This is a genomic window from Bacillus sp. LK2 (genome assembly GCF_001043575.1).
In the GTDB taxonomy this organism is placed as follows: domain Bacteria; phylum Bacillota; class Bacilli; order Bacillales; family Bacillaceae_G; genus Bacillus_A; species Bacillus_A paramycoides.
The window spans coordinates 288,358-398,733 of the sequence record NZ_LDUK01000001.1 but is presented as its reverse complement, the minus strand read 5'-3'; the positions used below and the strand labels follow the sequence as shown (position 1 = coordinate 398,733).

General features: G+C 36.0%; 94 protein-coding genes, 6 pseudogenes and 2 riboswitches (1 of these 102 only partly in view). Of the genes and pseudogenes, 69 read left to right on the top strand and 31 right to left on the bottom strand.

Annotation, left to right across the window (positions count from 1 at the left end; translation table 11 throughout):
* Positions 1-828: 828 nt before the first annotated feature.
* A pseudogene (locus VK90_RS27485) lies at positions 829-1,054 on the bottom strand (YflJ family protein).
* Between the two features lie 462 nt (positions 1,055-1,516).
* Between VK90_RS27485 and VK90_RS01925 the strand changes: the two are divergent.
* The 10 genes from VK90_RS01925 to VK90_RS01885 all read left to right on the top strand — a co-directional run bounded on the left by VK90_RS01925 (position 1,517) and on the right by VK90_RS01885 (position 12,630).
* On the top strand, positions 1,517-2,941 hold the full coding sequence (locus VK90_RS01925) for an amino acid permease (protein ID WP_082147740.1): 1,425 nt from the start codon (positions 1,517-1,519) through the stop codon (positions 2,939-2,941).
* A gap of 17 nt (positions 2,942-2,958) precedes the next feature.
* Positions 2,959-4,287, top strand: a complete 1,329-nt coding sequence (gene gabT, locus VK90_RS01920; protein ID WP_048370031.1) for a 4-aminobutyrate--2-oxoglutarate transaminase — start codon at positions 2,959-2,961, stop codon at positions 4,285-4,287.
* Between the two features lie 21 nt (positions 4,288-4,308).
* Positions 4,309-5,751, top strand: coding sequence for an aldehyde dehydrogenase family protein (locus tag VK90_RS01915; RefSeq protein ID WP_048370029.1), 1,443 nt, complete (start codon positions 4,309-4,311; stop codon positions 5,749-5,751).
* Between the two features lie 185 nt (positions 5,752-5,936).
* Entirely contained in the window at positions 5,937-6,290 is a 354-nt protein-coding gene (locus tag VK90_RS01910; RefSeq protein ID WP_048370027.1) for a DUF3870 domain-containing protein, read from the top strand.
* A gap of 99 nt (positions 6,291-6,389) precedes the next feature.
* On the top strand, positions 6,390-6,515 hold the full coding sequence (locus VK90_RS31025) for a hypothetical protein (protein WP_269431807.1): 126 nt from the start codon (positions 6,390-6,392) through the stop codon (positions 6,513-6,515).
* A gap of 224 nt (positions 6,516-6,739) precedes the next feature.
* A complete protein-coding gene (locus VK90_RS01905) occupies positions 6,740-7,660 on the top strand; it encodes a CPBP family intramembrane glutamic endopeptidase (RefSeq protein ID WP_048370025.1) in 921 nt (306 codons plus the stop codon).
* Positions 7,661-8,208: 548 nt separating this feature from the next.
* Complete coding sequence (glaH, locus tag VK90_RS01900; RefSeq protein ID WP_048370023.1) at positions 8,209-9,147, top strand: glutarate dioxygenase GlaH; 939 nt, start codon at positions 8,209-8,211, stop codon at positions 9,145-9,147.
* 58 nt (positions 9,148-9,205) lie between these two features.
* A complete protein-coding gene (gene lhgO, locus VK90_RS01895; protein ID WP_048370022.1) occupies positions 9,206-10,408 on the top strand; it encodes an L-2-hydroxyglutarate oxidase in 1,203 nt (400 codons plus the stop codon).
* A gap of 220 nt (positions 10,409-10,628) precedes the next feature.
* The gene (locus VK90_RS01890) at positions 10,629-11,633 is read left to right on the top strand and encodes a proline racemase family protein (RefSeq protein WP_048370020.1); all 1,005 of its coding nucleotides are present in this window, start codon (positions 10,629-10,631) and stop codon (positions 11,631-11,633) included.
* A gap of 19 nt (positions 11,634-11,652) precedes the next feature.
* Positions 11,653-12,630 carry an ornithine cyclodeaminase family protein gene (locus VK90_RS01885; RefSeq protein WP_048370018.1) on the top strand — a complete coding sequence of 326 codons (978 nt, stop codon included), beginning with the start codon at positions 11,653-11,655 and terminating at the stop codon, positions 12,628-12,630.
* 288 nt (positions 12,631-12,918) lie between these two features.
* On the opposite strand, the gene VK90_RS01880 is transcribed toward VK90_RS01885, so the two are convergent.
* Positions 12,919-13,677: an SDR family NAD(P)-dependent oxidoreductase gene (locus VK90_RS01880; RefSeq protein ID WP_048370016.1), complete on the bottom strand. Its 759-nt coding sequence runs from the start codon at positions 13,675-13,677 to the stop codon at positions 12,919-12,921.
* 24 nt (positions 13,678-13,701) lie between these two features.
* Positions 13,702-15,069 (bottom strand): APC family permease, encoded by a 1,368-nt coding sequence (locus VK90_RS01875; protein WP_048370015.1) that lies wholly within the window; start codon positions 15,067-15,069, stop codon positions 13,702-13,704.
* Between the two features lie 757 nt (positions 15,070-15,826).
* Between VK90_RS01875 and VK90_RS01870 the strand changes: the two genes are divergently transcribed.
* The 6 genes and pseudogenes from VK90_RS01870 (at position 15,827) to VK90_RS01845 (ending at position 20,065) form a co-directional block, all read left to right on the top strand.
* Positions 15,827-16,015, top strand: coding sequence for a hypothetical protein (locus tag VK90_RS01870; RefSeq protein ID WP_048370014.1), 189 nt, complete (start codon positions 15,827-15,829; stop codon positions 16,013-16,015).
* Between the two features lie 334 nt (positions 16,016-16,349).
* Positions 16,350-16,892: a DUF1003 domain-containing protein gene (locus VK90_RS01865; RefSeq protein WP_002175066.1), complete on the top strand. Its 543-nt coding sequence runs from the start codon at positions 16,350-16,352 to the stop codon at positions 16,890-16,892.
* Between the two features lie 338 nt (positions 16,893-17,230).
* A riboswitch (M-box (ykoK) riboswitch) is annotated at positions 17,231-17,396 on the top strand.
* Positions 17,397-17,765: 369 nt separating this feature from the next.
* A pseudogene (locus VK90_RS01860) lies at positions 17,766-18,446 on the top strand (cation-transporting P-type ATPase); the annotation flags it as partial.
* A gap of 89 nt (positions 18,447-18,535) precedes the next feature.
* On the top strand, positions 18,536-18,934 hold the full coding sequence (locus VK90_RS01855) for a hypothetical protein (RefSeq protein WP_048370010.1): 399 nt from the start codon (positions 18,536-18,538) through the stop codon (positions 18,932-18,934).
* A gap of 277 nt (positions 18,935-19,211) precedes the next feature.
* Positions 19,212-19,601, top strand: a complete 390-nt coding sequence (locus VK90_RS01850) for a hypothetical protein (protein WP_048370008.1) — start codon at positions 19,212-19,214, stop codon at positions 19,599-19,601.
* Between the two features lie 173 nt (positions 19,602-19,774).
* The gene (locus VK90_RS01845) at positions 19,775-20,065 is read left to right on the top strand and encodes a hypothetical protein (RefSeq protein WP_048370006.1); all 291 of its coding nucleotides are present in this window, start codon (positions 19,775-19,777) and stop codon (positions 20,063-20,065) included.
* Between the two features lie 109 nt (positions 20,066-20,174).
* On the opposite strand, the gene VK90_RS01840 is transcribed toward VK90_RS01845, so the two are convergent.
* Positions 20,175-21,497, bottom strand: coding sequence for an MFS transporter (locus VK90_RS01840; RefSeq protein ID WP_048370004.1), 1,323 nt, complete (start codon positions 21,495-21,497; stop codon positions 20,175-20,177).
* Positions 21,498-21,722: 225 nt separating this feature from the next.
* Here VK90_RS01840 and VK90_RS01835 point away from each other — a divergent pair, with 225 nt between their 5' ends.
* Genes VK90_RS01835 through VK90_RS01825 form a run of 3 tightly spaced genes read left to right on the top strand, consistent with a single transcriptional unit; the run spans position 21,723 to position 24,980 of the window.
* The gene (locus tag VK90_RS01835) at positions 21,723-23,312 is read left to right on the top strand and encodes an ATP-binding protein (protein WP_048370001.1); all 1,590 of its coding nucleotides are present in this window, start codon (positions 21,723-21,725) and stop codon (positions 23,310-23,312) included.
* 19 nt (positions 23,313-23,331) lie between these two features.
* Entirely contained in the window at positions 23,332-24,009 is a 678-nt protein-coding gene (locus tag VK90_RS01830; protein WP_048369999.1) for a response regulator, read from the top strand.
* Positions 24,006-24,980 carry a tripartite tricarboxylate transporter substrate binding protein gene (locus tag VK90_RS01825; RefSeq protein WP_048369996.1) on the top strand — a complete coding sequence of 325 codons (975 nt, stop codon included), beginning with the start codon at positions 24,006-24,008 and terminating at the stop codon, positions 24,978-24,980. Before VK90_RS01830 ends, VK90_RS01825 begins: the two co-directional genes overlap by 4 nt.
* A 110-nt stretch (positions 24,981-25,090) precedes the next feature.
* On the opposite strand, the gene VK90_RS01820 is transcribed toward VK90_RS01825, so the two are convergent.
* Positions 25,091-26,485 (bottom strand): Sau3AI family type II restriction endonuclease, encoded by a 1,395-nt coding sequence (locus VK90_RS01820; protein ID WP_048369994.1) that lies wholly within the window; start codon positions 26,483-26,485, stop codon positions 25,091-25,093.
* Positions 26,486-26,824: 339 nt separating this feature from the next.
* Here VK90_RS01820 and dcm point away from each other — a divergent pair, with 339 nt between their 5' ends.
* The 11 genes from dcm (at position 26,825) to VK90_RS01765 (ending at position 44,438) form a co-directional block, all read left to right on the top strand.
* Entirely contained in the window at positions 26,825-28,108 is a 1,284-nt protein-coding gene (gene dcm, locus VK90_RS01815; protein WP_048369991.1) for a DNA (cytosine-5-)-methyltransferase, read from the top strand.
* 256 nt (positions 28,109-28,364) lie between these two features.
* Positions 28,365-30,731, top strand: coding sequence for a DNA phosphorothioation-dependent restriction protein DptF (gene dptF, locus VK90_RS01810; RefSeq protein ID WP_048369989.1), 2,367 nt, complete (start codon positions 28,365-28,367; stop codon positions 30,729-30,731).
* Between the two features lie 3 nt (positions 30,732-30,734).
* Positions 30,735-32,120, top strand: a complete 1,386-nt coding sequence (gene dptG, locus VK90_RS01805) for a DNA phosphorothioation-dependent restriction protein DptG (RefSeq protein ID WP_048369987.1) — start codon at positions 30,735-30,737, stop codon at positions 32,118-32,120.
* Entirely contained in the window at positions 32,101-37,185 is a 5,085-nt protein-coding gene (gene dptH, locus VK90_RS01800; protein ID WP_048369985.1) for a DNA phosphorothioation-dependent restriction protein DptH, read from the top strand. Before dptG ends, dptH begins: the two co-directional genes overlap by 20 nt.
* A gap of 373 nt (positions 37,186-37,558) precedes the next feature.
* Positions 37,559-38,272 carry a hypothetical protein gene (locus tag VK90_RS01795; RefSeq protein ID WP_048369983.1) on the top strand — a complete coding sequence of 238 codons (714 nt, stop codon included), beginning with the start codon at positions 37,559-37,561 and terminating at the stop codon, positions 38,270-38,272.
* A gap of 85 nt (positions 38,273-38,357) precedes the next feature.
* Complete coding sequence (locus VK90_RS01790; protein WP_048369982.1) at positions 38,358-38,684, top strand: nucleoside triphosphate pyrophosphohydrolase; 327 nt, start codon at positions 38,358-38,360, stop codon at positions 38,682-38,684.
* 197 nt (positions 38,685-38,881) lie between these two features.
* Positions 38,882-39,745: a DnaD domain-containing protein gene (locus VK90_RS01785; protein ID WP_048369973.1), complete on the top strand. Its 864-nt coding sequence runs from the start codon at positions 38,882-38,884 to the stop codon at positions 39,743-39,745.
* On the top strand, positions 39,742-41,031 hold the full coding sequence (gene dnaB, locus VK90_RS01780; protein WP_048369964.1) for a replicative DNA helicase: 1,290 nt from the start codon (positions 39,742-39,744) through the stop codon (positions 41,029-41,031). Before VK90_RS01785 ends, dnaB begins: the two co-directional genes overlap by 4 nt.
* Positions 41,032-41,838: 807 nt before the next feature.
* Positions 41,839-42,936, top strand: coding sequence for an AI-2E family transporter (locus VK90_RS01775; protein WP_048369958.1), 1,098 nt, complete (start codon positions 41,839-41,841; stop codon positions 42,934-42,936).
* Positions 42,937-43,230: 294 nt separating this feature from the next.
* Positions 43,231-43,776, top strand: coding sequence for a hypothetical protein (locus VK90_RS01770; RefSeq protein WP_048370063.1), 546 nt, complete (start codon positions 43,231-43,233; stop codon positions 43,774-43,776).
* A gap of 2 nt (positions 43,777-43,778) precedes the next feature.
* Positions 43,779-44,438, top strand: coding sequence for a PspA/IM30 family protein (locus tag VK90_RS01765; RefSeq protein WP_048369951.1), 660 nt, complete (start codon positions 43,779-43,781; stop codon positions 44,436-44,438).
* 45 nt (positions 44,439-44,483) lie between these two features.
* Here VK90_RS01765 and VK90_RS01760 read toward each other — a convergent pair whose 3' ends face one another.
* Positions 44,484-45,059 carry a TetR/AcrR family transcriptional regulator gene (locus VK90_RS01760; RefSeq protein ID WP_048369941.1) on the bottom strand — a complete coding sequence of 192 codons (576 nt, stop codon included), beginning with the start codon at positions 45,057-45,059 and terminating at the stop codon, positions 44,484-44,486.
* 141 nt (positions 45,060-45,200) lie between these two features.
* Here VK90_RS01760 and VK90_RS01755 point away from each other — a divergent pair, with 141 nt between their 5' ends.
* Positions 45,201-46,676, top strand: a complete 1,476-nt coding sequence (locus VK90_RS01755; protein WP_048369938.1) for an MDR family MFS transporter — start codon at positions 45,201-45,203, stop codon at positions 46,674-46,676.
* A gap of 63 nt (positions 46,677-46,739) precedes the next feature.
* On the opposite strand, the gene VK90_RS01750 is transcribed toward VK90_RS01755, so the two are convergent.
* From VK90_RS01750 to VK90_RS01735, 5 genes are all read right to left on the bottom strand, one after another.
* Positions 46,740-47,267: a permease gene (locus VK90_RS01750; RefSeq protein ID WP_048369936.1), complete on the bottom strand. Its 528-nt coding sequence runs from the start codon at positions 47,265-47,267 to the stop codon at positions 46,740-46,742.
* Entirely contained in the window at positions 47,264-47,746 is a 483-nt protein-coding gene (locus VK90_RS01745; RefSeq protein WP_048369935.1) for a hypothetical protein, read from the bottom strand. Before VK90_RS01745 ends, VK90_RS01750 begins: the two co-directional genes overlap by 4 nt.
* Complete coding sequence (locus VK90_RS01740) at positions 47,739-48,080, bottom strand: PadR family transcriptional regulator (RefSeq protein WP_048369932.1); 342 nt, start codon at positions 48,078-48,080, stop codon at positions 47,739-47,741. Before VK90_RS01740 ends, VK90_RS01745 begins: the two co-directional genes overlap by 8 nt.
* Before the next feature lie 354 nt (positions 48,081-48,434).
* Positions 48,435-48,560, bottom strand: coding sequence for a YjcZ family sporulation protein (locus VK90_RS27480; RefSeq protein ID WP_002170647.1), 126 nt, complete (start codon positions 48,558-48,560; stop codon positions 48,435-48,437).
* 860 nt (positions 48,561-49,420) lie between these two features.
* A complete protein-coding gene (locus VK90_RS01735; protein WP_048369931.1) occupies positions 49,421-49,705 on the bottom strand; it encodes a YmzC family protein in 285 nt (94 codons plus the stop codon).
* A 551-nt stretch (positions 49,706-50,256) separates the two neighbouring features.
* Here VK90_RS01735 and licT point away from each other — a divergent pair.
* The 5 genes from licT to VK90_RS01710 all read left to right on the top strand — a co-directional run bounded on the left by licT (position 50,257) and on the right by VK90_RS01710 (position 55,799).
* Positions 50,257-51,105, top strand: coding sequence for a BglG family transcription antiterminator LicT (gene licT, locus VK90_RS01730; RefSeq protein ID WP_048369930.1), 849 nt, complete (start codon positions 50,257-50,259; stop codon positions 51,103-51,105).
* Between the two features lie 145 nt (positions 51,106-51,250).
* Positions 51,251-53,146, top strand: coding sequence for a beta-glucoside-specific PTS transporter subunit IIABC (locus VK90_RS01725; protein ID WP_048369929.1), 1,896 nt, complete (start codon positions 51,251-51,253; stop codon positions 53,144-53,146).
* 92 nt (positions 53,147-53,238) lie between these two features.
* Positions 53,239-54,678: a 6-phospho-beta-glucosidase gene (locus tag VK90_RS01720; RefSeq protein WP_048369928.1), complete on the top strand. Its 1,440-nt coding sequence runs from the start codon at positions 53,239-53,241 to the stop codon at positions 54,676-54,678.
* A gap of 176 nt (positions 54,679-54,854) precedes the next feature.
* Positions 54,855-55,388 (top strand): CDP-diacylglycerol--serine O-phosphatidyltransferase, encoded by a 534-nt coding sequence (gene pssA / locus VK90_RS01715; RefSeq protein ID WP_048369927.1) that lies wholly within the window; start codon positions 54,855-54,857, stop codon positions 55,386-55,388.
* Between the two features lie 39 nt (positions 55,389-55,427).
* Complete coding sequence (locus VK90_RS01710; RefSeq protein ID WP_048369926.1) at positions 55,428-55,799, top strand: ATP synthase subunit I; 372 nt, start codon at positions 55,428-55,430, stop codon at positions 55,797-55,799.
* Positions 55,800-55,902: 103 nt separating this feature from the next.
* Here the strand turns inward: VK90_RS01710 and dhaQ are convergent, their stop codons facing one another.
* Positions 55,903-56,901 carry a DhaKLM operon coactivator DhaQ gene (gene dhaQ, locus VK90_RS01705; RefSeq protein ID WP_048369923.1) on the bottom strand — a complete coding sequence of 333 codons (999 nt, stop codon included), beginning with the start codon at positions 56,899-56,901 and terminating at the stop codon, positions 55,903-55,905.
* A gap of 13 nt (positions 56,902-56,914) precedes the next feature.
* A complete protein-coding gene (gene dhaS, locus VK90_RS01700; RefSeq protein WP_048369921.1) occupies positions 56,915-57,487 on the bottom strand; it encodes a dihydroxyacetone kinase transcriptional activator DhaS in 573 nt (190 codons plus the stop codon).
* A 178-nt stretch (positions 57,488-57,665) separates the two neighbouring features.
* Here dhaS and dhaK point away from each other — a divergent pair, with 178 nt between their 5' ends.
* Complete coding sequence (dhaK, locus tag VK90_RS27905; RefSeq protein ID WP_048369916.1) at positions 57,666-59,417, top strand: dihydroxyacetone kinase subunit DhaK; 1,752 nt, start codon at positions 57,666-57,668, stop codon at positions 59,415-59,417.
* Between the two features lie 194 nt (positions 59,418-59,611).
* On the opposite strand, the gene VK90_RS01690 is transcribed toward dhaK, so the two are convergent.
* Positions 59,612-59,818 carry a hypothetical protein gene (locus tag VK90_RS01690; protein WP_048369914.1) on the bottom strand — a complete coding sequence of 69 codons (207 nt, stop codon included), beginning with the start codon at positions 59,816-59,818 and terminating at the stop codon, positions 59,612-59,614.
* 319 nt (positions 59,819-60,137) lie between these two features.
* Positions 60,138-60,244: riboswitch (SAM riboswitch) on the top strand.
* Between the two features lie 82 nt (positions 60,245-60,326).
* On the opposite strand from VK90_RS01690, the gene VK90_RS01685 reads away from it, so the two are divergent.
* From VK90_RS01685 to VK90_RS01675, 3 genes are all read left to right on the top strand, one after another.
* Positions 60,327-61,385, top strand: coding sequence for an LLM class flavin-dependent oxidoreductase (locus VK90_RS01685; RefSeq protein WP_048369912.1), 1,059 nt, complete (start codon positions 60,327-60,329; stop codon positions 61,383-61,385).
* The gene (locus VK90_RS01680; protein ID WP_048369910.1) at positions 61,378-62,334 is read left to right on the top strand and encodes an ATP-grasp domain-containing protein; all 957 of its coding nucleotides are present in this window, start codon (positions 61,378-61,380) and stop codon (positions 62,332-62,334) included. Before VK90_RS01685 ends, VK90_RS01680 begins: the two co-directional genes overlap by 8 nt.
* Before the next feature lie 438 nt (positions 62,335-62,772).
* Positions 62,773-65,160, top strand: a complete 2,388-nt coding sequence (locus VK90_RS01675; protein ID WP_082147735.1) for an immune inhibitor A domain-containing protein — start codon at positions 62,773-62,775, stop codon at positions 65,158-65,160.
* A gap of 295 nt (positions 65,161-65,455) precedes the next feature.
* Here the strand turns inward: VK90_RS01675 and VK90_RS01670 are convergent, their stop codons facing one another.
* Complete coding sequence (locus VK90_RS01670) at positions 65,456-66,286, bottom strand: VanW family protein (RefSeq protein ID WP_048369906.1); 831 nt, start codon at positions 66,284-66,286, stop codon at positions 65,456-65,458.
* A 514-nt stretch (positions 66,287-66,800) separates the two neighbouring features.
* A pseudogene (locus VK90_RS31325) lies at positions 66,801-66,947 on the bottom strand (IS6 family transposase); the annotation flags it as partial.
* 205 nt (positions 66,948-67,152) lie between these two features.
* Here VK90_RS31325 and VK90_RS01665 point away from each other — a divergent pair.
* From VK90_RS01665 to VK90_RS01655, 3 genes are all read left to right on the top strand, one after another.
* Complete coding sequence (locus tag VK90_RS01665; RefSeq protein ID WP_048369904.1) at positions 67,153-68,886, top strand: S-layer homology domain-containing protein; 1,734 nt, start codon at positions 67,153-67,155, stop codon at positions 68,884-68,886.
* Between the two features lie 141 nt (positions 68,887-69,027).
* On the top strand, positions 69,028-69,342 hold the full coding sequence (locus tag VK90_RS01660) for a PadR family transcriptional regulator (RefSeq protein WP_048369902.1): 315 nt from the start codon (positions 69,028-69,030) through the stop codon (positions 69,340-69,342).
* 13 nt (positions 69,343-69,355) lie between these two features.
* Positions 69,356-69,967 carry a DUF2812 domain-containing protein gene (locus tag VK90_RS01655; RefSeq protein WP_048369900.1) on the top strand — a complete coding sequence of 204 codons (612 nt, stop codon included), beginning with the start codon at positions 69,356-69,358 and terminating at the stop codon, positions 69,965-69,967.
* Between the two features lie 36 nt (positions 69,968-70,003).
* On the opposite strand, the gene VK90_RS01650 is transcribed toward VK90_RS01655, so the two are convergent.
* Entirely contained in the window at positions 70,004-70,474 is a 471-nt protein-coding gene (locus VK90_RS01650; RefSeq protein WP_048369898.1) for a hypothetical protein, read from the bottom strand.
* Positions 70,475-70,676: 202 nt separating this feature from the next.
* On the opposite strand from VK90_RS01650, the gene VK90_RS01645 reads away from it, so the two are divergent.
* On the top strand, positions 70,677-70,988 hold the full coding sequence (locus tag VK90_RS01645; protein ID WP_048369895.1) for a heavy metal-binding domain-containing protein: 312 nt from the start codon (positions 70,677-70,679) through the stop codon (positions 70,986-70,988).
* Positions 70,989-71,397: 409 nt separating this feature from the next.
* On the opposite strand, the gene VK90_RS01640 is transcribed toward VK90_RS01645, so the two are convergent.
* From VK90_RS01640 to VK90_RS01630, 3 genes are all read right to left on the bottom strand, one after another.
* Positions 71,398-72,723 carry an alpha-glucosidase/alpha-galactosidase gene (locus tag VK90_RS01640; protein ID WP_048369893.1) on the bottom strand — a complete coding sequence of 442 codons (1,326 nt, stop codon included), beginning with the start codon at positions 72,721-72,723 and terminating at the stop codon, positions 71,398-71,400.
* A gap of 77 nt (positions 72,724-72,800) precedes the next feature.
* On the bottom strand, positions 72,801-74,333 hold the full coding sequence (gene galT / locus VK90_RS01635) for a UDP-glucose--hexose-1-phosphate uridylyltransferase (RefSeq protein ID WP_082147734.1): 1,533 nt from the start codon (positions 74,331-74,333) through the stop codon (positions 72,801-72,803).
* Positions 74,330-75,499: a galactokinase gene (locus VK90_RS01630; protein ID WP_048369892.1), complete on the bottom strand. Its 1,170-nt coding sequence runs from the start codon at positions 75,497-75,499 to the stop codon at positions 74,330-74,332. The genes galT and VK90_RS01630 overlap by 4 nt, the downstream gene beginning before the upstream one ends.
* A gap of 257 nt (positions 75,500-75,756) precedes the next feature.
* Here VK90_RS01630 and VK90_RS01625 point away from each other — a divergent pair, with 257 nt between their 5' ends.
* Both VK90_RS01625 and VK90_RS29730 read left to right on the top strand, forming a co-directional pair.
* Positions 75,757-76,662 (top strand): AraC family transcriptional regulator, encoded by a 906-nt coding sequence (locus VK90_RS01625; protein ID WP_048369890.1) that lies wholly within the window; start codon positions 75,757-75,759, stop codon positions 76,660-76,662.
* Between the two features lie 4 nt (positions 76,663-76,666).
* Positions 76,667-76,768 (top strand): annotated as a pseudogene (locus tag VK90_RS29730) (hypothetical protein); the annotation flags it as partial.
* A 78-nt stretch (positions 76,769-76,846) separates the two neighbouring features.
* Here VK90_RS29730 and VK90_RS01620 read toward each other — a convergent pair.
* From VK90_RS01620 to VK90_RS01610, 3 genes are all read right to left on the bottom strand, one after another.
* Positions 76,847-78,028: an MFS transporter gene (locus tag VK90_RS01620; RefSeq protein WP_048369888.1), complete on the bottom strand. Its 1,182-nt coding sequence runs from the start codon at positions 78,026-78,028 to the stop codon at positions 76,847-76,849.
* 66 nt (positions 78,029-78,094) lie between these two features.
* Positions 78,095-78,742, bottom strand: coding sequence for an MOSC domain-containing protein (locus VK90_RS01615; protein ID WP_048369886.1), 648 nt, complete (start codon positions 78,740-78,742; stop codon positions 78,095-78,097).
* Between the two features lie 63 nt (positions 78,743-78,805).
* Entirely contained in the window at positions 78,806-79,486 is a 681-nt protein-coding gene (locus VK90_RS01610; protein WP_048369884.1) for a FadR/GntR family transcriptional regulator, read from the bottom strand.
* Between the two features lie 247 nt (positions 79,487-79,733).
* Here VK90_RS01610 and VK90_RS01605 point away from each other — a divergent pair, with 247 nt between their 5' ends.
* A complete protein-coding gene (locus tag VK90_RS01605; RefSeq protein WP_025149461.1) occupies positions 79,734-80,030 on the top strand; it encodes a hypothetical protein in 297 nt (98 codons plus the stop codon).
* A 69-nt stretch (positions 80,031-80,099) separates the two neighbouring features.
* Here VK90_RS01605 and VK90_RS01600 read toward each other — a convergent pair whose 3' ends face one another.
* Positions 80,100-81,089, bottom strand: a complete 990-nt coding sequence (locus tag VK90_RS01600) for a zinc-dependent alcohol dehydrogenase family protein (protein ID WP_048369883.1) — start codon at positions 81,087-81,089, stop codon at positions 80,100-80,102.
* A 114-nt stretch (positions 81,090-81,203) separates the two neighbouring features.
* Positions 81,204-81,344, bottom strand: a complete 141-nt coding sequence (locus VK90_RS27470) for a YflJ family protein (protein WP_000273536.1) — start codon at positions 81,342-81,344, stop codon at positions 81,204-81,206.
* A 154-nt stretch (positions 81,345-81,498) separates the two neighbouring features.
* Here VK90_RS27470 and VK90_RS01595 point away from each other — a divergent pair, with 154 nt between their 5' ends.
* The gene (locus VK90_RS01595; RefSeq protein ID WP_002170681.1) at positions 81,499-81,861 is read left to right on the top strand and encodes a hypothetical protein; all 363 of its coding nucleotides are present in this window, start codon (positions 81,499-81,501) and stop codon (positions 81,859-81,861) included.
* Positions 81,862-81,887: 26 nt separating this feature from the next.
* On the opposite strand, the gene VK90_RS01590 is transcribed toward VK90_RS01595, so the two are convergent.
* The gene (locus tag VK90_RS01590) at positions 81,888-82,073 is read right to left on the bottom strand and encodes a YhzD family protein (protein WP_002170682.1); all 186 of its coding nucleotides are present in this window, start codon (positions 82,071-82,073) and stop codon (positions 81,888-81,890) included.
* A gap of 215 nt (positions 82,074-82,288) precedes the next feature.
* Here VK90_RS01590 and VK90_RS01585 point away from each other — a divergent pair, with 215 nt between their 5' ends.
* The 18 genes and pseudogenes from VK90_RS01585 (at position 82,289) to glpD (ending at position 102,692) form a co-directional block, all read left to right on the top strand.
* Positions 82,289-83,530: a metallophosphoesterase family protein gene (locus tag VK90_RS01585; protein WP_048369881.1), complete on the top strand. Its 1,242-nt coding sequence runs from the start codon at positions 82,289-82,291 to the stop codon at positions 83,528-83,530.
* The gene (locus VK90_RS01580; RefSeq protein WP_048369879.1) at positions 83,527-86,451 is read left to right on the top strand and encodes an ATP-binding protein; all 2,925 of its coding nucleotides are present in this window, start codon (positions 83,527-83,529) and stop codon (positions 86,449-86,451) included. The genes VK90_RS01585 and VK90_RS01580 overlap by 4 nt, the downstream gene beginning before the upstream one ends.
* Before the next feature lie 41 nt (positions 86,452-86,492).
* Positions 86,493-87,437 (top strand): 3'-5' exoribonuclease YhaM, encoded by a 945-nt coding sequence (yhaM, locus tag VK90_RS01575; RefSeq protein WP_048369877.1) that lies wholly within the window; start codon positions 86,493-86,495, stop codon positions 87,435-87,437.
* A gap of 416 nt (positions 87,438-87,853) precedes the next feature.
* Positions 87,854-88,798, top strand: coding sequence for a ring-cleaving dioxygenase (locus VK90_RS01570; RefSeq protein WP_048369876.1), 945 nt, complete (start codon positions 87,854-87,856; stop codon positions 88,796-88,798).
* Between the two features lie 55 nt (positions 88,799-88,853).
* On the top strand, positions 88,854-89,831 hold the full coding sequence (locus VK90_RS01565) for a ring-cleaving dioxygenase (RefSeq protein ID WP_025149455.1): 978 nt from the start codon (positions 88,854-88,856) through the stop codon (positions 89,829-89,831).
* A 283-nt stretch (positions 89,832-90,114) separates the two neighbouring features.
* Positions 90,115-91,209: a response regulator aspartate phosphatase gene (locus VK90_RS01560; protein WP_048369874.1), complete on the top strand. Its 1,095-nt coding sequence runs from the start codon at positions 90,115-90,117 to the stop codon at positions 91,207-91,209.
* Positions 91,209-91,373 (top strand): Phr family secreted Rap phosphatase inhibitor, encoded by a 165-nt coding sequence (locus VK90_RS27890; protein ID WP_082147732.1) that lies wholly within the window; start codon positions 91,209-91,211, stop codon positions 91,371-91,373. The genes VK90_RS01560 and VK90_RS27890 overlap by 1 nt, the downstream gene beginning before the upstream one ends.
* Before the next feature lie 243 nt (positions 91,374-91,616).
* Positions 91,617-92,489, top strand: coding sequence for an alpha/beta fold hydrolase (locus VK90_RS01555; RefSeq protein ID WP_048369872.1), 873 nt, complete (start codon positions 91,617-91,619; stop codon positions 92,487-92,489).
* A gap of 78 nt (positions 92,490-92,567) precedes the next feature.
* Positions 92,568-92,768, top strand: a complete 201-nt coding sequence (locus tag VK90_RS01550; protein WP_002170693.1) for a sporulation YhaL family protein — start codon at positions 92,568-92,570, stop codon at positions 92,766-92,768.
* 243 nt (positions 92,769-93,011) lie between these two features.
* A complete protein-coding gene (locus tag VK90_RS01545; RefSeq protein WP_048369869.1) occupies positions 93,012-93,482 on the top strand; it encodes a hypothetical protein in 471 nt (156 codons plus the stop codon).
* Between the two features lie 329 nt (positions 93,483-93,811).
* Positions 93,812-94,661: pseudogene (locus VK90_RS01540) on the top strand (DUF2935 domain-containing protein).
* A 347-nt stretch (positions 94,662-95,008) separates the two neighbouring features.
* A complete protein-coding gene (locus VK90_RS01535) occupies positions 95,009-95,674 on the top strand; it encodes a DUF7018 domain-containing (lipo)protein (protein ID WP_048369868.1) in 666 nt (221 codons plus the stop codon).
* Positions 95,675-95,678: 4 nt separating this feature from the next.
* Positions 95,679-96,056 (top strand): annotated as a pseudogene (locus VK90_RS01530) (DUF3994 domain-containing protein); the annotation flags it as partial.
* 350 nt (positions 96,057-96,406) lie between these two features.
* Positions 96,407-97,600, top strand: a complete 1,194-nt coding sequence (locus VK90_RS01525) for an oxalate decarboxylase family bicupin (RefSeq protein ID WP_048370057.1) — start codon at positions 96,407-96,409, stop codon at positions 97,598-97,600.
* Positions 97,601-97,764: 164 nt separating this feature from the next.
* The gene (glpP, locus tag VK90_RS01520; RefSeq protein WP_048369866.1) at positions 97,765-98,325 is read left to right on the top strand and encodes a glycerol uptake operon antiterminator GlpP; all 561 of its coding nucleotides are present in this window, start codon (positions 97,765-97,767) and stop codon (positions 98,323-98,325) included.
* A gap of 226 nt (positions 98,326-98,551) precedes the next feature.
* Positions 98,552-99,373: a glycerol uptake facilitator protein GlpF gene (gene glpF / locus VK90_RS01515; RefSeq protein ID WP_048369862.1), complete on the top strand. Its 822-nt coding sequence runs from the start codon at positions 98,552-98,554 to the stop codon at positions 99,371-99,373.
* A gap of 12 nt (positions 99,374-99,385) precedes the next feature.
* Positions 99,386-100,876, top strand: coding sequence for a glycerol kinase GlpK (glpK, locus tag VK90_RS01510; protein WP_048369859.1), 1,491 nt, complete (start codon positions 99,386-99,388; stop codon positions 100,874-100,876).
* A gap of 133 nt (positions 100,877-101,009) precedes the next feature.
* Positions 101,010-102,692: an aerobic glycerol-3-phosphate dehydrogenase gene (gene glpD / locus VK90_RS01505; protein ID WP_048369857.1), complete on the top strand. Its 1,683-nt coding sequence runs from the start codon at positions 101,010-101,012 to the stop codon at positions 102,690-102,692.
* Between the two features lie 198 nt (positions 102,693-102,890).
* Here glpD and VK90_RS30080 read toward each other — a convergent pair whose 3' ends face one another.
* Positions 102,891-103,046: a hypothetical protein gene (locus VK90_RS30080; protein ID WP_165615144.1), complete on the bottom strand. Its 156-nt coding sequence runs from the start codon at positions 103,044-103,046 to the stop codon at positions 102,891-102,893.
* Between the two features lie 344 nt (positions 103,047-103,390).
* Between VK90_RS30080 and VK90_RS01500 the strand changes: the two genes are divergently transcribed.
* Genes VK90_RS01500 through VK90_RS01490 form a run of 3 tightly spaced genes read left to right on the top strand, consistent with a single transcriptional unit; the run spans position 103,391 to position 105,606 of the window.
* On the top strand, positions 103,391-103,924 hold the full coding sequence (locus VK90_RS01500; RefSeq protein ID WP_048369856.1) for a sigma-70 family RNA polymerase sigma factor: 534 nt from the start codon (positions 103,391-103,393) through the stop codon (positions 103,922-103,924).
* A 4-nt stretch (positions 103,925-103,928) separates the two neighbouring features.
* A complete protein-coding gene (locus VK90_RS01495) occupies positions 103,929-104,336 on the top strand; it encodes a PadR family transcriptional regulator (protein ID WP_048369854.1) in 408 nt (135 codons plus the stop codon).
* A 7-nt stretch (positions 104,337-104,343) separates the two neighbouring features.
* Positions 104,344-105,606: an FtsW/RodA/SpoVE family cell cycle protein gene (locus VK90_RS01490; protein ID WP_048369852.1), complete on the top strand. Its 1,263-nt coding sequence runs from the start codon at positions 104,344-104,346 to the stop codon at positions 105,604-105,606.
* A 114-nt stretch (positions 105,607-105,720) separates the two neighbouring features.
* Here VK90_RS01490 and VK90_RS01485 read toward each other — a convergent pair whose 3' ends face one another.
* The 4 genes from VK90_RS01485 to VK90_RS01470 form a co-directional block, all read right to left on the bottom strand.
* Complete coding sequence (locus VK90_RS01485; protein WP_048369849.1) at positions 105,721-106,284, bottom strand: hypothetical protein; 564 nt, start codon at positions 106,282-106,284, stop codon at positions 105,721-105,723.
* Between the two features lie 81 nt (positions 106,285-106,365).
* The gene (gene helD / locus VK90_RS01480) at positions 106,366-108,702 is read right to left on the bottom strand and encodes an RNA polymerase recycling motor HelD (RefSeq protein ID WP_048369847.1); all 2,337 of its coding nucleotides are present in this window, start codon (positions 108,700-108,702) and stop codon (positions 106,366-106,368) included.
* Between the two features lie 299 nt (positions 108,703-109,001).
* Entirely contained in the window at positions 109,002-109,862 is an 861-nt protein-coding gene (prsA, locus tag VK90_RS01475; RefSeq protein ID WP_048369845.1) for a peptidylprolyl isomerase PrsA, read from the bottom strand.
* Positions 109,863-110,309: 447 nt separating this feature from the next.
* A protein-coding gene (locus tag VK90_RS01470) for a hypothetical protein (RefSeq protein WP_000172692.1) crosses the window boundary here: on the bottom strand, positions 110,310-110,376 show its 3' portion. It continues 128 nt past the right edge of the window; 67 of the gene's 195 nt are visible here — the last part of the coding sequence; its start codon lies off the right edge, out of view; its stop codon occupies positions 110,310-110,312.

The window sequence follows — 110,376 nt, the reverse complement described above, 5'->3', positions numbered from 1 at the left end:
TCCCTTAAGTTGATGGGTGTGGGGGCTCACCACATGCCCATCAACTTAAGAATTTTATAACACCCCCAGGATGAAAATTTCGTGTATTTTTGACAGAAAACGGCTTATTTTTTCGTTTGGGGGTATTTGCTTTTCTTAGCTTGATAGCAATGGGGTAACTTGTTTTCTTAAGTTGATGGGCATGGGGTACAGTCAGGAAAATGCGGATGTACAACGCTAGGTCCATTTTCAAGCCGATGCCCCTTTATCATCAACTATTTAAAGTTTCTTTAAACTATTACATAACATATGTTTTTTGTACCACGCTTTATTGATACATTTAACCTTCACAGGTGTTGAAGGTTTAGGCTTATCCCTTAGTGTAGCCATATCATTAGAACATCCTACAATATTTAGACAGAATGTAGCCAATAAAAACGATAATATTGATTTCTTCAAATAACCACTTCTAACTCTTTTTTAGTTAACATCTTTTCATAAAATAAGCTCCTTACTAATTTTATATTACATTAAAAGTTGGAAAATATTCTTATACTCATAAATTGTTACATTTGGAGGGGAAAAACGGAATTCTACAATATGTAAATAAAAAAGGATAATCAGCCCTCATAATGGACTAACTATCCTATAAATTATTATCTAAATTTAATGATTGGGTGACCTTTTTGGGGTTTGCATTATCTTAGTGTGATGTGTAATTGGTTGGCAGAATAGAGGGTGAGTTTGATGGGATTTGTCGATAAGTCGATATATTCCGAGTTGTGGTCGATATATTTGAAAAATCGTTGATATATTAAGTGAATCGGTCGATATCATTTTACTAGTAAATTACTTTTCTTTTATTTTCTCTTGCTGTTCGGTTAATAAAGTGCGTAAGACGTGTCCGCGGTAACTTTCTAGTTTTCGTCCTTCATGATAACGAACACCTAATTTTTTTAATTCAGCTACGTACCAGCCTTTTGTTCCGTAGTACATGAGACCACTTCCTTTTTTGCTTTTGAACAGTATATGTTTCGTCTGCGGGTAATTTTCTTTTTTTATTAAGAAAATTTATCCCGCATTAACGGGCAGTAAGACTCCCACCTCAAAATTCGGCTGTAGAGCAAGGGAGTTAGGTGGGAGATCAACTGCCCGTAAAAGCCCGATTGGTGAGGGCTGATAATCAGTGGGGGATGAACAAAACCCCCACTGATTAAAGTTTCACTTTATCAAAAATGAACATTGAATATTCAGTTTATTTGTATTATGATTAACTTATTATCGGATGACAGTGATTAGCCTCTCTGTAAGCCCGAAGTTACTTTTGTTCAATTTAATAGCGGAGCTTCTTTCCACTTGAGCTTCCTTAGCAGGAGGACGAGCCATAAGGATAGAGACAGTAAAATCCAATGTAAATGTGTACATTGTTTTTCTGGCTCTTTTTATTTTTTTTAAAGCAGGGGGAGATTTAAAGAAAGCACTATCAAGTCCAAGGGGTAATGGAATATAGTGCGTGTCCACGCTAATGGAGGGGCTGGTGAATGGTTTGGCTAAAGCGAAAAAGGAGTTACAAAAGGATTTAAAAACTAGGCATATAACAATGATTTCGATCGGCGGGGTTATCGGTGGAGGTTTGTTTGTAGGAAGTGGAACGATTATTCAAGCGTCGGGGCCAGCAGCGATTTTGTCCTATATTATCGGCGCTTTAATGGTTGTGCTCGTGATGCGGATGTTAGGAGAGATGGCAGCGGAAAATCCTGATAGCGGTTCTTTCGCGACTTATGCGAATAAAGCAATTGGACCGTGGGCAGGGTATACGATCGGTTGGTTATATTGGTTTAATTGGGTCATTATTATCGCAATTGAAGCAGTGCTTTTAGGTGTGATGATTAACAATTGGTTTCCTTCGGTTCCAGCATGGATTGCGAGTTTATGTATGATTCTTTTAATGACAATGACGAATGTATATTCAGTAAAATTGTACGGAGAGTTTGAATATTGGTTAGCGTTTATTAAAGTTGTAGCGATTGTTGCGTTTTTAATTTTAGGAGTTTCGATGTTTTTTGGACTTGTTCCAGGAGTGGAGAGACCGAGTCTTGCTATTATTACGGAAAATGGAGGCTTCTTTCCAAATGGGATTGTCCCTGTATTACTGAGCGTAGTGTTTATTTCTTTCTCGTTATCAGGGAGTGAAGTGGCCGCTATTGCAGCCGGGGAATCTGAGAATCCAGAGAAAAATGTTATACGAGCTATTAATAGTGTAGTATGGCGCCTTATGCTTTTCTTTGTCGGGTCGGTAACGATTTTAGTTATGTTTATTCCGTGGACGGATAAGGAGTTATTAAAACTTCCGTATGCAAGTTTATTCAATATGGCAGGAATACCTGCAGCCGCAGAAATTATGAATGGTGTTGTATTTCTATCGTTACTTTCCGTTATGAACTCAGGTATATATACGAGTTCACGTATGCTATTTTCACTTGCTAAAAAAGGTGATGCTCCGGCTAGTTTCTCACGGTTAAATAGTAGAGGGACACCGGTTATAGCGATATTTGCAAGTATCGTATTTGCATTTATTTGCGCGATGTTGAAATTTATATCTCCAGATAAACTGTTTGCGTTTTTAGCGAATAGTTCAGGTGGTGTAACGATGCTTATGTATATGTTCGTTGCAGTTTCACATATTCGGTTAAGACGAGAAAGGGAAAGAGAAGGGGCTGGAAAGCTAAAAGTGAAAATGTGGTTATTCCCTTATCTCACATATGCAACGCTTTTGATGATTATTACGATATTTGCTTCACAAGCGTTTATAGAAGATATGCGTATGCAATTTTACATGACATTACTAGCTACTACCCTAGTAATAATAAGTTATTTTCTAAGAGTTAGAAAGTTAGATAAGCAAAAGTTGAATGATTTTACGATTATACAAGATGCGGAAGTTAGTTTAGAGAAAGAATAAGAAAAGGGGTATGTTCCATGTTGAAAGAGAAGAAAGATATTACAACTACAAAATCTAGCATATTACATGAAAGAAGAAAAAATGCAGTGCCAGAAGGGCCTTACAATATTACAGAGCTGTATGTGCAATCAGCAAAAGGCGCAATTATTACAGATGTAGATGGCAATGAACTAATCGACTTTGCGGGCGGAATTGGTATGCAAAACGTTGGGCATTGTCATCCGAAAGTAGTGAAGGCGATTCAAGATCAAGTGGAATCTTCTATTCATAGTTGTTTTCACGTAGCGCCGTATGAAAGTTATATTGCATTAGCTGAAAGACTGAATGAATTAACGCCAGGAGATTTTAAGAAAAAAACGATGTTCGCTAATAGCGGAGCTGAAGCAGTAGAAAATGCGGTGAAGATTGCTAGAAAAGCAACTGGAAGAAGCGCTATCGTTTCGTTTGAGCGCGCTTATCATGGGCGCACACTTATGACGATGTCACTTACAAGTAAAGTGAAACCGTACAAGCACGGATTTGGACCGTTCGCACCAGAAGTATACAAATTGCCATATCCGTATTATTACCGTGCTGACGAAGGACTGACGCAAGAAGAAGTAGACGCGCAAATTTTAGCGTACTTTGAACGTTTTATGTTAGAGGAAGTGGCAAGTGATAATATTGCTGCGATTATTTTGGAACCGCTTCAAGGAGAAGGTGGATTTATCGTTCCGACGACTACGTTCATGCGAGGCGTCCGAAATATTTGCGATAAATATGGAATTGTTATGATTGCGGATGAAATTCAAACAGGTTTCGCTCGTACGGGTAGCTTATTTGCAATGGATCATTTCGGTGTAGCTCCTGATTTAATGACATTTTCAAAATCAATCGCTGCCGGCATGCCGCTGAGCGCAATAACAGGAAGAGCGGAATTGATGGATGCATCTGGCCCAGGTCAACTTGGTGGTACTTTTTCAGGAAGTCCAGTCGCTTGCGCCGCTGCATTAGCTGTTTTAGATGTAATAGAAGAAGAGAATTTAGTAAAGCGTGCGATAGAAATTGGTGAACGTATGATGGAAGTATTTAATAGTTGGAAAGATAAATATGAAGTAGTTGGTGATGTTAGAGGGATTGGCGCTATGACAGCAATTGAGCTTGTGAAGGATAAAGAAACGAAAGAGCCAGCAACGGAAGAGGTTAAAGCGATTATGAAGGAAACGCATAGTAAAGGAGTCATTACAATAAGCGCTGGTATTTATAGTAATGTACTTCGCTTCTTGCCGCCCCTTGTTATAACAGATGAACAACTTGAAGAAGGGCTTACTATTATTGAAGCTGCTATTGCGAAACTATCAAAATAAAAAAATGGTGGGGGCAGGGGAATGAGGTTTTTCAATTATATAAACGGTGAGTGGAAAGAACCTTCCACGAATGCATACGTTAAAAATTATAATCCGCATAACGGGGAAGTGCTAGGTGAATTCCCGTTTAGTTCAGTAGAAGATACACGAGTAGCCATCGCATCAGCGAAAGAAGCTTTTCAAAAATGGCAACGGTTATCGTTTCAAGAAAGAGCAAGTTATTTATGGAAAGCGGCAGCTATTTTGAAAGAAAAGGTAAATGAAATTGGGCAAGATGTAACGAACGAAGAGGGAAAGACGATTGCTGAAGGAATAGGAGAGACGAAGCGTGCTATTAGCATTCTTGAATATTATGCAGGGGAAGCAAATCAGCCGATAGGTGAGCTCATTCCGTCTGCTAATGAAAGTACAATGCTTTACAGTAAACGAGTGGCAGTAGGGCCAGTTGGATTAATTACGCCGTGGAACTTTCCAATTGCGATTCCAGCGTGGAAAATGGCGCCGGCACTTATTTACGGAAATACGATTGTCATTAAGCCGGCTGAAGTTACGCCAAAATCAGTGTACCATCTTGTAAATGCTTTTCATGAGGCAGGTATTCCAGCAGGCGTTATAAACTGTGTATTCGGCAAAGGGTCTGAAGTTGGAGCAGAATTAACGGGAAATCCGGATATACAAGCGGTATCCTTTACTGGTTCTAATCACGTTGGAAACATCATTCAAAAAGCAGCCGTTGAAACTCGGAAAAAAGTACAATTAGAAATGGGCGGGAAAAATCCGTTAGTTGTATTAAAGGATGCCGATATTGAAAAGGCGGTAAATATTGCGATAAAGGGTGCATTTATGTCAACAGGGCAAAAGTGTACCGCAACAAGTAGAGTAATCGTAGAAGAGGAAATTTATGAAGCGTTTCGCGATCAACTTTTGCGGAGCACCGAGGCTCTTACAGTTGGGAATCCGCTAGAACCAGATACATTTATGGGCCCATGCGTTTCAAAGGGACAGCAGCAATCTGTTTTATCGATGATTGAAGTAGGAAAACACGAGGCTTCTTTACTTTATGGAGGCAGCGTGCCGAAAGAAGCAGAATTGCAGCGAGGGTGTTATGTTTTACCGACCATTTTTGAAAATGTAGATCAAGATGCACGCATTGCAAAAGAAGAGATTTTCGGGCCTGTAATATGTTTATTTAAAGTGAAAAGTTATGAGGAAGCCGTTTCTTTAGCGAATGATACAGAATATGGGCTAAGCGCATCTATTTGTACAAATAATTTAAGTTTGTCGCAAAGGTTTATTGATGATATGGAAGTTGGAATGGTTCATGTGAATTCAGAAACTGCAGGAGCAGAACCACAAGTTCCGTTTGGCGGAATGAAAAACTCTAGTGCTGGACCGCGTGAACAAGGAAAAGCGGCTAAAGAATTTTATACGAGAATAAAGACAGTATACGTAGATCAAGTATAAGCGATAAAGTGAAACTAATAATCAGAGGGGGTTTTGTCTATCCCCCTCTGACTATTAGTTGAACCAATCAGGCTTTTACGGGCAGTGGATCTCCCACCTAACTCCCTCGCATTCGCCGAATTTTGAGGTGGGAGTCTTACTGCCCGTTAATTCGGGATAAAAAACATAGTAACGGAGGATGAAATATGCGTAAAGGGACTTTTTTTATGGCGGGACATTCGAGACTTCCGAAAGGGATGGCTGTTCGCAGTTTGTATGAAACATTAACAATTACAATTGAGGCAGATCATAAATACCATGTCATTATTGAAGCGTCATGTACGCTTGCGACAGAGCACGGTAGAGACTTCGTCGCTCAAATTTTGAGAGGACATAGTTTGCGAGATGGTATTGAAGAAATCGTTCAAGATATTACAGATCATTATCAAGGAAAAGCGCAAAATGCTATTGTTAGTGCGGTAAAAGATTTGCATCGCCAATATGTAGGTTATTTAAATGATGAACAGCCTCAAGGTGAGTACGAGGAAACAACTCCATAATAACTGTCTAGTTTATCGCATTTATGTCCATAAACAAGAGCCAGTTGTATTTCCTTTTAAGGAATACGACTGGCTTTTTATATTGAGGAGGAAAGGAACATGAAAAAAATAAGTGAAGTTCAAGTTGTAAAACAAGGGGAGAAAAAAAGAGGATGTGCGGAAAGTAAAGGGATTTGTAAAATGTGTAAAGTTTGTAGGGGTATCGCCACACATCCATCAAGCTAAAATTTCGTTCTGGGGTAATTCCGAATTCTTAAGTTGATGGGCATGGGGTAGCACTCAAGGTAGACAAAGAAATGAAGGAAACTGTTATAGAAATTTCTACATTTCTTTGGTAACGTATCGCTCCTTTCTTACAAAAACCTTAACTTTATTACATTAAAAAGGTTCTTTATGAAAACATGTAGAATTAGCACATATCGCAGTATTTTATAATTGAAGAGGTGATTATGTTGAAGTATTTAACAAAATCAAAAAACTCATCAACAGGTCTGAGAGGGTATTTGGAATCCTATCCGTTAACTTCATTTTTTGTAATGGCATATTTATTCTCGTGGGTTGTATTAATTCCATTTATCTTATCCCAATGGGGTATTTTTCCTAAAACAAAAGCGTTTGATATTTTCTTTGTTGCCAATGCATTTGTAGGCCCTATGTTAGCAGCGTATATCATGTTTCGAACTCTTGAAGGCAAAGAGTCATGGAAAAAAGTTAGAAAAAGCATCATATCTATTAAAGTCGGTTTGAAGTGGTACTTGTTTACTCTCATCGTTATCCCTGCTGCAATGTTTCTGGGGATGATAATTTTAAATGGAGGGATACCTACCCTCGATGGCCTTACTTCTAAATTTTATGTGACCTATCTCATCTCTTTTGTAGCTATTTTCTTTCTCGGTGGACCGTTACCTGAGGAAATTGGATGGCGTGGTTTTGCGCTACCAAGATTACAATCGAAGTTTGGGCCATTGAAAGCATCATTACTACTTAACGTTTTGTGGGCTTTTTGGCATCTTCCACATTTCTTAACTGCTGCACAAAGAGGTGGACCAGGTTCTGATCTTTCTCTCCTATATTTTCATTTGCCGATTTTTATTTTGCTGTGTTTGCCGATCTCAATCATTCTCACTTGGGTCTATAACTGTCATCACGGTAACTTATTTATTGTCATGCTAGTTCATGCGAGTGTAAATACGTTTAGCTTGGTGCAAACTCATTCCACCAACCCTGTTTTAAAGAATTCGGATTTATTTGTAGTGATAGGATTGGGAATTGTTGCTTTGCTTATTCTTATTTTCACACGAGGCAACCTTGGATATAAACAAACTTCTAATGAAGTAGAGTTCAGTAACAATGAAAATATAAGTAAATAGAAACGAAAATCATAAAATAGGTTGATGGCAATAGGGTACCGCCACATCGCTATCAAGTTAAGAAATCCATTTTTTCCCCAAAGTGAAAAAAATGAACTAAATTTCTATGGACAACTATGAAAAGATGAAATTTTCGTTTTGGGGATACTTCAAAATCTTAAGTTGATGGATGTTTGTCTGTACCCCAAAAAGCCGTGAACCAGTGTAGAGAAAATAAGAAAAAATAAATTGACAGTTAGAATATTTTGAATTATTATTTAATTAATAAGATCCATACGAGAAATTAGCCTTCTCTATATCCGATCTTGCTTTCCTGTTTTACACATATTTTCATATAAACTGTCTATTATTATTGTACTTTAAGAGATTAAAGAACACTCGTAATTATTAGCCAGTTGTACGTTTTCACGGTTTTATGTCGTGGATGCGTATGACTGGCTTTTTCGATGTTAGGGCAGTAAGACCGTATCTCGGCATAAGAAGATAAGGATAACTGTCTGTAAAAAGCGTCAATAAGTTCTTCATATTTAAATTTAGGAGGAATTGAAATGTCGATTATTACAGAACAAAGTACGAAGATGAAATTTGCAAAGAAATATGAGGGATATGAGATTGTTCCTCATCCAGGGCATAAACGTTTATATCATATTTTATTAAATCAGCAATTGCTTAAACAGTTTTTTGAAGAGGTAAAAGAGCATTCAGAGCAATCATTACAATACATTCCGTATTCTCGATTTAATCTTGCGGATGGAATGAGAAAGATTTTTGGGCAATCATTTATGGATAACATCCGCGGCATTATTCATGATCGTGAAACAGGCGGATTTACAATTGGGGTGCAAGGTGAAACATCAGATCCAGCAGACTATGTGAAATTTGCAACGGCATTAACACATTTAATCGGGACGCCGAATTTTGATGCGATGACAGGAACGTACTATGCGAGATTTAATGTGAAAGATACGGATAGTAGTGATTCTTATCTTCGCCAAGCGTACCGTTTATTCACACTTCATACAGACGGTACATTTGTTGATGAACCGACAGATTGGCTTCTTATGATGAAAATTGAAGAGCAAAATGCAGTAGGGGGAGAATCTCGTTTACTACATTTAGACGATTGGGAAGATCTGCAGAAGTTTAGAGATCATTCGCTCGCATCTGTTAAGGTTACGTATAAAGCACCACCGAGTAAAAATTCGCAAGAAATCGTCTATCGTGAAACATTTTTTGATGTAAATAACGCACCTTGTATTTGCTTTATTGATCAGTTCGCTTATCCGGATAATATTGAACAAGCAAACTATCTGAAAGATTTATCGTATTCTGTTGAAAACTCACCAGCAACGCATGCATTAAAATTACCAGTTGGTGATTTAGTTCTTTTAAATAACTTATTTTGGATGCACGGAAGAGCTGCATTTGAGAAAAATAAAGATTTATATAGAGAACTAATGCGTCAGCGAGGTTGTTTTTCTAAATAAGTTTGTATGGCGGGTCTTAAAAAAGGCCTGCCTTTCATCATATTAAGGGGGAAGTAGGATGTATGACTTTATAATTATTGGCGGAGGAATTGTTGGACTATCAACTGGAATGGCTTTAACGAAAAAATTCCCTCGTGCGAAAATCGCGATCATTGAAAAAGAAAAGGAACTTGCACATCATCAAACTGGACATAATAGCGGAGTAATTCATTCTGGAATTTATTATAAACCAGGGAGCTATAAAGCAAAGTTTGCCAAAGAAGGAAATGCAGCTATGGTTCAATTTTGTAAAGAAAATGACATCGCTTATGACATGTGCGGGAAAGTAATTGTCGCTACAGAAAGAGAAGAACTTCCTCTTTTACATAACTTATATGAGAGAGGCTTACAAAACGATTTACAGATTTCTAAAATTAGTCAGGAAGAATTAGCCGAAGTTGAGCCTCATGTAAAAGGACTTGGCGCAATTCGTGTTCCTTCTTGCGGGATTGCTGATTATAAAGGAGTAAGTTATGCATTTGCACGTTTGATTCAGGAAAGCGGCGGGGAAGTACATTTAGGAACAGCGGCAGAGCGGATTGTTGAGAAAAAAGATGTCGTAACAATTGAGACGAATAAAGGCGTATTCAAAACAAAATTTCTTATTAACTGCGCTGGATTACATAGTGATCGTATTGCGAAAAAGACAGGAATATTAACGGATATGAAAATTGTTCCGTTTCGTGGTGAATATTACGAACTTGTCCCAGAAAAACGCCATCTTGTACAACATTTAATCTATCCAGTTCCAAATCCAGAATTTCCGTTTTTAGGTGTTCATTTTACAAGAATGATAAACGGAGACGTACATGCAGGACCAAATGCAGTATTAAGCTTCAAACGCGAAGGCTATACGAAAACAGACTTCAACATAAAAGACTTCATGGAAACAATGACATACACAGGATTTTGGAAAATGGCGATGCCAAATATGAAAGAAGGCATAAAAGAGATGGTACGTTCATTTAGTAAACAATCATTCTTAAAAAGCTTACAGCGCTTAATACCAGAACTTACAGAGAAAGATATCGTACCAACACATGCAGGTGTAAGGGCGCAAGCTATTTTATCAAACGGAAATATGGTTGATGACTTCTGCATTATCCCTGGCATAAATTCTTTACATATTTGCAATGCGCCATCTCCGGCGGCAACGGCTAGTATAAAAATTGGTGAGGAGATTGCTAAGCAAGTGCCGGATGTGGTGGCGGTGAGGGTTTAATGGGTCCCCCGAGGTTTCGGGGGATTTTTTTGGTTGGGGTTTGGTGAGTGTGTGGGTGATTGGAGGTTAATAATATCCCACTGTCTACTGTATAAAAAAGTAGACAGTGGGATATAAAATTCTTTACATTTTTCAGAAAAAGTGTAAAGAAATTAACGATCTGTACTTTGGCATAGTACTTGCAATGAAAATAGTATCAACATATAGGGGAGAGATAGAAATGAAGATTAGTAAAATATACACAACAATCGATGCGCATGTAGCTGGAGAACCACTTCGAATCATTACGGGCGGGGTGCCAGAGATAAAGGGAGAAACGCAACTTGAAAGACGCGCATACTGTATGGAACATTTGGATCATCTTCGCGAAGTTCTGATGTATGAACCGAGAGGACATCACGGAATGTACGGTTGTATTATTACTCCGCCTGCAAGTCCTCATGCTGATTTTGGCGTGTTATTTATGCACAATGAAGGCTGGAGTACGATGTGTGGACACGGCATTATCGCTGTCATTACAGTTGGAATTGAAACTGGAATGTTTGAAGTGACAGGCGAAAAACAAAAATTCATTATTGATAGCCCTGCTGGGGAAGTTATTGCGTATGCAAAGTATAACGGGAATGAAGTAGAGTCGGTATCGTTCGAAAACGTTCCTTCATTTGTATACAAAAAAGATGTTCCTATCAAAATAGATAACTATGAATTTCAAGTAGATATTGCGTTTGGCGGAGCATTTTACGCAGTTGTAGATAGTAAAGAATTTGGTTTGAAAGTCGATTTCAAAGATTTATCTGCTATTCAAACGTGGGGCGGAAAAATTAAACATTATATTGAAAGTCAAATGGAAGTAAGACATCCACTTGAAGAAGATTTAAAAGGAATATACGGCGTTATTTTCTCAGATGAACCGAAAGGAAAAGATGCCACTTTACGAAATGTAACGATCTTCGCTGACGGGCAAGTAGACCGTTCTCCTTGCGGCACAGGAACTTCCGCAAGAATCGCGACCCTTTTTGAAAAAGATGCCTTACAAAAGGGAGAAACATTCATCCACGAATGCATCACTGACGGCCAATTTGAGGGAGAAGTATTATCCGTAACAGCGGTCGATAAATATGAAGCAGTCGTTCCGAAAGTGACGGGGCAAGCATTTATTACAGGATTTCATCAGTTTGTTGTAGATCCGAGAGATGTTTTGAAGCGGGGGTTTTTGTTAGGATAAAAGGAGGAGGTGAACAAATATGCTAGTTATAAGCGCGAACGAACAAAGAAACTTAGTAAATATGAACGAAGTTATTGAATATGCGGCGCTTGCTTTAAAAGAGTTTTCTGCAGAAAGAACGATTACACCAATTCGCGCCTCATTACCATTTGCGAACGAGCAAAATACCGCATTAATTATGCCTTCAGTAGCGGAAGGACTTGAGGCACTCGGTTTAAAAGTAGTAACGGTAGCTCCTCATAATAAAAAGATAGGAAAGAAAACGATAAACGGGATCGTTATGCTATCAGACTTTCAAACGGGAGAACCGCTCGCACTTTTAGAAGGATCATACTTAACGATGATCCGAACAGGCGCCTTATCAGGAGTAGCGACAAAACATTTAGCTCGTCATAACGCAAAAAACTTATGCATCATCGGAACAGGTGAACAGGCGAAAGGTATTGCTGAAGCTGTACTTGCTGTTAGGGATATTGAAAAAATCATCCTATACAACCGAACGGAAGAAAAAGCCTATGCATTCGCACAATATATACAAGAGACATTCAACAAACCGGCTTACGTTTACACAAATCCAGATGAAGCAATAAGCGAAGCAGACATCATCGTCACAACAACGAACGCATCCACACCAGTCTTCTCAGAACAACTACAAAAAGGCGTCCACATAAACGCCGTCGGCTCATTCAGACCGAGCATGCAAGAACTACCATCTCACGCCATCGCTACCGCAAATAAAGTAATAGTCGAATCAAAAGAAGCAGCGCTAGAAGAAACAGGCGATCTCCAAGTTCCGATAAAAGAAGGTCTATTCAAGGAAACCGGCATTCACGCCGAACTTGGTCAAATTATAAGTGGAGAAAAACCTGGTAGGGAGAACGATGAAGAGATTACTGTTTTCAAATCAGTTGGTTTAGCAGTAGTAGATATTATAGTTGCGAAGTATTTGTATGAAAAAGCGGTGGAGCGTGGAGTGGGGAATAGGATTGAGTTTTGAGGCTGCCTTTTGGTGGTCTTTTTTTGTTGATAAGGGAGAAGCTATGTGTTTTCAAGAGTAGGTTTGAAAGAAATTCGTAATGTTTAAAAATAAAAGGTACTCACATATTAGTCATGTCTAATATGCGAGTACCTTTTATTTTTATGTGGAGTCAATTCCGGCTGTTATAACGTGAATAATGCAAGGTTAGAAACAAAGCTAACTTAAGCACATTCCAGAATGACTCGATTGACCAAACTTAAATCCTGCTTCATCTTGTACAAAAAAAGGGCAGCTGGGTGCCCTTTTCTATTTAGCTGTCATGGCACCGTCTACAACCACAGCACTACCAGTCATTGCTGATGATTCATCTGAGGCAATGAATAAAGCTACATTCGCAATTTCGTCTGTATGAATGACACGACCAATTGGTTGGAAGTCATCAATGCTATTTAGTACATTTTCAATACCACCCATTAGATTTGCATGCGCATCGTTAATGGTAGTATTCACCCAACCTGGACAAATGCAATTGGCACGAATATTTTCCTTAGCATAATCCAACGCTATAGCCTTGGTAAGCATTAATATAGCTCCTTTGGAAGCCACATATGCAGATAACATAGGCTCTGCAACTAAGCTGTTTACAGATCCTAAATTAATGATAGATCCCCCACCACTTTTTCTCAGTTCAGGGATACCGAACTTGGTCGTAAGATACATGGATTTCACATTTACATCCATCGTTCGGTCCCACACCTCTTCCGTGATATTCTCAATTTTCCCAGGAACATTTATCCCCGCATTATTACAAATAACATGTAAAGCGCCAAAATGTTCTACAGTATAATTGATTAAATTTTGAACTTGATTGGAATCTGAAACATCTATACGGAAAAATTCAGCATCGCCACCAGCATTTTGTATTTCCTCTACCACCTCCGCTCCTTGGTCGATGATATCACTCACCACGACTTTCGCTCCTTCTTTAGCGAATCGTTTTGCAATGGCTGCGCCAATTCCTCTTCCAGCTCCTGTTACAATCGCAACTTTCCCTAACAATCTCATACGCCAACCCTCCATTAAATTATATTACTCTCGGAATGCAGGTGGTTTTATTTTATAACCGCCTGATTTAACTGCTCCTACCGTAATTCCGAGAACCAACCAGCAAGCACCAAAAATAAACGTCTTTAAGGTAAATCCTGACCAAACAAAAGTAACAATGCCAAAACCAATTAAAGGCATAACCAAATAATATATATAAGATTTCAAACCACGATTTCTCTTTTTAAAGAAAAAGTACCAACAAACACATAAATTTAAAATCATAAATGAAGTAACGGCCCCAAAGTTAACAAACATTAAGATTGTTTCTGTTGGTAACGTGAGAACAGTAACGGCACATATAATGGCAGACAAATAAGTTGAATTTACTGGAGATTGATATTTTGGATGAATCTTCTTAAACACATTCGAAAATGGTAGAAGATTGTCACGACTCATAGAAAAGAGAATTCTAGAGGTCGCTGCCATACAGTTTAAATTTACAGCTCCGGCTATAGCAACTACGTTAATAAGGATTATTACTACGTAAAAGGCTGTACCACCAGCTTCTTTCAAAATATTAAAGTACCCTAAATCTGGATCAAGGGTGGCATAGTTTGGATGAATCAAATGTGCGATATATGCTTGAGCCACAAAGAAAAAGCCGATAAATACAATAGAAAGAACCGTTGCCTTTCCAACAGTTTTTCTTGGTTCTGTCGCCTCTTCCGACAGTGTACTAATCCCATCAAAACCTAAGAAACCAAGGACGGCGATAGTAGTTGAAGTAGCAATCAATCCAAAATTGAAATGTTCAGATTGGAAGAATGGATCAAGGGTAAATCCACCAGTGCCGTGACCTCCAACAAACACATAGTTAATACCAACAATCAATACGGCTGCAATGACGACGACTTGTACATAAAACATAATCATGTTCATTCGAGAAGTAACTGTGATTCCTCGGATATTAATATACGTATTAATAGCAATAAACAGCAACGCCCATACTGAGGAAGGGACAGTAGGAAAGATCCCGGTCATCCAGTTTCCAGTCATCGAATACAATAATGCAGGCAGTAGAACATAGTCAGCCAGGATAATCCAACCTGCTACGAATCCAACATGTGGATTTACTGCACGTTGGATGTACGAATATACAGATCCAGATATAGGGAATTCCTTTGCCATATGGCTATAGCTATAGGCAGTAAACAACATGGCAATTACCCCTACGATATATACCAAACATGACATACCAAAACTTTGCTGGGCTACCATTCCATACACTTGCATCGGCGCCAATGGAGCCATAAAGACCATGCCATAAATGGTTAGCTCTTTTAAACCAAGGCTTCGCTTTAATTCTTGTTTGTATCCAAATTGACTTATTTCAGTTTCAATCTGAGACATTGAATCACCCCTTTTTTAACATATTTAAGCGTATTATAAAGAAAATTCTGAATATTTTCAATAATGTTTTTTAAAACCATTATCTAAAATATTACTGGTGGAATTAGTGCAAAATTAGACCTGTTTGTTGATGGAATTGTAGAGAAATATCCGTAAGAAATTGTTGGATATTATTGGGATGAAGGCTGTGTTCTTATACCAGAAGGAAATCGTAAACGTTATAAAGAAGCTATAAAGCATTTTAAAAAAGTAAAAGATATTCTTGAAAATAAATTACAAGACCAAGAGGCGTGGGAATTTAACTTAACAGCCTTGAAAGGGCATCATAAAAATAAAAAAGCATTTTTAGATGAGCTGAAAGTTTTTGAGTAAAAAAGATAGTTTAGATTTGAAGACCGCCTTTTAGCGGTCTTTTTTATTGTGAGATAGAAGAGAGGGCGATCCATATATTTTTGCACATGAAAGTGCATTGAGATTGTGGTGTTCTTTTTGTTTATAATTCGCGTACATATATCTAATGTAATGTGTAGTGTTTGCAAAGAAAAGAGGTGTAAATTGTACCTCTTTTTTTTATTGGATAGATAAGGGATGATTTGCTTTTTTACTTTCGATAGTAATTGGTTATGTAAATCTCACATGCACGGAATATACAAAAGGAATTTATCTTTTGAATGAGAATATAATAACTTATAAAAAAAGGAATGATATGAATACCTTATCAATATTTATCCATTTTAAGTATAAAGGAGAGTAAATAATGAACGAAGGTAATATTCCACTTAAAGAACAAAACCAAGCAGATTTTACAGGAGATCAAAAATATAAAGAAAAAGTGCCTTGGAAATTAGGAAAACATCTCAACCATAATCATGTAGAAAAGTTAAATAGTTTAATAACAGATCACCATCAACTTATGTTTCATTTATTAAATAACAAGGTAACTTAAACAAAGCATGATGGAAATGTATGATTTAGGGTATATTCATAAACCGTTGTTTATACGAGTTTTCTTTATATGAAAATGTAAGATAATTAAAATGTAGTTTTCAATAATCGCATAGTCAGAAGAGACAAGATAACATATAATGAGAAAGGATTTTAAAAAAAGTGAGGTGGAACTGTTTTATGAGTAATCCGAGTATAGGAGAGTCGGATATAGAATCGACATCAGAGGCAGTCATACAACTGAATATTCGAAGCGGATTACCGTATAGAAATAGTTACCGCTTCATGTGAATTTTGGAAAGATGGCTTCCTCTATAAGTGAGGAGGTTTGTACAATGGTACAAAAAATCTGGAATCAAATTAAAGGATCAAAAAAAGAAGCTACGAAAATCCAAGGCTTTGATATTGACTTAAACCAAGAAAGCTTAACACGTATTGACCGACTTGTAGATCGTTACGAGTCAGAAATCCTTCATCAACTTGATAGTGCATATATACAACGAACAAAGTGGGCAGATCGACTAGCTGATAAAATTGCCCAATTTGGAGGTAGCTGGCGATTCATCACCTGGTTTGCATTGTTTCTTGGTGTCTGGATTATTTGGAATAGCCTGTCTATCACAAAAGGAGCACATTTTGATGCTCCGCCATTCATTTTATTGAACTTATGTTTATCTTTTATAGCAGCGTTTCAGGCTCCTGTTATTATGATGAGTCAGAACCGTCAAGCGGCGCGTGACAAGCACGAATCTGTCATTGATTTTGCGATTAATTATAAAGCAGAGCAAGAGATTGATGATATGCAAAGTCATCTTCACCGTATAGAAGGTGATTTAAAGGAAATTAAGGATTTATTGAAACAATTAAAGATTGACTAAATATAGTACCTTTAAAAATCAAAAAAGCTAATCGTCTATCTAAAAAATATAAATAGACGATTAGCTTTTTTTATATTATTTGTTTGTATAAATTTTTTAAAAAAACTCTTGATAACGAATTTTATATTAACAGGCAGCCTTTTTGATAGGCTAAAATAATCATTTGTTCTATTTGTTTTCCAAGTGATAAATGCTTGCCTAATCTGAACTAATGAAGCCTGTAAAGGGAGTTATTAAGAAGTTTTATAGTTGAATTGAAATGTAGGGTGAATTTGAAATTTTTTTAAAAACGATTGACCCCTATTTTTAGAAGGCGTATGATTGTGGATAGAAATTGAATATGTCTCTGTTAGGTGAGGCTCCTGTATAGAGAGACGCTACTGCCCAAAAATGTCGAGAGACGCCAATGGGTCAACAGGAAAGGTCGGAATGAAGGTCTTTTTTAACGTAGCTGGTTTGAACCTATGCTATACAGTGCTAAAGCTCAACGAGGGAGAGGTACGATTATGTCTGATAAAGGCTGCTTAAAATTAAGTAGTTTTATTAGTGCGTGTTTAATGATGTATTGAAACCTTTACTCGTTGATGAGTAAAGGTTTTTTTATTGCAAGGATGCACCTTTCTCCTACATCTTACATAGTATATTCAAGAAAATTGATTCGGAAAAGGAGGTGGGGAACGATGTCACTTGGTGACCCAAGCCCGATACACATATGCTTTACATTTATATTTCATCATGTAGGTAGGAAACGACTTGTTCCTCCCTCTCTAAAAAGTAGATAGTCGAGAAACAACGAATTTCCTCCTGCGTGTATAAAGGAGGAAACTACCGATGTTACGTGTAAAAAAACAAATTGAAGATGTCAAAATGGACATGCATCAAACAAATAAAGGTACATCAAAACGAAACAAACAAACTTCTTATAATCAAGAAGTGATGAAGCAAAACAATGAAATATTAGTGGAAGTTGCTACAAGGGATGTTGAATCAGCATTAGCTTTTTTAGAAACAACTCCAAACGGAATTTCTGAAAAAGAAGCGGAAAGACGCATTGATACGCACGGAAGAAATGAAGTGGCACATGAAAAGCCACCAGCATGGTATCTTCAATTACTTCTTTCGTTTAAAAATCCATTTATTTTCGTATTATTGGCTTTAGGAGTCCTATCCTTCTTCACTGATGATATGAAAGGAACAATTGTTGTAACTGTAATGGTTGTTTTAAGTGCTTTCATCCGTTTTTTACAAGAATTCCGATCTCAACAAGCAGCAGAAAAATTAAAAGCAATGGTTCGTACGACGGCTACTGTTTTGAGAACAAAAGAATTCACAAACAACATGGATAAAAAAGTTGATATAAATAACAACCAAACACTGGAGCTTCCTATTGAAGATCTTGTACCTGGTGACATTATCAAACTTTCCGCTGGTGATATTGTTCCAGCAGATGTTCGCATTCTTTCTGCTAAAGATCTATTTGTAAACCAAGGTGCTCTAACTGGGGAAGCTTTGCCTGTTGAAAAATACGAAAATTACCATCATTCAAACATTAAGAAATTTCATAGTTGGTTATAACATCTTCTTTTCTGGATATGTAAATCTGATTGATTTAACGTAAATTTATCAGAAAGAAGGTGAGAAATATGCACTTTGAACATGCACTTTTATTGCATATTTGTATCATTAACGGCGAAACGAAGCTTCCCTTATCAAAGGAAGAACTCTTTACTTACCTCTATCAAAAAGGTCAAATAAAGAGAGAACATTTTGATTATGCATGTGAATTATACGAGAAATATAAACGTTTTTCATCTGAGCTAAAGCGAAAAGTAGCCCAAAATATAAAAGAGTTTGAAGCAAATGAATATTGGATTCAGACCCGAGACGAACCACAAGAAGACAAAATAAAGCGTTTTTTCATTAACGCAAAAAGATATGAAGAAGTAATGAATGAAATATTTGAAGAAACACCCCATGTTCCTAACAATATATCTCTATTCTTGTTAGAAATAAAATCATGGTTACAACAAAAAAATAAATAATAATCATACTTGTTACTAAGTTCATATGGGATAAAAGGAGAAGGATTACAAAAGTAAGCAGCAAGATTTAATTCACGTATTTCAAACGTTAATTCAAAAAATTAATATCCATCAAAATGGGACGGTAGATATTATATATACTTTTGAAAGTCCATTATAAGGAGGGGGGATATAAACTCCTTCTTATTTTTGTTATGGATAACATTGGACAAGTAGTTATATATTCTTTTTCTTTGCATAGTCTTAATTGACATGAGAACGAAAGGGGATACTATAAATGTTTATTTTAAATGATATTAATATTGAAGATGATGAAATTCTAGAGTCTCATCCCATATGTCTTCAAAACAGGTGTAGCAAAGAAATTTCTTGTATGGGAATGTTAGTAAAAAGAAGATTAGAAGCCCAACAAATACGATTTGGAGATGTATATTATTATCAATTTGTATATTTTTATGGGAAAAGTCCTGTGGATTTTTTGAAAAGTGATTATGAAGATTTACAGCGGCAAGCATCTTTTGACATGGATCTTGAGATGATTGCAGATTTTCGTTATGCATTTAGTGAATATAGTTCATCACCAGGGTTAAGTTCTTCAATTAAAAATAAATATGTCTTATCTAATGATCTAGGAAACGCAATTATGCAGGTTAATCGAAATTATTGAATTTGACATAGAACTTGTCCGATTTTTCGTAAGTGGTACAAATGCAAAAGCATCACCATAACTACTAGTAGCCAAATGGGAAAGGCTTTTATCTGAAACTGAACTTCCTATATTTCTATCTCCTCAAAAAAGATTTATAGTTATATTATAAATCTTCTTAAGGAGAGAATATATTGAATAAGAAAAAGAGGATGAATATTGCTGTTTTTACAATCTTATTATTAATAATAGGATATACATCTTACACAATGTACAGCAAAAATATTACTCAAGATAAAGCTTCAAAAGTAGCAATATATCACATGAAGGATAAAGAAAATATAGATCTTGTAGTTACTAAAGTTGAGATTTTACATGGAGTACGTGAGGGTTTTATTGATGTAGAAGGTTATTCTAAAAATGATAAGAAAAAGAAAATCCATGTTACAATAAACAAAACTCAAAACTATTTAGTCTCCGGTTAGGGATTTAAGGATCAAAGGTAAACCATTAGATTACTCAAATAGTAAAGTAATTCAAGTCAAAAAAAGGCACCTTAGGGTGCCTTTTTTATTACAAGGATTAAAAATAATTTTAGCTAGATTTATTATTAGCTAGTTTATCTCCACCACTCAATTCCGCCTCAATCTGCGAAGTCTTTGAAGACTCTGACATACGCCAATACGTGATAAAGCTTATTGCGATACATCCAGCTACATAGAAGTAGAATAGTGATTCCAATCCGATACTCTTTAGCCATAATGCGATGAACTCTGCTGTTCCACCGAATATCGCAACTGTTAGTGCATATGGGAAGCCTACGCCTAATGCGCGAATTTCAGTTGGGAAGAGTTCCGCTTTTACAATTGCGTTAATGGAAGTATAACCAGTAACGATAATGAGACCGACCATCATGAGTAAGAATGCTACGATTGGTTCTGTTGTTTTTTCCAGGAAGAAGAATAGTGGTGCTGTTAGTAACGTTCCGAGAATACCGAAAGCCATTAATAGTGGGCGACGTCCAATTCGGTCGGATAGTAGCCCGGCAATCGGTTGAAGTACTACGAATATAAGTAGTGCGACAAAGTTAATCCAGCTTACAACTTCTTTCGGGAGACCGACTGTGTTTACCATGAATTTTTGTAAATATGTTGTGTACGTATAGAATGCAACAGTTCCGCCTAGTGTTAGGCCAACTACTGTTAATACTGCTTTCGGGTGTTTCATAAGCGCGCGAATGGTTCCGGCGCTTTCGCGATTTTTAGATTCCATTTTTGAAAACTGCTCTGATTCATCCATTGTGCGGCGAAGCCATAATACAGCTACTGCTCCCATCGCTCCAATAATGAACGGAATACGCCATCCCCAAGCCTTCATATCTGGCTCACTTAGTATTTGCTGAAGAACAATTTGAACACCTAACGCAACCATTTGCCCAGCGACGAGCGTTACATATTGGAAGCTTGAATAAAAACCACGGCGACCACTACTAGCCATCTCAGATAAATATGTTGCTGAAGTTCCATACTCTCCGCCGAGTGACAATCCTTGAAGTAAACGGGCAAGAACTAAAATAATTGGGGCCATGACACCAATGCTTTCGTAACTAGGTGTACAGGCAATGATTAAAGAACCACCGGCCATAATCGTAATAGAAAGAGTTAATGCTGCCCGGCGCCCGTGCCGATCGGCATACCGTCCCATTAATAGACTACCGATAGGACGCATTAAAAATCCGACTGCGAAAATAGCCGCTGTGTTTAGCAATTGACTAGTTGGATCTCCTTTAGGAAAGAACTCTGCTGAAAAATATACAGCGAAAGCAGAGTAAACGTACCAGTCGTACCATTCAATTAAATTGCCGACAGAACCTTTGAAGATGTTTCCGGTGACTCGGCTAGATTTTACTTGAGCCATAAAAATCCCCTCCTGCTTATAAATAAAAGTTATATATGAAAGCGTGTTCATTGTAGTTGAATTGTACTGTTTCTGGATAGTAATCTCAATATTATGACAATTCTATTCTTTTTGTACTTTATGTACATGACATTTTTATCTTAATAGTTGATTAATATTGAGTTTTGTCATAATAATTGAATAGGAGATTGATATTTTTGAATATTTAATCAAAGGATATGAAGCATGAAAAAATCACGAAAAGTGTCACTACAAACGAAAATATTAGGATTAGTCATTACATTAATTTTATTTGTCGTTCTCCTTTTAGCGGGAATATTTGTTTACATTCAGTCTGTTGATACGAAGCGCCAAGTGGAACAATTAGCTCTGCAAACAGCTAAATCTCTTTCTTTTATGCCAGCTATAAAAGAGGCTTTTCAATATAACGAACATAAAAGTACCATTCAATCAATTGCGGAACAAGTTCGTGAGCAAGCGGATGCAGATTATGTAATTGTAGAAGATCGGTATGGGGTTATTTATTCACATTCTAATTCGGAGTTAATTGGTACAAAGAGCAATAATCTATATAACTATGAAGCGCTCACTTTTGGTGGCTATTATACGCTCGAAGGGAAAGGTGCAAGCGGTCCTGCCTTAATGGCAAAGGCGCCAATTATTATTCATAACGGAGACTATGATCAAGTCGTGGGCGTTGTTACAGTAGAATTTTTAATAAAAGGTATTGAATCTAACATATTAAACAGAACGAAAGAAATTATACTCTTTTCCTTAGCGGTGTTACTAGTTGGAGTTATTGGCGGCATACTTTTAGCTCGTAGTATTCGAAAAGATACACTAGGCCTAGAACCGAATGAAATTGCAGCGTTATACCGGGAACGAAGCGCGATACTCTTGTCTATAAAAGAAGGAATCATCGCTATTGATCAAAACGGCTTTATTACTATGATGAACACTTCGGCAGAAGAAATGTTACATGTAAATGATGATTATGTGCATCAGCATATTTCAAAAGTTTTACCGGAATTTAATATGGAGAGAGTGCTAGAAAACGATCAAGAAATCGCATTTCAAGATAAAGTGTTTATTTTAAACATGACACCGATACTCGAAAATAACAGTACGGTAGGCGTTGTATGTAGTTTTAGAGATAAAACGGAATTGCAGAACTTAGTTAATACGATATCTGAGGTAAGAAAGTATTCAGAGGACTTACGTGCTCAAACACATGAATTCACAAATAAGCTTTTCGTGTTATCAGGCTTACTTCAGTTAGGACATTACAGAGAAGCTATTGAATTTATCCAACAAGAATCTAATATCCATCAAAGTCAAAACCATATTTTATTCCATCAAATTCATGATGCGAAAGTACAAGCTATTTTATTAGGAAAACTAGGGACAGCGTCTGAGAAGAAAATCGATTTTCATATTGAAGGAGATAGTGCGCTTCATCCGTTACCAGACCATATAAAAGTTTCGCACCTTATTACGATTCTTGGAAATATTATCGATAATGCGTTTGATGCGGTGAGTGAGCAAGAGGAGAAGAATGTTTCATTTTTTGTTACGGATATTGGACACGATATTGTCTTTGAAGTGATAGATAGTGGAGTGGGAGTACCAGCAGAAAAAATAGCTACCATTTTTCAAAAAGGATTTTCAACGAAAGGAACAGACCGTGGTTACGGGCTAGCAAACGTGAGAGAAATGGTAGATCTATTACAAGGAACAATTGAAATTCAGAACGAGAAAAATGGGGGAGCTATTTTTACAATTTACCTTCCGAAAACATTGAGAGAAAGTAAATGACAAACAGGGGGATGGACATATGTTGAAGGTTGCAATTGCAGAAGATGATTTCCGCGTAGCGCAAATTCAGGAGGAGTTTTTATCAAAAATAAAGGACGTAAAAGTTATTGGGAAAGCATTGAACGCGAAAGAAACGATGGAGCTATTACAAAAGGAAGAAATCGATTTGCTTCTATTAGATATTTACTTACCAGATGGAATCGGTACAGACTTATTGCTGAAAATCCATGCTGATTTTCCAAATGTTGACGTAATTATGGTTACAGCGGCGAATGAAAACCATATGTTAGAAAAAGCAATTCGAAATGGCGTAAGCAATTATCTTATAAAACCGGTCACGTTAGAAAAATTTGTGCGCACAATTGAGGACTATAAAAGAAAGAAACAATTATTACATAGTCACAGTGAAGTAAACCAAGCGCTTATTGATACATTTTTCGGTACTTCACAAATACAAGACATGAAAAACTTACCGACAGGTGTGGATCCGTTAACACTACAAAAGGTGAAAGGAATTATAAAAGGATTCGAAGAGGGAATTACAATAGAAGAAATGGGAGAACAGATGGGGGCCTCCAGAACAACCGCGAGAAGATATTTAGAATACTTAGTAGCAACAAACGAATGCACAGTAGAGTACACATACGGCATTATCGGACGACCAGAGCGAAAGTATCGAATAGGACGAAGGGTATGAAAAAGCGATTATTACTATTTATATGGGTCATTACAGGAGTAATAGCTGGTTGTTCTTCGGAAAAATCTCAAACGAATACAGTAAACATAGACAAAGTAGAAATCGTTGCGCCAAACGTTCAGGGCGCTGGATGGGACTTAACAGCACGAGCGATGCAAAAAGCACTTACTGAAGAAAAAATCTTCACAAAACCAATCACAGTCACAAACAAAGTAGGCGGCAGCGGTGATGTCGGATGGAAATATACGAAACAAAAAGGCGGTCACGTACTTGCGATAAACTCAAGCTTACTCATAACGAATAACCTACTAGGCCACAGTAAACTAACATATAAAGACTTCACACCGCTCGCAACACTAGCATCGGACTGGGAAGTCGTTGTCGTATCAAAAGACTCAAACATAGACAACGCAAAACAACTAATGGAACAACTAAAACAAGACAAGAAAAGCTTCCAAATCGGCGTTGCCCCCGGCTTAGGAAACGACGATCACCTATCCTTCGTACAAGTAAGCAAAGCATTCGGCATCAACCCTGCCGAACTAGAATTCTTCGTCTACGAAAACAAAGAAAAAATCATAAACGCCCTAACGAACAAACAAATTAACGCCGCAACAATGACCCTATCCGAAGCCGAAAAACAATACAAAGCAGGCAAAATAAAAATACTAGCTGTATCCTCCGAAAAACGTCTAGACCGACTACCAGAAATCCCGATGTGGAAAGAACAAGGAATCGACGTTGTCTTCCAGCATTGGAAAGGAATTATGGGGCCGAAAGATATGACGGAGGAAGAGGTTGCTTATTGGGATGATGTTATTAAGAGGATGGCTCAGAGTGATACTTGGAAGGGGATTTTGAGGGAGAGGGGTTGGAACTCTTTTTATAAGAATAGTGGAGAGACGAGGGGGTTTTTGGAGGAGGGTAGTTTAGGATATGGTGAGTTGGTAGGAGGAATTAGATTGAAATGATGAGAGGTAGTACTCCTACTCTTATAGAAAAACACCTTCTCATTGCATGTACTAATCATGTGAGGTGAGAAGGTGTTTTTTATGATATAGAGATTATAGATTAAGATAAATTATTCGTTAACGTTATTGGCAATAATAGAAGCAATATAAGAATTATTCAACCAATAACACTGTTTTGTAATTTGCTGACCATCAGGTAAAGTTACTTTATCAGCACCGTTGCGGGCTTTTGGTCTAATATGTGTAACACCGTTGAAAGTCATTTTTGGTAAGTTGTTTACTTCAACTTCTTTATCACCACGTTTTTTATATTCAATTTGAATACCCTCATTTATTACTTTATTAACTTCTTCCCATAGTTCACGTACTTCTTTTTCTATTGTAGGGGCAGGCATGTTCCAAAGTTTAATACCTTTAAAGTAGAGTTTACGGTTTGGGTTTTCTTTTTTTGTTTGGTTAAATTCAAAAATTACGAATAAAAACTTGGTTTGATAGAAGCGTTCGCGGATTTCGCTTTCTTCCCACGATTCGTTTGTCCACTGATGAAAATCAATCGTTTCAAATGACATGCTTTGTTCTGGTTTTCCGTTTGGTTCTAAACGAATTGTTTTGAATTCTATATTTGCTTTCGCAAACTCTTCAATTTTATCGAGTCGAGTTCCTTTAATACCAAGTAAAGAGCTTACTAATAATGGAACAAAGCTCTTGGTTGTAGGTTTGTAATCGATAGATAATTTTTGAGCGATTTCTTGATCAGTTAGGCCTATGTAATTCTCAAATTTTGAGTAAAGGATTTCTTCTAATGATTTTCCTTTTAGTTCATTTGTTGTTGTAAAACTTACTAGTTCTTCGTTTAGGTGATATCTGCGAACTAGTGCTGTCATATAAGAAGGCTTTAATGAAAAAGCTCTTTGCATTGCTTGAATTTCAGAATGCGGTTGTGAGCGAAGTGAATTTTTATTGGAACCTTTTGTGCAAGCTCCTAAATAGTTTGTATCACCTTCAGATAATTCATGTGCTTTGCCAGCACGAATTTTATTTATGATGATTTCCCAATCTTGTTTAATTATTTCTAAATCAGCTTCGGGATAGGTGAATAAAAGGCTTTTTGTAATATGAAAATCTTTACGGTCTACGCCAGGCACCCATTCATAGAACATTAATAGTAGCTTTTCGTTTTTCTTCCAAAAGCTGGATGTCTCAAAGCGTGTATGAACTTCTTCCATATAGTTGATAATATTTAAAACTAAGCGTTCTTTGGCTGATAATGAACCGTTTTTATTTTGTTTAAACGCTGTTACTTTTAGTTCAATACCAAGGTGTTTAAAATCAGCTTCAGCATTCGAATTTACTTCATATCCGAAAAAACTTTCCTCAATTACTTGACCTAATCCGCCTTTTGATTTTGTGTTTGCGAGTCGGTCAGTTGCATCGATTTCACCGAATGTTTTTCCTTCAGCTTCATGTGCTTTTTGCATTAGTTCTTCTATTGTAGTGTATTCCATAATAAGCTCCTTTCCATATCTATTGCTGCGTTATATGTTTATAAAACATTACATATAAAGTTATGCTATAATTAAAAGCTGTTTCAATTTATATAAGTAAAATTTATAAGGAGGAAAAGGCAGTTTGTTCTATTAAATAACTGTTATATTGGATCTGTTCAAGAGAAGTTATTTCCTTTATAATATTGATATTGCGGCGAATTGTTTTTTTAATTGTTACAAGCAAAAAAGGAATTGTAAAAAAGTATGGTTCTTGAAATGTTATAGTTGATCTTTTCCTCACTTTTTATTATAATGAAGCATAGATAAATAAAATACCGAAAGGATGTTCGTGTATTTATGGTGAAAGTAGTAGAACTTTTTGCGGGAGTAGGAGGTTTTAGATTAGGACTGGAAGCAAACGAAAACTTTGAAGTTCTTTGGGGCAACCAATGGGAGCCCTCAACTAAAGCACAACATGCATTTAATTGTTATGCAACTCGCTTTGAAAATAAAGGAATACATGTAAATAGAGATATAGCTGAAGCTTGGCCGGAAGTACCTGAACATGATTTATTAGTAGGAGGCTTTCCTTGCCAAGACTATTCTGTCGCACGTACTTTATCAAATGAAAAAGGAATACAAGGGAAAAAAGGTGTTCTTTTTTGGGAGATAATGAACATAGTTAATTCTCGCAAGCCAAGGTTTGTTTTATTAGAGAATGTAGATAGATTATTGAAGTCACCAGCAAAACAAAGAGGTCGTGATTTTTCTATTATGCTGGCGAGTTTTAGAGATGCAGGATATGCAGTTGAATGGAGAGTTATTAACGCTGCGGATTATGGAAACTCACAAAGAAGACGAAGAGTATTTATTTTTGCATACTTAAAAGAATCTCATTTCGCATCTATTCAAAATGGAATGAAGTCGTTAGAGATATTGTGTAAACATGGATTCTTCGCTCCAATTTTTAATGTGCATGAAGCACCAGAGGAGAACAAAAAAAGAGGGCAATTTGAGTTGCCGGTCGATATTATTGAGGTTTCTGATACATTTAAAGAGGAATACTATAATTCGGGCGTGATGATAGATGGACAAGTTTATACTGAAGAAGTAGTTCCAGTAACTGAAAATCCAGAGACTTTAGGTGAAGTTGTTCAGAAAGCATATGATAAATTTGGTCCTGCCAATGAATCATATTATTTGAAAATGGATAAAGTTAATAAAAAGGGCAGAACGGAATTTGAGGAACTTAAGTATCTTAAGGGTCCAAAAAAGGAAGAAAGAGTATCGAAGGCTACAGGACATAAATATTTCTACTCTGAGGGAGGAATGGCTTTCCCAGATGATTTAGATAAGCCCGGACGTACAATGTTAACAAGTGAAGGAACATGTAATAGAAGTTCCCATGTAATTGAAGATCCTTATACAAAAAGACTAAGATATTTAACACCAGCTGAATGTGAGTTGTTAAATGGGTTCCCAATGGACTGGACAAATACAGGTATGCCACAAAGAAACAGATACTTTTGTATGGGAAATGCTTTAGTGGTTGATTTGGTGGAGCGAATGGGTCAGAGGATTTTAGAGATTAACAAAGAAGAAGAGAAGATGGATAGTATTGTGCAGTTAAGTTTATTCTAAGAAATAAATAGAGCACATGCTTATTAGATGTTTAAAATAATAAAGTATTGGAATAACCTGGGTTCTATAGACTCAGGTTATTTTTTATGCAAGTTTTTAATTGAAAATGGAGTAGTTAATAGGGAAATAATTAACTTTATTGTGAATGGATAATCCACTAATTCCCTTTTTTCTTAATACCGACAATTTATCTATAGATATTGTATAATATGGAATATATTCGAAACGTATTTTTATATTAAGAGGTGTTACATCATTGGAGAAATATACATTTGATTTTCTACAAGAGATATTCCCTGAGTTAGCGGAAATTGGTAGGGAGATTGAAAATATTTTTTATCAAGATCCCCAATCGGTTTTAATTAAGGGAAGAATATTTTCAGAGTTATTATCAAAACGCATTGCGGAAGAGCATGAACTGTACGACGTACAATATTTAAAACAAGTAGATCGTATTCAAAAGTTAGAAAGAGAAGATATTTTATCAAAAGAAATTTCACGTTCATTTGATACAGTTCGCTATTTAGGAAATAAAGCGGCGCATGAACATATTGAAAGTGGAGTAGAGAGTGCTTTTAAAATGCATAAAAATCTATTCCAAATTGCAGTGTGGTTTATGGAGGTATATGGGAGTTATGAGTTTGTCGCCCCGAAATATAAACACCCACAGCCGAAGAGTAGTGTACATATTGTGGAGAAATTAGAAGAAAAGATATCTGCTAGTTTAGAAGAAAAGTTAAAAGTGCTAATTGAGATTGCAAGTAAACAAAATACATCAAATCAAACTGAGGAATTAACAGAAATAAATAACGCTGAGATTGCAGTAGGACTAGAAGTTGAAGATAAACAATCTATGGATAATGAGGAAGAAACAGATAACCATTTGGGGTATGATGATTTTATTTTTGGAGAAGGAGAGAGCTATTTACTAGCAGAACTCTCGAAGCTGAAAGAATCATCTCAAGAGGCTATTGAAAATCCTAATGAATTTAGTTCTTTTAAGGATTATTTACATGTTGAAAGAACGATACAGAACGATATGATGTCTGCTTTAACTACAGCAGCAGGAGAAAATACAAGCCAATTAATTTTCTTGTGTGGTAGCGTTGGAGATGGGAAATCACATTTATTATCGTATGTGAAAAATAAGTATCCTGAATTAATGGAAGAATTTTTGGTTCATAATGATGCTACGGAAAGCTTTGATCCACAAAAGAGTTCTCTTGATACATTAGCGGAAGTATTAAAGCCGTATAGTGATAGTGAGATTGACGGTTCTGGATGTAAGCTAATTTTAGCTATTAACCTAGGAGTGCTGCATAACTTTATTGAATCAGATTATGCAAAAGAGCACTATCAAACTTTAACAAAATTTATTGAGGAATCAGGAATATTCGAGGCAAATGAAGTTGCTACTAATCAACAAAGCGGTAATTTTCACTTGATTAGCTTTAGTGATTATCAACCTTTTGAATTAACTAGCGAAGGGCCAAAATCGGATTACTTTTCATCTATTTTAAAGCGAATTGTAGTTGAGTCAGAAAGAAATCCATTCTATCAAGCTTATTTGAAGGATAAGAAACGTGGTATAAATGGATTCTTTATGGTGAATTATGAGTTATTGCAGCAGCAACAGATACGAGATGGTGTTTTAAGCATACTAATTGAAGCAATAGTTAAGCATAAGATGATTATTTCGACACGCTCCATGCTTAATTTTATTTATGATATTTTAGTACCATCTCATGGGAATGAAGATTTTCTTGGGGCAGGTATGATGGAAAAAACAGAAGCTTTATTGCCGAATCTATTATTTGATGGTCAAGAAAAATCGAATTTACTAGCAGTTATTTCTAAAATGGATCCTATTCATCTTCGATCAAATAGTGTAGACCAAATGCTAATTGAGCTAAATAACTCAGTGAATATGAAGAATACTTTCCAAAAACATTTAGATTTACATGGACTTGATGGATGGATAGAGGGGCTAGAAGAGATGGGGCCTTTCTTTGAGTTAAGTGATTCATCTAGACAGGTATTCAATAAAACGTTAATACGTATGTCATTCTTTTTATCTCCAGTTTTAAATGAAATGTTCGCGGATGAAAATTATAAGAAATATATGGAATATTTATATGCCTTTAATAAAGGAAATCGATCCGATTTAAGAGATATGTATAATTTAGCGAGAAAATCGATATTCTTGTGGAACGGAAGTCCGAAGTCAGATTATGTATTTATGGATTATTCAAATGATACTACTCAGGTTGCACAGTTTCTTAAAATCAAGCCGGTTGTAGGACATTTGAAAGGAATAGAATTAGATGTTTTAAATCGATTTAAATTAAATATATTACTTGCTTTTTCCAATGAAGATAAAGTAGCTCCTGTATATCTGGAAATTGATTATCCGTTATATGAAATGATGGTTAAACTTTCAAAAGGTTATCGCCCGAATAAAAAGGATAAAGAAGATTGTATTCAGTTCGTTGAATTTGTGGATAAGATAATGAAACTAGGAAATAGAGAAAAAGAATTATTGTTTGTTCAATCTAATGGAAATGGAATATTTAAACTAATATACGACGAAGATTTTGAAGAATTTACGTTTAGAAGGGATTAGAAAATGATTGTAAGAGAGAATTTAGAGGATTTGAAAAGTTCGCTGAGTATTAAACCGGAAAAATTAGGATTAAAACATACAATAAATAAAAAAGCTCCTCTGTTACCTTTCTCTACACGAGGAACAGAGCGGGCAAAATTTGTAAAAGGGTTTCAGGGAATATTAGGAGAATTTACGCGTCTTGTCAGCGGAAATAAGTTGAAAATGGAAGTTAACCTAGAAGAACTTATTGGAGAGATTAGTAAATCTGTTGATGTCTCGCAGCAAGATAAGTCGCACTTTGAACAAATATTGCGTACCTTTTTACAAGATAGTGACAATACAATTAAAATTTTTCATTTGCATTTATTTCAATATTTACCGTTAAGTGAAAGTGCAGATAAAAAAGGAGAACAAGATATTGCTAGGTTTCTTTTAGATGTCTTATTAGGTGAAAAAGAAACAGTAAAAGAGATTTTTGGAAAAAGCGATTCAACAGATTTAATGTCACGTCTTGTGTTAAAGCAATTAGATCATTTAGAGAAAGATGAAAAAGAAAGTCGTTATGTTAATCAAATTCCATTTATTTCGAAGCTATTCAAAGAAGATTTTCAATTTTTAGCGGAGCATAAAGATTATTTTAGAACCCATTATCACTTGTTTCTTAGTTATTATTACTTCTTATATATTACTCAATTGACTTTAAAGCTCTCACAAGGTGTGAAAGCGAACTTTAGTGAGAACAACGAAGTTTATTTTACACTTGACTGGGAGTCTACGAGTAAGAATAGAAAAAGTTATACTCATGGTTATCAAATGATTAAAGGCACAGGTAGACATTTACTACTTCATATCAATTGCTTAGAACATTTAAATTTCTTAATGGGGGTAGAAAAAGCAGGTGGCTATCCTGAATTGAAGGAAACATATCAGCAATTATCCGATGAGAATCAAAAAGTATTTTTAGAGATGCTTTGTGACTGGGTTATGGAATATAGAAGACATTTAGGTCTTGGGATTTATGAAGAAAATTTAGAATTAGAATATGATACGCTTATACAATCTTTATTCCGTAGTATAGAAGAAGCTTATGAAAAAGATACGATGCAAGGACCTCGACATAGATATTCTTTATCAATAGAAGAGATTGGAAAAAAATATTTCTTAAAAACTCGAGGTTCACTTGGTTATATGCTTAATATTAGCCAAGATATGTTATTGCTACTAACAGCATTGAGTTTGAAAAAGGAAAGAAAACCTTTAAAGCAAGTATTTATAGATTTAGAGGCTAGAGGTTTATTCTTTGATCGGTACTCAAAAGAAGAAATTGTACAGTTATTTGATAAGCTGAATTTAATAGACAAAAAAAGTGATAGCGGTGATGCACAGTATGTTAAACCAATTTTATAATTATCTTTCAGATAAACTAATAAATTATTTAGAAGCGGAAAACCTTAGAGGTGGAGAGCGATTTTATCTTCAATTTGATAATCATGAACAAGTAAAAGCGTTTTATGACACATTAAAAGAACAAGATTTATCGCAGGCGTTTTATTATCAGCATAAGCAAGGTACTCCATACGAAACGATTGCTATTAAGGTTTCAGAGGAGATGAAAGTAGTAGTTGCGACTACATCAGAAAATGTTACTCCTGACTTTTTAGTAACACTTCGTAATGAAGTCGGTGAACAAAAGGATGTTTGGGAGAAAACAGCTTTACTTAGTATATGTCATGAGACACTGGACAGTATTAAGGGGGGTAGCAGTGATTTACAAAAAGAAGGTATGCCATTTAATGTGAAATCAATTTTGAAAACATTAAAAGAGGAAATTGAAACTTCTAATCTAAACAAAGACGAAAGGGAAGTACTATCATTTTATTTACGAAAAAAATTGGATGATACAATTGTGCGACCATCTCTTTGGGATTATGAAGAAATTCTTGGATTTTTATCAAAGCAAGAAATTGTGAGAGAAGATTATTCTAATTTAGGCATTTTCTATGATGAAAATTTAAATCAATTTACTTCAGCTCAAATGAAAAAAAGGTTAGAAGAAAATGCTTCATTTTTTGAGAAAGTACAACATATGCAAGAGTATGAGCATTTAGAGAGTCAATTAGAAAAATTATTCGATGAGAAAGGTGTTTCCCGTCTGAAGAAAGAAGATTGGAAGCAAACGGATTATAATTTTGTTAAAGAGTCTAACGACAATTTGATTGCAACAGATCGTCCGTTAGATTACATTGAATCAACCAAGAAATATTCAAAAGAGGGTCTATTGTACTGGGAGAAAGCACAGGCTGATACAAAGGCTGGACGACGTAAACGACATATCGTTGTTTTTAATCCTACACAAATAGAAAACATTAACATAAACTTTGAATTTGAAGAAAAATTGAAGAAGGAATACATTCATAAAAATTCACAGAATTTTTGTGGGGTATCTGGAAAAAAACTATCTGTAAATTTAGTTCATAAGCAAAATGAAACCTCATTCCATAAAGTTGTATATACACATAAAATGAAATCTAAGTCAAAGTATGAGTTTCATATTGCTGTTGTTGAATGTGAAGCCGCATTTTTACAAGCTCTCCAAACAATTTATGAAGTGAATGTGAATAAGAAAAATGTAGTTATGAATAAAGCAGAAGAACGTATTGTTTTTGGTGATATTTCTAGCGAGCCAGAAGAATTATTTATTGAAGAAGATGTACAGGTTATAAATTGGCAAGGAGGGAGCTTTGAAGTTTCGGACTCTTCTCCAGCATGGAACGATGATAGCCTATCTTTTTCTATTCAAATTAAAACATCTCTTATTCCTATTCTTATTAAAGAGCAAGTTGCAAAGACCGTCCCGGTATCAGGAGAAAGGGTATGGAAATTAAAAAGAGAGCATCAAGAAAGTTTTGAATATAGCCTTGATACAAATAAATTAAAACAAGGTGCAAGAGAATTTTCGGCGAGAGAAGGATTTCGAAATTATTTACAAGATGAGAGAGTATGGATCGAAAATGAAATTGCTTTTGCAATTAGAGGAGTATCAGGTTTAAGCAAGGTTGGATTAGCACTTAATTCAGCATTGAAAGATGCGTACCAAGCATTATTAAATTACTATAAATTTAATAATACGGTTCCTAGTCTTTGTTTTGTGGGTGATCAATTAAGAGAGTTGTCTATAAGATACTTGAAAGCTTTTAACGAAAGCGTTGCTCATATACAAGAAAATGTAATGTTAAAAGAAGAAGAAAAGAATCTGTTTAAATTGGGAGTTATTGAGGAGGAGCAAAGAGTTATACTAACACCGTTGCACCCTCTTAATGTTGCCTACCAGTTAAGTATTAATGATGAAATTAAAAACGAAGTAGTTGAAATGCATATTTTAAATCGTCTGCATCCTAACAATCTATTACCATATATATATGGGCAGAATGATGAATTGTATCGTCCAGTTGCTCAAAATGAAGCGCCTGAATGGATTGTTTATGAACCACTTCATAAGGTTGCGATTGGGGAATCTAATGCATTTTTAGCTAATGTAGTTGAAGAAAAGCTTCAACAATTTGTGGAGCATTTCCAATACTTATTTTTACAAGAATCTAAGTCTCCGATACGAATCAATGTCATTAATATAAATAATGATAAGGAAGTTGTAAGAGGTTTAGTGCATTTTATTAAGAAGCAAATAGATAAAAAAGGACCATCAAAAATTATACCAGTAGAGGTTGCTTTATATCATGAGAATAATATATTAAGTGCCTTTGAAAAGTTTTCGATATATGATGATGTTCAAAAGTTCGAGGAGTTCTTTGAATTATCGTTAGCATCAAAGAATCTTGATGCTGTAGACGTATTAAGACTGATTCGAGAAAATGTTTTCTACTATAAACTTATAGGTACGAAAGAATATGGTTACGCTCATATTTCATTCTATAAAATGATTTCAAATGAGAAGCATGCGAAAAGTACAATGGAAGATATTGAAACAGGATTATCTTTAAATGGAATGTTATCATCTCTATCATCTATTAGTACGGAAGTAGATTATCGTACAGGCTTTGGATTGAAAAATGCATTGAATGATGAACATTTGCTAATTCAAACTGCTAGAGGAATGAATGAATTAGGAAGTAATTTAAATAACGAGGGTACAAACCCTTACCGTAAGAATGAAACAATTGTTACGAGAACATCTACTTATGACGAACAAATTTTAGAACATTTATATGAGTCTTCTTATTGGGTAACATTTATTGAGCCTAATGTTGGTTTAGATTTCTTCCAAGATTCATCACGTAATTTATTGGTCATTCATTATAGTGATCAATATTCTTCATCAAGCCAGTATGATGCAATTACAGTAACGGATAAAGCAAGACAATACAGAGCAGTTATTGAACAGTATTTGGCAGAAAAAGAAATTGTTTCGACACCTGAAAAAATCAATACAGCTATTAGAGCTTTCAATAGTTTAAATGGTGAGTGGTTGCTACGAATCATAGGAAGTAAGGGGCAATTCTCAAGAGAAAAGTTAAGTGTTATTTCAGCTGTGAAATATATATTAAGTGCTTTAGATCATGAGAATATTTTATGGATTCCTATCTCATTAGAAGAAATATTGCGTGTTGCTGGAGCGGTCAAATTAACGAAAAGTGAAGGGGTATTTTCTGCAAAAAATCTAGGTGGAAAAGGTGCACATAGTGACGATTTACTGTTAATCGGAGTAGAAATGCAAGATGGAAAATTATTAGTGCATTTTTATCCAGTGGAAGTAAAAATCGGTTTAAATCAAGACAGTGCTATTGCAAAAGCGAAAGAACAAATTAATGCTACTAAGCAACTGTTTGATACGCAACTTTCTAAAGTAAGTGAAGATGGTTTACATGTATTTAAACATAAGTTTTTCCGAAACTTCTTCGTACAGTTACTGCTAGCGAATGCTGAGAAATTTATTGCAAATAACATTTGGCCAGAAAAATCTTATGAGAAAATTGAAGAACTAAAGAAAAGATTATTAAATGATGATTATGAAATGAGTGGACATTTGGATGATAAAATTGGAAAAGGAGCAATTTTATCATTCAAAAAGGAACAAGCATGGAGATCTGTTAAAATCGAAGAAGATATTTTATTAGTGGAATTAACCGAAGAGGATGGATATGAAGGAGTAGTCGAAGAAATTGAAGCGCTCAAAACGAAAATTCATTCTGGTGGAACTGATATTAATCCAAATAGATTATTGAATCAGAATCATGACTCCAATCAAGAGTTAAAAAATCCTAGCAATGAAGTAGTTCCAACTATACCTCATTCTCAAGAAGTAATAGAAGAAAAAGAAACAAAAGAATTAAAGGACGTCCGCGTTTTGTTAGGAACGGTAGAGGGATCGACACAGGAAATATATTGGGAATTTGGAAATCCAGAGCTAGCGAATAGACATATTTTAATTTCGGGTAAATCAGGGCAAGGTAAGAGCTACTTTATTCAATGTTTACTTCTTGAACTAGCACAAAATGGAATTTCCAGTATGATATTTGACTATACAGATGGATTCAAGAATTCTAAGTTAGAACCAGAATTTAAAGAGAAACTTCAAGATAATATTGAACAATTCCTAGTAGCAAAAGATAAATTCCCAGTAAATCCATTTAAACGAAATCAAAAAGAATTGGATGAAGGAATTTATATCGATGAAGATAATACAGATGTTGCTGAACGAATTAAAAGTGTATTTTCAGCTGTATATAAAGATTTAGGCATTCAGCAACAAAATGCTATATATGAAGCTGTAATGCGTGGTTTAGATAAATATGGTGAGAATATGAACTTAAATTATTTATTAGCTGAGCTAGAAGAAGATACTTCTGGACCAGCTAAAACAGCAAGGTCACAAATTAAGCCATTTATTGATAAGAATCCATTTAATCATAATGCTGTATATGATTGGGGAGACATACTGAACCAAAAAGGTAAAGTGTTTATTGTACAATTAACAGGCTTTAATAGAGATGTACAGCTCATGATTACAGAGTTTATCTTATGGGATATTTGGAACTATCAATTGCACCATGGAGACAAAAATAAACCATTCCCAGTTATATTAGATGAGGCACAAAATCTTGATCATCGAGAAAAATCACCAAGTGCAAAAATTTTAACTGAAGGAAGGAAATTTGGTTGGTCAGGTTGGTATGCAACACAATCATTAAAAGGGCAATTTACAACAGATGAAATTTCACGATTACAGAATTCAAGCCAAAAAGTGTATTTCATGCCACCAGAAAATGAAATTAGTGCTATTGCATCGAACCTTGCTCAAGATTCAGCTGTACGTAAAGAATGGGAAAAACGACTTGCAACATTAAAGAAAGGTCAATGTATCACTTCGGGACCAATGTTACAGAAAGATGGTACGTTGAAGTCGGGTAGTCCTGTGATTATTAATATTAGTGCGTTGCAGGATAGATTGAAGTAATAAATTAATAGTGATATGAAAGTTTTAGAAAACCACCTTGGACGGTATATTTGTTTGAGGTGGTTTTTTTTTGTGAACATCAGGAAATCCAAACTCTTAGAAAGAGCCTCTAAATTTATTTAGAGGCTCTTTTATTGTGTCAGTTTAAGACACAGAACAGGTGGACTTTATTTGCTTTAATTTATGAGGTATATGTGGGATATTCATTAATTTAGGAAGCGTATTCGTAGGTAGTTCATTTTGGAAGTTATAAGAGATATTATCTGACAAATCAATTAAATAATTTAATGTTGAAAAAATATTAAAATATGGGAATATATAGTTTGTGTGAAATTAATTGTAATTAGATTAAAGAATGAGAGGACTAAGTGAATTGAATACTTTATTTGCATTATTGTTTTTTGTATGTTTAATAGCATTAATTATTGGGATTATTAAACCTCAAGTAGTAGTTAGATGGGGAGCAGTAGAAAAAAGAACTAGAAAAAGCGTATTAAAGTTTTACGGAATAGGCTTAATAGCAATGTTTGTTTTAATGATTGCGACTGCTAATGATACGAAAAAGACAGAAGAGGCAAACACTGCGGCTAAGCCAGCTAAAGCTGAGCAGAAGAAAGAGTTAACAGCAGAGGAAAAAGCAGCAGCAGAACAAGCGGCAGCAGAGAAGGCAGCGGCAGAGAAAGCAGCGGCAGAGAAGGCAGCAGCAGAACAAGCGGCGGCAGAGAAAGCAGCAGCGGAGAAAGCGGCGAAAGAGGAAGAAGAGCGAATTGGATATGAAACAGGAATTACATATGATCAATTAGCTAGAACACCGGATGATTTTAAAGGAAAGAAAGCTAAATTTACAGGAAAAGTCCTTCAAGTAATGGAAGGGCAAGGTGAGACACAATTAAGGGTAGCAGTTAACGGAAATTATGATAAAGTATTATACATTGCCTATAAAAGTGATATTATAAATTCAAGAGTGTTAGAAAATGATAATGTTACTATTAAAGGGAAATCTGCAGGTATATATACTTATAAATCTACTATGGGTGGAGAAATTAGTATCCCAGCAATGTTAGTAGAAAAGATTGATATTAATTAATAAGAAGAAGCAACAAAGCAGTTTAACAACTAGTTAAACTGCTTTTCCATTATAATAGAAGAAAAACCTAACGGAGGGAAATTCTATGCCAACCTACAACAAACTAATCCGAGACAAGAGCCCACAAATAATAAAAAACAACGGAAAAACACCCACAACAAGAACACTAAACGAAAATGAATACATAAAAGAAATCTGCAAAAAAACTGGGGAAGAACTAACCGAATACCTAGAAGCAAAAACAAAACCCCACAAACTAGAAGAACTATCCGACCTACTAGAACTAATAAATGCCCTAGCCGAATACGAAGGCACAACACTAGAAGAAATCAATAACATCCGTAAAAAGAAAGCAGATGAACGAGGTGGCTTCTCAAATCGAGTCTTTCTAATCGAAGTAACCGATAACTAGCCCCTTCCATACCCCTTCCAAGCACCTACCAAGTAATAAATCACTAAGAAAAAACAAAACAAAAACAACTACAAGAACAAACATCGTAGTAGTAGTCAAAAAATTTTTGAAATAACACGCCAAAAACCGGTTCCTCCTTCCTATATATAGTACAAAGAGGAAATTTTCATTTTTGAATGGAGACGGGAGGAATTGGGATGGCGGTGTATCGTAATGTGCAGGTGAATTTTTGGCAGGATGATTTTGTTTTGGATTTGACGCCGGAGGAGCGGTATTTTTATGTGTATTTGTTAACTTGTTCGAAGACGACGCAGTGCGGTATTTTTCCGTTTCCGAAGCGGTTAGCTGAGATGGAGACTGGTTATAACAGGGGGACTGTTGATAAGTTAGTGCAGCGCTTCATTGATTATGGAAAGGTTCTTTATGATGCGGAGACGAAGGAGTTATTCATTTTAAATTGGCTGCGTTATAATCCTGTGACGAATACGAATGTGGAGAAGTGTGTGCTTCGTGAGCTTAAGGGTGTGAAAAATAAGGGATTTGTACATATGTTTCTTCGTAAGTGTGTAGAGGAGGAGCTGAATGTTCCGATGCTTTTAGCTCATTTCGGTATGCCTGGTGCTTTGGCTGTTGATATTGATCCTGATCCTGTTTGTGAAGCTGAGGAAGAAGAGGAGGTTACCCAGGAGGAAACGGGAAGTAGAGTGTACACATTTTATGAGCAAAATTTCGGTAGTTTATCTCCTTATGTGGCAGAGGAACTGAGTGAGTGGATGGTTGATTTGTCAGAGGAGCTTGTGCTGAAGGCTCTTCAAATTGCGTATGAAAATAATAAGCGAACGATTGCTTATGTGAAGGGGATTTTACGAGATTGGCACGGGAAGGGATTTACGAAGGTTTCTGAGGTTGAGAAGGCGACGTTGAAGTTTCGGCAGAAGGAGTCGCCTGTTAGTACTGGGGAGATGGAGAAGTTTTTGGCGAAGTGTGAAGAGTGGGAGAAGAATGCGCCGTCAGAGGAAGAGTTGCAGCGGTTCTTAATGGAACGCGGGTGGCGACCGTGAGTATTCAAAATGTGGAGGCGGAAAAGACGGTATTAGGTTCTCTTTTAATGGAAGGAGAGCTTATTAAGGAGTGCCGTTTGACGGAGCATTATTTTTCGTTGCCTGTGCACAAGGCTATATTTCGGTTAATGCGAAAAATTGAAGATGAAGGGCAACCAATTGATCTTGTGACGCTCGTTTCTAGGATGAATCCAAATTTTTTGGAGAGTATCGGGGGAGTGGAGTATTTTATAGGATTAATGGATGGTGTGCCTACAACTGCCAACTTCTCTTATTATGAGGGGCTTGTTCGAGGTGCGTGGAAAATGTATCAGGCTGGCGTTCTCGGGCACAAGATGGGAGAGCGTCTTATTGCGGAGAAGGACGAGAAAGTTATTGGTGAGACGATTACGGAACTTTGTGAGTTAGAGGAAAAGGACTGCGTATGTGAGTTTGATTTGAAGGATGCTTTAGTTGGGTTGTATGAAGAGCTTCATCAAGATACGAAAGAGATTACGGGCATTGAGACTGGTTATACATCGTTAAATAAAATGACGTGCGGCTTGCAGGAAGGCGATTTTGTCGTCCTTGGTGCGCGTCCTTCGATGGGGAAAACGGCGTTTGCGTTAAATATTGCACTGCATGCGGCGAAGTCTGGATCAGCGGTTGGGTTGTTTTCGTTAGAGATGAGTAGTAAGCAATTGTTAAAAAGGCTGTCGTCTTGTGTAGGTGAAGTATCGGGGGGAAGGTTAAAGAATCCGAAGCATCGCTTTACGATAGAGGATTGGGAAAAGGTGAGTAAGGCGTTTGCGGAAATTGGTGAATTGCCGCTTGAGATTTATGATAAGGCTGGCGTTACGGTGCAGGAGATTTGGATGCAAGCTCGTAAGTTAAAGAGGAAGCATGGCGATAAAAAGCTTTTAGTCATTGTAGATTATTTGCAGCTCATTACAGGTGATCCGAAGTATAAGGGCAATCGATTTCAAGAGATAAGTGAGATTTCTCGTAAGCTTAAGTTATTAGCGCGTGATTTAAATGTATGTGTAGTAGCGTTGTCGCAATTGTCTCGTTCAGTAGAGTCGCGTCAAGATAAGCGGCCGCTTTTATCTGATTTAAGAGAGACAGGACAGATTGAGCAAGATGCGGATGTCATTATGCTTATGTATCGTGAGGATTATTACGATAAGGAAACGATGCAGAAAGAGATGACGGAGATTCATGTGGCGAAGCATCGGAATGGTCCTGTTGGTAGTTTTAAATTGAGATTTTTGAAGGAGTTTGGGCGGTTTGTGGAGATGGTAAATTAAAGTGATAATAAAGTTATTTAATTTAGATATAAAAAATACAAGAGCCTTGCTACATTGTATTGTAGTAATGCTCTTTAAAGTTGTTTAATTTCTATCCATTTAAAGGTGTTTGCACTCAAAAATCAATAATAAATTTGTTTAATTCTTCTTCAACTAAAGCGCCCGTTTGTTGAAGAAGAAAATGCGTTTCCACTTTTATGTAGGAACGTACCTGCTATACAATAGCCTAATAAAATCAATTTCACTTAACTAATTTATACAATGGAATAATTTTATTATCATTTAACAGATTCTTAATCTACAAGAAAAACCGAAATCCCTTCTTTAAAGAGATAGGAAATTCCGGTTCATCTTTTTTCAAAACGGTGCGACATAATAGAGCTTTTGGGGAGTCATTTGTAACTGTAGGTTTCAATTTAAGTTTAATCAAAGTATTGCTGCAAATATTGATTTTATAAATAGAAGAAACCCACATATTTTGAAAAAAGATTCATCAAAATGTGTGGGTTTTAATTTTAGATTCCTTAAGTTTTTATAAAAAAGATTGATCATTTGTGTACGTCTAACACGTAAATCTAGCTACCCCTCATTATTTTTCATCTACACTTTCCCTTTTCTGTAGATTAACTATATAACTTCTGAAAATTGATTCTTCTCCTTTTAAATCTACATACGTATATTATATTACATGTGTTGTTTACGAATATATTAAAAACACAGAAAGCAGGTAAAAAGTAATAGATAAATGATTAACGTTTTCATGAATATATTGAATTTCTATCCACTGAAGAGGGAGATCGAGTCTTAATGATGCAAATGAAAAATATCTTTCAAAGTAAAGGATTTCAAAGGTTGCTTGTGTTAATAATTTTAACCCTTATATTATATGGGTTAAAAAGTATGATTAATTTAATATTGATTACCTTTATCCTTACGTTTTTAATGAATCATTTTCAAAGGTTTATTTCTGAAAAGCTTAATCATTTTGTACGAATAAATAGGAAAGTGATTATTGTCTTTTTATACATTGTTTTAGTTATGTTGATTGTTACCGCGTTATATAAATATTTGCCGGTCATTACCGTTCAAATTTCACAGTTAATTCATCAGTTTCAAGTGTTTTTTAAGCATCCACCTGATAATGAAATTATAAAATATTTGATTTCTACCATTAAAGAGATGGAAGTATCAAAGTATATTGAACAAGGTGTCGATGTTATTTATCAGTCCTTGGCTGGTATTGGAAAAGTAAGTTCGCAAATGTTTCTTTCCTTTATTTTAAGTTTGTTCTTCTTGTTAGAAAAAGAGCGTATTATAGCTTTCACTTCTAAATTTAAAGATAGTAAGCTTAGCTTTTTTTACAATGAGATTGCATATTTTGGACAAAAATTTGTACGTTCATTTGGAAAAGTTATTGAGGCGCAGTTTTTAATCGCTGTTATAAATTGTATCCTTTCAGTTATTGCACTTTGGCTTTTAGGATTTCCGCAGCTCCTCGTATTAGCAGTAATGATTTTTTTACTCGGGCTCATCCCAGTTGCAGGTGTAATCATTTCGCTATTTCCACTTTGTATTATTGCCTATAATATTGGTGGGATTACATATGTAGTATACATTTTAATTTTCATTACAGTCATTCATGCGTTTGAAAGCTATTTTTTAAATCCAAAATTTATGTCTGCAAAAACGAATTTACCAATTTTCTATACGTTTATAATCCTTATATTTTCAGAGCATTTTTTTGGTATGTGGGGGTTAATAATTGGGATTCCGATTTTTATCTTCTTGCTTGATGTACTTGACGTGAAGAATGAGGAGAAATCGTATGTAGATGTGGAAAATGATACCTCGAAGGCACGTAAAAAGCAATTCAAGTATATTGTGTTGCTTTGGAATAAAGTCTGATAAAGTAAAGCCACAAACCCTTATTTAACAGCAACATTAAAAACCTTATTTTGAAAAAAATTGATCAGAATAGAAATAATGAAAAATAACCCAATTTCTCTATTTTATATGGAGAAGTTGGGTTTTTTCGTTTTGAAATGATTATGAGAAATTTCTTATATATTTCTCATATATTCATCATGTTTCTTTCATTCTCTTCTCACGTCTAAGTTTTACACTCATATGTATCAAAGATAAAGGGAGGTAATACATTTTTTACTTATTTCAAAACGAATGATAGATGGTGGTGAACAGATGAAAAAGAATAAATGTAGAAAATGGCGTTGGTTAAAATGGATTTTGATCCTTCCGTTACTTCTGGCATTACTATTGTTTGGATTACATAGTATGAAGTTTGACAGGTGGGATCATGAGAAGCATAAGCAGGCGGCGTATACTGTTTCTCACGATAAAGAAAGAGAAGCTTTCGTTACACAAAAGGAAAAGTTTAATAACTTTGAGCGAAATCAGCATCATGAAAAACACCATGAAAAAGAGTTTGAAGGTTTATTCTTCATACCATTCCTGTTAGCGTTTGGATTTGTTCTTTTCGGCTGGTTCATGCTTCGTAAGTCTGAAGGGAATATGGTTAAAAAGTGGACAGGCATATTGCTCCTAGTTATTGGTTTATTACCGGTCCTTCCGATGCTTGCATTTGTTGCAGCGATTGTTTGGGCATATAAAAAATTAAAAGAAAAAAGAATGGCAACTGATATAGATTTATACAGCGACTTCCAAGTACAACAACAAGTAGATATTTTAGATCAATGGGAACGTAATATTCGTAAGGAGGAGAAGTAATAATGGGTATTTTAAAACGTATTAAAAATATTGTAGTGGCGGATGTGCATCAAACGTTAGATAAGCTAGAAAAACCTACTAACATGTTAAAGCAATATCTTCGCGAAACAGAACAGCAAATTACGAAGGCTGAAAAAGCACTTTCGCATCAATATTATTTAGAAAAGAAATATGAAGCATTAATTTCAGAAACGGATGCTCTTATTGTGAAGAGAACTCGCCAAGCTGAGCTTGCCGTATCACGCGAAGAAGATCATATGGCGCAGTTAGCCCTGCAAGAAAAAATCGTGAATGAGAAAAAAGCGGAACTATATCGCAAGCAGTACGAAATAACAAAAGAGCAAACAGCGACGCTTTATGAACAAATTGATAAACTGCAAAAGAAATATGGAGAGTTGCAATATAAAGAACTAGTTCTTGTTTCGCGGTTAAATGCAGCGCAAGCGATAAAAGAAAGCAACAGAGCAATTGATTCGTTCCATACAGAAAGCTCAGTGAAAGGCTTTGCGCGCATTGAATCTTATGTGCAAAAACTAGAAGCAGAAACAGCTGCTAGTAACTATTTTTACAATTTGAAGTCTCCGAATCAGCAAGAAGTGTTAGATCAAAATTTGCAAGAAGAAGTGAAACGAGAGTTAGAGAAGTTAAAAGAGAATAAATAGTACGTAAAAAAGCCCATTTTATATGGGCTTTTTTTGTTGGGGAAATTATTCTTTTTCAAATTGAAAAATGTTTTGGTTAATGAGTTGGTGGAAGTATTGATCCATTTCTGCTGCAGAAACTTTTCTTTCATTTTGAAACCACCATGCGCTTAATGATGTGATTACCCCTGAATAAAATTCCGTTATTAAATCGTGTGGTATCGTATGATTTTTGCAAAGTTGATTTAACGCTTCTGTTTCTTGTTTTCTTGTTTCATGATTTAAATAATATGTACGGCTAATAAATTGTTCATCAGACATTTGCGCCTCTAATATTTTACCGATTTCTTCATGATGCAGAAATTGTTCCATCACTTGAAATGGCTTACTTAATCGATCAGAAAGCGGTATTTCAGCAATCATCTCGCCATATCGTTTAAACCCAAATGCTAATAAAGCATCTTTATCTTCAAAATGCTTGTAAAATGTTGTTCGATGTACCATCGCACGATCACAAATTTGGTTAATCGTGATGGAACTATATTTCTGTTTTGATTGTGTCATTAATTCAAATAAGGAATCCCAAAGTAATTTATGTGTACGTCTAATACGTAAATCAAGTTGTTTTTCACTATCGTTCATCTACAATTCTCCTTTTTTGTAGATTAAATATACAACGGCTGAACATTGATTCTCCCTTTTTAATCTACATATGTATATTATATTACATGTGTTCCGATGTATATAAAGTTTTTTAAGTAAAAACAGGAGGAGAATTACTAAATGAATATGACAACTAAGAGCCCTACAAGTGGCAAAGTTGATACTTCTAATATGAAACATGCCCCCATTTTAATTGCATTACTTTTAGGGGCAATGGTTGCATTATTAAACGAAACATTACTTGGTAATGCATTAACCGTATTAATGAAAGAATTTGATGTAACAGCTTCAACCATTCAATGGCTTTCTACAGCCTACATGTTAGTGGTTGGGGTGTTAGTGCCGATTACAGCATTACTTCAGCAATGGCTCACAACGAGACAGATGTTCTTGATCGCTATGGTAACGTTTTTAGTCGGTACATTAATTGCGGGATTCGCACCGTCGTTTTCTGTTTTATTAGTCGGCCGTATTGTCCAGGCAGTAGCTACGGGGTTAATTTCACCGTTATTAATGAATACGATTTTAATTATTTGTCCACCTGAAAAACGTGGTGCCACAATGGGCTTAATCGCACTTGTTATGATGTCCGCTCCAGCAATTGGTCCTACATTATCAGGAATAATCGTTGATTCACTTAACTGGCGCTGGTTATTCTACATTGTTATTCCTATCGTAATCATTTCCATTGTAATTGGGATGAAGTACATTCAAAATGTGACAGAGTTAACAAGGCCAAAAGTTGATTATCCATCCATTCTTTTATCGACATTAGGATTCGGTGGTATTGTGTATAGCTTTAGTGCATCAGGTGATTTAGGATGGTCAGATGCGAAAGTGTATTGCTCTTTAATTGTTGGGCTTATATCACTATCCATTTTTGTTGTTCGCCAATTAAAAATTGATAATCCAATTTTAGAGCTACGCGCATTTAAAGTTCCGATGTTTACGTTATCAGTTGGATTAATTGTCATTGTTATGATGTCGCTATTTTCAACGATGACTTTATTACCGATGTTCTTGCAAACAGTTTTACTTGTTACAGCCTTTAAATCAGGAATTATAATGCTTCCAGGAAGTATTATTAGTGCCATAATGGGACCGATTGCAGGTAAACTATTTGATAAATTTAGTCCGAAAGTTATTATCATTCCCGGCATTGTGTTCGTAGGGATTGCAATGTTTTTATTTAAAGGCATTACTCCTGACACAACAATGCTACAAATTATTATCATGCATAGCGTATTAATGGTTGGACTCATGTTTGTAATGACAGCACAAACATACGGTTTAAATCAACTAACACCAGAGCTATATCCGCACGGCACAGCACTGTTTAATACGTTACAGCAAGTAGCTGGCGCAATTGGTACAGCTATATTTATCTCTAAAATGTCTTCAGATACAACTAGGTATATGGAAAGCTCAGCAAATCCAATGGATCCAGTAGAGAAGTTGAACGGCTTAACATCCGGCTTCCAAGGTGCATTTACACTTGGATTAATCTTTATCGTTGTTGCTTTTGTCGTATCGTTGTTCTTAAAAGAGCAGAAAAAGGGAGTAGAAGCAACGGGGGTTTTACAGAGCGAGAATTAATAAGGTATATAGTTAAAGGTTAATGTAAAAAAAGACATCTTTCACTCGTAAAGATGTCTTTTTTTACATTTCTTTCGTTATATCATACTGCAACAGTTGCTGCTGATCATAAAATTTCTCAAAAATGATGCCCATTACATAGAAGAAGAATAGACCAAAGCAAATGTGAATGAGTGTAAATGTAGCTCCGAATGAAGAAAATTCATACACCATAATTGGTAATTTCGCAGTTGTCCAAACGCCTAAGAAAAATACGATATATCTAATACTTGCGCCTTTTTTTAATAGTAGTGCTGCAATTGGAAAAGCGACGTAGAGTGGGCCGGCTGCAATTCCTCCTAGTAATAGAGAGAATAAGATTCCATATATACCGGATTTTTCTCCCATATATTTAATTAACGTTTCTTTCTTCACCCACTGATCAAGTAATCCTACAAATACTAGGACAGGGGGGAGTAGAAATAGCATATCTAAAATACTATTCCCTGTTAATTGTAATGCGCTCCATCCTAAAGATTGGTTTATAAAAGTTAATACGATGAGCCCAAACAGTAATATGAAAAAGAAGCGATATCTTTTTAGTTCATTCATACCATCACCACCCAAATGATATATGAGAATAGGAGGGACATGAGTAATGCAGATGCATTACGAGCGTAAGCAAAACTTCGTCCAAATATCTTTTGCTCCATCGGCATGGTTGTAATTCCTACTGACATTAATGTAGACATGAGTGCTGCAACTTGAGGAAGGCCTGCGCCATGTTGGACTAATGTATTGCCAAGTGGGAACACGACAAAGCTTGGAATGAGTGCAATGGAGCCAAGTAGTGCTGAATAAATAATACCTAGAAATCCGGACTTTTCTCCAATGATGGAAGAGATGAAGGATGGCGTTAATATTGAAAGTGATAGTCCGACGAAAAGCATAATGGAGAGCATGGCAGATAGAAGGTTTCGAAATATTTTCCATGACTTAAATAGAGCATCTTTCGTTTTACTACGATTCTTCATAAAAGAAATCCCCGTAAGAATAATGGCTAAAGTGTAAAGGATAACACCATTAATCATGATTGGATTCCTTTAAGTCTTTATATTTGTCTAAGAAAAATGATAAGTTTTTCATTTTTTCTTCAATATCCATTTGGAAATCTGCCAACTGTTCTTTTCCTACTGTAGTTATTTTGTACATCTTTCTCGGCTTATCTTGAACGGATGTATTTAAATAAGATTCAATAGCGCCTTCGTTTTCTAATTTTTTCAGCGTGCGGTATAGGATCGCACTATCGATTGGATTGACCGGAAGTTCTTCTTCGCATTTCTGTAATAGTTGCCCGCCATAGTTATCTCCCTCTGCTAAAAATAACAAAAGAAATGCACCTGTATGTCTGCCTGTATGTTTCATGGATATACCTCCTCAAGGTGATTTTCGAATTCATACTGTCATTAACAGTATACTGTTAATGACAGTATATGGTGAATAGAATGCCATGTCAATTATAAAATGTGCACTTCAAATGTTACCGAGGGGGAAATAACAATAAATATTAGGGGGAAAGTATAATTGGGCAATTGGTGATTCCTTTTCTAATTTTGTTAGATAAAAAAATAAAAGCCTACTGCTTTCTTGTGACAGTGGCTTTTATTTTTTGGTAAACTACTATATTACGCTTTCGGAATCTCGCATTTTGATAGTAACATATATATGTTAGTTGCATATTGAGAAATAAAAAAAAGACACTCTCAAGAGTGCCTCTTCTTAGCAGCCGAATCCGCCGCCACAACAGCTAGCTCCAACTATAATTAATAAGATAAAGAGCACAACAAGTAAGGCGAATCCGCCACCAAAACCACAGCCTCCGCCGCAACTACCACCATAGCCCATATCAATCCCTCCTTTCATAAAGAGAATTAAGGTCACACATGTACGTTATGGACTTAATTCACTTTATGTTTTTACGGATTAATTGAGCAGGTCCTTTTGAAAAAATAAAAGGCGCCCGGTATTTTAAGAGAATTGATGGTCTTGTTTTTGTCACGTGTGCTATGTCGTTTACATATTGTATTTTATTCTGTGAATTGGGAGAAGGAAGATCTTTATGGCTTATTCTGGACGCCCAACATCTTTTCGTGATTGGGGAGCATCTACTCAAAAGGATTAATAAAAGCATAAGAAAAGAAGACATCAATTAAGATGTCTTCTTTTCTTATGCAATCCAAATGCTTTGAAAATAACAATTGTCGATTCCTGTTTTAGTATAGCATTTAATAATCAGGAGTTCTATAACTTTTTTATATATATAAATTTTATGATATCTAATTGCATATTTTAGTTGTCTGTTATTTGCTTTACTCTCCCTTCATATCATATAAATGTAGATTGTTAAATTGATGATCTATAATCTTCTCAGTTATATAACCGTCATTGATAATTGTATGCATGTAATTAACTTTAGAACGTTTTTACATTACATCTTAAGAAAAAAGTACTCATGCGAGTACTTTTTTTCTGAAATGAATCAGTATTTATTTTTAAACTGATCCCCATAAATGATAAACCATGCCAATAACAAAGAATGCCAGTCCTAAAAACAAAACAATTAAAGCAAGTATTCCATTTTTATTATGCTCCATAAGGTTAGCTCCTTTTTCATTTACTTATATACAAAAAAGCCTTTAGTCTTAATTATGGCTGAAGGCTTTGATCATTATACTTTTTTAAATTCTCTGGTGGCTCATATTACTTCATTTAGCTGTATCTGAGTAATATTCCTCAGCACTAAACTCTTTAATGAGTGATATATTGTTTGTATCTGGGTTAAACTTAAATATTTTAATTTTATTATATTCGTCTTTGTATGCAAATGTATTATCACCGATTTGGGTCATATTGCTGATGTTTGAGGTAGGATCGCTACCATGATCAGTGATTTCCACAACTTTTTCATGGTCCCAGAATGCAACGGCAATGATCAAAATGATAAGGCATACACGTATGTAACGCAGTTCTCTTGCAATAGAATTTTCCATTTGGTAGTCTCCTTTGTTGTTTGTTAGATTTTGTGTATAAAAGAGATAATTCCTATGAAAAAATAATGAATCGAATATAAATAAAAAAGACACTTTACAGTGCCTTTTTTATTTGAGTTATGCGCATTGCTTAATAAGACGTTAGTTTCTCAGTCTGACTATGAGTAACTATGTAGGGTAATTCAATTATAACATTTTAACCAATAATGGGTCTATATGGAATTTGTGTAATAATTATGTTTAATTATTCAGAATCGTACATTTGGTGTAGTATGTGGATTAAGAAAGGGAAGTCCTTTATGGAATTTAAGAAAAAACTGAAAAATTATTATGTACTTGTTTTCCCTTGTAAAAAAATGTTCAATAATTCGTTATTGCAAACGCTTACTTGTTGTGTATAATAAAGTTAAGTTAATAATTAAAAGGATTGTTACTGTTCGGCAGGCAAAACCTAAATTGATCCAAAGGGGCTACATGTGTAGTTTTTGGGAATCAGTTTAGGTTTTTTTATTACCTTTTGTGACTTTATAAGAAAAAGAAGGTGGAACAATATGAAGATCCACAAAATCTTAAATAACAATGTTGTTTGCACGAAAAAGGAGAATGAAACTGAAGTAGTACTAATGGGCAGAGGTTTGGGATTTCAGAAAAAAGTAGGCGATACAATTGATGAATCTAAGATAGAAAAAACCTTTGTTATAGAAACAAAAGAATTATCAGAGAAACTTGCTAGGTTGTTAACTGAAATTCCTGTGGAGAATCTTGAAATTACAGAGAGAATTATTCAATCTGCTAAAACAGTTTTGCCGGGACCTTTAAGTGATTATATTTATCTTACATTAACGGATCACTTAAGTTTTGCTCTAACGCGGCATAAAGAAGGAATGGATCTTAAAAATACATTGCTTTGGGAAATTAAAAGGTTCTATCAGAAAGAGTTTGAAATCGGTTTACAAGCTTTAAATATTATTGAAGAAGAGACTGGATTTAAACTTTCTGAAGATGAAGCAGGGTCAATTGCACTACATTTCGTTAATGCGCAGCAAGGAGAACCAGCGATGCAGCAAACGGTGGCGATGACGAAAATCGTCCAAGATATTTTAAATGTTGTAAAGTACCACTATAAGATGAACGTAGATGAACATTCATTTAATTATAGTCGGTTTGTAACGCATTTACGATATTTCGCCCAGCGTTTAATGCAGAAGGAATTAAATTCGGCAGATGATGATTTTTTATATGAGCAAGTGAAAAGTAAGTATTATGAAGCATATTGTTGTACAGAAAAAATTGAGGCATACTTACAAAAAGCACATAATAATCATCTTTCAAAAGATGAAAAAGTGTATTTAACGTTGCACATTCATCGTGTAACGAAACGCAATGAATTATGTAATTGAATAAACGGGATTGTTACTGTTTGGCAGGCAAAACCTAAATTGACTTCTAATGGAGTGATTCGTATATATCACGCGTTAGGGTTAGTTTAGGTTTTTTCTTTTATAAAAATGATAAATGGAATGATTGTAAGGAGGGAGAACTACTATGAAGTATGAACAATTGGCAAAAGACATACTGAAAAATGTTGGCGGAAGAGAAAATATAAATAGTGTTGTACATTGTATAACGCGTTTACGGTTTCAGTTAAAAGATGAGGGGAAAGCAAATACAGAGATACTGAAAAATATGGAAGACGTTGTGACTGTTATGAAAAGCGGTGGACAATATCAAGTTGTTATTGGTAACCATGTGTCTGATGTGTATAAAGCGGTCGTTTCGGCTGGAGGGTTTCAAGAAACAGAGGAAGAAGCTACTAGTGAGAAGAAGAAGAGTAGTCTTATAGATATTCTTTCTAGTATCTTTACTCCTATTTTAGGAGTATTAGCGGCAACAGGGATGATTAAAGGATTTAATGCTTTATTTGTAGCATTAGGTTGGTTAAGTACTCAATCAGGAACGTATCAAATATTAAATGCAGTTGGCGATTCGTTATTTTATTTCTTCCCAATCTTCTTAGGATATACAGCAAGTAAGAAATTTGGAGGATCACCATTCATTGGTATGGCAATTGGGGGAGCTTTAGTTTACCCAGCTTTATCAGGTTTAAAGGCAAGTGAGCCATTATTTACGTTATTTGCAGGAACGATGTTTGAATCACCAATTCATATTACGTTTTTAGGAATACCAGTTATATTAATGAGTTATGCATCATCTGTTATTCCAATTATTCTCGCTGCTTATTTTGGAGCGAAAGTAGAAAGGTCTTTAAAGAAAGTTATTCCGGATGTTGTGAAAACATTTTTAGTACCATTCTTTACATTATTAATCGTTGTACCAGTTACATTTCTCGTTATTGGCCCAATTGCGACGTGGGCAGGACAGTTTTTAGGACAGGCCACACTTTGGATTTATAATTTAAGCCCGTTAGTAGCAGGAGTACTACTGGGCGCTTTCTGGCAAGTACTTGTTATTTTCGGTCTTCATTGGGGAATTGTTCCGATTGGATTTAATAATTTAGCAGTGCACGGTATCGATCCTATATTAGCGCTCATATTCGCTGCTTCATTTGCTCAAATTGGTGCTGTTCTTGGCGTTTGGATGAAAACGAAAGACCAGAAAGTGAAAACGCTAAGTATTCCAGCTTTTATTTCAGGTATTTTCGGCGTTACAGAGCCGGCAATTTATGGTATTACACTTCCTCTTAAAAGGCCGTTTATTATGAGCTGTATTGCTGGAGGAATTGGCGGCGCAATACTTGGCGTATTTGGTACACAAAGTTATATGACAGGTGGACTTGGCATATTTGCGCTTCCAACATTCATTAGTCCGAAAGATGGGATTACAGCTGGATTTTGGGGAGCAATTGTTGCGATGGTTGTCTCTTTAATATTAGGTTTTATTCTTACTTACTTATTCGGGTTTACTAAAAAGCAAACATCTACAGAAACAGCTGAAACAATTGATAAAATAGCTGCATCAAACCATGATGAAGTAATCTTTAGTCCTTTTCATGGTATTGTTCAGCCGCTCCAAGATATTGATGATGCTGCATTTGCATCAGGTGCGTTAGGTGAAGGAGTTGCGATTGAGCCTTCAGAAGGAAAGTTGTTTTCACCAGTTTCAGGTACGATATCTGCGCTCTTCCCAACGAATCATGCAGTAGGAATTACGGCGGATTCAGGTGCTGAAATTTTAATCCATATTGGGATGGATACTGTGAAACTAGATGGCGAATTTTTCTCTTCTCATATTGAACAAGGAGCGAGAGTAGAAAAAGGGCAATTACTTATTGAATTTAATATAGCAGAAATTCAAAAGGCGGGTTATATTGTGACAACACCAGTTGTTGTTACAAATTATGATAAATATAGCATTAAGAAAACTGAAGTAGAAAAGATTCAAGCAGGAGATTCCTTACTAGAGTTAGGAGTCAAAGAGTAGTTACATTTCATACAGGTTCAAACGAAGAAAGGTATTCTTTGAAAATGGCAATACCTTTCCTCGTTAATTCTTATATAAAGGAGTTTTTCTATATGTCTAAAGTTATTTTTCCAAAAGGATTTTTATGGGGTGGAGCGATTGCAGCCAATCAAGCGGAAGGAGCATATTTAGAGGATGGAAAAGGATTAACGACAGTTGATTTATTGCCAACTGGTGAAAAACGTTGGAACGTTATGAAAGGGGGTATTCATTCTTTTACGCCAGTAGAAGGGGAGTTTTATCCGTCACATGAAGCAATTGATTTTTATCATCGATATAAAGAAGATATTGCTCTTTTTGCGGAAATGGGCTTTAAAGCTTTACGCGTATCTATCGCTTGGACACGCATTTTCCCAAATGGTGATGATGAACAGCCGAATGAGGCAGGATTAAAGTTTTATGATAACTTATTTGATGAACTTTTAAAGCAGGGAATTGAACCGGTTGTTACGATGGCTCACTTTGATGTTCCTGTTCATTTAGTAGAAAAGTATGGAAGTTGGAGAAATAGAAAGCTTATAAACTTCTTTGAAACGTATGCAAAAACAATCTTTAATAGATATAAAGATAAAGTGAAGTATTGGATGACATTTAATGAAATTAATATGCTGTTACATTTACCTTTCATGGGAGCAGGGCTAGCCTTTAAAGAAGGCGAGAATAAAAAACAAATTCAGTATCAAGCGGCGCATCATCAACTTGTCGCAAGTGCGTTAGCTGTGAAGGCGTGTCATGAAATTATTCCAGATGCAAAGATCGGTTGTATGCTTGCTGCTGGTGCAACGTATCCATATACATGTAATCCAGATGATATTCATCGTGCGATGGAACAAGACCGTGAATCATTCTTCTTTATTGATGTGCAAGCAAGAGGGGAATACCCTGGATATGCGAAACGATTCTTTAAAGATAATCATTTAACGATCGAAATGGAACAAGAAGATGAGTCCATTTTGAAAGAGCATACGGTTGATTATATCGGGTTTAGCTACTATTCAAGCAGAGCAACAAGCACGGATCCAGAAGTGTTAAAAAGTATAACGAGCGGAAATGTATTTGGTTCTGTTGAAAATCCATATCTTGAAAAATCAGAGTGGGGATGGACGATTGATCCGAAAGGGTTCCGTATTACAGCGAACCAACTTTACGATCGCTATCAAAAACCTTTATTTGTCGTTGAAAATGGTCTTGGCGCAATCGATCAATTAAATGCTGAAGACGAGGTAAACGACGACTACCGTATTGATTATCTGCAAAAGCATATGATTGAGATGTCAGAAGCAATACAAGATGGAGTAGATATTATCGGATACACAAGCTGGGGGCCAATTGATCTTGTAAGTGCCTCTACTGGAGAAATGAAGAAACGTTACGGATATATATACGTTGATAAAGATAATGAAGGAAAAGGTTCATTAAAAAGATCGAAAAAGAAAAGCTTCGATTGGTATAAAGAAGTCATTGAGACGAATGGTGAGAGTTTGAAATCTTAAGTATAAAAAGAAGGCATCAATTAAGATGTCTTCTTTTTTGTATAATTTGAATGCAATAAGAAAGTATGGAGATATATTTCCCTTTACATGAACATAAAGGTGTAATATAGTTTAGTTAAGTTAACTAAATTGTATGTTGAAACTTAATAACAGCATGATTGGAGGAAGAGCGTGTTATGAGTTACATACCAAATATGATCACGATAGCAAATTTTGTATGTGGGCTTCTGGCTATTCACGCGGTTCTTGTTCACGATATTTATTTGGGAGTAGTTTTTATTATTACAGGTATGTTATTTGATCTTTTTGATGGCATGATTGCTCGGAAACTTGATTCTGTTTCGGGAATAGGTGGACAATTAGACTCCTTTGCGGATTTAGTTACCTTTGGTGTAGCTCCGTCTATTCTTGCATATAGTGTCGCTTTAAAAGATTTACAGTCTATCGGGATGCTATGTGCGCTAGCTTACAGTATTTGCGGAATGCTTCGGCTTGCTAGATTTAACACGCAACAAAGCAAACTCCCGACGTTTATCGGAATGCCAATTCCATTTGCAGCAATGTGTCTCATCATTTTGTGCTTTTTAAATAATCCCGTTCTCCTGGCGCTTGGCACATGTGTACTTTCTTATTTAATGGTGAGCAAAATAAAATTTCCTCATTTTAAAAAGGATATATCAGAAAACTTGAAGTCTGAAAGATGGAATTGATGATACGTAAATACAATGAGAAAGATAAAGGAGTACGGCATGATTCGTATGGCACTAAGATCATTTAACATACAAATGTATTGTTTGCTAGGCGTAATGTTATTGGGGTGGTTTATGACACCTTTTCCAGCCCATTTTGTAGGGATAAGCATTGGCCTTTTAGTTAGTATGTACTGTGTTTGGATTTTAGGAAGGCGTATTGAAAAGTTTGGAGATAGCATAGTAAAAAAAGAAAAAGCACCGATGCTTGGAATGGTTAATCGATTTGCAGCCGCGATTCTTGGTGCGATTATTATGTATGAAATTGAACACCAAAATTTCATGTGGACATTTGCTGCTGGAATTATGGGTGGTTATTTTTTAATTGTGATTAATTTAGGATATTACAGCATGAAAGATGTGAAGAAATAGATTAGCATAAAATTTTTGGGGTCCACTTAAAGTAGCCACAATCTTTTCATAAACAGATTGTGGCTGTTTTTATTAATATTTCTGGTGGAAAGTACTGAAGTGATTACCAATTAGCCACTTCAGTATTTAACTTCAACCACTTCTCCCAATCCAAATCCTCTATTTTCAGCAAACTCAATGAAACACCCTTCATATCTAAAGATGTGAGCAGAGTACCAACCTTTACGAATTTAATCTGTAAGCCTTCCAGCTCGCATAAACGACGAATATCATTTGCGAAAATGTATTGCTCCATTAATGGTGTCGCACCTAATCCGTTAATGAGGATCGCAAAGTTGTCACCTTTTCTCCAGCGGTAAATGCTTTTTAATTTATTCATAAGTTCGATCGCTAATATTTCAGAAGAAGATAGTGCTTCTTTACGGTAACCTTTTTCGCCGTGGATACCGACCCCATAAAATACTTCGTCGTCGCTTAATGTGAATGAAGCTTCTCCTTTTACTGGGTCATTCGCAGGTGAAAGAGCGACTCCTAATGTGTGTAAGTTTTCAGTGATAGAACGGCCGAGTGTTGTTAGTTCTTCTAAAGAATGGCCTTCAAGAGCGGCTGCACCTAGTATTTTTTGAACAAAAACGGTGCCAGCAACGCCGCGTCTTCTTTTATTAAAGGAAGCATCATCTTCAATTGAAACGTCGTCATTTACGATGATGTGGTCAATTTGTCTTCCTTCTTCTTTTGCGATTAGTTCTGCTGCTAGAAAGTTGTCTACGTCGTCTTTAAAGTTTTTAATGATGAATAAAATACTTTTGTCTTTTGGAATGAGGCGAGTTGCCGCGACGATTTGTTCGACTGTAGGCGGAGTGAAGATGTTTCCGTTTACTGCCGCTGTAAGCATTCCTTTTCCTACATAGCCAATATCAGCTGGTTCATGTCCGCTACCACCGCCGCTTATAATGACAACATTTTGCTTCATTTCTGCGATATCTTTTACATAAATGATGTTATGTGTTTCGTCGTAATTTACTTTGTCGTTATGTTCAAAATAAAAGCCATGCAGCATATCTTGAACAATATTTTCTACATCATTCATAATCTTTTTCATTGTTCTTGCCACCTTATGATTTGTTTGCTGATTGCTCGAGTAAAAGTAGTAATTGGTTATTTATCATGTTTTTCATGAGAGAAGACATAATGGATGGATCTACTTCACATTTGCTTTCAATCCAATCTTTTATCGTTCCAACGAAGCCGTGACTATAAAAAGAGGCAATCGTATTTTTCGTTTCATTAGAAAGAGTTAGTCTGCAATTCATTGATAGTTCATCAATAATCTTCATATATAAGTTTTTCGTATGCTCAAATAAATAGTGATTAAACGAGTTTTGTTCAATGACTTTAAAAGCATTGCGGTAAAATTTTTGATTTTCATAAAAGTAATCAAATAATAAATCGAAAATATTTTCCCATTTCTCATAGTCGAGAAAGTCTATAATGTTTTCTTTCGTTTCTTCTCTATAAATCCAGCTTAATAGTTCAAATTTATCTTTAAAATGATAATAAAAAGTTTGCCTACGCATTTGACAGTGTAACATAATATCGCTCACTGATATTTTATGAAATGACTCTGTTTCCATTAAATATTTCAATGAGTTCGCGATTATCTTTTTAGAAATTATAGAAGAGGTCATCTGAATCATCCCTAGAATGTTATTAATATAAAAATCCTATCCATAAATGAGAGCGGTGTCTTTAGACAGATTGTCCATTTTGTCCGTTTACTATAAAACGCTTTCATTTTAACATGAGTAGTAAGAAGAAGATTTCAAATATATCACAATATATTAAAGGAATTGAGGGAGAATCACAATGAAAAAGATTATAAACAAACCAGAAACATTAGTAATGGAAATGTGCAACGGCATGGTTATGGCTCATCCAGAGCTTGAGCTTTTGAAAAAATATAAAGTCATTAAGAAGAAAGAAATGAACGAGAATAAAGTAACGTTAATTAGTGGCGGCGGTAGTGGTCATGAGCCAGCGCATGCAGGATTAGTCGGAAAAGGAATGTTAGATGCGGCAGTGTGCGGAGATGTGTTTGCTTCGCCTTCACAAATTCAGGTATATCAAGCAATTAAAGAGACGGCTAGTAAAAAAGGAACGTTATTAATTATTAAAAATTACAGCGGCGATATTATGAATTTCAAAAACGGGGCGCATTTAGCGACTGAAGATGGAATTGAAGTCGACTACGTAAAAGTGGACGATGATATTGCGGTAGAAGATAGCCTATATACAGTAGGACGCCGCGGCGTTGCGGGAGTTATTTTAGTGCATAAAATTGCCGGTGCAGCAGCGGAAGCAGGTATGGATTTAGGAGCGGTGAAAGCTGTCGCAGAAAAAGCAGCGGCTAACGTGCGCACAATCGGTTTAGCGTTAACTTCTTGTACAGTTCCAGCAAGTGGATCACCTACTTTTACACTTGCTGAAGATGAAATGGAATACGGCGTAGGTATTCACGGTGAACCAGGTATTAAGCGTGAAAAAATGATGTCAGCAGATGAATTAGCTAACCGTATGACAAATGATCTTATAAAAGATTTAGGAGTAAAAGATGGCGAGGAAATCGCGCTTCTTGTAAATGGTTTTGGCGGCACACCACTGCAAGAACTGTACCTATTTAACAATGCAGTTACGAGAGAATTAGCTGCTAGAAACATTAAAATTAATAGAGTGTTCGTCGGTAATTATATGACGAGTATTGATATGGCAGGTATGTCTTTAACGGTAATGAAGTTAGATGATGAACTGAAAGCATTATTATCGAAAGAGTGTAATACACCAGCGTTTAAAGTAGATGGACCAGTTGAGAGTGTAGAGTACGTGAATGTGCTTGAAGATGTAGAAGAGAAGGAAGTTTCATTTGAACTAGAGACAGCGGAAGAGCACGCTGTTATTAAAGATAATGTCATTACATTAAACAACATGATTTATCTCGTTGATAAAATGAGCGACATTATTATTAAAAATGAAGTACCGTTCTGTGAGCTAGATACACATGCGGGAGACGGCGATTTCGGAATGAGTGTTGCAAAAGGATTTAAGCAATTAAAACGTGAGTGGAGTTCTATTTTAGAACAAGAGAATGTAACGATCGGGTCGTTCCTTGACGGTTGTTCAATGATTATTATGGAACATTGCGGTGGCGCTTCTGGTCCAATTTGGGGCGGAGCATTCCGCGCAGCAAGTAAAGCTGCCGGCGAAAAACGTGAGCTAACAGTTGAAGAGTTCGCTGAAATGTTGCAAGCGGCACTTCAAGGTATACAATCTATCGGTGAAAGATCATTCGGTAGAGGAGCGGTAGTTGGTGACAAAACACTTGTTGATGCACTTGCTCCTTGTGTAGATTCTTGGATTGACAGCTCTTCAAACGGAGTAGACGTGAAAACTGCCTTTGAAAAAGGAGCAGAAGCAGCGGTTAAGGGAGCGGAATATACGAAAGAAATCGTCGCTCGCATGGGCCGCGCCGGTACAGTTGGTGAAAGAAGTTTAGGATATCCAGATGCAGGTGCACATGCACTTGGAGTTATCTTTACGGAGATTTCTGGTAGTTTGAAATAGAAATTAGAAGATCCCTTCTACCTTAAGGTGGAGGGGGTTTTTATAGTTGATTGATATATAATTTCGCTAGATGCTCTCCGTGAAATGGGGGAGGGTGGTAAGAATAGTAATTGAAATTATTTAAAGGGGCCTAAATTAAGAGGACTTCCCCTTAATCTTTTTAACAATGCAGGCAAAAGTTTCTTCGGTATATTTTATTCTTTAAATATTTCCGGTTTTTCCACTCTAAATGATTTTACATCACCGCACTCTAAGCAGAATGTTGTTAATAGTTTAGAACGCTTCCCCACTGTGAAGAGTGAGCTAGCCGTATCCTCACAAACATACGCATGATAAGCAGATCCAACTCTTCTTTCTTTAAATGTAGTAGAACCACAATTCTCACATCTTTTATTTTTCATGTTACTAACACCTCTTTAGGTTCATATTTATTTTTGCGTATTCTCTATTTCTTTTACGATAGAAGTAAAGCAACTTGGTTATAAATGATGTTTTCGACATGATACAACATACCCCTTTTTAAAACTTTGTGAAATATGCTGTGTAGGGATGATTGTATTTTCCTTCCACATATATTTGCAAGCAAAGCAGCATAATACCCCTATGAAGCTCTATGATTATATGATTTTTCTATATATCATTTAATCTTTATCGGAAAAATAAGTATTAAATGATTGATTTTTATTATTCTGATGATTATAATAAATGAAAACCAAACAATTCTTATGTTGAGAAGTGGAGGGACGGGCCCTATGAAACTTCGGCAACCTCGTATTAGACGAAAGGTGCCAAATCCTGCAGGTGAAAAAACACCTGAAAGATAAGAGCGGTTCACTTAGTAAAGAAAGCTACTCTTATTTCAATAAGAGTAGCTTTTTTTATGACTAAAAGGTTAAGGGGGAATATGTAGTGGAGTATGGCTTTTGGTTACCGATTTTTGGGGGATGGCTTCGAAATATAGATGATGAATCTATGCCACCTACGTTTGAGTACGCAAAACAAACAGCGCAAGCGGCAGAGCGATTAGGTTTTTCGACCACGCTTATTGCAGAATTAAACTTAAATGATATAAAAGGTGTTTCAGCACCAAGTTTAGAAGCATGGACAACCGCGGCGGCACTTGCTGCAGTAACGGATCGATTAGAGATAATGACAGCTGTAAGACCTGGCTTCCACAATCCAGCAGTTACAGCGAAAATGGCAGCGAATATCGATCAATTAAGTAATGGCCGTTTTACATTGAATGTAGTTTCAGCATGGTGGGAAGAAGAAGCGAGGCAGTATGGTGGGGTATTTACCGCACATGATGAAAGGTATGATCGAACAGAGGAATTTGTAACAATTTTGAGAGAGCTTTGGAAGGAAGAAGTATTTTCTTATGAGGGGAACTTTTATGAGGTTCATAATACACATTTAAATCCAAAACCTGTGCAGAAACAAGGAGTTAAGATTTATGCAGGTGGTGAGAGTGAGCGAGGGAAAGAGGTAATTGTAAAACACGCGGATGCATATGTAATGCATGGGGGAACAGTGGAAGAGGTATGTGTGAAAATAGAAGATATGAAGAATCGTAGAAAAAAAGTAACAGGGGAGCCATTGCAGTCATTCGGGCTCGCGGCGTACGTCATTTGTCGTGATACAGAAGAAGAGGCCTTAGAAGAATGGAGACGAATAACGGATGTGAAAGACGGTGCTTTAGGTTATGCGGGTTATCAAGACTTTATTAGTAAATCACAGTTGGAACAGCAAGTGAAGCTGAATGATTACTCCGTATCTAATCGTGGATTACGTCCGAACCTAATTGGAACACCAGAACAAATTGCAGAAAGAATACTTGCCTTTGAAAAAGTGGGCGTTACATTATTACTTTTGCAATTTTCGCCACAGCTTGAAGAAATGAAACGATTTTCTGAAAAGGTGATGCCATTAGTTGAATTGAAAAGAAAGGAATTGATTACAAATGAGTAAAATTTACATATTACATGAGAATAAGGAATGGACGGATCATTTGGTGAAACGGTTGGAAGAACTAGAGTTACCTTATGAGGAATGGTTTTTGGATGAAGGAACGATTTCGTTAGAACAAGAACCTCCCCAAGGTGTTTTTTATAGCCGTATGAGTGCTTCTTCGCATACAAGAGGGCATCGATACGCACCCGAGTTGACTGAGGGGGTTCTTTCTTGGTTAGAGGGACACGGGCGAACAGTATTTAATGGGTCTCGTGCATTACGACTTGAAGTAAGTAAATTGAATCAATATACAGCACTAAGGAATTTTGGGATACAAGTGCCGAAAACAATTGGTGCTGTTGGTCGTGATAATATAATAAAAGCAGCAAGGGAGTTAGGGGAAGTACCATTCATCACAAAGCATAACCGGGCAGGTAAAGGCCTTGGTGTTCAACTTTTTCATTCCATTGAGGCTTTAGAACAATATTTGGATGGTCCGACGTTTGAAGAGCCTATTGATGGAATTACTTTAATCCAGCAGTATATTGAAGCACCTGAATCATATATTACACGATGTGAGTTTGTAGGCGGTCAGTTTGTATATGCAGTTAAAGTAGATACATCAGAAGGGTTTGAACTTTGTCCAGCAGATGCGTGCTCTATTCACGATGCTTTTTGCCCAGTAGGAGAAGAGAGTAAGAAAGAGGCTTCAACAAAATTTGAAATTATATCGGACTTCCATGAGCCAATTATTGAACAATACAAGGAATTTTTGAAAGAAAACGAAATTACTGTTGCTGGTATTGAATTTATTCGCAGTTCGGATGGAACAATTTATACGTATGATATTAATACGAACACAAACTATAATTCTGACGCAGAGTCTGTAGCTAATCAATTTGGTATGCTCGAGCTTGCTAAATTCCTTGGAATAGAATTAGAAAAACAAGTAGAGTCAGTTAAATAATGTTGATTAAAAAATAAGGTTCTGGTGCAAACCTTTGTTAAAGTAATAGTATCAGTATGTCCAAGTTTAAGAGATTACTTACAAGGTCTTTATGGTTTGTGCATAAGAACGAAAAGTATCAGTTCATATTAAAAAAACAGCCCAAGTTCCAATGAGGAACTTGGGCTGTTTTTATGTTGTATTTTCTTTCCCAGCGTTATTCCATCGCCATCAAGATAAAAGAACGAGTGATCCCACTTTATGGTTATGTGCAAAATTTGAAAAAAGCATAAACCAGCAGAACCTTTGTATTTTGCTATCCTACGTATTTCACCCTGCATAAAAAAATATTTCTCAACATTTCTTATGTTGAAAAATATTGAATATTCGTATTATAACAAATATTATGTTGTTATCGACAAAAAAACGATAATTTGCAGACACTGGGGAGGAAATGCATTGAAAAAGAATAAGAAGTTAAAACCTTTATCGGTATTAGCAACAGCGGCGGTATTAAGTAGTAGTTTTGCTTTTGGAAGTCATGCAGCGTATGCTGAGACACCAACATCATCTCTACCAATAGATGAGCATTTAATACCGGATGAGCGTTTGGCAGAAGCGCTAAAACAACGGGGCGTAATTGATCAATCTGCATCACAAGCTGAGACATCAAAGGCTGTTGAAAAATATGTTGAGAAAAAGAAAGGGGAAAACCCTGGGAAAGAAATCATGACAGGAGATAGTCTTACGCAAGAAGCTTCTGATTTTATGAAAAAAGTAAAAGATGCAAAAATGAAGGAAAATGAACAGGCGCAGCAGCCGGCAGCAGGACCAGTAGCTGGACAAGATGCAGGATTGAATCCTAGACAATTAAATGGAAAAGTGCCTACTACACCAGCGAAGCAAGCTGATTACAATGGAGCTGTTCGAAAAGATAAAGTACTTGTTTTACTCGTAGAATTTAGCGATTTTAAGCATAACAATATTGATCAAGAGCCAGGATACATGTATTCTAAGGACTTTAATCGTGAACATTATCAAAAAATGTTATTTGGTGATGAACCATTTACGTTATTTGATGGATCGAAGATTAACACATTTAAACAATATTATGAAGAACAATCTGGTGGCAGCTACACAGTTGATGGAACTGTAACGGAATGGCTTACTGTTCCAGGAAAAGCTTCAGATTATGGTGCGGATGCGGGAACTGGTCATGATAACAAGGGTCCTTTAGGGCCACGCGATCTTGTGAAAGAAGCATTAAAAGCAGCGGTAGCAAAAGGGATAAATTTAGCAGACTATGATCAATATGATCAGTACGATCAAAATGGTGATGGAAATAAAAACGAGCCAGATGGCATTATTGATCATTTAATGGTTGTACATGCTGGCGTGGGGCAAGAAGCTGGCGGTGGTAAATTGAAAGATGATGCGATTTGGTCTCATCGTTCAAAACTTGGATCAAAACCGTATGCGATTGATGGCACAAAATCTTCTGTTCCGAATTGGGGCGGAAAGATGGCTGCATACGATTATACAATCGAGCCTGAAGATGGAGCGGTTGGTGTGTTTGCGCATGAGTATGGTCATGATTTAGGTTTACCAGATGAGTATGATACAAAGTACTCCGGACAAGGTGAACCTATTGAGTCATGGTCTATTATGAGCGGCGGCAGCTGGGCTGGAAAAATTGCAGGAACAGAACCAACAAGTTTCTCACCACAAAATAAAGAGTTTTTCCAAAAGAATATGAATGGTAACTGGGCGAATATCGTTGAGGTAGATTATGATAAACTTCGCACAGGAATCGGTGCTGCAACATATTTAGATCAAAGTGTTACAAAATCAAAACGACCAGGAATCGTTCGTGTTAACTTGCCGGACAAAGATATAAAAAATATCGAATCGGCATTTGGTAAGAAGTTTTATTACAGTACAAAAGGAAATGACATTCATACAACACTTGAAACATCAGTATTTGACTTAACAAATGCAAAAGATGCTAAGTTCGATTATAAGGCATTCTACGAACTTGAAGCGAAGTATGATTTCCTTGACGTAAATGCGATTACGGAAGATGGAACGAAGACACGTATTGATAGAATGGGCGAAAAAGATGTAAAAGGCGGTATGGATACAACGGATGGTAAGTGGGTTGATAAATCATACGATTTAAGCCAATTCAAAGGGAAAAAAGTAAAACTGCAATTTGAGTATTTAACAGATGTTGCAGTAGCTTATAAAGGGTTTGCGTTAGATAATGCAGCATTAACTGTAGATGGAAAAGTTGTATTCTCGGATGATGCAGAAGGCCAACCAGCAATGACGTTAAAAGGTTTTACTGTGTCTAACGGATTTGAACAGAAAAAACATAACTACTATTTAGAGTGGAGAAATTACGCTGGTTCTGACACCGCGTTACAACATGCGCGTGGCCCAGTATTTAATACAGGAATGGTTGTATGGTATGCGGATCAAAGCTTTACAGATAACTGGGTAGGCGTTCATCCAGGTGAAGGATTCCTAGGAGTAGTAGATTCTCATCCAGAGGCAATCGTAGGGACATTAAACGGACAACCGACTGTGAAGAGCAGTACGCGTTACCAAATCGCCGATGCGGCATTCTCATTTGATCAAACGCCAGCATGGAGAGTAGATTCGCCAACTCGCGGTATCTTTGACTATAAAGGATTACCAGGTGTTGCAAAATTTGATGACTCTAAGCAGTACATCAACAGCGCGATTCCAGATGCAGGACGTAAGTTGCCGAAACTAGGATTAAAGTTTGAAGTAGTAGGTCAAGCTGAAGACAAGTCTGCAGGTGCAGTTTGGATTCATCGATAGAATAAGGTGAAACTAAGAGGAGCTGTCCGATAAGTCGATGAAACCGACTTATGGACAGCTCTCTTCTTGTTGTGGAAACGGGGCAGTTTAGTTTAGGAACCAGTTCATTGGAAAGGAAGATATAAACTACATTTTCACTAAAAACGAGAAATGATATTGCTAGAGAATTGCCTATTCTTTTAAAGTGAAAGAGACTATAGTAAAAAAATATATAGACTATCAAATATTAAGAGATGAGCGCATGTTACATATAATTACAAAATACTTATCAGACTTGATTGTAAGCAATGATAAGTCACTCACTTTCCTCATTATTATAAGCCAATAGTGGTTCGTACATCATTATAGCGTGATTCTCCGTTACATATTGGTCTTCTATAAACTGTTTCTGTTGATTATATACTCTACGTTGAATAACATTATGTCGTATATAACCACCCCAGTATGCAGATTGGATTGAGTGTTCTTTTTCATAAACTTCATATTGATAAAGCTGCGGATAGGCAACTCTCCATTCACCGACTAAATGCTTATCTGTAATATAAAGGTGAAGTTGATATGATTGGTCTGTTTCATTTTTGATTTGTAAATCCAGATAGTTATAAGAACAAGTCGCTCCGCTTCCAAATGGTTGGGTCCGCTTGGAATCAGGAAAGACATCAAAACTATGACGATATCGCTCTGTTACTGTCAATGGTGTATGTAAGGTCATCCAATATATTAAATTTGAAAGCTGACAAAGCCCTCCTCCAATGCCTGCTTGAAAAGATCCATAGTGTAGTATCATACCTTCTACATACCCTTTTCTCCTCGTAGGCTTACCTATTAAACGCCAGTAAGAGAATGTTTCTCCCGGTTTAATGACGATACCATTTAGTTGTTTAATAGCAATCTTCAAATTAACAACTTTATTCTGTTGATACCACATATCTACATCTTTGAGCTTACGAAGTAGTATCGTTCGGTGCTGAATCGCTGTACAGGGTAACTTTTCTTGTTGAAACGTTTTTGCATATGTTTTTCCGTCTGTTAACCACTGAATGTACCTCTTTGTAGAGTAATACCATGTCCCTAGTAGAATGCGATACTTAGACCGCTGTTTAGGACGTAAGTTCACTAAATTCATTTTATTTTCACTCTCCATCGTTTTCATATGATACCATTTCCGTAATTACGCTCCCAATCTCAATTGTCGTATGAATGACTTTGAATTTACCAAGGTTTTCCCGCACAGAACTGTAATATTAATTGTCGCATTCTCTCGTTTGTTAACTACATTCTTATATATATATATCTATCTATCGATAAATTGTACTTTTCTTAGCTGCATAATAATTAACATAAATAGATAAAAGATGCAAAAGAATAGTGTAATTAATTTAATGGGGATCTTATTTTTTCCATTTTCCGAATGGCTCATAGTCATGTGAAAATCCGCTTCAATACGATAAATTCAAATAAACACATTATAAATATAAAGGATAACCTTAAATAAAAAATAATGAAAATTAAAGAAATTCTAAAGTATTAGTATGTTTTTACTAAATATTGATTGATAATAAGTTGCTTTTTGAGACTTTACTAGGTTCTGTTGCAAAGTTTCTTAGTAAATAAAAAGTTAAGCTAATTACAATGAAAGATTATGCAACTCTTGGTGATTTCTGTAATTCATCGTGTGTCGAAAAACCGCAGTCTAGTCCCAGACTGCGGTTTCGTTTATATAAAGCGTAAACAGTTTCAATACATTTCAAGGTGCGTGAAGCATGACGAAGACTTTGAATTCCTGCTATAACAATTCGTTTTACATTTATATATTCGCAAGTAAAATAGCATAATATCAATATGAATATCTATAGTAATATGAGTTTTTGCATGTTTTGAAATTTAGTATATCCTCCGAAAAGTTTTAATTGTATAATGTGTTTTGTCATATTCATTTAGATTTTTCGACAAAAAATAACAAAAATAGAAGACGTATTGGGAGAAGGCATTATGTATACAAAACTATTAAAATCAATTACATCATTATCACTTATTGGTGGTGCTTTATTATATACAAATGTAGATGAGATTAAAGCTGCTGAAGCAGGCACTTTTTCTGATGTGCCAACATCGCACTGGTCCTATCCTGCGATTAAAGATTTAGCGAGTAAAAATATTATTTCAGGTTATGGAAATGGGAAGTTTGGTTTTGGTGATGTTGCGACGAGAGAGCAAGTTGCGGCTTTAGTTTATCGAGTGTTAGTACCGAATAAGCAAGGCGGTTCGTTTAGTAATGATGGAACTCGTTATGTATTAAAAGATGGATCTACTTTAAACAATCCTTATCGTGATATTCGCTCAGGTTCTACACTGTTTCCTGAAGAGGTTTTAACGTTAACGAAATTAGGGATTTTTAAAGGTGATGGAAATGGCGGTTTTAGACCGAAAGATTCTGTTAGTCGTGCGGAAATGGCACAAATTCTTACAATTGCTTTTCAAGTCTCTGCAACGAAAAAACATACATTTAACGATGTTCCAAATGGTTTTTGGGCAGAAAACGCGATTAGTGCGGTGCAGTCAAACGGGATTGCAGCAGGTACAGGAGAAGGGAAGTTTGGGCCGTATACTACAGTAACACGTGAACAATATGCACAGTTTTTATATAAAGCTTTGGAATATAAAAACTCTGATGTGAAAAGTACAGGAGATGCTGCTTTATTAACGACGTTTAAAGATGAAGTACAAAAGCGTATTAATACATACGAAACGAACATTACACTTCCGTATCAAACGAAAAATAGTAATACAGAAGAAGTGATGAATACACTTTTTAACGCATATAAAGAAGTTGCAAATAAAAATGAGTATACAAATTATAATAGATCGAATGTTTCATATTCACTTTCTGGATCACCTGGAAATTATATGTTTACGTTAAAGATTACATATCGTGAAACGAAAGAACAAACGGAATATGTAATGAAACAAGCAAAAGCGATCGTTTCCTCTATTATTCAAGTGGGAATGGATGATCACGAAAAAGTGAAGGCGATTCATGATTACGTAGTGAAGCATGTTTCTTATGATACGTCTTATAAAGCGTATACGGCATATGAGGCGTTAGTGAATCGTTCTGCCGTTTGCCAAGGTTACGCACTATTAACCTATCAATTGTTAAAAGAAGCTGGAATTGAGAATCATTTTGTAGTAGGAACTGGAGACGGACAACCTCATGCTTGGAATTTAGTTAAAATCGATAATAAATGGTACCACCTTGATACAACATTCGATGATCCAATACCGGATGAACAAGGACGAGTAACGTATTCTTATTTCAACTTATCGGATGAACAAATTGCAAGAAATCACGAGTGGAACCGTGGGGAATACCCACAGGCTACTACAAATTATTATGATACACTTACAAATAAAATTGCAGCGGGTAGCTCTAAAACAGTTGCATATGAACAAATATTAAAAGATACAAAACTAAATTATTTAGGAAATGAGTACGTTGCAAATAATTATAATGAATTGAAAAATAAAATGCAGCAGCGCTATAGTGCAAAACCAGAAAAGATTGAAGTTCTTTATAAGCAATCAATGGACGGTGCATTGCAAGATGTGAAAAAGGCAATTGGAGAAATCAGTTATCCAAAAGGAGCCAATCGAGTGTCATATAAGGCGGAGCCGTATAATGCAAAAGAAGGATATTCTTTGGTGACGATTACGTTTACATATTAAAAACAACCTAGATCCATGTAAGGGATCTAGGTTGTTTTTTTATATCTGAATTTGACATATACAGTTCAACTGTATAAAATTAAACTATATAGTTGAACTGTATAGTTTAACTATATAGTTATCGTTACATCGGAGGTCTTTATGAATAGAGATAAAAATTTACCATTAACGGAAACAACGTATTACGTTCTTTTAGCTTTATTAGAGCCGGCCCATGGGTATTTAATTATGCAAAAGGTTGAGGAACTTAGTAATCATCAAGTGAAGATTGCGGCTGGTACACTTTACGGTGCGGTTGAAAATTTATTGAAGCAACAATTAATACAATCAGTACAAAGTGAAGATAAACGAAGAAAAGTGTATGTAATTACTAAGCGAGGAAAAGAAGTATTACATTTAGATTTTATGAGAATGCAGCATATTATTGGGGTTACAAAAAGCTTATTAAATGTATAGTTAGGGGGAAGCGATGATGTGGAGATTGAAGTTTTTCGTTGATTTTGAGAAAGAGGAAAAATGGTTAGAAGAGATGGCTTGGAAAGGCTATCATCTAAAAAGTAATACATTTGGTTATAGATTTAAAATCGCAGAACCGGAAGATGCGACAATTAAAATAGATCATAGAATATTTAATAGAAGAAGTGATTTTATTAACTACTGTACGTTATTTGAAGACAGTGGCTGGAAACATATAGCCGGTAATTGGTGGTCAGGTACACAATATTTTCAAAAGGTAGATGAGGAAAGTGAAGATGACATTTTTTCAGATGAAATGTCACGAGCAGGGAAGTATAAGCGTCTATCTAAGACATTTTTAGAATTAGCGATATGTTATTTGCCGATATTAATCCTATTTATGTTTAGTAAAACAATTGATCTAGGAGCGATTATAAATCCAAGAAATCTATACCTTACGCCGGGGTTATGGGATAAGCAGGGTGCAGCATTTTTAGGATCATTCCTATTTGAAACACCATTTGCATTAATGAGGGGCTTCTTTTGGCTATTTATTCCGGTTGTGATTGGTATGTTTTTCGTTTGCTCGTATAAAGCGAATAGGTTGTATGAAGAGAGAAAATGATGTGAAAGATCCCCTTAAGGTTTAAGGGGATCTTTTTTACGCTTTCTCACTTTTGAAGAAATCCTTCATCATTTTAGCGTCTTTAATGTTCACTATTACACCTTCTACTTTATCTTTCTTCTCATTTTTAGCTATCGTAATCTGCTCCGTATTATCAACCCACACAAGAAATTCTTCTTTCGAGTCATCTTTATATGTAACGGTTATAGTAGAATGGGCAGATTGTTTCTTTTCTTGATTTAAAGTGATTGTTTTAGGTGTTCCGTTTTGAACTGCTGTGACGATAGATTTTATCATTTCTTCATTGTCTGTTTGAGATTTTGAAACATTGTTATTTGTTGTTTTAAGCATTTCAATGTCTGTAATATTTGCGGAGTTTAATTGAATGGTATTTTGTGTATGTTCTTGCTTAGCTTGTGAAGTCTTATCTGTAGTCGAGGTGCTTGTACAACCAATTAAAGTGAAAGATAGAACGGTTAGAGCACATATAGATGTGATTTTTTTCATATTATCCCTCCTTAATATTAATTATAATAATTTTCTGTCAATTTGGATAGTATTTGTAAAGAGGCGATAAAATAAATTTCCATCCTTACAAAACTGTCACATTCCTGTAAGGTAATTCAATAGATTAGTTACTTTTTTCCTGTCATAATAAAGACATAAGAAAGCTAATCAAAAACTATAAGTTATTAGGAGAGTGTCAGTCATGATTGTAACAACAACGTCTGGAATTCAAGGTAAAGAGATTATTGAGTATATTGATATTGTAAATGGTGAAGCTATTATGGGTGCTAATATTGTCCGTGATTTATTCGCTTCAGTTCGTGATGTTGTCGGTGGTCGTGCTGGTGCTTATGAAAGTAAGCTAAAAGAAGCTCGTGATATTGCAATGGGAGAAATGAAAGAACTTGCAAGACAAAAAGGTGCGAACGCTATCGTTGGTGTTGACGTAGATTATGAAGTAGTTCGCGATGGAATGTTAATGGTTGCTGTAAGTGGTACAGCTGTACGTATATAATTAAATAAAAAACAGGCTCACCCCTTGAAGCATATGCTTTGAGGGGCTTTTTTTATCTATAATTTGATTGGTTTCAAACGATACTTCTGTTTTGAAAAGTGTTCGTTGCATTTTAGCTTCCAAATGTTTTTTAGCAGTTTGATAACTTCAAGTTGTTTTCTTTTGTATAGAATGACTTTTAATAGACAATAGAATTAGTGTATTAATTAGAATCTCATTTTTTAACTTACACGCAGAAAGTGATTATTTACTATAAAAACGGTGAAAAATAACAGATTTCTTCGTAATTGGAAGAAGCCTGTTATTTTTTCAAACATACACGCTTTTAGGTTCTAGTGAACATGTTTTCACCTGAACAGACTAAAACTGTTTGGAACTCAGTCTATTCTGTAGTATTCATTCACGTTATTTAGATTGTCTCCATAACTGCTTCCTCTTTAAATTGAGGCAGCCAGTCACCATGTGCTTCAATAAGGTCATCGCATAATGAGACGATATCATCGATAGATAGTTCTGCCGCAGTATGTGGATCAAGCATTGCAGCCTGGTAAATGTGCTCTCGCTTACCTGTTATAGCTGCTTCAATGGTAAGAAGCTGGGTATTGATGTTAGTACGGTTTAGCGCCGCCAACTGTTCAGGAAGTTCTCCTACATAACAAGGTGTAATTCCACTCCGATCAACTAGGCAAGGAACTTCAACGACAGCTTTTTCCGGAAGGTTACTGATTAAGCTTCCTGTATTCAATACATTTCCGTGGAGTTTAAATGCTTTATCGGTTTCCATTGCATCAATGATATAAGAAGCGTATTCATGTGTACGTTTATGCGTAAGGTTTTTGTTGTTAACAAGGTCTTCACGCATTTTCATCCAATCATTAATTTGATTGATACAGCGGCGCGGGTATTCATCAAGAGGAATATTCAACTTATCGATGAGTTCCGGATAATTCCTTTTGATGAAGTATGGGTGATATTCGGCGTTATGCTCGGACGATTCCGTTACGTAATAGCCGAAACGATTCATCAATTCAAAACGAACCATATCCTCATGTTTTTCTTTTTGCTTTTCAGTCGCAAGTCTCTTGATTTCCGGGTACAAGTCTTTTCCATCTCTTGTCACTTCCAAAAGCCAGGCCATATGATTGATTCCGGCAATTTTCCACTGGACATTTTCTGTATTCATTCCGAGCGAATTAAATAAGTACGGCACACACACCTGGACGCTGTGGCACAATCCAACCGTTTTTACGCCACCGTAACGAATCATAGCCGCCGTTAACGTCGCCATCGGGTTTGTATAGTTTAAAAACCAAGCATCCGGACAAACTTCACGAATATCTTTGGCAAAATCAAGCATCACCGGAATAGTTCGTAATGCGCGGAAAATGCCGCCAATGCCGATTGTATCTCCAATCGTCTGAAGAAGCCCGTACTTTTTCGGAATTTCGAAATCAGTCACTGTACAAGGCTCATAGCCGCCGACCTGTATGGCATTAATGACGTATTTTGCTCCTCTTAACGCCTCTTTTCGGTCCGTATAAGTCTTGATGTGTACGTTACTACCGGAACTTTCCTTTAGGTTTTGCAGTATGTTCTCAGAATCTTTTAAGCGTTGATGGTCAATATCAAACAGAGCAAACTCGAACCCTTGGATACTAGGTGTTAACATGCAGTCACCCAATACATTTTTAGCAAAAATCGTACTTCCAGCACCTAGAAATGTAATCTTTGACATTTATAAAACCTCCTGAATATGAATTGTATATTCAACACATCCCGGAATAGAAGAATGATGTCGTATGATGCTCCACTTTATTCCAGAACGATAAGCTCTCTATTCGCGCTTTGTAATTCTCTGATAAAGCGATCAAATCCTGCTCTACCATCTTTATTCATTTTATAGACACCAGCATTTTCTAATATGCATTCAAATTTTTTTGCAACTTCAGTTTGAAGAAAGCTTTGGATGGTCTCTTCCGCATAGCCACCCTGGGCTTTTAATTCATCTGCCCATTTTTGATGGATTGCAGAAACATTGGCTTCTTTATTTAACAAGTACAGCTCAACTTCATGAAGCTCCTCAATCAAACGTGAAGGGAGAATCGCTAGGCCCATGACTTCAATAAGCCCGATATTTTCTTTCTTAATATGCTGTACATCTGGGTGTGAATGAAAAATTCCATCAGGGTATTCTTCACTCACATTATTATCACGCAGTACAAGATCAATTTCATACTTTTCTTCGCGACGCCGCACAATTGGTGTAATCGTATGATGTTGTGTGCCATTTTTTGATTGCGCACGAATTTGTAAGAATTCATCCGAATAGTTCTTCCAACTTTCATGGATGTAGGTGCTGGCATTAATTAGTTCCTCTTTGTTTAAAGAAGAGAGGCGAATCACACTCATTGGCCAGTTGACAATACCGCAAGAAATATTAGGGTAGTCACATAGTTCAAATGTTTTAAGAACTTTAGCTTTGGCCATCGGAAAGTTATGGCGTCCAGCTTGATAATGATCATGACTTAAGATAGATCCTCCTACAATAGGTAAATCCGCATTTGAACCAATAAAATAGTGTGGCATGATTGCTACAAAACTGAATAAACGAGAGAATGCCTCACGAGAAATTTTCATTGGTCGATGTTCCTTAGATAATACGATGGAATGTTCGTTAAAGTATGCATATGGTGAATATTGAAAACCCCATTCTTCTCCACTTAGTTCGATGTTAATGATTCGGTGATTGCTTCTGCCTGGGTGATTCAAGTGGCCGAAATACCCTTCATTTTCAATACAAAGTAAACATTTTGGATAATTTCCCCTCGGTGTATTTCTAGTCGCTAAGATCTCTCTTGGATCTTTCTCTGGTTTGGACAAATTAATAGTAATCTCAAGTTCACCATATTTTGATTCTGCTAAATAATAAATATTTTTTGCAATTGCACGGGTCTTTATATAATCATTGCGTTTACTTATTTCAAAGAAATAATCTGTTGCCTGTTCGGGACTTTTGCGATATGCCTCCTGAAAATTCTCATTGACCTTGGATGGAAGTGGTGTAATCACATTCATTAAAAGCGCTTCGAACATATCACGATTGGCTTGGTTTTTAGTGATAATAAGATTTTCCGTCGCTTTATCCATAAGTGTATCTAACAGCACATGTGGGTCCACTTCAACTTCGCTAGTAATCTCTCCCATTTCCGATTCGCCAATCAAACGTAATAGTTGATTGTGCATATAAATTCGGTCATTCTTCTCAATGGCTCCATTCTCAATCGCAAGTGTAGTAAAATCGTAAATTGCTTTACATGTGTTCATCGTTTTCACCTCACTCATCATCCAATCACTGTAGCTCCACTACCAATGTGTGCCACATAGAAGACAGGCGCATATCCAACAATTTTGAGATATTCATCATAAACATTATTTTTAAAAGTGTGGATTTCACTTTCTTTTACTAATGCGATGGCGCACCCACCAAATCCTGCTCCAGTCATACGGGCTCCAAGCACACCCTCTTGTTTTTGTGCAGTGGCCACCAATGTATCCAATTCAAGCCCGGTTACTTCATAATCATTTCTTAAAGATGTATGGGAAGCATTCAATAGCTTTCCGAATTCTTCTAAATCACCTGCAGTAAGAGCTGCTTTGGCTTTTTTTGTACGTCCATTTTCGTAAACTGCATGCTTCGCGCGTTTAATTAAGATTTCATCTCCAATAAGATTTTGATTTGCATCAAATTCTGTTTCGCTTAGTTCTCCAAGTGCATGAATTTCTAACTTCGTTTGGAGACGTGCGAGTGCTTCTTCACATTCAGCCCGGCGCTCATTATATTTTGAATCTGCCAGTTCACGACGTTTATTAGTATTCATAATTACAATCGCATAGTCGTCCAAAACTACTGGAACCATTTCATACTCTAGCGTATTGGTATCAAGGAGAATTGCTTTCTCCTTCTCACCAAATCCAATGGCAAATTGATCCATGATACCGGAATTTACACCAATGAATTCATTTTCAACTTTTTTACCCATTTTCACTAATTCAAGTCGTGTTATTTCTAAGTTAAACAAGTTTTCTAATACTACGCCTACAAGTAATTCAAGTGAAGCACTACTTGAAAGTCCCGCTCCATTCGGAATTGTGCCCTCAACTAATAGCTCAAAACCACAGTTTATTTCATGACCTGCTTCTTTCAGTGTTAAGATAACTCCTTTTACGTAATTTCCCCAATTAGCATTTTTATCGTAATCTAGTTCATTCAACGTGAAGCTAATTACTCCAAGTTCTTCAAAGTTCGTTGAGTAAACTAATACTCTATCATCCTCGCGACGTCTAGCTATTCCGTAAGTTCCATAGGTAATAGAAGCGGGGAATACATAGCCGCCATTGTAGTCCGTATGTTCTCCGATTAAGTTGATACGTCCTGGAGAAAAATATTGAGTTGTTTCTTGAGACCCAAATACCATAGCGAATTTTAAGGCTAGTTCACGTTTCCTTTCCATTCATTTTTATTCTCCTGTTTTATAATTTTCCTCTCGGCCTAATTTAAATCACAACGAGAAAACGTTTATAAAGTTAAGTGTAAAAAGGCTAACTAACTACATTAATGTCCTTCCTATTGTTTTCTATTTCATGTATATTTTAACAAGAAGGCGCTTTCAATTTTATATCATTTTGTGACCTTGATTTAACTTTTTGTTGCGTTTTTTTCATCAAAGGAAAATTAAGTTATAGAAATCGCGAGGAGGGAAGAGGGCCTATGGAACAGGCAATCTTTATTAAAAAAGAACAGCATTACTTCTCAAGCGAACTTTATTTTGATTTTTGTGGTTTTTCAAAAACACTGCCTTTACATGCTTTTGGACCAGCTGTACGCAACAGCTACATTATTCATGTCGTGTTGGATGGTAAAGGAGCGTATCATGTAAAAAATAAAAAATATTCATTAAAGAAAGGCAATGTTTTTCTCATTCCCCCAGGAGAGTCGACCTTTTATCGCTCGGATGCAGAAGAACCATGGCTGTATGCGTGGCTGGCATTTGGTGGGAATGTAGCAGAGGATATTATTCATCATTCGCGTTTTAAAAAAGATAACTACTCTGTTACCTCAACTAATATTCAACAATATTTAGAAATTATATTGGAGTGTATGAATTGCTCTCACAATACATTAGAAGATGAATTAAAGTTGAACGAGTTGATTTATCGGTTTTTAAGATTATTACTTACAGATGGTGGCGAATTTTCGCCAGGAATAAAACAAAAGTTTTCACGACTCGCAATTGAGGCAATGAAATATATTGGAGAGCACTATGTAGAGGAGATTACAGTAAATGATGTGGCAGATCATCTTGCGGTCAATCGAAGCCATCTTTATCGAGTCTTTCACAATCATTTCGGGATGAGCATGAAGGACTGGATTTTAAGGGTGCGCATTAATCACGCAGCGCATTTACTTTCGATGACAAATGAATCAGTAGAAAACATTTCTTATCAAGTTGGCTTTCGTAGTTTAGTAGTCTTTAGCCGCATGTTTAAAAAAGTGACTGGAGAAACACCTACGCATTATCGAAAACGTATGTCAAAAGAGAACTTTCAAACAATCTCTTTATCAAGCTTGAAGCTAGTACTTGATGAACAAGAAATCATTTCACGGGCCACTTAAGGAGCAGATTGGCTATCAAGCAGCACATCACCAGTTCGTAGCAAGTGCACTCGCTACGAAGCTTGCACATGATATTATTCCAGAAGCCCAAGTGGGCTGTATGCTTTGAGGGGCTTTTTTTGTTTTCGAGTTAGAAGTAAAAAGAATGAGCTTTATCCTTTAGGAAAAGGCCCATTCTTTTTATTTAAGCTATAAGATCTTTCGTTTCTATCGTTCTTTTGTTCATGACTAAAGTTAGAATGAACAAAATTAAGCTTAGAAGTGCCATTATAATAAAAACTTGCGTATAACCATTAAAATAGTCACGAGCGAAGCCTGCTAAGACAGGAATGAAGCCACCCATAATGTATCCTCCTGATTGCATCATAGCAGTCCATGCACTCGCATCTTCTGAAGTTTTCGTTTCATATAACGGTAGCATTAGAGCGAGTGGAAATACACCGCCGAGCCCGATCCCTAGTAAAATAGAAGGAACCCAAGGTGTAGTTAATGGATATATCATGAGCGATAAACCTATGAGTACGAAGCATATGCTCCCTAATAACCAAAGTGTTCGGTTTTTATAAATATCTGCTAACGTTGGAATTAAAAAGCTGCATATCATTTGAATAACTGTAAATACAGTTATAAGAGTACCGGCTTGTTGGCTGCTTATCCCCATACTTTGGTTTGCTGGTGCAAGCCAAGTAGTAATAGAATAAAAGATTCCTGATTGTAGTCCAAAAAAGACTGTAAATAACCATGCTTTTTTATTTCTTAAAGGTAAACTATTATTCTTTTTATCTTCTATACCCGTATTCTTTTTTCGTTTCATAACCGGATACCAAAATATAATGGCTACGATAGTAAGTACACCCCAAAAAGCGAGTGCCATATTCCAAGATCCTTTTAACACATGTTGTAAAGGAATCGTTAAACCTGCGCTTAAAGAAGCACCAGTTCCCATGCCTACTGAATATATTCCGATCATTAAGCCAATTTTCGTAGGGAATTTTTCTTTAATAAACCCTGATAGTAACGGTCCTGCAAGTGCGATTCCAATACCGATAAATAGAGAGCTTGTGAATAATGTAAAAAGGGAAGAGGTAAAGGCTCTCATACATGTTGCAAAGCCGATTAAAATAAGGCAAGCCATAATTGCTTTTTCTGCGCCATATTTTTTAATTACTTTCCCCGTCAGTAAAGCGAATGCGCCCATACAAAATACAGGGATAGCTGTTAAAAAGCTAACGGAAAAGTTGCTTATATTTAAGTCTTGGCGGATTGTTTCTAATAAAGGTGAAACGGATGTGATTCCGACGCGTAAATTAATTGAAACGAAAAATAGTGCTAATATATACAAAAAAGTTCGTTCTCGATGTTTCAATTTCTTTTTCTCCTCTCTTAAACATCAGATGTTATTGAGTATATCATCTGATGTTTAATGACATAATTATTTATTTAAACGTTTTAATAGTAATTCGCGTAAGCTATTTGACAATGCGTCCAATTCAATAATGTTTTTTATTGTTTTTATATCATCTTTATCATGAAATTTAACACGGTTAATTTGTGCAATAGACACCCGTTTAGGATGTGATTTAATAAGTTGTAAACAATTACTTGTAGAAACTTTTCCTTCTTGTAACACGCGACAGAGGAAACCCGTAAATCCAGTTTGTTGCATTTCAAGTGGCAGGGTAGGGACGTTATATTTCTTCGCAAGTTTATAGCATGGATTTCTTGGCTCTGATACTTGTATAATTGCTTCTCCGAAAGAAAAGATATCGCCAACATGAACAGTTTCTTCGGTCAATCCGTATACGGTAATATTTTCTCCAAAGAGTGAATCATCTATCATAGAAGGGATTATTTTGCTCCAATAAGCGTAGTGATCGTAAGAGTAAATGCATAATGCTTTATCGACTCCACCATGATCTTTATAAGCTTGTTCATCCCCAAGTAAACCATTTTTCGTTAAAAAGATGTCACCTTTGACAGGTTGTTTTCTTATTGCAGTTGAAATCAGAGTTTTTCCATAAGGTAGTTGTTCTATTTTTCCGATGTTGATGGACTTTATTTGAAAAGTCGTTTGTGACATTTCCTCATGCTCCTTTCTTTATTCGTAACATCATCTGATGTTTAAGTGTAATATATAAGGAGCTTATTTCAGCTCCAAATTTTGAACAGCGTATGTTTGAGCCTCTTCGGCATTTTGTTTTAAAATGGCCTGGAACAATTTTTCATGAATCTCAGAGTTATCTTCATAGTCAGTTGTATTTAATATTAATTGGCTTAAAATGTGACGAAGAACAGGTACGAAAGATTGATACATATCAAGTAGAACTTCGTTTTTGCTCGCCTTTGCAATTGCTAGATGAAACTGAATATCTGCATCTATGTATGCTACATAATTTCCTTCCTGAAGGGCATTTTTTCTTTTATTTAAATGTCCTTTTAAGTATAAAAGATCTTCTTCATTTCGGCGTTGTGCCGCCAACATAGCTACTTCCTTATCCAACATATTACGTGCTTCATACACATGACTAATATTAGCTTCTTGTAATCGTTTTTCAAATGAATCTTGTGCTGTATTTAGTGAGATAATGCGAGTGCCTTGTCCTTGTCGAACCTCTAGTATGCCAGCATGTACTAATATTTTTATGCTTTCTCGCAACGTTGAACGCCCTACACCTAGCTCTTCCATTAATTGCGGCTCTGTAGGGAGGCGATCACCTACTTCATACTCACCAGAAAAGATTTTTTCTTGTAGACGTTCCAACACTTCGTCGACTAATTTTCGTCGAGAAACTTTTGAAAAAGATTTCTTTTCGTTTATATTCATCTGCTCATCTCCTGTTATATTCGCTTTTATGATAACTAATTTAAGTTCTGTTGACAATGTTATTTTTTAAGTAGTTGAAACGAGGTGATAACGTTGCGTAGGGGCAAATACACTTTTGGATCCTATAAATTATAAGGGATTATCCAAACGAAAATTTTTAAATCGACTTATCTCTGTTGAACTGGATTAATAAGTTATTTATGGTATTATATTCATAATGAATATAATGGAAAAATAGGGGGTACTTATGAAAAGAAAATTAGTATTATCTATTGCCTTCTCGAGTGTATTAGCATTATCACTTGGATTTGTAAAAGATGTTCAAAGTACAAAGGTATTTGCACAGACTGATGGAGATCAATATAAGCTTGTTACTAAAGAAGAACAAGATCAAAGAGAAAGAAAAGTAGTAGAAGAGAAAGATGTGATCACTGTTATAACAGCAGAAGAACAAAATATGGTGGAAAACAGCTCGACTCAAGAAGGATTTGTTCCACAAATTAATGGGCCAGGCTTCTATTTTGAAAAAACTTTCGGAAATTAAGTTTAAATAAGATACAAAAAGGATAGATAGAGTATATTTTATACTGTTAATCTATCCTTTATAATTTTATTAGCTCGTCAAAAACACTTTTCCTTTTGTTTTCTCGGCAGATTGAACGACATCAACTGCATGTTTTACATCTACTAAGTCATACGTAGAATGTACCGTCATGAAACGTAATTTTTTATCCTCTACTAAGCGGATTAAGTGACGAAACGTTTCTTGCCATTTATATGCTGACACGTCTTTATTCCAATGTCGTAAATGAAATATGTTAGCGTGCACTTTTGCTTTAGTGACAATCTCTGCCCAGTTTACTTGTATTCCTGATAGAAGACCGATAGTTAAAAAGTGCCCATTTGGACGTAAGGAGAAAGCTAATTCATTTCCATCCGCTCCCCCAATAGAATCGATCGCAGCATCTGCACCTATTCCATTTGTTAATTCCATAACGGTTTCATAAAGCGAGGTAGTGGAAGTATCTATTACATAGTCAGCACCAAGCTGAAGTAATTCCTCTGTATGCTTATTATTTCTTGTAACTGCAATTAATCGGAAGTTTAAAATTTGTGATAACTGAGCAAATAGATGACCAATAGCAGATCCACAAGCGTTTACTAATAAAACGTCATTTTGTTTTAAATTTAGAGTTTCTGTACATGTGACCCATGCTGTAAGGGGATTAATATACATTTGTGCCGCTGTAAAGTCATCAATTGAATCAGGAATAGGGACCACAAAGTCTGCTGATGTTGTAACAAACTCTTGCCAAGTACCTTCTCCTCGTAATGGCAAAACACGTTTACCGATGAGATCTTTAGAAACGAAAGGACCAACATCTTCTACAATGCCAACACCTTCGTAACCAGGTATATTAGGTAAAGAAATTCTATGTGCGTACGCTCCGGTTATTGGAATTAAGTCAGATGGGTTGATAGGTCTTACTAGCATGCGAACGAGCACTTCATTATCTTTTGGTGGTTCTATATTTTTATATTCAACCTGTAACACATCTTTTGGATTGCCAAACTCATGAAATTGAATGTATTTTCCGTGCAAAATAAATGTTCCCCCTTAGTGTGATTGGGTTAATTATAGCATTTTTGGTCTGAATGCTTATTAAGGGGTGTGAAAAAATAAAAAGGAAGCAACCGTAGTTGCTTCCTACATCTATTAAGCCGAAGCTTTCTTCATTCTCTCAAGTAAGCTAGATAAAACATGCGTACGATAAGATTCTAGTTTTTTGCCTTCATAAGTACGGATACCTAATTTTTTAAGTTCTTTTACATACCAACCTTTGCTTCCGAAATACATGTGATCGCTCCCCTTCAACTTTGTTTTTTATTTGTTCTGATCGTACTTGGAGGTACGGGATTATAATGAAGGAAATGAATTTCGTGTGAAAATGGTTAACTTTGTTGCAAAAGACATATATACTAAAGGTAGTATATAACGAGGTGAGCAAGACGTGATTATAGAGAAGCACGAAATTCAAATTGACCAAATTACGAGCGGAAAAGTGAACATCTTTACTTTCTATCGAAATAGAAAGCAAATCGATGATCATTTTTTACGATTGCAAGAACCATCGCTTACAGCAAACTACTTCTTCCATTTTCATTTTGATGCAGAGAGCTTGCATCTTCTGCAGGAAGAGTTTCCGAGCGTATATCCATATAACGGTAGTGAAACGATTCACGACTGGACGGAAAAGATGAAGACAGAATTGCAACATCAGATCCAAACAGGAAAATGGAATAAGCGCGTACGTATCGGTAATCGCATTCTAGATGTAGTGTTTACATGGTGTGACGAAGATATAGTAGAGTGAAAAAGAAGCGGATGACGCTTCTTTTTTTAGCGCTGGAATAAAACGAGCTTGCCTGCAGAAGATGTGCAGCGATGTGTTTTTTCGTACAATCCTTTTTCTTGTAAAATAGATTCGCCTTTCGATTTCGCTTCTTTTTCAGTTGCCGCCTCGAATGATTCGTCTAATGCTTTTGAACCATCTTTTTCAAAGACTGTTAGAACGTATACTCCCATGAAAATTCCCTCCAATAATTAAAATCAGAATCTTATAACTATTTTGTCATAAATCACTAGAATATGCAAAGAAATATATGACATTGCGTGTTACAATAAAGTGAAACTTTAATCAGTGGGGAGTTTTTTTATCCCCACTGATTATTAGTTTTCAGCAATTGAATAGTTAATGTTGATAAGATGAAACTTTTGAAATATAGAAAGGATCGTTATTTGTGAAACAAGTGAAGTTTATACATGCGGCTGATTTGCATTTGGATAGTCCGTTTAAAGGGATGGAAATGAATGTACCACCGTCTGTTTGGGAGAGAATGAAGCAAAGTACGTTTGAATCGTTCGAGCGTATTGTTGATAAAGCGATTCAAGAGCGCGTTGATTTCGTATTACTAGCTGGGGATTTGTATGATGCGGAGACGAGAAGTTTAAGAGCGCAAGTGTTTGTGCGAGAGCAAATGAAGAGACTTTCGCAGTACGATATTCCCATTTTTATTATTCACGGTAACCACGATCATTTAGGAGGAAGCTGGGCAGCGATTGAGTTTCCGGAAAATGTTCATGTGTTTACGGAGCCTTATGTGGAAGAGAAATCATTTTATAAAAATGGTGAGCTTGTAGCTTCTATTTATGGGTTTAGTTATTTGCAGCAAGCAGTAACGGATAATATGACAGCGCAGTATACGAAAATGAGTGATGCGCCTTTTCATATTGGAATGCTTCACGGAAGTGTGGAAGGGGATGCGGAGCATAATCGCTATGCACCGTTTCAAATTCGTGAGCTGAAGGAAAAGCAGTTTGATTATTGGGCTCTTGGCCATATACATAAACGAGAAGTTTTATCAGAAGAGCCGTACATTATTTATCCAGGTAATATACAAGGGCGCCATCGTAAGGAAACAGGGGAAAAGGGTGCGTACCTTATCGAGTTAACGAAACAAGGATCGCATTGTTCGTTTTTCCATACTGCTGATGTTGTATGGGATGAGATAGAAGTTAATATTGATGGACTTGAAACTGTTGATGATCTTATGACAGTAGCGGCAGAAATAATGAATGAGTGCCGAAGAGAAGAGGAAGGCACTCTTTTAACCGCCGTATTTACAGGGCAGGGGCCACTTTCACCTTATTTGCGTGATGAAAAGCGTGTGGAAGAGATTTTTCATATTTTAGCAGCGGGAGAAGAGCGAAAAGACTTTGTGTATGCGATGAAGTGGAAAAATGAGACGGTTTCTTTTGCGGAAATTGAACGTTTGAAAGCAGAAAATCATTTCGTCGGTAGTGTACTGCAAGAGTTAGAAGCTTTTACAAATATGGACGGAGTGTTGCGCACGATTTGGACATCTCCTGTGGCACGTAATAGTATTGAATCTTTTACAGAAGAAGAGAAGAAAGAGATTCAAAAGGAAGCGGAAAATATTATTTTAGAGCAATTATTCCAGCAAGAGAGGGATAAAAAATGAGAATTGAAAAACTCCATATTTATGGCTATGGAAAACTAGAAAATGTGGAAATGGATCTTTCATTGCTGACGGTGTTGTACGGTGAAAATGAAGCGGGGAAATCGACAATTCGCTCATTTATGAAAAGTATTTTATTCGGTTTTCCGACGAGAGGGCAGCGCCGTTATGAACCGAAAGAAGGCGGGAAGTATGGCGGTGCGATTACTGTGCAAACAGAGAAGTACGGCCGTTTGAAAATTGAGCGTTTGCCGAAGACGGCATCTGGTGAAGTGACCGTTTATTTTGAAGACGGGAAAACTGGCGGCGAAGATATTTTAAATGATATATTAAGCGGAATGAATGAAAGCTTATTTGATTCTGTCTTTTCATTTGATATGCATGGCCTTCAAAATATTCATCAGCTTGGCGAGGCGGATATCGGCAATTATTTATTTTCTGCAAGCGCAGTCGGAAGCGATGCGTTATTACAATTAGATAAAAAGCTAGAAAAAGAAATGGATCAGCGCTTTAAGCCGAGTGGTCGTAAGCCTGAAATTAACGTGTCATTGCAAGAAATGAAGAAGCTTGAAGAGAAGCTGAAAGAGTGGCAAGGGAAAATTGGCACATATGAAAAACAGGTTGAGCAGTTAAAAGAAAGTGAAGAGAAACTCGCTTTCGTTCGCACTGAAAAAGAGTGTGCGGAAAAACGAAAGCAAGATTATGAAATATTGTCGGCGCTTGAGCCTCTCGTTATTGAAAAACGTACGCACGAGAAAGTGTTAGAAAACGAAAAAGGACAGTTTCCTGTAAATGGTACGGCGCGCTATGAGGCGATAAAGGCGAAGATGGAGCCTCTTCAAGTGCAAGTAGATTCACTTCAGAAAAAGATAGAAACTGTGCAATTAGAAATTGATGCGACAGAAATAGATGAAGAGTTTTTACAAAAGGAAAGTTATGTAGAAGAGCTTCGTATGCAGCATATGTCTTATGAGAATGCACGCCAAGAAATGCGTGATATTACAGGGAATATTGCGAATATAAAAGAAGAAATTGCAGAACTAGAGCAACAAATTGGCGCTACTTTTGAAAAAGAGACTGTTCTTTCATTTGATATAAGTTTAGCGACGAAAGAATTAATTACACAAACGGTGCAAAAAGCAAGAGAGTTAGAAACCCAAAAACCGCAGCTAGATGAACGTTTTAAAACGGCTCAGGAGCAATTAGAAGAACAAGAAGAGAATATAAGACAAATAAGCCAGCAAATGTTAGCTGATGAAGAGAGAAATACGTTAGTTGAGAAAGAAAGATCATTTCAAGATGCGGCGTTTCTAGGTATGGGCGCAGAGAGAATGAAGCGTAAGTATGAAGAGAAAGCAGGGGCAGTAAGGCAAAAGAAAAAGCAGTGGCAAAGAGTTTGTCTTCTGTTACTTCTTATTAACACGGGCGTTTTAGTAACGAGTTTATTTATAGATAATCGTGCGATGTTATTTATTAGTGTTATTGTTTTTGTAGGGATTGTTCTTGCTCTCGTTTTATATAAAGATCCTTCAGGTGGATTACAAGAAGAACTCCTTACTCTTCAGCAAAGCGCTGGCGGGCGTCAAAGTGAAGAGGCGATGTCAGTTCGTTATCAATTAGAAAAAGATGAAGAGATTCGAAAGTTATTTGAGCGAGAGTCTTATAAATTGCAGCAAATGGAACGTGCGTATGAAAAAGTCGTTTCATCGTATGAGGAATGGGAAAGAGAAACTTTCCATGCAGGAGAACAAGTAGATGCTTATAAAAAGCGTTATATGTTCCCGGAATTTTATACGTATGCGCACATATTGCCGGCGTTTGAGCGTATTGAAAAAATGCAGCAATTATATCGTGAGCTAGAGAAACAAGGTGAGCGAAAATCTTCATTATATGAAATGATTTCTCGTTTTGAACATAAACTAGAAACTGTTATCGGTAGCACAGAGTATAGTAAGTTGCATGAGGCGCAAAGTCGTATGCAAAATGAGAAAGAGAAGAGGCAGACTTGTAAGCAAAAGGAAGAGAAGCTTGCGGAGTGGCAAGAGGAATATGAATTGTTGCAGCAGCAATTAAAGCAACTTCTAGTAGAACGAGATGGTTTATGGCATATTGCAGAATCTACAAATGAAGAGATGTTTTTAGAAGCAGGAAGATTGGCGGGAAAACGTGAAGATGCCGAGAAGCAAGTGGGGCGTCTATTGCCTCAAATTGATCTTTTAGAACAGCGCTTAACGAGTTTATCATTAGCTGAAAATTATGAGGCTGAAGGATATGAAGAAAAGTTAAAGCAAGAAATAGTAACGATGCAAAACTGTCTTGCGAAAGAGAAAGAATTAACAGAGCGTATTGCGAAGCATCGAATAGAAATTGCGAATTTAGAAGAAGGTAGTACGTACGGTGATTTACTACATGAGTGGGAAATGAAAAAATCACAAGTGCGTGAACAAGTGAAGAAGTGGGCTGCATATGCGGCCGCGAAGACAGTACTAACGAAAACGAAGCAATATTATCATGAAGTGCATCTTCCGCGTATTTTACAAAAATCCGAAGAGTATTTCGTTTATTTAACAGGCGGACGATATAGTAAAATATTCTCACCGTCAGAAACGGAATCGTTTATTGTGGAACGTAATGATGGTATGCGTTTTTACAGTCATGAACTGAGCCAGGCGACAGCAGAGCAGTTATATTTATCGTTACGATTTGCGCTAGCGAAAACATTTGAGCATGATTATCCATTTATTATTGATGATAGCTTCGTGCATTTTGATGCGGTAAGGACGAATCGAACGATTGAACTTATAAAGGAAATTGCGAATGATAGACAAGTTATCTTCTTTACATGTCATGAGCATTTATTAACATATTTTAAAGAAAATCAGATTATAAAATTAACACGTAAGCGTAAAGAAAATGAGTTGTAGTATGCTATACTAAAAGTAATTGATTTGGTGGAGGAATTCGAATGAAAAAGAAAATTGCAGAGTATGAAGTTGGTGAACAAGTCGATATTTTCTTGTTAATTAAAACAGCGACAAAAGGTATCGCAAGCAATGGAAAGCCGTTTTTAACAGTGATCTTGCAAGACCAAACTGGAGATATTGAAGCGAAGCTATGGGATGTATCACCAGAAGTTGAGAAACAATATGTAGCAGAAACAATCGTCAAAGTAGCAGGGGATATTCAAAACTATAAAGGACGTATTCAATTACGTGTGAAACAAATTCGCGTTGCTAATGAAAATGAAGTAACCGACATCTCGGAATTTGTAGAAAAAGCTCCAGTGAAAAAAGAAGATATGGTTGAAAAAATTACGCAGTACATATTTGAAATGAGAAATCCGAACATTCAGCGTCTAACAAGACATTTATTAAATAAGCATCAAAACGAATTTTTAGAATATCCAGCAGCGACGAAAAATCATCACGAGTTCGTATCTGGACTAGCTTACCATGTCGTATCAATGTTAGATTTAGCGAAAGCAATTTCTACACTATACCCATCGTTAGATAAAGATTTACTTTATGCGGGCGTTATTTTACACGACCTTGGTAAAGTAATTGAGCTATCTGGCCCAATTTCTACGACGTATACGTTAGAAGGAAATTTACTTGGCCACATTTCAATTATGGTGAGCGAAATTGGTAAAGCAGCAGATGAACTACAAATCGATGCAGAAGAAGTATTAATCCTTCAGCACATCGTCCTTTCCCACCACGGAAAAGCAGAATGGGGTAGCCCAAAACCACCATTAGTAAAAGAAGCAGAAATTCTGCACTACATCGATAACTTAGATGCAAAAATGAACATGATGGACCGCGCATTAGGACGCACAAAACCAGGCGAATACACAGAGCGTGTCTTTGCCCTTGATAACCGTTCGTTCTATAAGCCGACGTTCCATAATTAAGATTGTAAATAGAATGGCCTCATTAAGTGTTAAAAAACTTAGTGAGGCTGTTTTTTTATTAAAAATCAAATTCAATAACAGATAGAAATTAACTATTCTCCAACCTAAAATGTTATTTAATCAAAGAAATATCTTGAATTTGAGATTTTTTACTTGCTTTTTAATCACTTGATATGTAAAGTGATAGTAACGAAAGTGATTGAGTCATATGAAAAACATACACTCAGTTACTTTCGGTTTACACAGTAAAGTAATTTATGAATGAATTTTTAAAATAGTTTTCTATCAATGCAACTTATTCAGTAAAAAACTAAGATTAAGCTACAAAAACATAATGAGAATATAGTGAAAAGTTAAGAAGCATATTATTTTTTTAGTTATCACTTGACTAGTAAAATGAAGCGGAGGAATCACCGATGTATGAAATTAAAGGACATCATCACATTTCAATGATTACAAAAAATGCAAATGAAAATAATCATTTTTATAAAAACGTGCTTGGTTTACGTCGTGTGAAAATGACGGTAAACCAAGATGATCCGTCAATGTATCACTTATTTTACGGAGATAAAACAGGAAGCCCAGGTACGGAGCTATCGTTTTTTGAAATTCCTTTAGTAGGAAAAACATATCGCGGTACGAATGCGATTACTCGAATTGGATTACTCGTTCCTTCAGAGGACAGCCTGCATTACTGGAAAGAACGATTTGAGAAATTTGGTGTGAAACATAGTGAAATTACAACATATGCAAATCGTCCTGCTTTGAAATTTGAGGATTCTGAAGGTCTTCGTTTAGTGCTAATCGTTTCAAACGGAGAAAAAGTGAAGCACTGGGAAACATGGGAGAAATCCGAAGTTCCGGCCGAACATCAAATTCAAGGAATGGGTTCTGTGGAAATGACGGTGCGTAGGCTTGATAAAATGGCGAGTACACTTACAGAGATGTTTGGTTATACAGAGGTTAGCCGCAGCGGCGAAGAAGCAATTTTTCAGTCTATTAAGGGAGAAGCCTTTGGAGAAATAGTTGTGAAATATTTGGATGGTCCTTCTGAAAAGCCGGGCCGCGGTAGCATTCACCATTTAGCAATTCGTGTGAAAAACGATACAGAGCTTGCCTATTGGGAGGAACAGGTGAAACAAAGAGGGTTTCATTCTTCAGGAATTATCGACCGTTTTTACTTTAAAAGCTTATATTTCCGTGAATCAAACGGAATCCTTTTTGAAATTGCGACAGATGGACCAGGATTTACAGTTGATGGAGATGTGGAACATTTAGGAGAAAAACTTGATTTACCGCCGTTCTTAGAGAATCAGCGAGCAGAAATTGAAGCAAATTTAGCTCCGGTTGAAGAGAAGTAATAGAAGAAAAAATACAACTTTAACATATAAATTAAAATTATTGGAGGAATATAAAATGAACCAATTAAAAGGGATACACCACGTTACAGCGATTACAAGTAGTGCAGAAAAGAACTATGAATTTTTCACTTATGTTTTAGGAATGCGTTTAGTTAAGAAAACGGTAAACCAAGATGATATTCAAACGTATCACTTATTCTTTGCAGATGATAAAGGTAGTGCAGGAACAGATATGACATTCTTTGATTTCCCAGGTGTTCCAAAAGGAGTACACGGTACAAATGAAATTTCAAAAACTTCGTTCCGCGTTCCAAGTGATGCAGCGCTAGCGTATTGGGTGAAACGTTTTGACCGTCTTGAAGTGAAACATACAGGAATTAAAGAGCAATTTGGTAAGAAAACTCTTTCCTTCGTTGATTTTGATGATCAACACTATCAATTAATCTCAGATGAATTTGATAAAGGTGTGGAATCAGGTACACCTTGGCAAGATGGACCAGTTCCATTGGAATATGCAATTACTGGTTTAGGACCTGTATTTATTCGTATCGCGAACTTTAGTTTCTTTAAAGAAGTGTTAGAAAAAGTTCTATTATTTAAAGAGATTGCTCAAGAGGGAGAATTCTATTTATTTGAAGTTAACGAAGGTGGAAACGGTGCCTCTGTCATTGTAGAACATAATACGGTTCTTCCTGAAGCACAACAAGGCTTTGGTACAGTGCACCATGCCGCATTCCGCGTAGAAGATCGTGCTGTATTAGAAGAATGGATTGAGAGAATAGGTAGCGTTGGACTCCCTTCATCTGGTTATGTAAATCGTCACTTCTTTGAATCATTATACGCAAGAGTTGCACCGCAAATTTTATTTGAATTCGCAACAGATGGCCCTGGTTTTATGGGAGATGAGCCATACGAAACACTTGGAGAAAAATTATCTTTACCTCCATTCCTAGAGCCAAAACGTGCAGAAATTGAAAAACTAGTTCGCCCAATTGATACAGTGAGAAGTACGAAGGAATTTATCAAAGAGTAAAGATGTACGATTTAGAATTTGATAACCCGATGTATCATTCATAAGTAGAAGAGCAAGTGGTTTTAGCTGATAGCTGGAATTGCTTGCTTTTTTATTTGCTTGAGAAATATTCTGACAAATGTTTCTCGAGTTTTTGAAAAAGAAATATTTGGTATAATACATTTAAATTATGAATTTTCTGATAATTATTTTTCAATATATAGAAAAGGGGTGGTAGTATACAATTTGGGTAATTGTATAAATATCCCAACTGTATGAATTGGGGCAAGGGAGATGCGGAGGAATGGGAACAGATATAGCAATGAGGGAGCAATTAAAGCATTCTTTAGATGATTGGTATCGTGTAATGTTGCAGCAGCAAATAGAGAAAGCTATGGAAATGAAAGAGGAGATTGATAGTAAAATTCCTGATGCCAAAGAGGATGGGGATTTATGGCTATATTACTCTTTATTAGATTTTAGATATAAAGTTTTAGCGGATGGCTTACAAATTACTAAAAATAGTTTTGATAAAATTGATGAAATTTATAAAACATCTGAAAATCGTCTGTCATACTATTATTATTTTTTTAAGGCAATGCATGCGACTTTAATATCGAATTACAATGATGCAAGTAGATATTATGAGAAGGCCGAAAAACTAATAAAATATGTTCCTGATGAATTAGAATATGGTGAGTTTTGTTATCGTCTTTCTGCATTTTTTTACAGTACAAGGCAACCAATGAATACTATAAAATATGTAAATAAAGCTAAAGAAATTTTCTCAAAACAAGCAGGACAAGATATGAATATTGCTTTATCTCAAAGTCTTTTAGGATTAACCGCTATACAAATAGAGCAATATGAACAAGCAGAGGAGTGTCTGAATTCTGCTATAGATATTCTACAAAAACAGGATAACGCTATTTTGCTTTTGCGAGTACGTCATAACTTAGGATGGCTATACGCAAGTCAAAATCTTTCTGCACTAGCTATTCGACATCTTTCAGAAGTAACAGAGAAAATCCCAACACACTTCAAAGCGGTATTCCTACAAGCTAGGGAACATTTTAAACTAGGAGAAACAAATATTGCCGAAGAATTAATTGATAGAGGGTTAAATATTTGTATTGAGTTGGAAAATGAAGAGTATATACATCATTTCAGTATTTTAAAAGCAGTAAATAATAATGTTTCTATTAAAGAATTAGAGATGATTATCCTTAAAGGAATTACTTATTTCGATAAAGAATCTTTATATAGTTACACTCAAGAGTATGCAGAAAAACTTGCAGTTGAATTTTATGATGATGCTAATTACATGAAAGCAAGTGAGTATTTTTACAAAGCATTACAAGCAAAAGAGAAGAAGATGGAGAAAGGGGCATTAAAATAATGTTTAAAAAAATTCGTATCGCGGTAACTGGTCTAGCGTTAGTTGGTATTGTATCTGTTGGTTTAAATAGTTCTTTTGTACAACAAGCTGAGCATGGAGATGTTCCAGCACCGGCAAGACCAGACTACGTTAATATAGGCGACGGCGGAGTAAGCCAACTATAATAAAAATAAAGAAAGGGACTTCAACATGGAAGTCCCTTTTTCTATTTTTAGGTCAGGTAGAGAAAAGAATTGACTTACTTTAAATGTGTAACTATAATAGTTACAGAATGATGATAGTAATAGAAATAAGTCATATTTTTTTAATTTAATTGTAACCGATATAGTTACAATTAAAAAGAAAACATAAAACAACCAAAAAATGTAAAAACTTTAAATAGCAACTTGAGAAAGGAGACGGGAACTTTGAAACGGTTTAAGTTTTATATCATTAGCGGTATTGTTCTTGTTTTATTAGTAGTTTGTAACTTCGTTGATAAGCCGATTGCGAAGGTTGAAGAAGTGAAAGATACTGTGATGATGAAGATAAATACGAAAGAGAGTATGGCACAAATTGATGGACAGACGATCTATTTTAAGCAAATTGGCGTGGGTAAGCCGCCTTTACTTATGCTTCACGGGTTTGGTGGTTCTTCAGATGGGTTTAGTGATATTTATCCGGAACTCGTGAAGGATCATACGATTATTGCGGTTGATATTTTAGGATTTGGGCGTTCTTCTAAGCCGATTGATTTTCAGTATTCGTTTCCTGCGCAAGTTAATTTATATTATAAGTTAATGAAGAAGCTTGGATACGATCAGTTTGCGGTACTTGGTCATTCGATGGGGGGAGAGATGTCCCTTAATTTAGCATATTTATACCCGGACGCAGTTACGCATCTTATTTTAGCGGATTCTACAGGGATTGAATCTTTCCAGCAAAAAGAAGGTTATGAAATACCACAGTTATCGGCGGACTTACAAACTGTAACTGCGATTACAGATTATAATAAAAATGAAGTGAAGAATAGTCGAGATGATAAAAAGCATTATGATGAGCTTACGAAAATGAAAGAGCGCCGCATTGCGATGGAAGCAGATAAAATTAAGGTGCCAACTTTAATTTTATGGGGTAGGCACGATAAGAGTGTTTCTTGGGAAAATGGTGAACTGTATCATCAGTTATTTACAAATAGTACGTTTCATATAATTGAAAAAGGATACCACGCACCGTTCCGTCAGGAGCCGATCGAGTTTATGGAATATGTACAAGCATTCTTCGCGAAGAATCCACAATGAAAAATTTAAGCATAAATCCACTTCTTTCCTCATACAGTGAAACTAATAAGGCTTGTCTAAGGAAAGGAATGAACGAAAGTGGAAACTTTACCATGGTGGATTTATCTTGTGATCATCGGGATTGTATTGAGTGGCTACATGGTTTTATATACTTCGAAAAAAGAGCAAGAGATGGATAATGAGTTTATCGAAAAAGAAGGCGAAGTTTATATGAAGCGCTTAGAAGAAGAGCGCGAGAAACGCAATCAGGATAGTGATAAAGATTCGGTACTGCTTTAATAGAAATTTTGAAAGGCTACCACCTAGTAGAACTTTACATCTAGGTGGTAGCCTTTTTTTCTTTTGAGGGGAGCAGTACATGTCCATTAAGCTAAGATTTTGAAGTATCTTTTTTAGGTTTAGAGATACATTGACTGCTGATAAGTGGCGTTATGTTAACTTCACATGAATACGGTATATAACAGGGTTTTTCTCTTTAATTCAGAATTATATATTTTATGTTCCAAAATAAGGAGGGGAAGAATGAAAAAAATCATGTGTTTAGTTATGGGTTTTGTGCTATCTATAAATTTAATGGGTTGTACTAAAAAAGAAGATCAAGTTTTTTCTTCAAAACCAGCTACATCTGAACGGCAAAAAGCAGAGGCACATGCTGTAATATTTGAGAACAAGGACAAAATTACATCAATTGAGTTAAAAAACCTAAACAGAAACGATGTTTTCAAAACAACAAATAAAGATACGATTAAATCTGTTGTTTCAGCAATAGAAAATAGTAAACCAACGAATATACCATTGGATCAAAAAACTAAAGATGCAATGAGATCGCATATGATTGTTAAATATGAAGATGGTTTAGAAGAAACCTTCTTTGTGTGGGTTGAAGAAAATCTTGAAATTATGATAGTAGAAAGTACAGATGAAACTAACGCTATAGCTTTTAAGATAGACAATACAAATTTTAAACAAGCAATTGACTTTCTTAAAAGATAAATTTAACTTCTGTTAACGAAAATAGGGTACAGTCGAGCTACGTGTAAAAATAGGTCATAGCCTTACTTTTATTTCTAACTATAACTTGTTGAGTTTATAGGGGTATCATCACATCGCTATCAAGCTAAGGTTGCACCAGGAAAACTTCAGAAGAAAAACTCACTCCTTATATAAAAATAGATATGGAGTGAGCTTTTTTTTGGTTATCGATAATGATAGGTTAATTTTACATGTATACGAGATTCATCATGAATTTTTATTGATGGTATTTATATATATATTTACTCATAAGAATGGAACTAGCGTAGTATTTACTGGGGGGATTAAGAATGCATAGGGATGAAACCCCATTACATCCTGATACAGGTGTTACGTCTGTAATGTTTGTTGAACGTTCATTAAATGAAATTCGTTTTTGGTCTAGAATCATGAAGGAGCATTCTTTTTTTTCTTCGATTGGGGTTTAGATGCGAGGATACCAAACTAATCGAAGAGGCTAATCAATTTTATCGATTGTTTGAACATATCGAACAAATAGCGTACTCCTATACAAATGAAACAGATCCTGGGCAAATAAAAAGATTTAATTCAGAAGTACAACAAGCCGCAACTAATATTTGGGGATTTAAACGAAAAATTCTAGGGTTAATTCTCACATGTAAATTGCCAGGACAAAATAATTTCCCACTGTTAGTTGACCACACAAGTAGGGAAGCTGATTATTTTAGAAGACGTTTAATTGAATTAAATGAAGGTAAATTAGATGCTCTTCCGGATGCTATTATTAAAGAAAATGTTTTCTTTTTAAGGATTATGGCAGACCATGCTAAATTTATTGGTCATCTTCTTGATCCATCGGAAAGAAAGCTTGTAGATACAGCCCGGAATTTTAGCAATGATTTTGATGAATTGATGTATCAAGCAATTGACTTAGAATCTATGAAACCACAATCCCAAACAGTCCCTCTTTTAGATCAATTTTTAGATCAAAATCGTGTGTCGGTTACATCTCTTCGGGATTTTAAGAAAACAGCACGTGATTTAATTGAGCAATGTAAAATAAAGAGTATCATTCATCCATTATTAGCAGACCATGTTTTTCGTGAAGCTGATAGATTTCTTGAAATAATTGATATGTTTGATGCTCATCTTACAAATATTAAATCACAATCTAGATAGTAGAAGATAAGGAAAGATACTATTTTGCCTTAAGCAGAGAAGTTAACAATTTATTGTTAGCTTCTTTTCTTTGTGATGAAAAGGTTTAAAAATGAAACTTTTAGAGAATGAAGAGATAAAAAAACCAAAAAAATTTTCTTTTCATCTAGTAAATTTACCTTTAAAGACTACATAAATACCTTTGACCAAATATGTAATTCTTTGTAAAATGATATATATGGAAAGATTATGAATATACAGGAAATCTATGGGTAGTAGATTCTAAGAAATTATTCGGGGGAAATTTATTAGTTAAGTATATTAACTTGTTTGCACTAAATTTTACAAATAAAGGGGTATTAGGAATCATGAAAGCAAAGAAATTAGTAAGTTTAGCGTTACCAGTTATGTTATTGAGTGGATGTATTACAATTGAAACTGATGGTAAGAAAGCTGAACCAAAGAAAGAAGAAACGCAAAAGGTAGAGAAAGAGAGTAAGACTTCTGAAAAAGAGAGTAAGTCAACTGATAGCAAAAAAGAGGATAGCTTATCTGTAGCGAAAGGTGAAGGTACAAACAGTAGTTCATCAAGTAGTCAACCAAGTTCTTCTTCAAACAACTCAACTTCTTCTAGTTCTTCAACTGGTAAGGTAACTGGTTCAGATGTTGAAAGATACAAGTCAGATATCATAAACAGTGCTACTCAAATTGAAGATACAATGAAATTAATTGAAGGAATAGCAGGTTCAGACGTAAAGTCATACAAACAAAAGAAAAGTGAAGTACAACTGAGTTTAGGTGGAGCAAAGGCAACCGCAACGAAACTGAAGAATCTACAAGCACCTCCTGAGTTACAGGGAGAACAGGCGAAGATAAAGCAGTCAATGGAACTGTATGCGGATTGTTTCCAACTTCTCTTTGATGCATTGGACCAAGAAGACGAGAGTAAAATGCATCAATCAGTAAGTAAAGCACAAGAAGGTTCAAAACTGTTTGAAGAAGCAGCAAAGAGTATCGCTAATAAAACCAACTAAGAATATTGGTACAGAGGAAGAGTTAGGAATTAGTTATGGAAACATGAAGAAGAACATCAAAGACGGTACGGAGATTATTGGTAATTGGGGTATTGATTACGGTAGTGGCGTAAAAACTACGTTAGTACTAAAAGGTGATAAAACATTTGAGTCTTATGCGAATGGTTCTTATCCGAATAAAGATAACTACTTAACAGGAACATATGCGGTAGATGTTCCATCATTCCAGTTATCCTTAAAAGTAACAAAAGCAATTAAAGACGGTCAAGAAGTGAAGCTAACAAATGATAGTATCATGTATAAATTACAAAACTATGATGGAAACACATTACAAATTTATCACATGGACGATAACGTTCGTATTCGATATGCAAAACAATAAATAATTGGCAAAAAACTCTGTAATAAATTTTACAGAGTTTTTTTGTTAGTTCTAATTTATTTTCTTTAATATCTTTCCAAGCCGGTGCCTTCCTCCGACTTGAACCATCTGTAACTTCAAATATATCAACGATTTTTCGAATATATCTATCGTAACTTCAAATATATCAACGATTTTTTGAATATATCTATCACAACTCCAAATATATCAACGATTCGACGAGGAATATCAATTTAATGACAATAGTAGACGGGTCTTTTTCACGATTCAAATGTAACCATCCAAAGCCCAATCCATACACTATGATGGAGGCCTTTTACTCAATAATCCGATGAAAGAGGAGCGTAATGATGAAAAAACGTACTGTTAATGAAACGGGAGGGAATATACCACAACCAATTCGCAGCGATGGAGCTGGTGCGATAGATTCTGGTCCACGTAATATTATGCGGGATATTCAAAATCCGAATATGCTCGTTCCACCTATTACAGATGCTGGCTTAGTTCCTAACTTGAAATTTTCATTCTCAGACACTTCTATGATTTTAAAACAAGGTGGGTGGTCTCGGGAGATTACTGTTAGAGAACTTCCGGTTTCGACTACAATTGCTGGTGTAAATATGAGTTTAACGGCCGGAGGAGTACGTGAGCTTCATTGGCATAAAGAAGCAGAATGGGCGTATATGCTTTTAGGACGGGCACGAATAACTGCCGTTGACCAAGATGGACGAAACTTCATTGCCGATGTTGGTCCAGGAGACCTTTGGTATTTCCCCCCTGGTATCCCGCATTCCATTCAAGGGCTGGAACATTGCGAATTCCTGCTCGTCTTCGATGATGGACATTTTTCTGATCTATCTACTTTAGCCATTTCCGATTGGTTTGCACATACGCCAAAAGAAGTGTTGTCTGCTAACTTCGGGGTACCAGAAAGTGCTTTTAACTCTATTCCTTCAGATCAGGTTTATATTTATCAAGGAGAGGTACCCGGTTCGATTGAAAGTCAGGAAGTCCAGTCACCAAAAGGAGAAGTTCCTTTAACCTTCAAGCACGAACTGTTAAAACAGACACCGATTAAGACCCCTGGTGGTAGCGTGCGAATTGTAGATTCTACTAACTTTCCTATTTCAAAAACAATTGCAGCGGCGCTCGTTGAAATTGAGCCTGGTGGAATGAGAGAACTTCATTGGCATCCTACTAATGATGAGTGGCAATATTATTTGACAGGGCAAGGAACAATGACTGTATTTCTTGGAAATGGTACAGCTCGTACATTTGATTATAGAGCTGGTGATGTTGGATATGTACCTTTTGCTACTGGACATTATATTCAAAACACTGGTACCGAAACATTATGGTTTTTAGAGATATTCAAAAGTAACCGCTTTGAAGATGTATCGTTAAATCAATGGATGGCATTGACTCCTGCAGAAATAGTTAAAAGTAATTTACATGTTGGATCAGAATTGATGGATTCCTTGCGTAAGGAGAAATGGCCTGTTGTGAAGTACCCAGGGTTTTCATATAATCCGAAAAACAGATAGGTGAAAATGAATCGACTATTTTTATGAGGAATTTCCTCTGAAATAAAGAATAGCGTTTTTGTCTGTTATTCGTAAATCGAAAGAAATTCCCTACACTAGGCTGTTCTTTTCAATCAAATTGTGTACTATAAAGGGTAGGATGAATAAAGAAGGGGACAGTTAGAATGGAATTTCATGAACAGAAGATTTTGCCGGCAGTGAGGCAAATTAAAGATTTGGAAAAACTATTATCTAGTTCGTATGAGTATATCGTTATTTTAGATATTCATGTCGGTCAATTGAGGAGCGTTATATCACTCGCGAAGCAATATTGTAAAAAGGTGTTTTTACATGTGGATTTAATTCACGGTTTGCAGAGTGATGGGCATGCGACGGAATATTTATGTCAGGAGTTTAGACCGTACGGGTTACTTTCGACAAAGGCGAGCGTGATTATGAAGGCGAAACAAAAAGGTGTTGTGGCAATTCAGCGTATCTTTTTAATCGATTCTAGCGCAATGGAAAAGAGTTGCAATCTTTTAGAAAAGACGAAGCCGGATTATATTGAAGTGCTTCCTGGTGCGTTAACGGATGTCATCGCTGAAATGAAAGAGCGTACCGGTGTACCAATTTTAGCAGGTGGTTTCATTCGTACTGTCGATGATGTGGAGAAAGCTTTAAACGCTGGTGCGACAGCAATTACGACATCAAAACGCGAACTATGGAAACATTACCAAAAAAAGTGACGAAAATGTGAAATAATTCTGTTGACACCGCTTTCATTAGAGGTTAACATTATAGACAAGTTAATAAACGTGACGGAGAAAAGAAGAGATCCACATTTTATTGTTTCTATATATAGTATATAGAAGCATGTAAGCTGTGGGTCTTTTTCTTTTGAAAAAAACGAATGGCCATTCATTTTACCTCTATCACATTTAAAAGCGTTTAAATTGATTGTGGAGGGATACTATGTCAGCATTTTTAGGAGAGTTAATAGGGACAGCGTTGTTAATCGTACTTGGTGGCGGCGTTTGTGCTGGTGTAAGTTTAAAGAAGTCGTTTGCGAAAGATTCTGGATGGATTGTAATTACAATGGGTTGGGGCTTAGCGGTAGCAGTTGCAGCGTATGCGGTTGGATCAATTAGTGGGGCACATTTAAATCCAGCTTTAACGATAGGATTAGCGTTTAAGGGAGCGTTCCCATGGAGTGATGTACCAGGTTATATTGCAGCACAAATGATTGGGGCAATTATCGGGGCAGTTATCGTATATTTACACTACTTACCACACTGGAAAGAAACAGAAGATCCAGGAACAAAGTTAGGTGTATTTGCAACAGGTCCAGCAATTCCGAACACATTTGCAAACCTTTTAAGTGAAATGATTGGAACATTCGTTTTAGTATTTGGTATATTAGCAATTGGAGCAAATAAATTTGCAGATGGATTAAATCCATTTATCGTAGGTTTCTTAATTGTAAGTATTGGTTTATCATTAGGTGGAACAACAGGATACGCAATCAACCCGGCTCGTGATTTAGGTCCGCGTATTGCACACTTCTTCCTTCCGATTGCAGGAAAGGGCGGTTCAAACTGGAAGTATGCATGGATTCCAGTAGTTGGTCCAATTCTAGGTGGATCACTTGCAGGATTATTCCATCAAGTTGTATTTGAAGGAAAGCAAAATTCAGCACTTATTTATGTGATTATTGTAACTGTGATTGTATTAGCAATCTCTTATATGACAAGTAAAAAAAGCGGAACTACTACAAATAATAGAAAAGTAGCATAGGGGGAAACCGGTATGAAAAAATATATTCTTTCATTAGACCAAGGAACAACAAGCTCACGCGCAATTCTTTTCAATAAAGAAGGAAAAATCGTTCATTCAGCTCAAAAAGAGTTTACACAACATTTTCCAAAGCCAGGCTGGGTAGAGCATAATGCACAAGAAATTTGGGGATCTATTTTAGCGGTTATCGCAACTTGCTTAAGTGAAGCGGATGTAAAACCAGAACAAATCGCTGGTATCGGTATTACGAACCAACGTGAAACAGCGGTTGTATGGGACAAAACAACAGGCAAACCAGTTTATAACGCAATCGTATGGCAATCTCGTCAAACAGTTGAAATTTGTGATGAGTTAAAAGAAAAAGGTTATAGCGATATGGTTCGCGAAAAAACAGGTCTTTTAATTGACGCATACTTCTCTGGTACGAAAGTAAAATGGATTTTAGATAACGTTGAAGGTGCAAGAGAAAAAGCGGAAAACGGCGAGCTATTATTCGGAACAATTGATACGTGGCTTGTATGGAAATTATCTGGCGGTAAAGCGCACGTAACAGATTACTCAAATGCATCACGTACATTAATGTTTAACATTCATGATTTACAGTGGGATGATGAGCTTCTAGATATGTTAACAGTTCCAAAGAGCATGCTTCCAGAAGTACGTCCATCATCTGAAATATATGGCGAAACAATTGATTATCACTTCTTCGGTCAAAATGTACCGATTGCAGGTGTAGCTGGTGACCAACAAGCAGCATTATTTGGACAAGCTTGTTTCGGTGAAGGTATGGCGAAAAATACTTACGGAACTGGTTGCTTCATGTTAATGAACACAGGTGAAAAAGCAGTAGCTTCTGAGCATGGTCTATTAACAACAATTGCATGGGGAATAGATGGTAAAGTAAACTACGCATTAGAAGGAAGTATTTTCGTAGCAGGTTCTGCAATTCAGTGGTTACGTGACGGAATGCGCATGTTTAAAGATGCAAGTGAGAGTGAAGAGTACGCTTCACGCGTTGAATCAACTGAAGGTGTATACGTTGTACCAGCATTCGTAGGATTAGGTACACCGTACTGGGATAGTGAAGTACGCGGCGCTATGTTTGGTGTAACGCGAGGTACGACGAAAGAGCACTTCATTCGTGCAACGTTAGAATCTTTAGCGTACCAAACGAAAGATGTATTATGTGCAATGGAAGCTGATTCAGGTATTGAACTGAACACGTTACGCGTTGATGGCGGGGCAGTTAAGAATAACTTCTTAATGCAGTTCCAAAGTGACATGTTAGACGTTCCTGTAGAGCGTCCGGTGATCAATGAAACGACAGCTTTAGGTGCAGCATACTTAGCTGGTCTTGCGGTTGGATATTGGAAAAACCAAGATGAAATTAAAGCGCAGTGGCATATGGACAAACGCTTTGAACCAACGATGGAAGCGGAAACAAGCGAAGAGCTATATGCTGGATGGAAAAAAGCAATTGAAGCAACAAAAGCTTTCAAATAATCATAAACAGTGTTATAATGGTGACAAGTTAATAATTCGGTAGGAGATTTGGAGAGACCACAACGCGCTATAGAGGCGAAATCTATAGCGGAGTTTGTGGTCTCTTTTTTCGTTATCAAAGGGAGGAATTACCATGAAATTTTCAAGTAAACAACGTAAAGACGTATTAAACGGAGTAAATAAACAAGAGTTAGATGTGATCGTAATTGGTGGAGGTATTACTGGTTCTGGTATTGCATTAGATGGAGCAACACGCGGGTTATCAACGATTGTGTTTGAAATGCAGGACTTTGCAGCAGGTACATCAAGTCGTTCAACGAAACTTGTACACGGCGGTTTACGTTATTTAAAACAACTTGAAGTGAAAATGGTAGCAGAGGTGGGGAAAGAGCGTGCGATCGTATATGAGAACGGTCCCCATGTAACAACACCAGAGTGGATGTTACTTCCGTTCCATACAGGTGGTACGTTCGGATCATTCAGTACATCAATTGGTCTTCGTGTATACGACTTCTTAGCAGGTGTAAAACGAAGCGAGCGCAGAAAGATGTTTAACCGTGAAGAAACGCTGAACAAAGAACCTCTTGTAAAACAAGAAGGATTAAAAGGCGGCGGTTACTACGTAGAATATCGTACAGACGATGCGCGTCTTACAATTGAAGTAATGAAAGAAGCGATTGAACACGGTGCGAAAGCTGTTAACTACGCAAAAGTAGACGGTTTCTTATATAAAGATGGAAAAGTATGTGGTGTTCGTGTAATCGATTTACTAGACGGAGAAGTGTACGAAGTTTACGGTAAGAAAATTGTAAACGCAGCTGGTCCTTGGGTAGATACACTTCGTGAAAAAGATAACTCGAAAAAAGGAAAAGTACTTCAGTTATCAAAAGGTGTTCACTTAGTAATTGACCAAAAACGTTTCCCATTAGGGCAAGCAATTTACTTCGATACACCAGATAAACGTATGGTGTTCGCGATTCCGCGCGGCGGAAAAACATACGTAGGTACAACAGATACGTTCTATGATAAAGATGCAGCTGTACCACAAATGACAACAGAAGATCGCACATATATTATTAATGCGATTAACTACATGTTCCCAAGCGTGAAAATTACGGAAAAAGACATCGAGTCAAGCTGGGCTGGTGTGCGTCCGTTAATTTATGAAGAAGGTAAGAACGCATCTGAAATTTCTCGTAAAGATGAAATTTGGACTTCTGAATCTGGCTTAATTACAATCGCAGGCGGAAAATTAACGGGATACCGCAAAATGGCTGAAATGGTAGTAGACTACGTAACGAATCTATTACAAAAAGAAGGTCATAGTGCATATCCGAAGAGCGATACGAAACATATGCCAATCTCTGGCGGTCATGTAGGTGGTTCACACGGATTATCAGCATTTATCGCGAAAAAAGCAGGCGAAGGTACGAAATACGGTTTAACAACAGCTCAAGCTGAAGAATTCGCGAAATTCTATGGCTCTAACGTTGACGTACTATTCGACTTAGCGAAAAAACATAAAGACGAAGCGAAAGAATACAACATGCCGTTAGACGTTCTAATCCCGCTTGTATACGCGATGGACTACGAAATGACAGCGAAACCAGTTGACTTCTTCGTACGCCGTAGAGGCGCTGTATTCTTCAACATTCACTGGGTATATGAGTGGAAAGAAGCAGTAATCAATTACATGGCTGCGAAACTAGGCTGGAGCAAAGAAGAGCAAATGAAATACACAGCAGAACTAGAAAAAGCATTAACAGACGCTGTAATTCCTGTAGATCAACAAGAACAAGCAGCTGCGTTAGCATAAAATAGAGAACCACCTGAAGGGGAGCCTTTAGGTGGTTTTTATCTTGACTACAAATAAATATAATGTGTTACAATGATGATAGAGTATTTAGTATGAATTTTGCATAAAATAAAGAAGACAGAAGCCTGAGAAACTTCTGCCTTGTGTAACCTAACTTGCTATTGTGGTGGTAGTAGGTGCGGTTATGAGACAATTACATTAACGTTTTAGCCGAGAACCGCCCTTACCTTTTCCACGAAGCAGGGTGGTTCTCGCTTTTTTGTATACAGAAATTAGCCACGGACCGACGTATCTTCTACCGATGACAACGCCAGCTCCGGTTAGGATACCATACACTAATTTGACTATAAACATCGCGATCATTATATCACCTCCCCCTTTTTTCGAAATGGAAGAGATGATTACCACACCTACTAGTTATAGCGTTATTAAGTTACTTTTTAATTGTATTATGTTTTAAAATAGGGGACAAGACATATGTATAAAAATCCCTGGTTTCAAGTAGAGCACTAGTGTGTAAAGTGCGAGGGGACAATGAGCAAAAAACATTGGTAAAATAAAAGATTTACAATTAGTAAAGAAAAATTAAGGTTTCAAAAAACGGTATGGACATTGCCAACCGTTTTTATTTTTTTTTAGGAATTTATAAAACTTTTCCATAGAGTGCGTCGTCTAATAAATGGGAAGGAGGAAATGATGTGGATGAATTAACAGCAGAGATGCTTGAAATAGAAGATAAGGAGGACCTTATCGACGAGATAATGAACAAGTATGGACAGGAGATCCTACAGCTTGTTTATTCATATGTGAATAATAAAGAGGTCGCTGAGGACTTAACGCAAGATATATTTGTGAAATGTTATAAATCTCTTCATACATATAAAGGGAAATCGAATGTAAAAACGTGGTTGTGGAGAATTGCCATTAATCAATGTAAGGACTACATAAAAAGTTGGTATAACAAAAAGGTAATCGTTACAGAAGATGAATTTACGTATATTGGGAGTCAAAAAGAAAGTGTTGAACAAACTGTTATTCAAAATGCAGAAGACCGTAGGCTGGCTTCTGCAGTAATGAATTTACCGATAAAATATCGAGAAGTCATTTATCTATTTTATTATGAAGAATTATCAATTAAAGATATTGCTATTGTAATAGAAGTGAAGGAAAACACGATAAAAACAAGACTGAAAAAAGCTAAGGAACTATTGAAGAAAGGATTGGAGGAATAATCAAATGGAAGAGCGATTAAAAGGCCTACGAAAATCAATGGAGAATACAACTTTTAAACATTTGAGTTTTTCTGATCAGCATCGGAAGCAGGTGCGCGAAAAAATCAATCAATCACAAGAAAATGAAGAAGACATCTCTTTAGTGGTTTTACAACTTCTCAGTAATGAAAAAACAGGGTACGAACTGGCAGGGCTATTGCGGGGGAGAGGGATTCAAAAATTCGAAGGAAATGAAGGGTTTTTATACACTTTATTACATCGGCTGGAACAGAATCGTTTTATCCAATCAAGTTGGGATCATTCAGGAGCTAAATATTATCAATTAAATGATAAAGGAAGAAAGATGCTACGAAAGGCAGAGAAAAATTCTACAAAAGCACGATTTATTTTAAAAGGCTTAGTACAGGAGTGAGAAAAAATTGAACAAAAAAGGGGAGCGTTTTTTAAAAGAAGTTACCAATCATATTAAATCAAAAGAAGCAAGGAGCTTTGTAGCAACTGAACTAGATTTTCACTTGAAACAGGCGAAGAACACGTGGATAGAGAGAGGATTAAGTGAGGAAGTTGCTGAAGACAAAGCTGTTGAACAAATGGGAAGTCCAATTAAACTTGGTCAAGAACTTAACAAACTTCATAAGCCAAAGGTTGATTGGTTCCTAATTATTTTGTTAGCGGCTGCTATGGGGCTAGGCTTTTTGCCAGTTCTCGCTTTTGGATATACGAATGATGTAATAATGAATAAGGTGATATTTACTATTCTCGGTGTTGCAACAGCTTTAGGGATGATGCTGCTTGATTATCGGAAATTAGAGAGACTTGGATGGCTTTTTTATACAATCGGAGTACTCATCCTATTAATGCTATACTGTTTTCCAAACGCTTCAATGAATGGAGAAGCGTTAATAAAAATTGGTCCCATTACAATTGACTGTTTAATGGCGGTGCCGTTCTTTCTTCTAGCTTGGGCTTCTTTTTTCAATAACAGTAGGTTAAAGGTTATGCATTTTGTGATTTTGTATTTATTTTTCTTGTACTTATTTTTAATTGTATCAACTCTTTCAACAATTTTTATCTATATCATGATGGTATTCGTTATGCTATGGTGGAGTAAGTTAGGAAAGAAGAAGGCATTGATCATTACAGTTGTAACAATTTGTTTATTTACTCTCGGTGGTTTATTCGCAGTAACAGAATATCAGTTGGATAGAATTTTAGGGTATTTAAATCCGGAGCGTGATGCAGGGGGCGAAGGATTTATGTATATACGTTTAAAAGAGGTAATGTCTTCAGCAGGTTGGTTTGGTACATCTGGAGATACAAAGTTCATCCCTGCTCCAGATACTGATTTTGTATTTGCAAGTTTGACTTACTATTATGGGTATGTGCTTGCGCTAATCCTTGTTTTGATTCTCTCTCTTTTTGTAGCAAGGATAATGGCCATATCTTATAAAATAAATGATCGGTACGGTAAATTGCTTCTCGTTGGTGGAGGGACTCTTTTTGTAGTCCAGTTCATTTATAACGTTGGAATGATCATAGGCTTATTACCAATCGTTTCTATATCCTTACCTTTTATTAGCTATGGATTAACGCCAACTTTATTTCATGCACTTTTAATGGGGATCGTGTTAAGTGTGTATCGACGTAAAGATATTTCATTTAGAATGAAAAAGACACCTTGATGATTATCAAGGTGTCTTTGTTATATGTAAAAAGAATTCACTATTATGATCAATTACAAACGTAAATAATAGATAGTATGTAGAGGGTTATGAAAAATAACCCTCTTGTTGTGTTTAAATAAGTGAACTTGCTTTAATAGAAGTACATAATTCAGAACGAGAAAGTATTTTGGCTAATTGTTGTAAATATAAGTGTTCCTCTGCATCTTTTTCGGAAGTGTTAGGATCCAATGAATGAGAAGAAAGAAGTACATCAATTGTAAGTACATCTGAATCATGAGAAGAGATGTTATAACCTGCAAATACAGGCCGTTTTAAGTCTTTTACTTTTTGAATCATCTTATGTAATTTCGTAACACTTATATTGATTTTGGCTAATGGAAAGCATTTTTCGGTAGGATTATCGACGGTCTTTCTAATTTTATAATCGTATACGTAATAGTACTTCTCTTGTTCTTCTAGTTCTTGTAATTCTTTCGTTAATAAGTGGTATTTGTCTGTAAGTCCAGATGTGAGTGCATCGTTTTCTTCTCCAACTAATAAGGTGAAAGGTCTTGGTGATGAGATTGAAATGGTGCGGACGTTTAGTTCGGTAAAAGTGGGATTAGACTGTAAAATGGTATGTAATTTTTCAATGGGAAACTCACCGTCATAAATAGCAATGAAATATTGGTTCATCTTTTCAGTCCTTAATTTTTTCTAAAATTATATATTCTACTTTAAAGGTGTAAGTCCTGCGTAAAAAGACACCTTGAATCATCAAGGTGTCTTAGTTATAAGCTCAAAACTCTCCGAATCAGCCCCAAGTACAAAAGGACTCACATCCCCAACGCTATAAAGCTGCAATTCATGCATCGCGCGCGTACAAGCAGTGTAGAACAATCTACGAACGCTCTCATCGCTATATACTTCATCATTTGCATTGTAAATGATGACGGCGTCAAATTCGATACCCTTCGCTAAGTAAGCAGGTATGATGACGATACCTTGTTCGTACTCAGCTGAGTTACTTTTCACGAGTTTAATATTCTCGATATGGCTGAGTGCTTCGTACGCAGCGGCGCTTTCAGCTGCGGATTTACATATAATTGCGATCGTATTGTGCTTTTGTTTTTGTAATTCAGCGACTTTGGAAGTGATATGGTCATGCAGTTCGATGTAATCAGAAACCTTAGTCAATGTAGGTTTCTCGCCGCCTCGTTCAAAGGCATTAATATTCTTTCCTTCCGGTACTAGATCACGTGTAAATTCAATAATTGGTTTTGTTGAGCGATAGCTACGAGTTAAGTTAATACCGTATGTTTCATCAGGTCCATATAAGCTAGTGAGTGTATGGAAATCAACTGTTTCACTAGCGTGAGCGAATATCGCTTGGTTAAAGTCTCCGAGTACCGTCATTTTTGCGGCAGGGAAGAGACGTTTTAAAAACTCGAACTGAAACGGAGAATAATCTTGTGCTTCATCTACGAGTATATGTTTAATTGATCTGTTTGTTTGGAACCCTTCAATTAATTCTTTTAAAAGTAAAAAGGGAGTAGCATCCTCGTAATATAGTTTTCCTTCATCTAACATGTTCACCGTTAGTGAGCAAATATCGTCCCATTCTTCAGGTGATTCCCCAGTAATCCATGATGGATCAGTGAAGAGCTGTTTATATATTCCTGTGAAATTGATGAAGCGTAGCGTTTGAACACCTTTACGCAACGGCTTCAATTTTTTACGGACAATCATACGTCCGAGTACTTTCGTTTCTTTCTCATAATCAGTAAAGGAGTTTTCGTCAAACTCACCTTTTTTCTGTAAATACTTATAAGCTTTTTGATATTCATCTTTACTAAGTAATTCAATTTCTTCTTCTACCCAAGGTTTTTTCAGTTCTGTTTTTTCAAGTTCATCTATTTGTTTATTTAGCCACTCCGTTAACTTCTCAATTCTATTATGGAAGCGGAGGGAGGTATCAGTATTATAAAATTGTTCTGCAATTTGTTTAGCAGAGACAATTGGTTTTCCTCTAAATTTCATTCCTTTAAATAACATACCGGACGTTTCGAGAGATTGTCTGTACGTTTGAATGGTCTCGAAAAAGTGAGTTGATGCTTTAAATCGAATGCTCGCATTTCGAGTTTTATAGATAGAGCTATTCGTTTCAGTGAGCATATATTCTAATTGCTCATAAGGATCTTCAACGTCAAATGACTTGCTTAGTCTGTGGTTTAAGTACTCTTGGAATGTAACTTGCTGCATATTTTCTTCACCGAGTTCTGGCAATACGTTAGAAACGTAGCTGTTGAACATGGAGTTAGGGGAGAAGAGAATAATTTGATCCGCTTTTAGCCATTCGCGATATTTATATAGTAAGTAGGCGATTCGTTGTAAGGCAGCCGATGTTTTACCACTACCGGCAGCTCCTTGAACGATAAGTAGTCGCCCCTCATCGTGACGGATAATTTCATTTTGCTCGCGCTGGATAGTAGCAACTATACTTTGCATATGTTTGTTTGTACCTTTGCCGAGCGCTTGTTGTAAAATTTCATCTCCAATCGTTAAGCTCGTATCGAACATTGAATCGATAACGCCGCCCTGAATAATATATTGTAATTTCTTCTCCACATTGCCGCGGATTACGCCTCCTGGTGTGCTGTACTCAGCCGGTCCTGGCGGATAATCGTAGTAGACACTTGAAATAGGTGCGCGCCAATCGTATATAAGAAAATTTTCTCCGCTTGCATCAGTAAGGGTAGCAACGCCAATATAAATTTGCTCTGCGCCTGTTTCTCCTTCTTCTTTGAAATCAATTCGCCCGAAGTAAGGTGCTTTATGCATACGTCGTAGTGCGGCAAGTCGGTTGAAGGTATGTTTATGGGTGATTTGTGTTACGGCTAGTGACTGAGCTTGTTGTCTTAAGTTGATAACTGTTTCGAGATAATCGTCAAAAGTATCAGTGTTAACTTTCACATCATCCCAGAAGTGTTTACGGATGTTGATTACTTCTGCTCGGCGTCTGCCAGTTTCGTTTTCAAGTTTATCAATTTGCTCCGTAATAGTTTCTATTACGCTATCCAATCGTTTTTGCTCTTGATCTAATTTTTTGTTCATACGTAAGCACTCCTTTAAAAGTGAAAAATAGAGGTTGACTGAAGATATGTTTTGGTGTACAATTAAGATACGGATAAATACATTCTTTTATTTTTAATGAATGCGTTTCTGTACTAATTTACCATAGTTTTTTAATTTAATCAATGATAATGAGATAAACCTTGGTTCCGTATGTGATGGAATCGAGGTTTTTTGTTTTTTAAGAGGGGATTGTAATCGTATATTCGAAAAATCGCCGATATAATTTCAGTTACCGCAAAGGTAATACAAAAAAGCTCGGGCTTAGCCCGAGCTTTTCATTATTTCTTTTCGTCTTTTTTAGCGTCAGCTTTTGGTTCTTCGAAAAGATTTTTTAAATCTTTATCGTCAACTTTTACGTCAGCAGATTTGATTTCTTTCATCATAAGATCGTTCATAAATTGTCCATCTTGCATTTTCTTCTGAACAAGATCTTTTTTGATGTCGCCTTTTACTTCATCAAATGGTTTTTGTTCTTTAATGTCTGTTACTTTAATGATGTGGTAACCGAATTGTGATTTTACAGGTTCGCTGATTTCATCTTTCTTCAGCTTATAAGCAGCATCTTCGAATTCTTTAACCATTTTACCAGCTGTAAAGTAGCCAAGGTCTCCGCCTTTTTCTTTTGAACCAGTATCTTCAGAGTATTGTTTCGCTAACTCTTCGAAAGATTTACCTTGTGCAAGCTCGTCTTTAACCTTTTTCGCAGTAGCTTCATCTTTTACAAGAATGTGGCTTGCTTTAATTTCAGGCTTGTAGTTGTCTTTTACTTCTTTATCAGTGATTGTTTTTTCAACAGCTTTTTCTTGAGCTAATGAAGCACGAACACCGCTTTTTAAAGTTTCTTCTTTAATACCTTGTTGTTTTAATAGTGTATCGAATTGATCACCGTATTGTTTTTTCATTTCATCGTACTTTTTATCTACTTCTTTGTCGTCAACTTTGTAGTTTTTAATAAGTACTTTTTCCATAACCATGTTATTTAGTACTTGTTTACCAGCTTGTGTCTTCATTTGATTGTAAAACTCGTCTTTAGTGATGTCACCAGCTTTAGATGTAACAATTTTGTCTGATGATGATGTTCCACATGCTGATAATGCGATTACACTTGTTGCGGCTAAGGCAAGCATAGCTTTCTTCATTCAATAAACACTCCTACTATTATGTATTTTTAATTTATCCCGCACTAATGAAGAAACGCCTTATGATAGGTTATTTTCGTTCATAAGAGCCCGATTAAGTCTCACTGATGTCTTTGCTTTTTAATATGTAAAAGCACGCTTAACAGGGCTTACCGAGGCTTGGAGATAAAGTTTAGATGCGTGTCGTTTATTTCATAGTATAAGCAATATGTACAAAATTTAATATACCATATTTCGACTTGTTTTCCTATTGATAAAGAAATTTTAACCAGTTAGTGTCAGATTTTGAAAGGGTACCATATTGGGCGCATGTCGCATATACAGAAAAGAGGAGGGGATGGGGGATGAATTCAAAACTTATTTTATTACTTGTACTGTTTATTTTATTAGTTATTGTAGGTATAATTTGTTTATAGAGGAAAAAAATGAGGAAGGGGCTTTCCTTCCTCACTTTCCATGAAATATAATTTCTATATAACTAGAAATTAATAGAATGGTAATACATACATTAATA

Bases quoted from the DNA above. Each gene is read 5' to 3' on its own strand.
- VK90_RS01880 (WP_048370016.1), bottom strand. From the start codon at position 13,677: ATGAGATTGTTAGGGAAAGTTGCGATTGTAACAGGAGCTGGAAGAGGA.
- VK90_RS01850 (WP_048370008.1), top strand. From the start codon at position 19,212: ATGTTTATTTTAAATGATATTAATATTGAAGATGATGAAATTCTAGAG.
- VK90_RS01590 (WP_002170682.1), bottom strand. From the start codon at position 82,073: ATGGGAGTATACGTTCTAACAGTCTTTGAAAAAGATGGTTCAAAAGCA.
- VK90_RS01670 (WP_048369906.1), bottom strand. From the start codon at position 66,286: ATGAATTTAGTGAACTTACGTCCTAAACAGCGGTCTAAGTATCGCATT.
- VK90_RS01855 (WP_048370010.1), top strand. From the start codon at position 18,536: ATGCACTTTGAACATGCACTTTTATTGCATATTTGTATCATTAACGGC.
- VK90_RS27890 (WP_082147732.1), top strand. From the start codon at position 91,209: ATGTTTAAAAAAATTCGTATCGCGGTAACTGGTCTAGCGTTAGTTGGT.
- galT (WP_082147734.1), bottom strand. From the start codon at position 74,333: ATGATGAGTGAGGTGAAAACGATGAACACATGTAAAGCAATTTACGAT.
- VK90_RS01630 (WP_048369892.1), bottom strand. From the start codon at position 75,499: ATGGAAAGGAAACGTGAACTAGCCTTAAAATTCGCTATGGTATTTGGG.
- VK90_RS01905 (WP_048370025.1), top strand. From the start codon at position 6,740: ATGTTGAAGTATTTAACAAAATCAAAAAACTCATCAACAGGTCTGAGA.
- glpD (WP_048369857.1), top strand. From the start codon at position 101,010: ATGAAATTTTCAAGTAAACAACGTAAAGACGTATTAAACGGAGTAAAT.
- VK90_RS01495 (WP_048369854.1), top strand. From the start codon at position 103,929: ATGGAAGAGCGATTAAAAGGCCTACGAAAATCAATGGAGAATACAACT.
- licT (WP_048369930.1), top strand. From the start codon at position 50,257: ATGAAGATCCACAAAATCTTAAATAACAATGTTGTTTGCACGAAAAAG.
- lhgO (WP_048370022.1), top strand. From the start codon at position 9,206: ATGTATGACTTTATAATTATTGGCGGAGGAATTGTTGGACTATCAACT.
- VK90_RS01560 (WP_048369874.1), top strand. From the start codon at position 90,115: ATGGGAACAGATATAGCAATGAGGGAGCAATTAAAGCATTCTTTAGAT.
- VK90_RS01755 (WP_048369938.1), top strand. From the start codon at position 45,201: ATGAATATGACAACTAAGAGCCCTACAAGTGGCAAAGTTGATACTTCT.
- VK90_RS01690 (WP_048369914.1), bottom strand. From the start codon at position 59,818: ATGAAAAATAAAAGATGTGAGAATTGTGGTTCTACTACATTTAAAGAA.
- VK90_RS01870 (WP_048370014.1), top strand. From the start codon at position 15,827: ATGAACGAAGGTAATATTCCACTTAAAGAACAAAACCAAGCAGATTTT.
- VK90_RS27480 (WP_002170647.1), bottom strand. From the start codon at position 48,560: ATGGGCTATGGTGGTAGTTGCGGCGGAGGCTGTGGTTTTGGTGGCGGA.
- VK90_RS01770 (WP_048370063.1), top strand. From the start codon at position 43,231: ATGAAAAAGAATAAATGTAGAAAATGGCGTTGGTTAAAATGGATTTTG.
- VK90_RS01580 (WP_048369879.1), top strand. From the start codon at position 83,527: ATGAGAATTGAAAAACTCCATATTTATGGCTATGGAAAACTAGAAAAT.
- dptG (WP_048369987.1), top strand. From the start codon at position 30,735: ATGATTGTAAGAGAGAATTTAGAGGATTTGAAAAGTTCGCTGAGTATT.
- VK90_RS01835 (WP_048370001.1), top strand. From the start codon at position 21,723: ATGAAAAAATCACGAAAAGTGTCACTACAAACGAAAATATTAGGATTA.
- dcm (WP_048369991.1), top strand. From the start codon at position 26,825: ATGGTGAAAGTAGTAGAACTTTTTGCGGGAGTAGGAGGTTTTAGATTA.
- VK90_RS27470 (WP_000273536.1), bottom strand. From the start codon at position 81,344: ATGTATTTCGGAAGCAAAGGTTGGTATGTAAAAGAACTTAAAAAATTA.
- VK90_RS01720 (WP_048369928.1), top strand. From the start codon at position 53,239: ATGTCTAAAGTTATTTTTCCAAAAGGATTTTTATGGGGTGGAGCGATT.
- prsA (WP_048369845.1), bottom strand. From the start codon at position 109,862: ATGAAGAAAGCTATGCTTGCCTTAGCCGCAACAAGTGTAATCGCATTA.
- VK90_RS01680 (WP_048369910.1), top strand. From the start codon at position 61,378: ATGAGTAAAATTTACATATTACATGAGAATAAGGAATGGACGGATCAT.
- VK90_RS30080 (WP_165615144.1), bottom strand. From the start codon at position 103,046: ATGTTTATAGTCAAATTAGTGTATGGTATCCTAACCGGAGCTGGCGTT.
- VK90_RS01865 (WP_002175066.1), top strand. From the start codon at position 16,350: ATGGTACAAAAAATCTGGAATCAAATTAAAGGATCAAAAAAAGAAGCT.
- VK90_RS01840 (WP_048370004.1), bottom strand. From the start codon at position 21,497: ATGGCTCAAGTAAAATCTAGCCGAGTCACCGGAAACATCTTCAAAGGT.
- glpF (WP_048369862.1), top strand. From the start codon at position 98,552: ATGTCAGCATTTTTAGGAGAGTTAATAGGGACAGCGTTGTTAATCGTA.
- VK90_RS01710 (WP_048369926.1), top strand. From the start codon at position 55,428: ATGATTCGTATGGCACTAAGATCATTTAACATACAAATGTATTGTTTG.
- VK90_RS01545 (WP_048369869.1), top strand. From the start codon at position 93,012: ATGAAAAAAATCATGTGTTTAGTTATGGGTTTTGTGCTATCTATAAAT.
- VK90_RS01750 (WP_048369936.1), bottom strand. From the start codon at position 47,267: ATGAATGAACTAAAAAGATATCGCTTCTTTTTCATATTACTGTTTGGG.
- VK90_RS01790 (WP_048369982.1), top strand. From the start codon at position 38,358: ATGCCAACCTACAACAAACTAATCCGAGACAAGAGCCCACAAATAATA.
- VK90_RS01830 (WP_048369999.1), top strand. From the start codon at position 23,332: ATGTTGAAGGTTGCAATTGCAGAAGATGATTTCCGCGTAGCGCAAATT.
- VK90_RS01885 (WP_048370018.1), top strand. From the start codon at position 11,653: ATGCTAGTTATAAGCGCGAACGAACAAAGAAACTTAGTAAATATGAAC.
- dhaS (WP_048369921.1), bottom strand. From the start codon at position 57,487: ATGACCTCTTCTATAATTTCTAAAAAGATAATCGCGAACTCATTGAAA.
- VK90_RS01890 (WP_048370020.1), top strand. From the start codon at position 10,629: ATGAAGATTAGTAAAATATACACAACAATCGATGCGCATGTAGCTGGA.
- VK90_RS01825 (WP_048369996.1), top strand. From the start codon at position 24,006: ATGAAAAAGCGATTATTACTATTTATATGGGTCATTACAGGAGTAATA.
- VK90_RS01485 (WP_048369849.1), bottom strand. From the start codon at position 106,284: ATGAACCAATATTTCATTGCTATTTATGACGGTGAGTTTCCCATTGAA.
- VK90_RS01610 (WP_048369884.1), bottom strand. From the start codon at position 79,486: ATGAATATAAACGAAAAGAAATCTTTTTCAAAAGTTTCTCGACGAAAA.
- VK90_RS01525 (WP_048370057.1), top strand. From the start codon at position 96,407: ATGAAAAAACGTACTGTTAATGAAACGGGAGGGAATATACCACAACCA.
- VK90_RS01665 (WP_048369904.1), top strand. From the start codon at position 67,153: ATGTATACAAAACTATTAAAATCAATTACATCATTATCACTTATTGGT.
- VK90_RS01760 (WP_048369941.1), bottom strand. From the start codon at position 45,059: ATGAACGATAGTGAAAAACAACTTGATTTACGTATTAGACGTACACAT.
- pssA (WP_048369927.1), top strand. From the start codon at position 54,855: ATGAGTTACATACCAAATATGATCACGATAGCAAATTTTGTATGTGGG.
- VK90_RS01915 (WP_048370029.1), top strand. From the start codon at position 4,309: ATGAGGTTTTTCAATTATATAAACGGTGAGTGGAAAGAACCTTCCACG.
- dhaQ (WP_048369923.1), bottom strand. From the start codon at position 56,901: ATGAAAAAGATTATGAATGATGTAGAAAATATTGTTCAAGATATGCTG.
- VK90_RS01570 (WP_048369876.1), top strand. From the start codon at position 87,854: ATGTATGAAATTAAAGGACATCATCACATTTCAATGATTACAAAAAAT.
- glpK (WP_048369859.1), top strand. From the start codon at position 99,386: ATGAAAAAATATATTCTTTCATTAGACCAAGGAACAACAAGCTCACGC.
- yhaM (WP_048369877.1), top strand. From the start codon at position 86,493: ATGAAAAAGAAAATTGCAGAGTATGAAGTTGGTGAACAAGTCGATATT.
- VK90_RS01740 (WP_048369932.1), bottom strand. From the start codon at position 48,080: ATGAAACATACAGGCAGACATACAGGTGCATTTCTTTTGTTATTTTTA.
- VK90_RS01820 (WP_048369994.1), bottom strand. From the start codon at position 26,485: ATGGAATACACTACAATAGAAGAACTAATGCAAAAAGCACATGAAGCT.
- VK90_RS01650 (WP_048369898.1), bottom strand. From the start codon at position 70,474: ATGAAAAAAATCACATCTATATGTGCTCTAACCGTTCTATCTTTCACT.
- VK90_RS01625 (WP_048369890.1), top strand. From the start codon at position 75,757: ATGGAACAGGCAATCTTTATTAAAAAAGAACAGCATTACTTCTCAAGC.
- VK90_RS01645 (WP_048369895.1), top strand. From the start codon at position 70,677: ATGATTGTAACAACAACGTCTGGAATTCAAGGTAAAGAGATTATTGAG.
- VK90_RS31025 (WP_269431807.1), top strand. From the start codon at position 6,390: ATGAAAAAAATAAGTGAAGTTCAAGTTGTAAAACAAGGGGAGAAAAAA.
- VK90_RS01640 (WP_048369893.1), bottom strand. From the start codon at position 72,723: ATGTCAAAGATTACATTTCTAGGTGCTGGAAGTACGATTTTTGCTAAA.
- glaH (WP_048370023.1), top strand. From the start codon at position 8,209: ATGTCGATTATTACAGAACAAAGTACGAAGATGAAATTTGCAAAGAAA.
- VK90_RS01605 (WP_025149461.1), top strand. From the start codon at position 79,734: ATGAAAAGAAAATTAGTATTATCTATTGCCTTCTCGAGTGTATTAGCA.
- VK90_RS01655 (WP_048369900.1), top strand. From the start codon at position 69,356: ATGATGTGGAGATTGAAGTTTTTCGTTGATTTTGAGAAAGAGGAAAAA.
- VK90_RS01535 (WP_048369868.1), top strand. From the start codon at position 95,009: ATGAAAGCAAAGAAATTAGTAAGTTTAGCGTTACCAGTTATGTTATTG.
- VK90_RS01875 (WP_048370015.1), bottom strand. From the start codon at position 15,069: ATGTCTCAGATTGAAACTGAAATAAGTCAATTTGGATACAAACAAGAA.
- VK90_RS01735 (WP_048369931.1), bottom strand. From the start codon at position 49,705: ATGGAAAATTCTATTGCAAGAGAACTGCGTTACATACGTGTATGCCTT.
- glpP (WP_048369866.1), top strand. From the start codon at position 97,765: ATGGAATTTCATGAACAGAAGATTTTGCCGGCAGTGAGGCAAATTAAA.
- VK90_RS01565 (WP_025149455.1), top strand. From the start codon at position 88,854: ATGAACCAATTAAAAGGGATACACCACGTTACAGCGATTACAAGTAGT.
- helD (WP_048369847.1), bottom strand. From the start codon at position 108,702: ATGAACAAAAAATTAGATCAAGAGCAAAAACGATTGGATAGCGTAATA.
- VK90_RS01910 (WP_048370027.1), top strand. From the start codon at position 5,937: ATGCGTAAAGGGACTTTTTTTATGGCGGGACATTCGAGACTTCCGAAA.
- VK90_RS01775 (WP_048369958.1), top strand. From the start codon at position 41,839: ATGATGCAAATGAAAAATATCTTTCAAAGTAAAGGATTTCAAAGGTTG.
- VK90_RS01725 (WP_048369929.1), top strand. From the start codon at position 51,251: ATGAAGTATGAACAATTGGCAAAAGACATACTGAAAAATGTTGGCGGA.
- VK90_RS01745 (WP_048369935.1), bottom strand. From the start codon at position 47,746: ATGATTAATGGTGTTATCCTTTACACTTTAGCCATTATTCTTACGGGG.
- VK90_RS01660 (WP_048369902.1), top strand. From the start codon at position 69,028: ATGAATAGAGATAAAAATTTACCATTAACGGAAACAACGTATTACGTT.
- VK90_RS01785 (WP_048369973.1), top strand. From the start codon at position 38,882: ATGGCGGTGTATCGTAATGTGCAGGTGAATTTTTGGCAGGATGATTTT.
- dhaK (WP_048369916.1), top strand. From the start codon at position 57,666: ATGAAAAAGATTATAAACAAACCAGAAACATTAGTAATGGAAATGTGC.
- gabT (WP_048370031.1), top strand. From the start codon at position 2,959: ATGTTGAAAGAGAAGAAAGATATTACAACTACAAAATCTAGCATATTA.
- dptH (WP_048369985.1), top strand. From the start codon at position 32,101: ATGTTAAACCAATTTTATAATTATCTTTCAGATAAACTAATAAATTAT.
- VK90_RS01765 (WP_048369951.1), top strand. From the start codon at position 43,779: ATGGGTATTTTAAAACGTATTAAAAATATTGTAGTGGCGGATGTGCAT.
- VK90_RS01615 (WP_048369886.1), bottom strand. From the start codon at position 78,742: ATGTCACAAACGACTTTTCAAATAAAGTCCATCAACATCGGAAAAATA.